The 111253-nt window shown below is 56.8% G+C and carries 109 protein-coding genes, 4 tRNA genes, 1 other RNA gene and 3 pseudogenes (1 of these 117 cut by a window edge); 58 read left to right on the top strand and 59 right to left on the bottom strand.

Going from position 1 to position 111253, the window contains the following annotated elements:
- Positions 1–39: 39 nt before the first annotated feature.
- Positions 40–297, bottom strand: coding sequence for a TIGR02450 family Trp-rich protein (locus RRF56_RS13315; RefSeq protein WP_317038126.1), 258 nt, complete (start codon positions 295–297; stop codon positions 40–42).
- A 94-nt stretch (positions 298–391) separates the two neighbouring features.
- Positions 392–847 (bottom strand): hypothetical protein, encoded by a 456-nt coding sequence (locus RRF56_RS13310; RefSeq protein WP_317038125.1) that lies wholly within the window; start codon positions 845–847, stop codon positions 392–394.
- A 120-nt stretch (positions 848–967) separates the two neighbouring features.
- On the opposite strand from RRF56_RS13310, the gene RRF56_RS13305 reads away from it, so the two are divergent.
- Positions 968–2413 carry a phenylalanine--tRNA ligase subunit alpha gene (locus tag RRF56_RS13305; protein WP_317038124.1) on the top strand — a complete coding sequence of 482 codons (1446 nt, stop codon included), beginning with the start codon at positions 968–970 and terminating at the stop codon, positions 2411–2413.
- Between the two features lie 92 nt (positions 2414–2505).
- Here RRF56_RS13305 and RRF56_RS13300 read toward each other — a convergent pair whose 3' ends face one another.
- The 8 genes from RRF56_RS13300 to RRF56_RS13265 form a co-directional block, all read right to left on the bottom strand.
- Positions 2506–2799 (bottom strand): hypothetical protein, encoded by a 294-nt coding sequence (locus tag RRF56_RS13300; RefSeq protein WP_317038123.1) that lies wholly within the window; start codon positions 2797–2799, stop codon positions 2506–2508.
- Positions 2800–2865: 66 nt separating this feature from the next.
- On the bottom strand, positions 2866–3468 hold the full coding sequence (locus RRF56_RS13295) for a hypothetical protein (RefSeq protein WP_317038122.1): 603 nt from the start codon (positions 3466–3468) through the stop codon (positions 2866–2868).
- Positions 3469–3752: 284 nt separating this feature from the next.
- Positions 3753–4940: an MSMEG_0565 family glycosyltransferase gene (locus RRF56_RS13290; RefSeq protein WP_317038121.1), complete on the bottom strand. Its 1188-nt coding sequence runs from the start codon at positions 4938–4940 to the stop codon at positions 3753–3755.
- 118 nt (positions 4941–5058) lie between these two features.
- Positions 5059–6042, bottom strand: a complete 984-nt coding sequence (locus RRF56_RS13285; RefSeq protein WP_317038120.1) for a sll0787 family AIR synthase-like protein — start codon at positions 6040–6042, stop codon at positions 5059–5061.
- A 289-nt stretch (positions 6043–6331) separates the two neighbouring features.
- Entirely contained in the window at positions 6332–6850 is a 519-nt protein-coding gene (locus tag RRF56_RS13280) for an MSMEG_0567/Sll0786 family nitrogen starvation N-acetyltransferase (RefSeq protein ID WP_317038119.1), read from the bottom strand.
- A gap of 61 nt (positions 6851–6911) precedes the next feature.
- The gene (locus RRF56_RS13275; protein WP_317038118.1) at positions 6912–8000 is read right to left on the bottom strand and encodes an MSMEG_0568 family radical SAM protein; all 1089 of its coding nucleotides are present in this window, start codon (positions 7998–8000) and stop codon (positions 6912–6914) included.
- Between the two features lie 151 nt (positions 8001–8151).
- Positions 8152–9189 (bottom strand): Nit6803 family nitrilase, encoded by a 1038-nt coding sequence (locus tag RRF56_RS13270; protein WP_317038117.1) that lies wholly within the window; start codon positions 9187–9189, stop codon positions 8152–8154.
- A 148-nt stretch (positions 9190–9337) separates the two neighbouring features.
- Positions 9338–9820, bottom strand: a complete 483-nt coding sequence (locus RRF56_RS13265) for an MSMEG_0572/Sll0783 family nitrogen starvation response protein (RefSeq protein ID WP_317038116.1) — start codon at positions 9818–9820, stop codon at positions 9338–9340.
- Between the two features lie 443 nt (positions 9821–10263).
- Here RRF56_RS13265 and RRF56_RS13260 point away from each other — a divergent pair, with 443 nt between their 5' ends.
- On the top strand, positions 10264–11544 hold the full coding sequence (locus RRF56_RS13260; RefSeq protein ID WP_317038115.1) for an MSMEG_0569 family flavin-dependent oxidoreductase: 1281 nt from the start codon (positions 10264–10266) through the stop codon (positions 11542–11544).
- 92 nt (positions 11545–11636) lie between these two features.
- Here RRF56_RS13260 and RRF56_RS13255 read toward each other — a convergent pair whose 3' ends face one another.
- The 11 genes from RRF56_RS13255 to RRF56_RS13205 all read right to left on the bottom strand — a co-directional run bounded on the left by RRF56_RS13255 (position 11637) and on the right by RRF56_RS13205 (position 20820).
- Positions 11637–11954: a DUF2442 domain-containing protein gene (locus RRF56_RS13255; RefSeq protein WP_317038114.1), complete on the bottom strand. Its 318-nt coding sequence runs from the start codon at positions 11952–11954 to the stop codon at positions 11637–11639.
- The gene (locus RRF56_RS13250) at positions 11935–12171 is read right to left on the bottom strand and encodes a DUF4160 domain-containing protein (protein WP_317038113.1); all 237 of its coding nucleotides are present in this window, start codon (positions 12169–12171) and stop codon (positions 11935–11937) included. The genes RRF56_RS13255 and RRF56_RS13250 overlap by 20 nt, the downstream gene beginning before the upstream one ends.
- Positions 12172–12230: 59 nt before the next feature.
- Entirely contained in the window at positions 12231–13043 is an 813-nt protein-coding gene (gene proC, locus RRF56_RS13245) for a pyrroline-5-carboxylate reductase (protein WP_317038112.1), read from the bottom strand.
- A gap of 119 nt (positions 13044–13162) precedes the next feature.
- Positions 13163–13762 carry a cell division protein SepF gene (locus RRF56_RS13240; protein ID WP_410510564.1) on the bottom strand — a complete coding sequence of 200 codons (600 nt, stop codon included), beginning with the start codon at positions 13760–13762 and terminating at the stop codon, positions 13163–13165.
- A 597-nt stretch (positions 13763–14359) separates the two neighbouring features.
- On the bottom strand, positions 14360–15046 hold the full coding sequence (locus tag RRF56_RS13235; protein ID WP_317038111.1) for a YggS family pyridoxal phosphate-dependent enzyme: 687 nt from the start codon (positions 15044–15046) through the stop codon (positions 14360–14362).
- Positions 15043–15315, bottom strand: a complete 273-nt coding sequence (gene pipX, locus RRF56_RS13230) for a transcriptional coactivator PipX (protein ID WP_317038110.1) — start codon at positions 15313–15315, stop codon at positions 15043–15045. The genes RRF56_RS13235 and pipX overlap by 4 nt, the downstream gene beginning before the upstream one ends.
- A 138-nt stretch (positions 15316–15453) precedes the next feature.
- Positions 15454–16956 (bottom strand): anthranilate synthase component I, encoded by a 1503-nt coding sequence (locus RRF56_RS13225; protein ID WP_410510606.1) that lies wholly within the window; start codon positions 16954–16956, stop codon positions 15454–15456.
- Positions 16923–17837 carry an energy-coupling factor transporter transmembrane component T family protein gene (locus tag RRF56_RS13220; protein ID WP_317038108.1) on the bottom strand — a complete coding sequence of 305 codons (915 nt, stop codon included), beginning with the start codon at positions 17835–17837 and terminating at the stop codon, positions 16923–16925. Before RRF56_RS13220 ends, RRF56_RS13225 begins: the two co-directional genes overlap by 34 nt.
- Positions 17838–17873: 36 nt before the next feature.
- A complete protein-coding gene (gene der, locus RRF56_RS13215; protein WP_317038107.1) occupies positions 17874–19235 on the bottom strand; it encodes a ribosome biogenesis GTPase Der in 1362 nt (453 codons plus the stop codon).
- Between the two features lie 200 nt (positions 19236–19435).
- Positions 19436–20044: a cupin gene (locus tag RRF56_RS13210; protein ID WP_317038106.1), complete on the bottom strand. Its 609-nt coding sequence runs from the start codon at positions 20042–20044 to the stop codon at positions 19436–19438.
- Between the two features lie 2 nt (positions 20045–20046).
- The gene (locus tag RRF56_RS13205) at positions 20047–20820 is read right to left on the bottom strand and encodes a hypothetical protein (protein WP_317038105.1); all 774 of its coding nucleotides are present in this window, start codon (positions 20818–20820) and stop codon (positions 20047–20049) included.
- Between the two features lie 132 nt (positions 20821–20952).
- Between RRF56_RS13205 and murG the strand changes: the two genes are divergently transcribed.
- Positions 20953–22059, top strand: coding sequence for an undecaprenyldiphospho-muramoylpentapeptide beta-N-acetylglucosaminyltransferase (murG, locus tag RRF56_RS13200; RefSeq protein ID WP_317038104.1), 1107 nt, complete (start codon positions 20953–20955; stop codon positions 22057–22059).
- 78 nt (positions 22060–22137) lie between these two features.
- Here murG and RRF56_RS13195 read toward each other — a convergent pair whose 3' ends face one another.
- Positions 22138–22395, bottom strand: coding sequence for a hypothetical protein (locus RRF56_RS13195; protein WP_317038103.1), 258 nt, complete (start codon positions 22393–22395; stop codon positions 22138–22140).
- Between the two features lie 267 nt (positions 22396–22662).
- Between RRF56_RS13195 and RRF56_RS13190 the strand changes: the two genes are divergently transcribed.
- Positions 22663–23256, top strand: coding sequence for a DUF1997 domain-containing protein (locus tag RRF56_RS13190; protein ID WP_317038102.1), 594 nt, complete (start codon positions 22663–22665; stop codon positions 23254–23256).
- 27 nt (positions 23257–23283) lie between these two features.
- Here RRF56_RS13190 and RRF56_RS13185 read toward each other — a convergent pair whose 3' ends face one another.
- Positions 23284–24084, bottom strand: coding sequence for an SAM-dependent chlorinase/fluorinase (locus RRF56_RS13185; protein ID WP_317038101.1), 801 nt, complete (start codon positions 24082–24084; stop codon positions 23284–23286).
- Between the two features lie 54 nt (positions 24085–24138).
- Positions 24139–24639 (bottom strand): cyclic pyranopterin monophosphate synthase MoaC, encoded by a 501-nt coding sequence (moaC, locus tag RRF56_RS13180; RefSeq protein WP_317038100.1) that lies wholly within the window; start codon positions 24637–24639, stop codon positions 24139–24141.
- Positions 24640–24704: 65 nt separating this feature from the next.
- On the opposite strand from moaC, the gene RRF56_RS13175 reads away from it, so the two are divergent.
- Positions 24705–24778 (top strand) — tRNA-Arg (locus RRF56_RS13175).
- A gap of 225 nt (positions 24779–25003) precedes the next feature.
- Here RRF56_RS13175 and RRF56_RS13170 read toward each other — a convergent pair.
- Positions 25004–26323 (bottom strand): MFS transporter, encoded by a 1320-nt coding sequence (locus tag RRF56_RS13170; RefSeq protein WP_317038099.1) that lies wholly within the window; start codon positions 26321–26323, stop codon positions 25004–25006.
- A gap of 105 nt (positions 26324–26428) precedes the next feature.
- On the opposite strand from RRF56_RS13170, the gene RRF56_RS13165 reads away from it, so the two are divergent.
- A complete protein-coding gene (locus RRF56_RS13165; RefSeq protein ID WP_317038098.1) occupies positions 26429–26902 on the top strand; it encodes a DUF1643 domain-containing protein in 474 nt (157 codons plus the stop codon).
- A 24-nt stretch (positions 26903–26926) separates the two neighbouring features.
- Here the strand turns inward: RRF56_RS13165 and RRF56_RS13160 are convergent, their stop codons facing one another.
- Together RRF56_RS13160 and RRF56_RS13155 are read right to left on the bottom strand one after the other, a co-directional pair.
- Entirely contained in the window at positions 26927–27616 is a 690-nt protein-coding gene (locus RRF56_RS13160) for a rhomboid family intramembrane serine protease (protein WP_317038097.1), read from the bottom strand.
- Positions 27617–27779: 163 nt separating this feature from the next.
- Positions 27780–27852, bottom strand: a tRNA-Arg gene (locus RRF56_RS13155).
- Positions 27853–28115: 263 nt separating this feature from the next.
- Between RRF56_RS13155 and RRF56_RS13150 the strand changes: the two genes are divergently transcribed.
- The gene (locus RRF56_RS13150; RefSeq protein ID WP_317038096.1) at positions 28116–28787 is read left to right on the top strand and encodes an Npun_F0813 family protein; all 672 of its coding nucleotides are present in this window, start codon (positions 28116–28118) and stop codon (positions 28785–28787) included.
- 65 nt (positions 28788–28852) lie between these two features.
- On the opposite strand, the gene RRF56_RS13145 is transcribed toward RRF56_RS13150, so the two are convergent.
- Complete coding sequence (locus tag RRF56_RS13145) at positions 28853–29137, bottom strand: hypothetical protein (protein WP_317038095.1); 285 nt, start codon at positions 29135–29137, stop codon at positions 28853–28855.
- Between RRF56_RS13145 and RRF56_RS13140 the strand changes: the two genes are divergently transcribed.
- The 5 genes from RRF56_RS13140 (at position 29124) to RRF56_RS13120 (ending at position 32922) form a co-directional block, all read left to right on the top strand.
- Positions 29124–30053: a hypothetical protein gene (locus RRF56_RS13140; protein ID WP_317038094.1), complete on the top strand. Its 930-nt coding sequence runs from the start codon at positions 29124–29126 to the stop codon at positions 30051–30053. The genes RRF56_RS13145 and RRF56_RS13140 overlap by 14 nt on opposite strands.
- A gap of 57 nt (positions 30054–30110) precedes the next feature.
- Positions 30111–31286, top strand: a complete 1176-nt coding sequence (locus tag RRF56_RS13135) for a hypothetical protein (protein WP_317038093.1) — start codon at positions 30111–30113, stop codon at positions 31284–31286.
- Positions 31287–31388: 102 nt separating this feature from the next.
- Complete coding sequence (locus tag RRF56_RS13130; RefSeq protein ID WP_317038092.1) at positions 31389–31949, top strand: DUF4126 domain-containing protein; 561 nt, start codon at positions 31389–31391, stop codon at positions 31947–31949.
- 51 nt (positions 31950–32000) lie between these two features.
- Positions 32001–32540 (top strand): hypothetical protein, encoded by a 540-nt coding sequence (locus tag RRF56_RS13125; protein WP_317038091.1) that lies wholly within the window; start codon positions 32001–32003, stop codon positions 32538–32540.
- The gene (locus tag RRF56_RS13120; RefSeq protein ID WP_317038090.1) at positions 32533–32922 is read left to right on the top strand and encodes a phage holin family protein; all 390 of its coding nucleotides are present in this window, start codon (positions 32533–32535) and stop codon (positions 32920–32922) included. The genes RRF56_RS13125 and RRF56_RS13120 overlap by 8 nt, the downstream gene beginning before the upstream one ends.
- Before the next feature lie 37 nt (positions 32923–32959).
- Here the strand turns inward: RRF56_RS13120 and RRF56_RS13115 are convergent, their stop codons facing one another.
- Positions 32960–33715 (bottom strand): ABC transporter permease, encoded by a 756-nt coding sequence (locus RRF56_RS13115; protein WP_410510605.1) that lies wholly within the window; start codon positions 33713–33715, stop codon positions 32960–32962.
- A 291-nt stretch (positions 33716–34006) separates the two neighbouring features.
- Positions 34007–34219 (bottom strand): hypothetical protein, encoded by a 213-nt coding sequence (locus RRF56_RS13110; RefSeq protein ID WP_317038088.1) that lies wholly within the window; start codon positions 34217–34219, stop codon positions 34007–34009.
- A 289-nt stretch (positions 34220–34508) separates the two neighbouring features.
- Here RRF56_RS13110 and ppsA point away from each other — a divergent pair, with 289 nt between their 5' ends.
- A complete protein-coding gene (gene ppsA / locus RRF56_RS13105; protein ID WP_317038087.1) occupies positions 34509–37001 on the top strand; it encodes a phosphoenolpyruvate synthase in 2493 nt (830 codons plus the stop codon).
- Positions 37002–37274: 273 nt separating this feature from the next.
- Here ppsA and RRF56_RS13100 read toward each other — a convergent pair whose 3' ends face one another.
- Positions 37275–37937 (bottom strand): SDR family oxidoreductase, encoded by a 663-nt coding sequence (locus RRF56_RS13100; RefSeq protein WP_317038086.1) that lies wholly within the window; start codon positions 37935–37937, stop codon positions 37275–37277.
- A gap of 210 nt (positions 37938–38147) precedes the next feature.
- Here RRF56_RS13100 and RRF56_RS13095 point away from each other — a divergent pair, with 210 nt between their 5' ends.
- Positions 38148–38891 (top strand): DUF1997 domain-containing protein, encoded by a 744-nt coding sequence (locus tag RRF56_RS13095; protein WP_317038085.1) that lies wholly within the window; start codon positions 38148–38150, stop codon positions 38889–38891.
- 163 nt (positions 38892–39054) lie between these two features.
- Here the strand turns inward: RRF56_RS13095 and RRF56_RS13090 are convergent, their stop codons facing one another.
- Positions 39055–39534: a DUF4079 domain-containing protein gene (locus tag RRF56_RS13090; protein WP_317038084.1), complete on the bottom strand. Its 480-nt coding sequence runs from the start codon at positions 39532–39534 to the stop codon at positions 39055–39057.
- Positions 39535–39787: 253 nt separating this feature from the next.
- On the opposite strand from RRF56_RS13090, the gene RRF56_RS13085 reads away from it, so the two are divergent.
- Positions 39788–41497: a M48 family metalloprotease gene (locus tag RRF56_RS13085; protein WP_317038083.1), complete on the top strand. Its 1710-nt coding sequence runs from the start codon at positions 39788–39790 to the stop codon at positions 41495–41497.
- A 15-nt stretch (positions 41498–41512) separates the two neighbouring features.
- Here the strand turns inward: RRF56_RS13085 and RRF56_RS13080 are convergent, their stop codons facing one another.
- Positions 41513–42313: an E3 ubiquitin ligase family protein gene (locus RRF56_RS13080; RefSeq protein ID WP_317038082.1), complete on the bottom strand. Its 801-nt coding sequence runs from the start codon at positions 42311–42313 to the stop codon at positions 41513–41515.
- Between the two features lie 386 nt (positions 42314–42699).
- Between RRF56_RS13080 and acsF the strand changes: the two genes are divergently transcribed.
- Together acsF and RRF56_RS13070 are read left to right on the top strand one after the other, a co-directional pair.
- Positions 42700–43779: a magnesium-protoporphyrin IX monomethyl ester (oxidative) cyclase gene (acsF, locus tag RRF56_RS13075; protein WP_317038081.1), complete on the top strand. Its 1080-nt coding sequence runs from the start codon at positions 42700–42702 to the stop codon at positions 43777–43779.
- Between the two features lie 159 nt (positions 43780–43938).
- Positions 43939–44805: a hypothetical protein gene (locus RRF56_RS13070; RefSeq protein WP_317038080.1), complete on the top strand. Its 867-nt coding sequence runs from the start codon at positions 43939–43941 to the stop codon at positions 44803–44805.
- Positions 44806–44927: 122 nt separating this feature from the next.
- Here the strand turns inward: RRF56_RS13070 and dnaK are convergent, their stop codons facing one another.
- From dnaK to RRF56_RS13055, 4 genes are all read right to left on the bottom strand, one after another.
- On the bottom strand, positions 44928–46835 hold the full coding sequence (dnaK, locus tag RRF56_RS13065) for a molecular chaperone DnaK (RefSeq protein ID WP_317038079.1): 1908 nt from the start codon (positions 46833–46835) through the stop codon (positions 44928–44930).
- 214 nt (positions 46836–47049) lie between these two features.
- Entirely contained in the window at positions 47050–47178 is a 129-nt protein-coding gene (locus RRF56_RS26425) for a HepT-like ribonuclease domain-containing protein (protein WP_410510563.1), read from the bottom strand.
- Between the two features lie 54 nt (positions 47179–47232).
- Positions 47233–47568 carry a nucleotidyltransferase family protein gene (locus tag RRF56_RS13060; protein ID WP_317038078.1) on the bottom strand — a complete coding sequence of 112 codons (336 nt, stop codon included), beginning with the start codon at positions 47566–47568 and terminating at the stop codon, positions 47233–47235.
- A gap of 111 nt (positions 47569–47679) precedes the next feature.
- A complete protein-coding gene (locus tag RRF56_RS13055) occupies positions 47680–48141 on the bottom strand; it encodes a hypothetical protein (protein WP_317038077.1) in 462 nt (153 codons plus the stop codon).
- 160 nt (positions 48142–48301) lie between these two features.
- Between RRF56_RS13055 and RRF56_RS13050 the strand changes: the two genes are divergently transcribed.
- The 5 genes from RRF56_RS13050 to RRF56_RS13030 all read left to right on the top strand — a co-directional run bounded on the left by RRF56_RS13050 (position 48302) and on the right by RRF56_RS13030 (position 54519).
- Positions 48302–50596: a tetratricopeptide repeat protein gene (locus tag RRF56_RS13050; RefSeq protein ID WP_317038076.1), complete on the top strand. Its 2295-nt coding sequence runs from the start codon at positions 48302–48304 to the stop codon at positions 50594–50596.
- 194 nt (positions 50597–50790) lie between these two features.
- Complete coding sequence (gene hemJ / locus RRF56_RS13045) at positions 50791–51381, top strand: protoporphyrinogen oxidase HemJ (protein ID WP_317038075.1); 591 nt, start codon at positions 50791–50793, stop codon at positions 51379–51381.
- 74 nt (positions 51382–51455) lie between these two features.
- Positions 51456–52121 carry a hypothetical protein gene (locus RRF56_RS13040; protein WP_317038074.1) on the top strand — a complete coding sequence of 222 codons (666 nt, stop codon included), beginning with the start codon at positions 51456–51458 and terminating at the stop codon, positions 52119–52121.
- A 145-nt stretch (positions 52122–52266) separates the two neighbouring features.
- On the top strand, positions 52267–53565 hold the full coding sequence (locus RRF56_RS13035) for a leucine-rich repeat-containing protein kinase family protein (protein WP_317038073.1): 1299 nt from the start codon (positions 52267–52269) through the stop codon (positions 53563–53565).
- Positions 53566–53757: 192 nt separating this feature from the next.
- Positions 53758–54519: a TIR domain-containing protein gene (locus tag RRF56_RS13030; protein ID WP_317038072.1), complete on the top strand. Its 762-nt coding sequence runs from the start codon at positions 53758–53760 to the stop codon at positions 54517–54519.
- 4 nt (positions 54520–54523) lie between these two features.
- Here the strand turns inward: RRF56_RS13030 and RRF56_RS13025 are convergent, their stop codons facing one another.
- On the bottom strand, positions 54524–55306 hold the full coding sequence (locus RRF56_RS13025) for an ABC transporter permease (protein ID WP_317038071.1): 783 nt from the start codon (positions 55304–55306) through the stop codon (positions 54524–54526).
- Positions 55306–56094, bottom strand: a complete 789-nt coding sequence (locus RRF56_RS13020) for an ABC transporter permease (RefSeq protein ID WP_410510604.1) — start codon at positions 56092–56094, stop codon at positions 55306–55308. The genes RRF56_RS13025 and RRF56_RS13020 overlap by 1 nt, the downstream gene beginning before the upstream one ends.
- Positions 56095–56310: 216 nt before the next feature.
- On the opposite strand from RRF56_RS13020, the gene RRF56_RS13015 reads away from it, so the two are divergent.
- The 6 genes from RRF56_RS13015 (at position 56311) to RRF56_RS12985 (ending at position 62803) form a co-directional block, all read left to right on the top strand.
- A complete protein-coding gene (locus tag RRF56_RS13015) occupies positions 56311–56439 on the top strand; it encodes a hypothetical protein (RefSeq protein WP_317038069.1) in 129 nt (42 codons plus the stop codon).
- Between the two features lie 369 nt (positions 56440–56808).
- Positions 56809–57120, top strand: coding sequence for a co-chaperone GroES (groES, locus tag RRF56_RS13010; protein WP_317038068.1), 312 nt, complete (start codon positions 56809–56811; stop codon positions 57118–57120).
- Between the two features lie 178 nt (positions 57121–57298).
- Positions 57299–58933, top strand: a complete 1635-nt coding sequence (gene groL, locus RRF56_RS13005) for a chaperonin GroEL (RefSeq protein WP_317038067.1) — start codon at positions 57299–57301, stop codon at positions 58931–58933.
- Between the two features lie 664 nt (positions 58934–59597).
- A complete protein-coding gene (locus tag RRF56_RS12995; protein ID WP_410510562.1) occupies positions 59598–60728 on the top strand; it encodes a ParM/StbA family protein in 1131 nt (376 codons plus the stop codon).
- Between the two features lie 341 nt (positions 60729–61069).
- On the top strand, positions 61070–61342 hold the full coding sequence (locus tag RRF56_RS12990) for a hypothetical protein (RefSeq protein WP_317038066.1): 273 nt from the start codon (positions 61070–61072) through the stop codon (positions 61340–61342).
- 561 nt (positions 61343–61903) lie between these two features.
- Positions 61904–62803 carry a YihY/virulence factor BrkB family protein gene (locus RRF56_RS12985; RefSeq protein ID WP_317038065.1) on the top strand — a complete coding sequence of 300 codons (900 nt, stop codon included), beginning with the start codon at positions 61904–61906 and terminating at the stop codon, positions 62801–62803.
- 36 nt (positions 62804–62839) lie between these two features.
- On the opposite strand, the gene RRF56_RS12980 is transcribed toward RRF56_RS12985, so the two are convergent.
- A complete protein-coding gene (locus tag RRF56_RS12980) occupies positions 62840–63319 on the bottom strand; it encodes a superoxide dismutase family protein (RefSeq protein ID WP_317038064.1) in 480 nt (159 codons plus the stop codon).
- 289 nt (positions 63320–63608) lie between these two features.
- Here RRF56_RS12980 and RRF56_RS12975 point away from each other — a divergent pair, with 289 nt between their 5' ends.
- From RRF56_RS12975 to RRF56_RS12965, 3 genes are all read left to right on the top strand, one after another.
- Positions 63609–66794, top strand: a complete 3186-nt coding sequence (locus RRF56_RS12975; RefSeq protein WP_317038063.1) for a DEAD/DEAH box helicase — start codon at positions 63609–63611, stop codon at positions 66792–66794.
- A gap of 140 nt (positions 66795–66934) precedes the next feature.
- Positions 66935–67492 carry a hypothetical protein gene (locus RRF56_RS12970; RefSeq protein ID WP_317038062.1) on the top strand — a complete coding sequence of 186 codons (558 nt, stop codon included), beginning with the start codon at positions 66935–66937 and terminating at the stop codon, positions 67490–67492.
- A 132-nt stretch (positions 67493–67624) separates the two neighbouring features.
- On the top strand, positions 67625–68341 hold the full coding sequence (locus tag RRF56_RS12965) for a hypothetical protein (RefSeq protein WP_317038061.1): 717 nt from the start codon (positions 67625–67627) through the stop codon (positions 68339–68341).
- Between the two features lie 81 nt (positions 68342–68422).
- On the opposite strand, the gene RRF56_RS12960 is transcribed toward RRF56_RS12965, so the two are convergent.
- The gene (locus RRF56_RS12960) at positions 68423–68845 is read right to left on the bottom strand and encodes an HNH endonuclease signature motif containing protein (RefSeq protein ID WP_317038060.1); all 423 of its coding nucleotides are present in this window, start codon (positions 68843–68845) and stop codon (positions 68423–68425) included.
- Positions 68842–69264, bottom strand: coding sequence for a hypothetical protein (locus RRF56_RS12955; RefSeq protein ID WP_317038059.1), 423 nt, complete (start codon positions 69262–69264; stop codon positions 68842–68844). Before RRF56_RS12955 ends, RRF56_RS12960 begins: the two co-directional genes overlap by 4 nt.
- A 78-nt stretch (positions 69265–69342) precedes the next feature.
- Here RRF56_RS12955 and RRF56_RS12950 point away from each other — a divergent pair, with 78 nt between their 5' ends.
- On the top strand, positions 69343–70179 hold the full coding sequence (locus RRF56_RS12950) for an SWIM zinc finger family protein (protein ID WP_317038058.1): 837 nt from the start codon (positions 69343–69345) through the stop codon (positions 70177–70179).
- 90 nt (positions 70180–70269) lie between these two features.
- Here the strand turns inward: RRF56_RS12950 and RRF56_RS12945 are convergent, their stop codons facing one another.
- The gene (locus tag RRF56_RS12945; protein ID WP_317038057.1) at positions 70270–71241 is read right to left on the bottom strand and encodes a carbohydrate kinase; all 972 of its coding nucleotides are present in this window, start codon (positions 71239–71241) and stop codon (positions 70270–70272) included.
- 178 nt (positions 71242–71419) lie between these two features.
- On the opposite strand from RRF56_RS12945, the gene RRF56_RS12940 reads away from it, so the two are divergent.
- The 4 genes and pseudogenes from RRF56_RS12940 to RRF56_RS26420 all read left to right on the top strand — a co-directional run.
- Positions 71420–72040, top strand: coding sequence for an SDR family oxidoreductase (locus RRF56_RS12940; RefSeq protein ID WP_317038056.1), 621 nt, complete (start codon positions 71420–71422; stop codon positions 72038–72040).
- Between the two features lie 99 nt (positions 72041–72139).
- On the top strand, positions 72140–72505 hold the full coding sequence (locus RRF56_RS12935; RefSeq protein WP_317038055.1) for a DnaJ domain-containing protein: 366 nt from the start codon (positions 72140–72142) through the stop codon (positions 72503–72505).
- A gap of 277 nt (positions 72506–72782) precedes the next feature.
- On the top strand, positions 72783–74096 hold the full coding sequence (locus tag RRF56_RS12930; RefSeq protein ID WP_317038054.1) for a mechanosensitive ion channel family protein: 1314 nt from the start codon (positions 72783–72785) through the stop codon (positions 74094–74096).
- Between the two features lie 102 nt (positions 74097–74198).
- Positions 74199–75083 (top strand): annotated as a pseudogene (locus tag RRF56_RS26420) (pentapeptide repeat-containing protein); the annotation flags it as partial.
- On the opposite strand, the pseudogene RRF56_RS26415 reads toward RRF56_RS26420, so the two are convergent.
- Positions 75068–75133, bottom strand: a pseudogene (locus RRF56_RS26415) (pentapeptide repeat-containing protein); the annotation flags it as partial. The pseudogenes RRF56_RS26420 and RRF56_RS26415 overlap by 16 nt on opposite strands.
- Between RRF56_RS26415 and RRF56_RS26410 the strand changes: the two are divergent.
- Positions 75111–76067 (top strand): annotated as a pseudogene (locus RRF56_RS26410) (hypothetical protein); the annotation flags it as partial. The pseudogenes RRF56_RS26415 and RRF56_RS26410 overlap by 23 nt on opposite strands.
- Before the next feature lie 134 nt (positions 76068–76201).
- Here RRF56_RS26410 and RRF56_RS12920 read toward each other — a convergent pair.
- Together RRF56_RS12920 and RRF56_RS12915 are read right to left on the bottom strand one after the other, a co-directional pair.
- Positions 76202–76846: a Uma2 family endonuclease gene (locus RRF56_RS12920; RefSeq protein WP_317038052.1), complete on the bottom strand. Its 645-nt coding sequence runs from the start codon at positions 76844–76846 to the stop codon at positions 76202–76204.
- Between the two features lie 199 nt (positions 76847–77045).
- Positions 77046–77783, bottom strand: coding sequence for a TspO/MBR family protein (locus tag RRF56_RS12915; RefSeq protein ID WP_317038051.1), 738 nt, complete (start codon positions 77781–77783; stop codon positions 77046–77048).
- A 168-nt stretch (positions 77784–77951) separates the two neighbouring features.
- Between RRF56_RS12915 and RRF56_RS12910 the strand changes: the two genes are divergently transcribed.
- Positions 77952–79454 carry an FAD-dependent oxidoreductase gene (locus RRF56_RS12910; protein WP_317038050.1) on the top strand — a complete coding sequence of 501 codons (1503 nt, stop codon included), beginning with the start codon at positions 77952–77954 and terminating at the stop codon, positions 79452–79454.
- Positions 79455–79494: 40 nt separating this feature from the next.
- Here the strand turns inward: RRF56_RS12910 and RRF56_RS12905 are convergent, their stop codons facing one another.
- Positions 79495–79926 carry a hypothetical protein gene (locus tag RRF56_RS12905; protein ID WP_317038049.1) on the bottom strand — a complete coding sequence of 144 codons (432 nt, stop codon included), beginning with the start codon at positions 79924–79926 and terminating at the stop codon, positions 79495–79497.
- 348 nt (positions 79927–80274) lie between these two features.
- Between RRF56_RS12905 and rsgA the strand changes: the two genes are divergently transcribed.
- The 3 genes from rsgA (at position 80275) to gntK (ending at position 85205) form a co-directional block, all read left to right on the top strand.
- Positions 80275–81336 carry a ribosome small subunit-dependent GTPase A gene (gene rsgA / locus RRF56_RS12900; RefSeq protein ID WP_317038048.1) on the top strand — a complete coding sequence of 354 codons (1062 nt, stop codon included), beginning with the start codon at positions 80275–80277 and terminating at the stop codon, positions 81334–81336.
- A 571-nt stretch (positions 81337–81907) separates the two neighbouring features.
- Positions 81908–83260: a gluconate:H+ symporter gene (locus tag RRF56_RS12895; RefSeq protein ID WP_317038047.1), complete on the top strand. Its 1353-nt coding sequence runs from the start codon at positions 81908–81910 to the stop codon at positions 83258–83260.
- A 391-nt stretch (positions 83261–83651) separates the two neighbouring features.
- Positions 83652–85205, top strand: coding sequence for a gluconokinase (gene gntK / locus RRF56_RS12890; protein ID WP_317038046.1), 1554 nt, complete (start codon positions 83652–83654; stop codon positions 85203–85205).
- A gap of 634 nt (positions 85206–85839) precedes the next feature.
- Here the strand turns inward: gntK and RRF56_RS12885 are convergent.
- A complete protein-coding gene (locus RRF56_RS12885) occupies positions 85840–87066 on the bottom strand; it encodes a glycosyltransferase (RefSeq protein ID WP_317038045.1) in 1227 nt (408 codons plus the stop codon).
- An 859-nt stretch (positions 87067–87925) separates the two neighbouring features.
- The gene (locus RRF56_RS12880) at positions 87926–88645 is read right to left on the bottom strand and encodes a GntR family transcriptional regulator (protein WP_317038044.1); all 720 of its coding nucleotides are present in this window, start codon (positions 88643–88645) and stop codon (positions 87926–87928) included.
- Positions 88646–88886: 241 nt separating this feature from the next.
- Here RRF56_RS12880 and RRF56_RS12875 point away from each other — a divergent pair, with 241 nt between their 5' ends.
- The 5 genes from RRF56_RS12875 (at position 88887) to RRF56_RS12855 (ending at position 94323) form a co-directional block, all read left to right on the top strand.
- Positions 88887–89972 (top strand): ABC transporter substrate-binding protein, encoded by a 1086-nt coding sequence (locus RRF56_RS12875; protein WP_317038043.1) that lies wholly within the window; start codon positions 88887–88889, stop codon positions 89970–89972.
- Positions 89973–90070: 98 nt separating this feature from the next.
- Entirely contained in the window at positions 90071–90838 is a 768-nt protein-coding gene (locus tag RRF56_RS12870) for an ABC transporter ATP-binding protein (protein ID WP_410510603.1), read from the top strand.
- 160 nt (positions 90839–90998) lie between these two features.
- Positions 90999–91835 (top strand): ABC transporter permease, encoded by an 837-nt coding sequence (locus RRF56_RS12865; protein ID WP_317038041.1) that lies wholly within the window; start codon positions 90999–91001, stop codon positions 91833–91835.
- A 183-nt stretch (positions 91836–92018) separates the two neighbouring features.
- Positions 92019–93089, top strand: a complete 1071-nt coding sequence (locus RRF56_RS12860; RefSeq protein WP_317038040.1) for an aromatic ring-hydroxylating dioxygenase subunit alpha — start codon at positions 92019–92021, stop codon at positions 93087–93089.
- A gap of 202 nt (positions 93090–93291) precedes the next feature.
- Positions 93292–94323, top strand: a complete 1032-nt coding sequence (locus RRF56_RS12855) for an aromatic ring-hydroxylating dioxygenase subunit alpha (RefSeq protein WP_317038039.1) — start codon at positions 93292–93294, stop codon at positions 94321–94323.
- Positions 94324–94378: 55 nt separating this feature from the next.
- Here the strand turns inward: RRF56_RS12855 and RRF56_RS12850 are convergent, their stop codons facing one another.
- Together RRF56_RS12850 and RRF56_RS12845 are read right to left on the bottom strand one after the other, a co-directional pair.
- On the bottom strand, positions 94379–94573 hold the full coding sequence (locus tag RRF56_RS12850) for a hypothetical protein (RefSeq protein ID WP_317038038.1): 195 nt from the start codon (positions 94571–94573) through the stop codon (positions 94379–94381).
- 458 nt (positions 94574–95031) lie between these two features.
- Positions 95032–95334 (bottom strand): nucleotidyltransferase family protein, encoded by a 303-nt coding sequence (locus tag RRF56_RS12845; RefSeq protein WP_317038037.1) that lies wholly within the window; start codon positions 95332–95334, stop codon positions 95032–95034.
- 79 nt (positions 95335–95413) lie between these two features.
- Between RRF56_RS12845 and RRF56_RS12840 the strand changes: the two genes are divergently transcribed.
- Together RRF56_RS12840 and RRF56_RS12835 are read left to right on the top strand one after the other, a co-directional pair.
- Complete coding sequence (locus tag RRF56_RS12840) at positions 95414–96820, top strand: amidohydrolase (protein WP_317038036.1); 1407 nt, start codon at positions 95414–95416, stop codon at positions 96818–96820.
- Between the two features lie 295 nt (positions 96821–97115).
- Positions 97116–97286: a hypothetical protein gene (locus RRF56_RS12835; protein WP_317038035.1), complete on the top strand. Its 171-nt coding sequence runs from the start codon at positions 97116–97118 to the stop codon at positions 97284–97286.
- Positions 97287–97438: 152 nt separating this feature from the next.
- On the opposite strand, the gene RRF56_RS12830 is transcribed toward RRF56_RS12835, so the two are convergent.
- Positions 97439–98869 carry a phospholipase D-like domain-containing protein gene (locus RRF56_RS12830; RefSeq protein WP_317038034.1) on the bottom strand — a complete coding sequence of 477 codons (1431 nt, stop codon included), beginning with the start codon at positions 98867–98869 and terminating at the stop codon, positions 97439–97441.
- Positions 98870–99020: 151 nt separating this feature from the next.
- Between RRF56_RS12830 and RRF56_RS12825 the strand changes: the two genes are divergently transcribed.
- The 4 genes from RRF56_RS12825 (at position 99021) to RRF56_RS12810 (ending at position 102333) form a co-directional block, all read left to right on the top strand.
- On the top strand, positions 99021–100055 hold the full coding sequence (locus RRF56_RS12825; RefSeq protein WP_317038033.1) for a M42 family peptidase: 1035 nt from the start codon (positions 99021–99023) through the stop codon (positions 100053–100055).
- 73 nt (positions 100056–100128) lie between these two features.
- The gene (locus RRF56_RS12820; RefSeq protein ID WP_317038032.1) at positions 100129–100593 is read left to right on the top strand and encodes a CBS domain-containing protein; all 465 of its coding nucleotides are present in this window, start codon (positions 100129–100131) and stop codon (positions 100591–100593) included.
- Between the two features lie 144 nt (positions 100594–100737).
- Entirely contained in the window at positions 100738–101400 is a 663-nt protein-coding gene (nblB, locus tag RRF56_RS12815; protein ID WP_317038031.1) for a phycobilisome degradation protein NblB, read from the top strand.
- Positions 101401–101961: 561 nt separating this feature from the next.
- Positions 101962–102333, top strand: a complete 372-nt coding sequence (locus tag RRF56_RS12810) for an ATP-binding protein (RefSeq protein ID WP_317038030.1) — start codon at positions 101962–101964, stop codon at positions 102331–102333.
- 22 nt (positions 102334–102355) lie between these two features.
- On the opposite strand, the gene RRF56_RS12805 is transcribed toward RRF56_RS12810, so the two are convergent.
- Positions 102356–102643, bottom strand: a complete 288-nt coding sequence (locus RRF56_RS12805) for a DUF6439 family protein (RefSeq protein WP_410510602.1) — start codon at positions 102641–102643, stop codon at positions 102356–102358.
- Between the two features lie 117 nt (positions 102644–102760).
- Between RRF56_RS12805 and RRF56_RS12800 the strand changes: the two genes are divergently transcribed.
- The 3 genes from RRF56_RS12800 (at position 102761) to RRF56_RS12790 (ending at position 103381) form a co-directional block, all read left to right on the top strand.
- Entirely contained in the window at positions 102761–103138 is a 378-nt protein-coding gene (locus RRF56_RS12800; protein ID WP_317038028.1) for a hypothetical protein, read from the top strand.
- 76 nt (positions 103139–103214) lie between these two features.
- A tRNA-Tyr gene (locus tag RRF56_RS12795) sits at positions 103215–103296 on the top strand.
- Between the two features lie 13 nt (positions 103297–103309).
- Positions 103310–103381, top strand: a tRNA-Thr gene (locus RRF56_RS12790).
- Between the two features lie 91 nt (positions 103382–103472).
- Here RRF56_RS12790 and RRF56_RS12785 read toward each other — a convergent pair.
- From RRF56_RS12785 to RRF56_RS12770, 4 genes are all read right to left on the bottom strand, one after another.
- Positions 103473–104444, bottom strand: a complete 972-nt coding sequence (locus RRF56_RS12785; protein WP_317038027.1) for a lysophospholipid acyltransferase family protein — start codon at positions 104442–104444, stop codon at positions 103473–103475.
- An 83-nt stretch (positions 104445–104527) separates the two neighbouring features.
- The gene (locus tag RRF56_RS12780; protein ID WP_317038026.1) at positions 104528–105007 is read right to left on the bottom strand and encodes a YchJ family protein; all 480 of its coding nucleotides are present in this window, start codon (positions 105005–105007) and stop codon (positions 104528–104530) included.
- Positions 105008–105023: 16 nt separating this feature from the next.
- Positions 105024–106091, bottom strand: a complete 1068-nt coding sequence (locus tag RRF56_RS12775; protein ID WP_317038025.1) for a DUF4268 domain-containing protein — start codon at positions 106089–106091, stop codon at positions 105024–105026.
- A gap of 126 nt (positions 106092–106217) precedes the next feature.
- Positions 106218–107237 carry a GDSL-type esterase/lipase family protein gene (locus RRF56_RS12770; protein ID WP_317038024.1) on the bottom strand — a complete coding sequence of 340 codons (1020 nt, stop codon included), beginning with the start codon at positions 107235–107237 and terminating at the stop codon, positions 106218–106220.
- Positions 107238–107538: 301 nt separating this feature from the next.
- Between RRF56_RS12770 and rplU the strand changes: the two genes are divergently transcribed.
- Together rplU and rpmA are read left to right on the top strand one after the other, a co-directional pair.
- Positions 107539–107925: a 50S ribosomal protein L21 gene (gene rplU, locus RRF56_RS12765; protein WP_317038023.1), complete on the top strand. Its 387-nt coding sequence runs from the start codon at positions 107539–107541 to the stop codon at positions 107923–107925.
- A gap of 118 nt (positions 107926–108043) precedes the next feature.
- On the top strand, positions 108044–108322 hold the full coding sequence (gene rpmA / locus RRF56_RS12760) for a 50S ribosomal protein L27 (RefSeq protein ID WP_317038022.1): 279 nt from the start codon (positions 108044–108046) through the stop codon (positions 108320–108322).
- Between the two features lie 158 nt (positions 108323–108480).
- Here the strand turns inward: rpmA and RRF56_RS12755 are convergent, their stop codons facing one another.
- The gene (locus RRF56_RS12755; protein WP_317038021.1) at positions 108481–108915 is read right to left on the bottom strand and encodes a hypothetical protein; all 435 of its coding nucleotides are present in this window, start codon (positions 108913–108915) and stop codon (positions 108481–108483) included.
- Positions 108916–109232: 317 nt separating this feature from the next.
- On the opposite strand from RRF56_RS12755, the gene ssrA reads away from it, so the two are divergent.
- Positions 109233–109636, top strand: a transfer-messenger RNA (tmRNA) gene (gene ssrA, locus RRF56_RS12750).
- 418 nt (positions 109637–110054) lie between these two features.
- Here ssrA and RRF56_RS12745 read toward each other — a convergent pair.
- Positions 110055–111253, bottom strand: partial view of a YegS/Rv2252/BmrU family lipid kinase gene (locus RRF56_RS12745; protein ID WP_317038020.1) — the 3' portion only. Its footprint extends 106 nt past the window's final position; 1199 of the gene's 1305 nt are visible here — the last part of the coding sequence; its start codon lies beyond the right edge, outside the window — the gene reads right to left on this strand; its stop codon occupies positions 110055–110057.

The following is a 111253-nucleotide window of genomic DNA, read 5'->3' as shown; positions in this document are numbered from 1 at the left end:
GAAAAACTAAAGACTTAACTTGCCCATCTTTTAGTTTAACTAGAATTCTGCGGGCTCCGTATCGAGGGTAAGGTCGCTGAGCGGTTGCCAACCCGGCTGCCAGAGCGATCGGTTTTTGAGCTGTTGAGCATTGACCCACAGCCGTACCGTTGGGTCGCAGGACGCCACTAGCTCTGCAAACACCCAAGGGCCTTCTTGTTTGCGGTTGGCTACCTGAAAGTGCCGCCAGCCCTCGGTTTTTTGGTGAGCTGTCCACTTGGAGCCGAGCAGGTGGGGGTACTTTTGTTTGCGGGGCATGAGGGGGAGTGGGGAGTGGATGGGTAGATGAGTGGATGAGTGGATGGGTAGATGAGTGGGGTTGTTGGCTTTGAAATTTCGTTTCTTGTTTTTCTTAGAGTCTAATGCCGTTGGCTTCAAGCCGTTTCTTGACGCCGCCCATATGAATTTTGCGGCTGCTGATTTGGGCTTGTTTGTCGGTGATCAGCACGTAGATGCGGCCTGACAGGAGCTGGCGGATGAAGGGCCGACGGTAGACTAAAATGCCCTCGGCGCTGGCGTCTGGATCTTCGGTATAGCCCATTTCGGCCAGGGCGGCATCGAGTTCGCGCCGAAAGGTTTTGCGACTGCTAATGGGCAGCGTTAGGGTGGTGCTGCGATTGACTAAGGCCCCCATGAGCCCGCCTAAGACCCCAAAGACGAGGCCGTACTGGTTGGGCAGGCCGGTGTCTAGACCGATGCCCAGGGTTTTAACCGCTAGCAGGGTGGTGAGTAGGGCCGTGCCACAAAAGTAATAGAGAAAGGTGAGGCCAAAGCTAGGGCCAGCGGGCAGCGTTGGTTCGTCGGTCATGGGGTGGTTCTCGGGAAAGCTGGGCAGTGGTGACTGTCGTGGTGTCTATCTTTTCATCAATCCTGGTCGTTGGGAATGGTTGAAGATTGGTAGGCTAAGAGAGATTTTCAGGGCTTGGCCATGCTTGATTTGCTCCGGCTCACCGGCAAACAGCGACAGTTTGTAGAACTGTTGCAACGTCAGCAGCGGGTGGACAGTCTGCGATCGCTCTGTGCCGAGGCCGGTTTTGATGTCAACTTTATCCATGGCTTTTTGCTGAGTGGGGCCTTAGATGGCTATGTGCAGCGGCAGGAGCACACCCAGCAAGCCTGGGTGCTAACGGCCAAGGGCGAAGCCTTGGGTAAGGTTTTGCCGGGGTTTCCCTTGGCCGATCGGTTATTGCAGGGCGTGGGCGATCGCGCCACTCTCCAAACCGAGTTAGGCAGCGCCTTTAGCCTCAACTATGGAGCCCTGCGCCGTGAGCAGGCGGTTGACTTGGCTGATGGCGACAGAGAGGGCGTCGTGACTGTGCTCAAGTCGTCAGTGTTGGCGGCCTACCAGCAGCGGCAGGCGGTGTTTGGGGCGATCGCCGCCGGTCAGGCCTTAGATGGAGGGGCTGCCTCCTCCCTAGAGTGGCTGCAACAGCAGGGCTATGTCACCAGCCGAGTCGAGACCGACTACAGCCTCACTGTGCTGCCTGCCCTGCAAGCCCTAGACCTAGGGGATGTGGTGACTACCCTGACCAGTGAGCTAATTTTGTCGGGGCAGTGGCGGCAGGTTGACCTCAAACCCTACGACATCCAGGCTGAGGTGCCCGATGTAGCCTACGGGCGGCCCACCATCCTCACCCAGTGCATTCAGCGCATTCGCGATATTTTTCTGAATATGGGCTTCGACGAAATGTCGGGCTATCTGGTGGAATCGGCCTTTTGGAACTTTGATGCCCTGTTTACCCCCCAAGACCATCCGGCCCGCGAGGTGCAAGATACCTTCTACTTAGCCAACCCCCAGACCTTACCCCTGCCAGACGATGCCGCCTTAGTACAGCAGGTCAAGCGGGTGCATGAAGCCAACTACGGCGGCGATTGGACTGAAGCCGAAGCTAGTCGCGCCATTCTGCGCGCCCACACCACTACTTCTACCGCCCGCCGCCTGCACCAGATCCAGGGTCAAGCTGGTAAATACTTCTCCATCGATCGCGTGTTTCGCAACGAGACAGTCGATCGCACCCACCTGGCCGAGTTTCACCAAATTGAAGGAGTGGTTGTGGGTGAACTGCTCAGTGTGCGTACGCTAATGGGCTACCTCACCTATTTCTACGAGCGATTGGGCTTCAAGGATTTGAAATTTAAGCCCACCTACAACCCCTACACCGAGCCGTCGCTCGAGGTGTTTGCCTACCATCCCCCCAGCGATCGCTACATTGAGGTGGGCAACTCGGGCCTGTTTCGTCAGGAAATGCTCGAACCCCTGGGCTGCGGCGACAAGTCTACCGTGGCCTGGGGGCTGGGCCTAGAGCGCATCGCCATGTTGCTCTACGACGTAGAGAAACTATCGGATTTAATTGGGCCAGAGATTCGGCTGTAGTTAGGCAATATCTTCGCAAACGCCCCTGTCCTAGGGGTCGGGCGTGGTAGTGCTGATGGGATCAAGATTGTAGTCACAATTGATGACACGCCCTAGGCGGCAGACTCTTCCGGTAAGTTGTCCGCAGCGCCAACCATCACCTCTAGCACCTCTAGTTCTAGGGTGAGCTGCTCAACTGGCTCCGCCTCAACCGCTGGGTCTGAAGGGGGTTCGCCCGAGTCAGCAGGCTCATCGGGGTCACGCTCTAGCCAGGGCGAGTCGAAGTGGTGCCAGGGCAAGACCGGCTCGTTGGGTAAACTTTCGGTCAGCACCGTGATGTTGCTGGCGTCGGGCTCGGGCAAAACCACGCGCCGATCTAGGGTTGTTTCTTGCTGTCCATCACTCATACTGGTGCCCGCCGCAGGCGGTCAAAAACGTTAGAGCCAGAGCTTTGAGTCAGCTCTAGACTGGGGCTAGAGTAACCCAGAAGATGACCCACTAGCCACGTAAATTACCAGGATATGTACCAGCATGATAGCAGTTGTGCTCCAGATGGTGTAGGCCGCATACTTGAGGCTCTGAGAGGTGTCTTCGAGGCGCTGCTTGTTGGCATTGTAGGTTTCAGACAGGTTGACCAGCATTTGCAACTGGTAGTCTTGCTCGGGTAGCGCTAGATAAGTTTCTAAAAATTTACGATCTTCGAGGTTGGGGGTGACAGCTACCTGGCGGGGCAAAAACGCCCCCATCAATAGTGAAAAGCTGACTAAAAAGCCCACAATTTCAGCCAGGCTAAAGACGCTACTGCTGACCAACAGCCGCGAAATGCTGAGGCTGGTCAGCAGCGCCCCGTTGGCCACAAACAAAATGTTGAGTTTGGTGGTCAAAATCTGGCTCTGCTCGTTTTGCTCGCGCAGCACCATACGCACGTCCTGAGCCGCCAGGGCCAGGGTCGCGGCAGATATAGCGGGCGGGTCTGGAGTCGGTTCTTCTACGGGCAGGCTGAGCTGTACCTCGTCGGGGGGCAGGGCATCCACCGGAGGCAGGGTATCGACGGGGGGAGAAACGGCGTTGACCATGGCGGCGGCCACTGAGGGGAGCGTTGGTTAGCCTGAACAAATTTTTGCAGGCTGAAGGGGATCGCAGGCGCTAACGTTAGCCGGGAAGCGGCTGGTGATTGCGGTAAGCCGAGGCAATTGCCCTGGCCTGCTGACCCAACAAGAACTCGCAAGCACCTAAAACGGGGCGTGCTGGCATTAACTTGGAATGGAAGATAGCTGACGGGCGACCGGTCTAAAATAGGCGGCGATCGCACTATTCCTATAGTAGTCAGAATTCCCTGGCTTGGGTGGGTTTTAGAGGGCTAAGTTGGCCGTTCTGTCAGGGTTTGGTATTGGTCGGTGTGAAGGCTGGCCGACTTTTGCCAAGTGTAGTTGGCCAGCACTGACTGACTGCGGCAACTGAGCTTTTGGGAGACTGTAGGATCCAGTGCTGTTACCATGGCGGCGGCAATAGCAGCCGCAGAGTCTGGATCGACTAAGAGTGCCTGGTCCGTGTTCAAAAATTCGGTAAAGGGTGGCTGGTTGGCGGTGATGACAGGTAGGGCTGATGCGATCGCTTCCAGTACTACCAGCCCCCAGCCCTCTTTGGTGGAAGGAAAGCAAAACACGTCGGCGGCGCGATACAGGGCGGGCAAGTTGTCATCGGGGATCACCCCCGGCAATAGGACAGATTTGCCAATCATTGACCCGTGGTGCTGCGCTAGGGTTTCTGCCAGGGCAAAGAATGCCTGACGGTAGGGTTCGTAGTCAAACAGGGTGGCCCCGCCCGCAATCACCAGCTGCGCCTGGGGATGGGTGGTGAGCACCTGGGCAAAGGCTTCGAGTAAGCGAAGCGAATTCTTGCGGGGCTCGATGCCGCCCACGGTGAGGAAAATGGGCGATCCGGTCAGGCCGTAGCGAGCTTTGATGGCCTCCTCCTGGCCTGAAGGAACTGGGGAAAAGCGTCTTACATCGACGCCGTTTAGGACGCGGGGTGCCACGATGCCGTACTCGTGGCGGAGGGCGGTCTGCCAGCGATCGCTGACGCACAGACAGAGATCGGGGTGGCGAATCGACTTATCCTGGCACTGCCTGAGGTAGATGCTGGCGTAGTCTTCGATGTGGTGGACGGTTCTAACCACATTGGGCACGCGTCCCTGCTGCCTGAGCTGCACCAGGGCGTTGGCCCCGATGCAGTCTTGGGCGTGGTAGATATCGTAATTTTCTTCAGGATGGGCCAAAAAATAATCGACCAATTCTTGAATGCGCTGGCGAATCAGCGCGTCGGTGGCCTGGTCGGGGGTAAGCCCAGTAGGCGGCGGCTGGGTGGGCACTAGCTGCACGGTGGCTGGAATAGAACGATCAAAGCCCTGACCGTCTTTATCGAGGGCATAGACGCAGACCTGATGCCCCAATTCTGTCAGCGCCGTTGCCAACTCTAGCGTGTGCACCACACTGCCCCGCAGCTTGGTGGCGTAGGTCAGCAGAGCAATCCTGAGAGGTTGGGACATCGAGCAACGTAATGTAGGGCTTTAAAGAGACCGGGTTTCTTCTGTGGGTAGCCATAGGTTATGTCTAAACCTCCAGAAACCCGGTCTCTGGCGGCAGCGAGAAACCCGCTAATCAAAATTAAACTCCAGCTCCAAACCCGGTGAGGGATTCGATGGCAAAATCCCAAAAGTAGAGGGAGGCATCACCCAGTTTCAAGGTGAGGGTTTGCCCTTGAGTAATTTTGCCCACAGGGTTGCACACCAGCCCTCGGTTGTGGAACTGGGGCTGAATTTGGCCCACGGCGTCGGGCCGCACGCTAAGCAGGTAGCCGTAGCTGGGGAAGCTGAGCAGCCAGGGCAGGAGTTCGACCTGGGCCGGGGGGGCGATCGCACCCACATCTAACACCGCTCCGCACCCCGATGTTTCTAGCAGCATCAGCGTTGTGCCCACAATGCCGCCCATGCTGATGTCTTTGCCGGTATCGCAGAGGCCCGCTTCGGCGAGTTGGGGCAGCAGTTCCAGGTTGACGCGCAGGCGATCGCGCTCACACTCCGTCGCCGCGTTCCAAAAGGGATATTTGGGGTGCATCTGGCCCTGCATATCCACCACATGGAGCAGCACATCCCCCGGCTGGGCACTGAAGCTGGTGATCAAGCGGCTGGCGCGGCCCAGGATGGCCACTGATAGGGCGGCGTAGGGGCTGTGGCAACTGGTGTGGCCTCCTACAATTGGCACGTTGAAGGCTTGGGAGGCGGCGACCATGCCCTGCCAGAGGAGATCAACTGATTCTGGCGACTGGCTCCAGATGGTGTCGACGACGGCGATCGGGCGGCCCCCCATGGCGTAGATGTCGCTGACGTTGACCATGACGGCGCACCAACCGGCGAACCAGGGGTCGGTTTCGACCAGGGTGGGCCACATGCCCTCGGCGGCCAGCAGCAGGTAGCCGTCGCCGTCGGGGATGGCGGCGCAGTCGTCGCCTAGCAGAATTGGCTTTTGGTGGGTTGATCGGACGTGGGCCCCCAGACGATTCGCTGCTGTTTGGATGTCTTGCTTGTGGAGAATGCCAAGCGATCGCCGCAGTTCAGCAGCCAGCTCCCATAGCTTTAACTCGTCTGACATGAATGCTTTGGGGATGTCTGAAATAGGGGCTATCTGATGGGACATGGACTGTATTGCTGACGGAGGTGCGTGGTGAGAAGCCAGAAATGCCGCTGGGGCCATTTCGCTGGCCCCAGACCCCCGTCGACCAGGGACGTTCCACCGCCCTGGACCCGACGGAAAGGATTGGCTGATCATCGGTTTAAATCTATGTCCTGCAAATTGGCCGGTGGGCAGCTTTCGACCCTAGGGTTTCAACTGTTCTTAGTCTGTGCGCATCTACCCGTACGCCCATCTACCCATCCACTTATCACGACACTTCTTGCAACGACCAAGGCAGTAAAGGCCGCACCTCGTCGCTGGGGGGATAGTGGGCCAGGTCGGCTTCCATGAGGTGGTGGGTGCGATCGCACAGCACCATTTCCTCCAGAGAATCCCAGTGGAGGCGCTGAAAGAAGCGGACATTTTGCTCTTGCACGGTGGCGAGAAAGCGATCGCAGCCCCAGGTATTGGCCGTAGTCACGGCTTTATGAATCAGCCCTTTGCCGATGCGGCCCACCCGGCGGTAGTCGGGGTGTACCCCGAGCCGCCCACCGTACCAGAGTCGGGACGATTTTTCGTAGATGCGCACCACGCCCACCACGCGGTTTCCTGGGGATGCCTCATGATCCAGAGCAACAATGGGATAGGCGACGCCATCTAGGTTGTCGGCATCGTCGTGGTCAAATAGCCCCTGCTCTTCGCAAAAAATCGCCTGACGCAGCGCAAAGTAGCCTTCCAGATCTTGGGGAGTTTTAGCCAGTTCAAAGCTATAGCGATGGAGTGCCATGGTTGTGATGTCGAATGAATGCCGGTCAGCGAAATCCTCTCCTGGGAGGGGTAGGGGTGGGTCAACCCTCAAACGTAGACAGGGCCGAGCAGGCACCGCACTTGGCGCAGCCTGCCTTCATATCCGCCGAGGCCATACCCGACTGCTTGAGCAGTGCCCCCACTCGCTGGTAGAGGGCAAACATAAACTCGCTGCTGGGAGCAGGATGGTGAGCCAACGGCGTTTCGCCGATGGGCACAAAGGGCACCACGAAGGGGTAGACACCGATCTGGATCAGGCGATCGCTCGCTTCCACCAGGGTTTCTAGACTGTCGCCCAGGCCTGCCAGCAGGTAGGTGCTCACCTGGCCCCAGCCAAACACCTGCACCGCCGCCTCAAAAGCTTGGTAATAGACCGTCAGCGGCACCTCTGCCTTGCCGGGCATAATTTTGGCTCGTACCTCAGGGTCTACCGCCTCCAGGTGCATGCCCAGGCTGTCGATGCCCGCTGCCTTCATCCGCCCAAACCAGGCAAAGTCGTCCGGCGGTTCACACTGGGCTTGAATAGGCAGGTTGGGTACCCGCTGGCGAATGGCGGCAGCGCATTCGGTCAGGTAGGCCGCACCGCGATCGCTCGTATTTGGCGTGCCCGTGGTCATAATCATGTTCGTCACCCCGTCGAGCCGCACGGCGGCTTCCGCGACTTCCGCCAGTTGCTGAGGCGTCTTGCGGGCAATGGTGCGCCCGGCGTCGAGGGATTTCTCAATGGCGCAAAACTGGCAGGCGGTGGCCGGGTCGCGGTAGCGCATGCAGGTCTGCTGCACCGTGGTGGCCAGCACGTCGCGCCCGTGCAGCAGAGCAATCTTTGAGTAGGGAATGCCGTCGGTGGTGGTCAGGCTATAAAACTGGGGCGCATTGGGCAGGTCGATAGGGGCGATCGCCTCCCCTGAGGCTTCTAGATGCAGCGGGCTAGCCGCCGTAGCCCTGATGGTATAAGGAGAGCGGGCGGCGCTGTCAGTGTAGACCGGCACCATGACGGTGGTGCCGTCGATGGTGATGGCGCGGTGGTCAGAGGGGCCTGCGCCGCCCCGCCTGCCCGCCGCACCGGGGGGCGAATCTACCACTTGTAGCCCGTGGGATTGTAGCTCTGTAATCAGCCGTTGCTTGTTCATGGCCTACTGTGCGATACCCAATAAAAACCTGCATCGATCTGTGCCACCCCTGCGAGTGACCAATGTGTCTAAAGACCCCTGGGTTCTTATGCGTTGATCAAAGGCCAGACCTGCCGTTTGACCTCAGAACCCAGGGGTCTGGCCCGCTGCCTTACCCGGCGGGAAGCTCTGCTTCGTTGGGGGATGGGGTAATGGACTCTGCATCAGCAAAAGCAGCCTGGGCCGCCCCATTAGCCAAAGGAGAAACCGCTTTGGCGGCGGACGTTTCTACCACCGACCAGGGTTCGGCATTTACCTTTAGGCGCAGCAGGTCGGGGCGGGCGTAGTGGCCCACCGAGTCCATCATCCGCTTGCGCTTGGTAATGAGTGAGAAGTCCAGGTCTGCGATCGCCAACCCCTCCCCCTCGGTAATTGGCTCGCTCAGCGGCACCCCTTCCGGGCTGATGATGGCGGTGTAGCACCCCCCCGACAGCACCCGATGGAGGTTTTCGTCAGGCGTAATTTGCTGCTTTTGCTCTGGGGTTAGCCAGCCCGTGGCGTTGACCACAAAGCAGCCCGACTCTAGGGCGTGGTGACGCATGGTAACCTCCATCTGGTCGCCAAAAATCTGCCCCACCATCGAACCTGGGAACTGGCCGCAGTGGATCTGCTCGTGCTGAGTCATCAGAGCATAGCGGGCCAGAGGGTTGTAATGTTCCCAACAGGCCAGAGCACCCACGCGCCCCGCTGCCGTTTCCACCACCTTCAGCCCTGCTCCATCTCCCTGGCCCCACACCATGCGCTCGTGGTAGGTGGGGGTGATTTTGCGCCGCTTCAGCACTAGGCTGCCGTCGGCGTCAAACACCAGCTGGGTGTTGTAGAGCGAACCACCATCGCGCTCGTTCACCCCCAGCACTACTACCATGCCGTAGGAACGCGCTGCCCGACTTACCGCATCAGTCACCGGCCCTGGCACCGCCACCGCTTCCTCGTAGAGCCGCATGTGCTCTTTGCCCATAAGTACGGGCGGCTGCACAAAGGAGAAATAAGGGTAGTAGGGAATGAATGTCTCGGGAAAGACAATCAGCTGCACACCAGATTGAGCGGCTTCGGCGATGGTTTCTAGCACCTTCTCGGTGGTGCCGTCGCCGCTAAACAGCACAGGGCTGATCTGGGCAGCGGCGGCGCGAATGGTTTTGGTGTAGTCCATGGGCGTTGGTGGTGGGAGAAGAGTTGTGCGATGGGCACGGACGGTGCTATCCCACAGGTTGGTGACTGGTGGCTGGGGTGAATGGTGGGCACTGCCCACCCTACGGGTCTCCCCTCTCCCAGGGGGAGAGGGGCTGAGGGTGAGGGGTCTACATCGTCCAGGTGTCGAGGATGAAGGCCCCTTCTTTGCGGTGCATGAGCACAATATCGAGCACGTCGAGGGGGTTGATGGGCCGAATGCCGGGGATGAGAGAAGGCTCACCGTGGCCATAGAGCGCCTGAAGGGCAAAGCGGCAGGCGTAAATCTTGCAGCCCATTTCCAGCAGCTTGACAACCTGGTTATTCATCGCCAGGTGCCCAGGAAAGGCTTCGTCGTTGAGCTTGGGAAAACCGCGCTGCACGCCTAGGGTGACGCCGGGGCCATAGAGCAGCACCGAGGTTTCAAAGCCCTTGCGGATCAGGCGGGTAGCTTGCAGCAGGTTCACCAAACCGATAGACCCTTCAAAGGCCACAGTGTGGAAGGTGACGAGGGCTTTCTCGCCTGGCTCGGCCTGCACATCAGGAAACACTTTTTCTTCGTAATCAACCAGAAAATCCCCAGCCTGATGGGCTGGTGTAGTTACTTCAGGCATAAAATTTAGCTCCTCGCAAAATTGCTGGCAGCGCTGCATATCCGGCTGCATGTTTCAGCACCTTAGGGGCGATTTCAGCTGGTTCTCGTATCAGTGACTACAAACCTTGGAGTACTGCTCTAATCAACAGGGGCAGGGGCAAGAGGAATGCGATTAACCTCGCTTGATTGTGACCACCCCTATCACTTTCGATAGGGGTAGAGCTTAGATTTACCTGGATCGAGGCTATAGAAATGCAGTAAAGGTGCGTTGGTGCAGCCTCTCCGAAGGAGAATTGCATTCCCCTTCCCTGCCACTAACGCTAGATCAAGACTTTCGGTAGCCGAGGTTACAAGCATCCTCTGGGCAAGGGCCTAGGGTACAAAAACAAGGCAATGGAAAGCGTTTCTTCCAGACTTGCCATCAAGAATCCGCATTCCAAAACGTAAAACTGGGTATCAGCTATGGCTATGCACTATGGCGTAATTGTGATCGGCGGTGGCCAGGCGGGGCTGTCGATCAGCTACTGTCTGAGTCGCCTAGGCATCGACCACATCGTGTTTGAGCAACATCAGATCGCCCACTCCTGGCGCACCAAACGGTGGGATTCGTTCTGTTTGGTCACCCCCAACTGGCAGTGCCAGCTCCCCGGTTTTCCCTACCCTGACGATGACCCTGAGGGGTTCATGGGCCGCGATGCCATTGTGGAATACATTGAGCGCTACGCCAGTCACTTTAATCCGCCAATCAAAACCGGGGTTCAGGTGCAGCGGGTGAGAGGGCAAGCAGGGAGCGGGTTTGAGGTGCTGACCATCGAGGGCACTTTTACTGCCGACCAGGTGGTAGTGGCTACGGGCGGCTACCATACGCCAAAAATTCCCCGATTGGCCGAGCGGCTGGCCCCCGACGTGGTGCAGATTCATTCTGCTGAATACCGCAATCCAGAATTGTTACCGCCTGGTGCTGTGCTCGTGGTGGGCACGGGGCAGTCGGGCTGCCAAATTGCCGAAGATCTTCACCTGGCGGGGCGAAAGGTGCATTTGTGCGTGGGGGGTGCGCCGCGATCGCCCCGCCGCTACCGGGGCAAAGATGTGGTCGAATGGCTTGACCAGATGGGCTACTACGACCTGGCGATCGACGACCACCCGCAAAAAGACACCGTTCGCCACAAAACCAACCACTACGTCACCGGGCGTGGCGGCGGGCGCGAAATTGACCTGCGCCACTTTGCCCTTCAGGGCATGGGGCTACACGGGCGGCTGATGGATATCCAGGGCACTCAGCTAGCGTTTAGCAATGACCTAAAAGAAAATCTCGACAAAGCCGACGCTGTGGCCGAAAGCATTAAGCGCACCATCGACACCTACATCGAGAAAAACAACATCGATGCGCCTATCGACCCGCCCTACCGTCCCGTGTGGGAGCCGGAGATCGCTGAGACCGGTATTGATTACCGAGCAGCCAACATTACTGCGGTGATTTGGTGTATCGGCTATGGCCTCGACTTTAGCTGGATTCATCTGCCTGTATTCGATGGTCAGGGCTACCCTGGCCACCGCCGGGGCGTCACTACCGTACCGGGGCTGTATTTCCTCGGTCTGCCCTGGCTCTACACCTGGGGGTCGGCCCGGTTCTCAGGCATTGCCCGCGACGCCGAGTATTTAGCTGAGCAGGTGGCTACCCGAGCTAGGGGCAGTTATCCCAGGGCACCACAGACCGTCAATGAAGTGGCGATCGGGTCTTAGAAAATCTTTGGAGTGGTGCGTTTTCATTATCAGTACGCTAAAGCAGACTTTTGCTATGAGCCAGGGAGTTGACTGCTTGGCGGCTGTGGCCGCTACGAGCTTTTCGCTTGGGGGTTTCGGTTGTCGAGCCACCGCTGCAGCGAGGTTTGACTTTCTCCCGAAGGTTGCCCCAGTAAAATATTCTTCAAGCTGATGTCTTCATCCAATTCTGGCCAGTGAATGCCTGCTTGACCACCGGTTAATCGCCAGTTGTCTCGTTCTGCCGAGGTGCCATGGAGTAGTCGAGGATACCAAGCCAGCGGTACGGCGATAACGCGCCCATCAGACAGCTCGACTGTAAGCAGGTCGGCAGAAATAGAAACCTGCTGAATTTCGGGGATATTGAGGATTTCAACCATTGAAGAAGTCATGCCAAGCCTCCAATAACTGCTGCTGATTGTCCTCGGTCAACCTCTGAAGACGGTTGATCTCGTTAGACGAAAACCCCTTGTTGAACTGGAGTCTGACTGGAGTCAGCCAAAACTTGGCTTCACTGCTGTCACGCTCAATATGAACATGGGCTGGCTCATCGCGATCGCCTGCGTAGCAGAAAAAACGGTAAGGGCCAACGCGAAGTAACGTGGGCATTATGGTCGAAATCCGCTCTCAGACCCTTCAATTGTAGGCTGGCATCGCCTGAAGCTGGATCAGGACTGACCCAGTTCCTTAGACCGCAGGTAGGCCGCCCGCACCGCCTGCATCAGGGCCGATCGCAGTCCCCCTGCCTCTAGCGCCCCAATGCCTGCAATCGTGGTGCCGCCGGGGCTGGTAACGCGGTCTTTGAGCACAGCCGGGTGCAGGTCGCCCTGGTGCAGCAGTTCGCCGGTGCCGCGCACGGTGGCGATCGCCAGTTCCAGGGCGATCGCCCTGGGTAGCCCCACCGCTACCCCGCCATCGGCCAGGGCCTCTACCACCAGGGCCAGATAGCCTGGTCCCGAGCCAGAGAGCGCTGTCACCGCGTCCATTTGATACTCGGGCACCTCCACTACGGTGCCCACGCTGCCAAAGATGGTGCGGGCCTGCGATCGCTGATCTTCACTTACCCCATCTGCCGCCGCCAGCGCCGTCACCCCGGCCCCCACCGTGGCAGGCGTGTTGGGCATCGCCCGCACCACAGCCCAGCCAGGAAATTCTTGCGCAAGTCGAGCTAGATCGACCCCCGCCAAAATCGACAGCAGCAGGGACGGTGGCTGACCGCTAGGGTGCTGCAACGGCCCGGCTACGGTGGCCAGCATTTGGGGCTTGATCGCCAATAAAACGGTCTCAGCACCGTCGATCACGGCCTGGTTCTCAGCGGTGGTCTGCACGCCGTAGGTGTGGTGCAAAACCTCGCGCCGGGCCGCTTGGGGATCGCTCACCAGAACATTGTCAGGGGCAAAAACGCCCTGATCAAGAAGGCGGGCGATGAGAGCTTCTCCCATCATCCCGCCACCGATAACCCCAAATTTTTCGTTAGACATAACCATCCTCACCGACGTCTCAACCGTTTGCGATCGCTAGTGAAGACAATAACCTAAGGTAGCCCCCGGTACTAGACCAGGGGCAGTGATAGTCGCGGATTAGCAAGCGTGAACAGCGCCTAGGCCATGCGAACCATAGGCTCTGCGCCCCAGGTGGGTGCAGGGGGCATTTGGCCAGCCATGGGCATACCCTGGGACTGACCCATAAAGACTTCTTCTTCGTACTCGGTGGGGGTGCTCACCTGTACGCAGTTGGGGGTAAACAGGAAGATGCTCTCGCCAATGCGCTCTTGGTGCCCGTCGATAGCATAGGTGCCGCCCGCCACGAAGTCGACGGCGCGTTGAGCCTGGTCGGGGTCCATGATGGTGAGATTGAGAACGACCGACTTGCGCTCGCGCAGGGCCTGAATGGCTTGGGGCATCTCTTCGAAGGAGCGAGGCTCCATCACCACCACTTCGGAGGTGCCGTTCATGGCACCAGGCATACCAATTACGTTGCTGGCCATCGGGGTCATTCCTGCATCAGTGGGCATCATACGTTCGCGACGGGGACGAGCTCGCCGCACTTCTTCGGGCTGGGGCTGCACAATGGGCTGGGTATTCTCTTCCTGGTAGAGGTTTTGGTACTCCTCTCCATCCATTTCTTCGTATTCGTAGTCATAGTCTGCTGGGTCGTTTAGGCCGACGAAGTCCCGCAGTTTAGAAAACATGTTGCTCACAACTTACACTCCACGATGACTATCACTCAGGTGGGCCAACCCCTAGCTGTTAACTAGTTGGGGGGCTATATGATTCCGGTTATCCGAGGGCCATGATAGCGCCAAATTTCCATTTGCAACGGCTGTTGTGAAAATTAATCGGGCTAGCTTGGGGAATGGGGTAACAAAGACCCTGCGGAAGGCTGCTGCTGGCCTAAACCTGAATTGCAAACCCAGTGGTCAAACGTCATCGAAATGAAGCGTTGCTCGCTGAGCTAAAGCAGGCCTAGGTGGCTGTGCCCTGTCAAGTTAGGGTTGAAGTCTGAAGATTACCACCAAAAAACTCCAGAGCCTTGCTTGGGCAGGACTTAAATATCCTGTAGACAGAATATTGAGTCAACAGTATACACGAAATCTAAAAATGGAAGGGTTGATTCACAATTAGTTAAAGAACCCTGAGAACGGTTTGATTCTATGGCTAAATATAAATTCTAGTTAAGGGATCGATCGGGGTTAACGGTGGGATTATTGTCTTACCCCCTTGACCAAGGCCACTGAGATTCTAGGTTTGAATTAGTAACCCCGGCGAGAAATGGCTCGATTCTGCCCTGGCTGGGGTTAAGGCGATAGGGGGCGCGGGCCAAACAGAGCGGTACCCAGCCGCACCATCGTCGATCCGCAGGCGATCGCCTCTCCATAGTCTCCAGACATCCCCAGGGAAAGCTGATCAATGTGCAAGCGATGAAAGCCGCTCTGGTTGATGGTGGTAGCCAAAGCCTTGGCCCCTGTAAACGCCTCGCGCACTACGGCTGGCTCGGCTCCCTGGGGAGGAATGGTCATCAGGCCGCGAATGTTGAGGTGGGCCAACTGGTCAAATTGGGGTAAGAGAGGCGTGAGGGCGGTGGCATCGAGGCCGTATTTTGGCGGGTCGGGCACCAGTTTTACTTGGAGACAGCACTGGGGGACTTTCTCCACCTCCATAGCGGCTTGATCGAGACGTTCGGCTAGCTTCAGGCTGTCAACGGAGTGAATCCAGTCAAAATGCTCAACGGCCTTGCGGGCTTTGTTGGTTTGCAAGTGGCCAATCAGGTGCCAGGTAATGTCGGGTAGGTCGCTGAGTTCGGTCTGTTTGGCGATCGCCTCCTGCACCCGACTTTCGCCAAAGTGTCTCACCCCCCGTTCGTAGGCCGCTCGAATGGTCTCTACTGGCAGAAACTTGGTTACTGCAATCAACGTTACCGTGGGGGGAATGCCCTGACGAATAGCGTCAAATTGCTCTGGCAGGGCGCTGGGGGCAGCGGTCATTGAAAGGTTTGCTTATAGGTGTGCTGGAGGCGATCATAGTCGGCCTGCTGGCCAGCCCGCCGCAAAATCCGCAGGCGGCTTTCGAGCAGCAGGCGGGCGTTGCTGCGACCGAGGGGCTGAAACTCCAACCCCTCCGTGGGGGAGTTGGTTACCAGAAAAAACAGCCGCTGGGCATATAGCGTTGCAAACAGCTCTTGCCCGTCGTCCACCATGCATACTCTGAAGAGCAGGCCAAAATTGGGATGATTGAGATAGGTTTCTGTGCTCATTCAGGTAGGGAAAAGGGTGCGTCGTACGACAGGATAATAGTTACGTCCGTTCAATTCGCCACATGCATTCTAGATCCTGCTGGGTAATCTTCATGCATTCAGCCGGTTAGATGCATTGAATTGCGCCTAATTGCCTGGCTAGCCCAAGCCCAGGGCTAGCAGCTGCGCCTGGGCTTTTTGTAAGGACTCTTGCCATTCTCGCTGAGGGTCGCTGTCGGCGACGATGCCTGCTCCCACCTGCCCCCACACCGTAGATCTGGCCGATGCTGGTTCAGTATGCCCAACCAACAGGGTGCGGATCAAAATGTTCAAATCTAGCTGGCCGCGCCGGTCAAGGTAGCCACAGGAGCCGTAGAACAGGCTGCGGCGCACTGGCTCTAGGGCTTCGATGATTTCCATGCAGCGCACCTTGGGGCAGCCGGTAATCGTGCCGCCGGGAAACGTGGCACGGATCAGGTCGATGGCGGAGCGATCGCCCCTCAGCTCTCCCACCACATTGCTCACTAGGTGCATGACGTGGCTGTAGTACTCCACAGTCAGCAGTTCATCGACTTGCACCGTACCCCACTGACACACCCGGCCCAGGTCGTTGCGCTCTAGGTCTACCAGCATGATGTGCTCTGCCCGCTCCTTAGGGTTGCTCAGCAGGGTTTGGGCCAACTCGGCGTCTTGCTGGGGAGTTGCTCCCCGAGGGCGTGTACCGGCGATGGGGCGGGTCTGGGCGATGCGCTTCTCATCGGGTTCGCCTGGCCCGTTCTGGAGCTGAACGAGCCGTTCTGGCGAGCAGCTAATCACGTCGCCCCAGGGGGTGCGCCAATAGCAAGCAAAGGGAGAGGGGTTAATGCCCTGCAAGTTGCGGTACAGGGTCCAACTATGGGCCGTAGTTTCCGTCGAGAACCGGAGGGAAAGATTGACCTGAAAGACATCCCCCGCTTCAATGTGCTGCTTGGCCCGTAGCACCGCCTGCTGGTACTCTGCCGCTGCCATCCCCAGGGTCACAGAGCGGGGATCGCCCGCCAGTTCTACCATTGGCGGTTTTTTATCCGGAGGCAGACTGAGCTGGTGCGCCATGGCATCTAGCTCTTCTGGAGACGGTGCCGCCAGCCACAGCCGCTGGGCTTGGTGGTCGAGCACGGCAAAGGTCGCGGGCTGATACCACAGCGCCACCGGAAAGGGTAGGGGATCGTCCTTGAGGGTGGGTAGGCGCTCAATTTCCCAGGCGAGGTCGTAGCCCAGCCAGCCCAGCCAGCCGCCGGTAAAGGGCAGTGTTTGCTCGGCGGCAGCGGCTTCTTCGCCTAAGAGCGCGATCTGTTGGCCCCCGGCTAACCGTTCGGCCAGCATGGGCAAAATATGGCCCACCCCCGGTGTCCACACCTGGGGAAGCCCCCCTACCGACTGGGGCGGCCCGGCGCAGATCGAGTAGCGTCCGTGAGGGCTCCAGGGGGGGGCAGGGCGAGAGGGAGCCATGGCAGAACTAGGGCAAGGGCTCTCTAGCAGGGCCACTAGATTAGCTAGGCTAGGGGGCTGCTGCAAGCGATCGCCGTAGAGGGCTTGAAAGATATCGCTACCGGTGCGGTGCTTGAGCGGTTGCGATCGCACCCACCAGTTCAAATCTCGCCTCCCCAGACCCACCGCGCCCACCAAAACACGGCTAATAGCCCCAAGGCAAACCAATCCCACGATCGCAGCACCATTTGGTACCAGCGCACCCGGTGCTCGTTGGGGCTGGTAAAGCCCCGCACCTCCATGGCGGCGGCGATCTGCTCTGCCCGCAATAGCAAATTTTGCAGCAGCCGCTCAACCACGGCCAGCCACACCTGGGCCGAGCCCCGCAGCCCCAACTTCTTCCAGTTGATGGCGCGGGTCTGCACCGATCGCACCAGGTTCTGTACCTCCTCCAGCACCAGCGGAATAAACCGCAGCGATAGGGTGACCGTCAGGGCAATCTCGGTCACGGGCAGGCGAAACCACCGCAGTGGGGCCATCAGCGCTTCTAGGGACACCGTAATTTCTTCAGGGGCGGTGGTGAGCAGGTAGAGGTTAGTGCCGTAGATCAGGGTAAACAGCAGCGTGCCAATGCGAATGCCCAGCTCCATCGATCGCCGGGTCACGGTGATTGGCCCCCAGTCGAGCACCACGTAGCGGTATGACGTGGGTTGAGGCAGTTCTGGTAGCACCTCTGGCGGATCCTCTAAGGTCGCCATGTCGGCGGGAGTGGGCAGCCGAGGCGTATGGGCGATCTGAAGCCCGTCGGGCATGACGAAGGTAAGCAGCATAACGATGCCGCTCAGCACCACCAGCCAGCCCATCTGCTGCCGCCACACCCGAAAGGGAATGCCTCCCACCAGCGTCAGCAGCACCAGCAGCGCCACCAGGCCAAATCGCCAATAGGCATTGGCCAGAATGGGCGTGACCAAAATGCTCATCAGCCAGGCCATCTTGACCCTGGGATCAATCCGGTGCAGCCAGGTGATGGGCTGTTCTAAGTAGAGGCCAATCGGGAGCGATCGCAGAAGATCCATTTATATCGGCTAAGGACGACTAAATGTGGAGTGGGCTCAGACTTTCGTGGCCCGGTTGGGGTTGTTGCGCTCTAGGTCACGCATGGCCTTGCCCCGCCAGAAAATACGAATGGGAGTGCCCTCAAAGCCCAGGTTTTCGCGGAACTGCCGCTCTACGTAGCGGCGGTAGTTGTCCTTTAGCAGGTGGGGATCATTCACAAATAGCGTAAACGATGGGGGCCGTACCGTTACCTGAGTGCCGTAGTAAATGCGGCCTTGACGACCCTGGCGGGTAGTGGGTGGCGTGTGCCACTTGACCGCATCTTCGAGCACTTCGTTGACCACTGAGGTGCTCACCCGGCGACGGTGCTGCTCCACAGCATGATCGACTAATTCTAAAATTTTGGGTACTCGCTGCCCCGTCTTGGCGCTAACGAAGATACGTTTGGCCCAGTCGAGAAAATTGAGTCGGGCTGAGATCTGATGATCAAAGTCGTAGATGGTGTGGCTATCTTTTTCTACGGCATCCCACTTGTTGACGACAATCACGCAGGCGCGACCGTCTTCTTCGATGCGACCCGCCAGCTTTTGGTCTTGCTCAGTGACGCCGTCGAGGGCGTCGATCACCAGCAGCACCACGTCGGCCCGGCGGATCGCCTTAAAGGCGCGGTTGATGCCAAAGAACTCTGGCCCATACTCGACGCTTTTCTTCTTGCGAATGCCGGCGGTGTCAATCAGGCGGTAGGTTTTGTCGCCGTGCTGCACCTGCATGTCGATCGCATCGCGGGTGGTGCCCGAGATCGGGCTGACTATGGCGCGAGTTTCACCCACAAAGGCGTTGAGCAGGCTCGATTTGCCCACGTTAGGTCGCCCCACAATGGCGACTTTGATTTCTTCTTCGGCCACTTCTTCGACGGTTTCGGGCAGAAATTCGACCAGGGCATCGAGCATTTCCCCAGTGCCGTTGCCGTGAATGCCGGAGACAGCGTAGGGTTCGCCCAGGCCTAGCTCCCAGAACTGGGCTGCCTGCACCAGGCCGTGGTCTAACGATTCGCACTTGTTGACGGCCAGCAGCACCGGCACCGACTGCTGCCGTAGCCAGGAGGCAATTTCGCGATCGGATTCGGTGGGGCCAGTTTTGCCATCGACCACGAATACGGCGGCGCTAGCTTCGCTCAGCGCCAGCTGGGCCTGTTCGCGAATGTAGGGCAAAAACTCGGTGTCGTCGTCAAATACTAGGCCGCCGGTATCGACCACCAGATAGTCGCGATCGCGCCAAAAGGCGGGCTGGTAGGTGCGATCGCGGGTCACCCCTGGCTGGTCGTAGACAATTGCGTCTTGAGCCCCGGCCAGGCGGTTCACTAGGGTAGATTTGCCCACATTTGGGCGTCCGATAACCGCAACAATAGGCAGGGGCATGACTTGGGCCTTTAGGCAGATGAATGGTCTACGAAATCAAGCGACTACACAGCGCTAGCCGCTTAGATTGTCCCATGAGATATCTTCTCAATCTTTCCATTGTAGTCAACGGCCAGCCAGCTGTGCTGAGTTCTTGTCTGAAGCTGCGCTATTAATCACGCTTAGCCCTGACATTTCAGCGGCGGCCAACGCTGCTGAGGCTAAAACCGGCGAGCGGTGTGGCTCTCGGGGTCGAATTCGTAGCGATCGCTAAAATTGGTTACCCCATAGAGATTAAACGACACCGTAGGTTCGTCGCCCAGGGGTTCGACACTGTGAATAGCATTGGCGGTCAGGGCCACGACATCGCCGGGGTTGAGAATTACCTCTTCGACGAGCTCAAGGCGATCGGGCTGATTTGGTGCGGGTGCCCGCCGCCAGAGGCGGTTGCGCTCTTGGCCACCTACCAGAGCCACTATGGCCCAGGTGCCATGGTTGTGAATGCTAGATTTGCGCTCGGGCAACCAACTCACCATCTGGATGGTGATGGGAAACTCGTGTTCGCGGTAGAGAAAGTTAACGCTCCAGCCCATGGCCGGGTCGGGGTTGTGGTACTCCATTTGCAGCCAATAGGAGCTCACCAGCAGTTTGCGCACCAGAGGGGTGATCGCTTCTAAACGGCTGATGTCGTCATGAAAAATATCGAGAATATCTTCCAGCTCAGTCAAAAACCGGTATAGACGGTAGTAACGCCCTGGCTCTGGGGTGTCCGAATCGCCGAAGGAGCGACGGGTGCCATCGTCGGTGATGAGCCAGTTGTGGTTTGCCATCGTTACTCAACGCGGAGGCGGCGAGTTTCTACCACCATGCCGTCTTCGCGAATGACCACTGTAGAGACCCAGCGATTGTCGGCTTCTGCTGGGGCAGTGCCTCGCTTATAAAGACCGCCAGAGCTCAGAATGTCGAACACTACCGGGCGGGGCTCAAAAAAATCTACGGCGGTGACCCCTTCTTCTACGGCTACCCCCATGAGCGATCGCCCTGCCAGCGGCTCTAAGACAATGGTGTCGAAGCTGTAGGATTGCCCTGGCGATACGGTTTGGGGCAGACGCACTTGCAACGTTGGCGGATTGTTGCCTGCCACCATGCGGCTAGTTTCGCTCAAGGTGGCTTGGTGGACGATCTGACCTGCCTCCAGGCGCTGGCGGGAGGTGATGTCGGCGCTAAGGGTGAGCACCCGTTCGGCTTGGGTTTGCTGGCCGGTGACGGTGGTGCGGGTTTCAACGGTGTAGGTGCCGGGGCCAGTGGCCTCCCAGCTCAAAAGTTCAATGTCGTAGGCTATGTCGGGATACTGCTGCCAAAGGGTTTCGAGGGTTTGGCGCAGCTGCCCATAGTCAAAGCCGGTATCGCTGGTGAAGGACTCGCTATAAAAGGCCATCACCCCGTCGAGGTTGCGATCGCTAGCGGCGGCCTCTAATTCACTGAGCAGGCTCTGCACCTCAGCCGGGGCCGCTTGGGCTAGGTCTAAAGCCACATTTAGGGAATAGGATTGAGCCGGCTCCGGGTAGGCTGTGGCCATCAATCCTAGGGTTGCTAGAGCGGCCATGCCTCGTCCCCAATGCTTTGCTGAAGCTCTTACCACGCCGCACTACCCCCGCCAGAAATACTCCGTCTACCTTATATCAATTGCCAGGGAGTTGGTATAGTTAGAGGCGTTTTCAGCGTCGAGGGTGTTCCGTTGCCCCAAGCATCTACCCCAGCAGCATCTGCTTCATCGCCCCGGCTGCTGGTGGCCGCCAGCGGCACGGGTGGTCACCTGTTCCCGGCGATCGCCACCGCCGAAGCCCTGCGTCACGAGGGCTTCACCATCGAATGGCTAGGAGTGCCCGATCGCCTCGAAACTACTCTAGTACCCGATCACTGGCCCCTGCATACCGTACGCATGGCTGGGTTTCAAGGTCGACCTGGGCTGGCTACGCTCAAGACGCTGGGCCAGTTTGGCCAGGCTACAGTGCAGGTGCGCCGTCTGCTCAAGCAGGGTAAGTTTGACGGCGTGTTTACCACGGGAGGCTACATTGCCGCCCCGGCTATTATTGCGGCGCGATCGCTCGGGTTGCCCGCAGTGCTGCACGAATCCAACGCTCTGCCGGGTAAAGTTACCCGCTGGCTGAGCCCTTGGTGTACCGTCGTAGCCCTGGGGTTTGAGGCCGCCCGCTCATACCTGCCCAAAGCTGAAACTGTGGTGGTGGGTACCCCGGTTCGAGATGACTTTCTCACCCCTGAGCCGCTAGCCTTAGATGATCCTGCGGTACCCGATGGGGTGCCCCTAATTGTGGTGGTGGGTGGCAGCCAAGGGGCTGTGGCGGTAAATCAACTGGTGCGGGCTGCGGCCCCTGCCTGGATTAATGCCGGTGCTTGGATAGTGCACCAAACCGGCAGCAGCGATCCTGATGCCGACAGTTACCAGCACCCTCACTATATTCACCGCCCGTTCTTTAGCTCTATGGCTGCCCTGATGAACCGGGCCACTCTGGCCATTGGCCGCGCTGGGGCCGGTACCCTCACCGAGTTGGCAATCTCTCGCACCCCGGCGGTGCTGATTCCCTATCCCTACGCGGCAGAAGACCATCAGACCGTGAATGCTGCGGTGTTTACCGATGCCGCTGCGGCCTTAACGCTGCCCCAAGGCAAAACATCGGCCGCTCAGCTCCAGGCTTTGGTGTTAGACCTTCTGGCCCAGCCTCAGCGGTTGACGGCTATGGCCACCGCTGCCGGTAGTCTTGCCGCCGCCGATAGCGCAACGAAACTGGCCAATTTGATTCAGCAAGTGGTGCTAAATCGGTAAAACGAGTCTGGAAGGTGGCCTTGATGGTCAATTGGTTGCCACGCCGTCTCGGTTGGTTACGGCCTGGTGGTCAGTCAGTTATTGCGACATCGCCGCCGACTGGGGCTGCGATTTAGTCTGAGTTGCCAGCGGTTGCAGGTGAAACCCAACTACCTGTTGCCCACGGCAGTAGAAACCGAGTTTAGGTCGTACTTCAAAGGCGGGGGACTTGCCCTGCTGTGCTTCGGCTTCGGTGTAGAGCCAGTAGCCCCGAGGCCCGGCCACTAGCTGCACGGGAGTCTCTTTGGTGCGCGAAATCAAAACATGGGTTGGCGTAAATGTCATTGCAGATGTCATTGCAGTCTCCTTGGGTGCAACTGCCCCTGAGTGAGTAGTAACTCTATGTAACGCCCTCTCAGAAAAAGTCGCGAGTCGGAGGGCCGAATATGGCCGGGGAGGATCTCCCCCTCCCTCCCAAGAGACCCCTGAAAACTTAGCCTCTCAAGGTGCCCAACGGTGCCCTGCGAACACCACCAAACCTGAAGAACGTACTAAATTGTTAAACATAGGTTACAAAACGTTATCTGTCCTGGGTCGTACCCCGTTTTCAGGTAGCTTTCTTTTATGAAAGAGTTCCACGCCAGCCAAACCCTATGCCTGCGGGTGCCTAACGAGGCCATTCCGATTGAGCACTACCTGCGGCAGCCTCAGCGTCTCGTGCAAGCGATTACCGATCCTCGCCGCATTGAGGTGTTGGGCGAAGGGGTCTATCGGCTGAGCCTGCGACCGCTGCAATTTTTTGGCATTAGCATTGAGCCCACCGCCGACTTGCAGGTGCGATCGCACTCTGACGGCACTTTGACTCTGGAGTCGGTAGGCTGCCAGGTCAAGGGGCCTGACTATCTGAGTTTTGTCAACGACTCTTTTGGGATGGCGCTGAAGGGCACCCTCACGCCCCACCGCGAAACCACCTACACAGAATTGCGGGGTTGGGCCGATCTGCGTATTCAGCTAGAACTGCCGCCCCCAATTAGCTTTATGCCGACTTCGGTGCTCGATCGCACGGGCAAAACCTTTCTCAGCGGCATCTTGACCACCATCAAATATCGCATTGAGCGCCAGCTCATCGAAGACTATCGCGCCTGGGTAGCCGCCAACCAAGCTCAACTCCAGGTCAGCGCTCCCAGCGCCCTGCATGGTCGTACGGTGCAGGGGTAGATGGGGCTAGGTGGCGGGGGAGGTTTGTCAGCAGGCGGTAGACGGGGGCTGAGGCAACCGGGTGACCTGAATGCGATCGCCCACCATGAGGCCAAAGGTCGCCTGGGCGCTGCCCTGGTTGATGGCTATCTCAACAAAACCGTGGCTGCCCACCAGTGCTAGGGCTGTCCCTGGGGCCACCGCGCCATAGGTTGTGGTTCCCGACAGTGTTGTGGTTCCCACCGTGAGTGACCAGGGGCCAGAGTCTACGGCGCTGGCCGGAATGGTCGTCGCCGCATTGCCAAAGCGATCGATATACTGCACCGCACCCTCCCAGCCCCCAGCTAGGGCCACAGGCGCTGGCCTAGGCAACTGCACCAGAGACTGAGCATCGATTGTTGGCCCTAGCTGAGTGAGGGCAACGCCGTTGGCTAGGTGCGCCGCCACCGGGGCAAAAATGTCTCGACCGTGGAAGGTGGCACTGGGGTGGGCACCGCGCCAGTAGTCAGCATGGGTTAGCTCTACGGCCTCCACCCGGTCATCATTGGGCCAAACGCCGCTGAGCACGCCATTGTCTGGCCCCACCAAAAAGCCTCGGGAGGTCTGCACGGCGATCGCGCGACGGCGGGTACCTACCCCCGGATCGACCACCACTAGATACACCGTGCCCGTGGGTAGGTACGGGTAGGCGCTGAGCAGCGTGAACCGCGCAGCGACCAGATCTTGGGGAGGAATAGCGTGGGTAAGGTCGATCAGCGGGGCGGTGGGGCATAGGGTCACAATGACACCCTTCATAATGCCGACGTAGGCGTCTTGGGTGCCGAAGTCAGTGATCAGGGCAATGGGCATGGGCGAAAGGCAATGGGCTGGAGAACAGAGAGATAGGGCCGGCCTAGTCAACGCCTAGAGGTCAGCGCGGTAGTCGCCCGATTTGCCGCCGGTTTTCTTCAGTAGGCGAATACCGCGAATTTCGATCGATTTTTCGAGCCCCTTGGCCATGTCGTAGAGGGTGAGTGCAGCTACGCTAGCAGCGGTTAGGGCCTCCATTTCCACCCCGGTTTCGGCCTTGATCTTAACGGTGGCCTGAATGGTGTAGCCGGGCAACGCTGCATCGGGAGTAATTTGCACCTCCACTTTCTGAATGGGCAGGGGGTGACAAAGGGGAATGAGGTGAGCCGTCTGTTTGGCTGCCATAATCCCTGCAATGCGGGCGGTGCCTAGCACGTCACCTTTAGGGGCGTCTCCGGCTTCAATGGTGGCTAGGGTTTGGGCCTGCATGACCACGGTGGCCACGGCAACAGCCTCGCGCACAGTCTGGGGTTTGGCGGCAACATCGACCATGTGAGCTTGGCCCTGGGCATCAAGGTGGGTGAGGGCTGTCGCTGGCGAAGATTTTTCAGTCATTATTTTTTGGTGATTGGGGGTTTAAAGTGTGCAGAAGAGTATGCTAATATCAAAAGCCTGCACAGGGGCGTGTAGCTCAGTGGACTAGAGCACGTGGCTACGGACCACGGTGTCGGGGGTTCGAATCCCTCCTCGCCCGTTTTAAGTGAATACATCCCCGAACTACGGGGCATTAGGAACAAGGCTTTGGGCTTAAGACTCAATCTTGTTCCTAATTTTTTGGCTTTACCCTAGGTAGGCTGTTGTAGCTGTAGCCAGTTTGGTTGAGACATTTCCCCTAAGAACGTTCAAACGTTCTTGAGGTTTCTGGACGTCCTAACCCAGGTGACTATGGCTATAGCTCGACTGGTTGGGGCGAGGTGACCTAGGGGGTTATGCTGCCGGAGCGTTGAGCCGCTAGGTCTGTGGCGTATACATCTTGGCCGTGGCCTAGGGCAAACCGCAGGGAGTGGGCTAAGTCTTTGCTGTTGGCTGTGGCAAAAACTACAAGCCCTACTAGGGTCATGACTCCCGAGAGACCAAAGATGCCTCGGTAGCCCAGCTGATCGGCAATGGTGCCAAAGACTGGGCCAGCCAGGGCAATGCCCACATCAAAGCCCACCATCGCTAGGCCAAAGGTACGGCCCCGATCGCTCGCCGTAGAGCGATCGCCCATCAGGGCCGCAATCATCGGAATTAACGTGCCGCCGGCAAACCCTTGAATGAACCCCGCCAGCAAAAACATCGGCGCGCTGCGGGCCAGCCAAAACATGCCCATCGCCAGGCTATAGACCAGCAGGCTAGCAGTGATGAATCGCCCCCGCCCATAGCGATCGCTGGCCCGCCCCGCCACTAACCGCGACATAAAGCTGGCCAGCGCTGAGGCGGTGTAGATCAGGCCTACATTTAAGGCTAATCCCGCCTCACGCACATACAGCGGTACAAAAGTGCTGAGGGTGCCAAAGGCCAACCCCACCAGCAGCAAAATAATTGCCGGAGTGCGGACTCGCCCGCTCCACAGCTGTCCCCAAAATGCCGGTACCCCAGCCCCGTCGGTAGCGTTGCGGGGCTGATAGGGTTCGTGCAGTCGCGCCACCAGGCCCAAGCCCACCAGGCCCAGCAGGCCCATCGCCAAAAACGCTGTCGTGAACCCGGTCGCCTCGTAGAGAAAGCCGCCCAGAGCCGGGCCGAGGGCCAAACTAATGGGGTTGACCAGAGTCATATAGCCAATCAGTTCGCCCCGATTGGCGGGTGGGGCCAAGTCGAGCACCAAGGCACTATAGGCCACCACAAAGGCCGCAATGCTCAGCCCGTGAAAGGCACGAATGCCCATCATCGCCAAAATGGAGGTGTCTAAACTGAAGGTGTACCCGGCTATCGAGAGGGGCACAATCGCGCGGGGCAAGAACTGCACCAGCAGGTAGCCAAAGGGGGCGATCGCGATCGCAGTCAAGCCCACCATCAGCACCACTTTGCGGCCTCGCTCATCGGCCAACCGCGACAGGTAGGGCCGCGCCACCAGCAGACCAATGGCAAACGACGCCATCACAATACCGATCTGTTGGCCACTACCCCCCAGGGTTTCGATAAATAGCGGTAGGGTGGGCAACAGCCCCGCCAGCCCGGCCCAAAAGCAGAGCCCCGCCGCAAACAACACCGTCAGATTGTTGCGCACCGCCGGGCTAAAGGTTGAGAAAATAGTCAAAACGGTCGTTCTCCCCGTAGAGTGCTGGCTGCATCAGGGCACTAGCGCCGTCGTAAGTAACGCTATCCCACTCCTTAATGTAAACAAATGTTGCAGGTGTCGGCCATGGAGCGTACCGCTACCGTTGACCCCACGGGTCGCTACCGCTACTGCCTGGAGCGACGCTGGAGTCATGCCTCCACCCTGGCTATCATCATGCTCAATCCTAGCTGGGCCGACAGTGCTCTAGACGACCCTACCCTGCGCCGCTGCCTGGGGTTTGCCCAGGGCTGGGGGTCTGGGGCGATCGCCGTGGTCAATCTGTTTGCCTACCGCAGTTGTCATCCTGCCGTGCTGAGCCAGGTTGACGACCCCATTGGCCCTGAGAACGACAGAGTTCTCGCTGAGGTAGCCGACCGAGCTGACTCCATTTTGTTGGCCTGGGGCAATGGCGGCAGATGGCTAGGGCGCGATCGCACCGTCCTGTCTCTCCTCACTCCCCACCAGGCCAAATGCTACTGCCTAGGGCGCAACCTCACGGGCCAACCCCGGCATCCTCTCTACGCCCCTAGTGCTACTCCCCTGCAGCACTGGAGTTGACCCCTCACCCTAGGCTTCGGTCCTCTACTCTGGCCGCCCCGGCTCCTGGTAGACCCCGTAGGCGGCCATAATGCCTAACCCAAACCCAAACAAATGTCCCCACCAGGCCACCATGGGCTGGGTGGGAAACATGCCGAAAATAAAGTAGCTGTAGTTGATCAGCACAAACATCGAAATCAGCAGCGGCACTACCCGCCGCTCTAGCCAACCAATGCACAGCAAATAGCCAAACAGGGTATACACCACCCCACTCAGCCCGTGGACGCTAGTGGGGCCAAGCAGCCAGGCCACTACCCCTCCGCCCAGCCAACCAATCAGCAGGGTAATCCAATAGTCGCGGCGGCTTTTGGCCAAAATCAGCCAGCTAAAGATCAAAAAACCGATGGTGTTGCCAATCAGGTGGGCAAACCCAGAGTGGGAAATCGCCGATAGAAAAATACCGGGGATGCCCTCTAGGCTGCGGGGATGTAACGGCAGGTTCCAGCGACCACCAAAAAACACCTGATCGACAATTTCTTGCCCCCAGGGAATCGCCACTAGGTAGATCGGCAGCAGCGCATTGGCCTTTAGCCGTTCTAGCCACCCCTGGGTGGGCGCTGCCTTAGATGCCTGATAGTGAGAAGCCTGAGGGCGAGAAGCCTGAGAAGGAGCCGCAGGTTCGTTCAGTTCTGCTTCTAGCCGATTCAGCCGGGCTTGCAGTTCGGAGTCGTCCAAAGCGTTTGCCTGTGTGGAGTTGAGACTATAGCTAGGTTAGCTTTTTCGCCCCGCTTCTGCCCAGCACAACTCAACGGCCTAGCGGCAACGCTCGACTGACTAGGGGGAAAGCAGAGTCTTTGGGGGCTAGTCTGAGTAGCCATTGACTCTCATCGATCACTAACGGGCCATGCTGGGATCGAACCAGCGACCGACCGCTTAGAAGGCGGTTGCTCTATCCGCTGAGCTAATGGCCCTAACCATCACCACTTTATTTTAGAGGGTGCCGGTTGTTCTCAGGGCAGACTAGGACGAATAGAATGTTGAAAAAACAGCGGCAGAGTGATGCTAGCGCAGTCGAGGTCGCTAAAATAAGTCTCTTGACATAAGATTGCACAGTCTGTGAGGGTTTGCCAGGCTTTATCACATCGCTACTACGCAGTACTAAGGGTGCGGTTTACCGTTGCAGCCGCCGCCTACTGCAGGTATTCACCTCAGCTAGGAGTCAGCAGGCCATAACATGTTTATCCTTAAGCGGCAGGATGTTGACATCAAAACGATGCACCATCCACAAAAAGATCAACAGATTCCGATCTTGTCTTACCAAGGGCAAACCTTTCGGCTGCTGAGCGTATTTAGTGCCGCGCAAGAAGACGATGCCAGAGCCCTGTGGCGCGATCTGACGGACAACCGAGGTAAGGCCTGCGTATTACTTGAAGAACCTGAGCGCTTTAGTATTTGGGGCAAGATTCGCCTGGATCAGTTTGATCACGACGCTGGGCCTGACACGGGCACGCCGCCAGCGGGGGCGACGTTCATTAAGGCCTGCCTGCTGATGTTGCAGGTGCTGTATATGGATGTAGAAGATTTGCTAGGCAATAAGCAGGCCCGGCAGTTTGAAGACGATGTGAGTAAGGTGTTTGCGGCCTGGAAGTTTCCCCAGTCTGCGACTCCTGATGCGGTGAGAGCCCTGCTGACCGTCGATCCGCTGGCGATGCCCCAACTGCCGCCCTGGCAAGACCACCATTTGCATCGCCTGCTCGAAGAATTGCACCGCATTGCCAAAGATTACTTCGGCAATGCTAATTTTGCCGATCGCGCTCTGGAAGCGGTAGAAGACCTCACGGTGGCCGAGCAAAGCCAGTTTAAGCGCTGGTTGCAGCAGTCGCCCTCGGGTAAGATTTGGGTTTAATTCAGGTGTGGAGCCATTGAAGGCAGGCCTGACTGCTTGGGAAACAGACGGTGCGGTTAAGGAGTTTAAGAAATATTGCTCCCCATGCCTAATTCCCATGATTCTTTAGGGTGGTCGGCCCAAGCGACTGGGGAATCGGTACAATTCAGGCGTTGCGCTGGGTGCACCGCTAGGGCGGGCGATCGCTGCGATGGTTCTTTCCCCGGAGTTAGACCAGCTCCCGAGGGCCACCGCGTCACCACATTGACAGTTGCGCCGTTGAGTTCCTTTAGGAGTGAACTATTGAGCAAGTCATCGACATCGGCCTCTACCCGTGACCCATCTACCCCGCTGTTGGTGGGAGCCTGCATCGCCTGGGGTGTGGTTACGCTGCTGTTTTTCCTGCTGTTTACGGCACCTGGAGAAGATGGTGCCCAACCCGGCTGGTTTTTAGTTGGCATTAACCTGCTAGAAATTGGGGCATTTTTCTTGGCCTCGGTGTTGTGCTTTCGAAACTGGCGCAGTACCCAAATCGTCAGCGGCCGCAACGTCTGGTTCTGGATTGGCCTGGGCTTGCTGTTCTATGCCATGGGCACGGTGCTGTTCTTTATTTGGGGTACAGTTTGGGGGCTTGACCCGGCGGTGTCGCTGGGCGATTTTTTCTACATTTTTAGCTATGTCTTTTTGGCCGCTGGCATGTTTAAGGCCGTGCTGCCCAGGCGATTAAACCTGGAGGTGCCTCAGTGGCTGATGGTGGTTGGCATTGGTTTGGGGGGAGTACTGCTGGCTATTTTCGTCAACTTAGCCGCCGCTGAAGCTACCGTTGGGCCTTTGGAGTCAGGTCCACCGATCTATCAGGTTGCTCAGGCTGCTACCGAGGAGGAGGTTGCGGTGCCCGAGATTGAAGCCGCAGCACCGATCGAGGCCACGAGTTCAGCGCCAGGCTGGGTCTTGCAGCTAGACGGCATGCTGGAACCAATGGTGGACGTCGTCGGTCTACTCTACTTGATTGGTGACATTGTGCTGCTGGTAATTGCGGGTACGCTGCTGGTGGCTTTTTGGGGCGGGCGTTACTCACAGTCGTGGAAGCTGATTGCGATCGCCGCCTTTTGTCTCTACATTGCCGATATGTTTTTTGCCTATGCTGTCAATACCGACACCTACATCGAAGGCAGCCTCTGGGAAGTCTTTTGGACGTTTTCGGCAGTCTTTTTTGGCCTTGGGGCGGTGGTCGAACATGCCGTTTCGGTGAATTCTCGCCGCAGCACCCGACGACGACGAGGTTAAGGCCCTTTGAGAGATTAGCCTTAAGATATTAGATGGCATTGTTACGGAACCCACGGCATGGCACCCAAAAAGCTGACTGAGGCTGACAAGACTTCTATCTTGAGCCTGTACCGCCAGCCCCAGGAAACGACCTCAACTCTGGCGGATCGCTATGGGGTCAGCAACAGCACCATCAGCCGGTTGTTGAAAGCCAGCTTGCCCGAAGCTGAATACAGCCTTTTGATTCAGCAGAAACGCGGAGCGAGTGAGCGATCTGTGCCCGGTAAGGCTGCTTTGGAAGTCGTCATGCCCGACGATAGGACCGAGATCTTGCCCCCGGTTTTAGTCGAACCCGAGGCTAGCTCAAAACCTCAGGTTAAGCGTCGTCAGAAAACAGTCGAACCTGTCGCCGAGCCTGTCGCCGAACCCGTGGTTGAGCCCGTCGCCGAACCTGCGATCGCTGTTACCCTGGCCGCAGACCCAGAGGCAGCTGCGGTTGCGGCTGAAGCCCCAGCTCCCTCACCGAAACCTACAAGAAAACGGCGATCGCGCCTCTCTGAAACCGCAGCAGACAGTCCCCCAGACGACAGCGCAGAACCCGAGGTCGAAGCCCCCCCTGAGGTGACTCAGCTCTCCCTCACCGAACCTGTCCCCGACCCCGCCGCCCCTCCCGAAAAGCCGGCTCGGCCAGTGCTGAAGTCGGCTCAGAGTGTTCCTGCTGCCGCCAAGTCATCGAACGACGAAACGGCTGATGACCTTGACGATGACTGGGATGACAATCCCGTGCTTGGGGATGACTACGACGAAGACGATAGCGACGACGACGATGATGGTGACGACGATGATGCCAATACCTATGCTTGGGAAGGTGGCGATCGCGGTTCTACCCCCCATTTAGAGACCCTAGAGATTGCGCCGCTCACGGCTGACGTGCTGCCGCCTCTCTGCTACGTGGTGGTCGAGCGCACCTCCTCAGAACTGGTAGTGCTGCCCCTGCGCACCTTTGCCGAACTCGGCCAAATCCCAGAGACCGAGGGCGACTCGCGCACCCTACCGGTGTTTGAAAACCACAATGTGGCCCGGCGGTTTTCGCGTCGTAACCAGCGAGTGGTCAAGGTACCCGACGGCACCCTACTGCAAACCACCAGCCCCTACCTGCAAGCCAAGGGCATTACTCGCCTGTTTATTGATGGCCAGGTCTTTTCCCTCGGCCAAGATGACCTAGAGTCGGTTGCCCCCCTGGGCGAAGATTAGGTGCGTGAGTAGCTCTCGCCTGTGCCAAAACGTTACCTTGGCCCTGGCCCATGTTCTGCCTTTGCCCCATACACTAGGCCTAGGCTTACACCGTGGAGAGTGATGGACCTACTGCTGCACGTTGCCATTGGCATTGGCCTGAGCGCCGCCGCTGGGTTTAGGATCTTGGTGCCTTTCTTAATTGCAGGCATAGCGGCTCAGCAGGGCTACTTGGCCCTGTCGCCCGGTATGGCGTGGATGGCCAGCACCCCGGCCATTATTGCCTTTGTGGTCGCCACTGTTCTAGAGGTGTTGATTTACTTTGTGCCCATCGTCGATAACGTTATGGATGCGGTAGAACTGCCCGCGGCGGCGATCGCAGGCACTGTTCTCACCGCCGCCGTTACCGGGGGCGACATCAATCCCTTTTTGCAGTGGAGCCTGGCGCTGATCGCCGGAGGCAGCGTGGCCAGCGGCACCCAGGCATTTACCGGGTTGGCTCGGTTGGCCTCTACCGCAGCGGCAGGGCCAGTGGGCAATATTGCTGTCTCTACAACAGAATTGGTCAGCTCAACCATCCTTTCGGTACTCGCGATCGCGGTGCCAATTTTGGTAGTACTCGTAGTAGGGGTGCTGATGTACCTACTCTTCCGGCGGCGCAGGCGTAAATGGCGCAGTTCTTAGAGCACGGTAGCCTGCACCGCTTCGTCCACCGTCCACCACCGGGAGCCAGCCATGGCCAGCCACACTGCCACCAATGCCCAAGCTACCTTTGAGCAACACTTTGACGCTATTGTGCCGATGATGTTGGCTGAGTGGCCCCAGCTCATCGAAGAAAATCTGATCGCTACCAAAGGCGATTTCGATCTGGCGGTGGCCTACATCAGTGGTGAAACCGATCGCACCCAAACCCTAGTGCGTCGCCAAATCAAAGAGCTAGCCAGCCTAATTGAAGTCGAGCCACCAAACTTGGGGAAGGCGGCTCGTAAGGCTGCCCGCAAGGCGGCTCGTAAGGTTTCAAACAATGGGGTCTTGGCCTCTGCCCTAGAGGTTACTGGCCTAGAGTCTGCTGGGTCGCTAGGGGTAGACAAATCTAGCATTGACAATCTGCTTGACGACCTCGAAGCGCGCACTGAGAACCTGATTCAAGAGCTGAAGGTTGAGATGCTGCCCGAACTTGAGAAACGTGCTCGCGGCAACCTGGGGCAAAGCCTGCTAATTGCCCTGGGCATTGGCTTTGTGCTAGGTCTGATCTTGGGGGGCAAGCGTGGATAGCTCTGACTCTGCCTTTGACCAAGTAGAAAGCTACTTGCGGCGACTGCTGCGTTTGGCAACAGTGCTAGTCGATACTCATCTCGATGTTGCCGTACAAGAGGCCAACTACGAAAGCCGCCGCCTAATCAGCGGCTTTATCATGGTGGGCGTCGGTATTGGTCTACTCACCACAGGAGTTGTGCTCGGCATCGTCGCCAGTGTGGTGTTTGCCCAGTCCCTGGGGCTGAGCTGGCTTCAGGCGATCGCCGCTGTGGCCGGGGTTGACCTACTGTTGGGCTTAGTTTTTGTCACTCTGGGGCGGCTGCGGTTGCGCGGGCCGCTGATGATACAGACTCAGGCTCGACTCTCGCGATCGGTGGCGCTGCTCAAAGCCAAAGAGTAACCAGAAAAGTAGGGACATTGCCTGCAATGTCCGACAGCTAATCTTGCTGGGTTGAAAATTGTCTTGCCCCGATCGCCGCCAGCACCCCCGCCACCGCTAGCAGAATGGGGATTGAGTACCAAGGGAACTCAGCCAGGGGTTTGTAGGCCGCTGCCCGCAGGCCGACGGTGGTATAGGTCAGCGGCAGCAGGTAGACGATCGCCTTTAGCGCCACCGGCAGCGTCGCCGGGTCGAAGAACGTGCCGCCTAAAAACGACATCGGCACAATCAAAAAGTTGTTGAATAGGCCCACGCTCTCAAGCGATTTGACGTTGAGCCCGACGATTACCCCTAGGCCTGCAAACACGGCGCAGTTGAGCACCACCAACAGCAAAAACAGCGGGTTAATGAAGCTCCAAAACCGCCCCGTAAACAGAATCGCCACCAAAATGACCGAGCCTGCGGTCATCAGCCCGCGCACAATGCCCGCCAGCATTTTGCCCAGGTGCAGCGCCAGGGGATGCACCGGGTAGAGCAGCATTTCCTCGAAGGTTTTGGTGAAGAGGCGATCGCCGCAAATCGAAAACGTGGTGCCGCCAAAGCTAATCACCATCGACGACAGCGCTACCATCCCCGGCAGAATAAACTCTAGGTAATTGTCGCCCGCTGGCGGGGTGGTCACCTGGTCGATCGCACTGCCCAATCCTAGACCAAAGGCCAAAATATAAATTAAGGGCGACACCAGCCCCGAGGCCGCCACCTGGGGAATGCGCACCCGCAGGTCGAGCCAGTCGCCCCAAAACACCGTGAGCATATCACTCCAAAGGGTGCTGAGGGGCAGCACCTGGCCCTGACGCTGGCGCGGACGAGAAAGGATATTAGTCACGGGATCAGTTGCAACACTTCTTAACTGCTTAATAGTTTAAAGGCTAGGGGGCTAAAGGGCAGGGTTCACTGGGCAGAGAGTTCCCTAGTACAGGGAGTATACGGTTCAAGGTTTTAGGTCCAAGGCTAGCCGCGAACCGCATGCCATAAACCGCGACCCCTGGGTGCTTACCCCTGGGAAATCTGCGCCAAGGACTCGGTTTTGCCCACCAATCCAGTTCTAGGGGTTAAGCAGTTCATTTTCATTACCGACCCACCACTCTCCCAGGCCCATCAGCTCTTGGTGCAGTGCACTGAGTTCTGCCATGTAGATCTCGTGGGGGGTGGTGTCTTTTCGCTCTTTTAACTTCGTCAAGCGCAACAGCACCAGCAGCCAGGGTTTAGAGATGCCATCTCTGGCCTCAATAAATTGGGCAAGTTCACGACTATCCATGGTTAGCCTGCTAAGGAGGATCTATGGATCACTGTAACAGCGGTTTAGATGGTCTGCTCGGGGTGAGTGGGTGGCTAGGGTTGTATACATCTATTGCATTCGAGACACGAAAAGTTAGACAAGCTTGTGGGCTGATCCCCAGATTTTTAGCATGGAGGTAGGTGGCCCAGCGACAAAGCTTTATCCCAGCAAAATCGCAAGTTCCCGGTCTCGATCGGCTGGGGGTTTTGCTGGGTAAAGCGTTTGAACCGGTGCCCGACTTAACTCAATAGATGTTTAAGGTGGCGACATGGTAGCTACGTCTGTGGTTCAGCAATCTGCCCCTCAGCGGGATCAACAGCTTGTTCTCTGGCTCGATGAACTACGCCTCGACGATGTCCCCATCGTCGGTGGCAAAAATGCCTCCCTCGGCGAAATGATTCAGCAGTTGACCCCTCAGGGCATTCGGGTGCCAACGGGGTTTGCCACCACGTCTTACGCCTACCGCTACTTCATTGAGAAAACCGGCCTTGATGCTCAGCTGCGGCAGGTGTTGGGTGGCTTTGATATCAACGATGTCACTGAACTCAGGCGGCGGGGTAGAAAAGCGCGATCGCTAATTCTTAACGCCACCTTTCCTGACGATCTCAAGGCGACTATTCTGCGCGCTTACCACCAGATGTGTGAAGAAGCTGGCCAAAACCTCTGCTTAGACGACGAGTCTTGTCTGGCCGACCACGCCTACACCGAGGTCGATGTGGCGGTGCGCTCTAGTGCCACTGCCGAAGACCTACCCGACGCCAGCTTTGCCGGTCAGCAAGAGACCTACCTCAATGTCTACGGTGACCAGGCGGTGCTGATTGCCTGCAAGAAGTGCTACGCCTCGCTGTTTACCGATCGCGCCATTTCTTACCGCACCACTAAGCAATTTGACCACTTCGATGTGGCGCTGTCGGTGTGCATTCAGCGCATGGTGCGCTCAGACCTGGCCACCTCCGGCGTCATGTTCTCGATTGATACTGAGACTGGCTTTGAGAATGCCGTGCTGATTACCGCCGCCTACGGCCTGGGCGAAAATGTGGTGCAGGGCAGCGTCAACCCCGATGAGTATGTGGTGTTTAAGCCTACCCTCAAGAGCGGCCACAAGCCAATTCTCAGCAAGCGTTTGGGCACCAAGGCGCTGCGTATGGTCTACGACACCAGTGGCACCGAGCTGACCAAAAACGAGACTGTGCCCCTGGCCGATCAGGCCCGCTTTGCGATCGACGAGGACGACATTCTCCAGCTTGCCCACTGGGCCTGCACCATCGAGGAGCACTATACCCAATTGCGGGGCACCAAAAGCCCCATGGATATCGAGTGGGCCAAGGATGGCATTACGGGCGAGCTATTTATCGTCCAAGCCCGGCCTGAAACGGTACAGTCGCAACGGGCTCAGAACGAGCTGCGATCGTACATTTTAGAGGTGCCAGACGGTACAGAACCCGTCGCCAAGGGCCGGGCCGTCGGCGATCTGATCGGCCAGGGCAGCGCCTGCGTCATTCTCGACGTCAACCAGATTGCTCAGTTTCGCCCCGGTGAGGTGCTGATCACCGCCCGCACCGACCCCGACTGGGAGCCGATCATGAAGCGAGCCAGTGCGATCGTCACCGACCAGGGGGGGCGTACCTGCCATGCGGCCATTATTGCGCGGGAATTGGGCATTCCGGCGATCGTTGGCTGTGACAATGCCACCCAGCTGATTACCACGGGCGAACCTGTCACCGTCACCTGCGCCGGCGGCGAAGAAGGACTGATCTACCGGGGCGAAATCCCCTTCCGCATTGAGACTACCCAGATCGACAGCCTGCCCGAAACCCGCACCAAGATCATGATGAATGTGGGCAATCCCGAGCTGGCCTTTACTCTAGCGGCTCTGCCCAACGACGGTGTGGGCTTGGCCCGGCTGGAGTTCATCATCGCCAACCACATTCAGGTGCACCCCTTGGCGTTGCTCAACTTTGACCAGCTGCCCGACGGATCTGAAAAGCGCCAGATTCAGCAGCTCACCGCCCTCTACGATCACAAGCCCGATTATTTCATCGACAAGCTGGCCCACGGGGTGGGCACCCTGGCTGCCGCCTTTTACCCCAAGCCCGTGGTGGTGCGTCTGTCAGACTTTAAGAGCAACGAGTATGCCCACCTGCTGGGGGGCAGCACCTTTGAGCCCGATGAAGAGAACCCGATGATTGGCTGGCGGGGGGCTTCGCGCTACTACGACGATCGCTACCGCGACGGCTTTGCCCTAGAGTGCCAGGCGCTCAAGCGGGTGCGCGACGACATGGGCCTGACCAACGTGATTTTGATGGTGCCCTTCTGCCGCACCCCCGATGAGGGCCGCCGGGTACTCGAAGAAATGGCGAAACATGGCCTGGTGCGCGGTGAGAACGGCCTGCAAGTCTACGTCATGTGCGAACTGCCCAACAACGTGGTGCTGGCCGACGAGTTTAGCCAGGTGTTTGACGGGTTCTCTATTGGCTCGAATGACCTCACTCAGCTCACCCTGGGTCTCGATCGCGATTCGGCCCTGGTGGCTCACCTGTTTGACGAACGCAGCACCGGGGTGAAGCGGATGGTGAAAATGGCGATTCAAACGGCCAAAGAATACCACCGCAAGATCGGCATCTGCGGCCAGGGGCCGAGCGACTACCCCGAGTTTGCCCGCTTCTTGGTGGAACAGGGCATCGACTCGATCAGCCTCAACCCCGATACGGTGATCAAAACCCGCCTAGAGATTGCCGATATGGAGCAGCAGATGGGCTGAGCAGGGCTACAGACTCCAGAGGTTTTGATCGCCTTTGGGGTCTGATACAAAAGCCGACTTGGCTGCCCCCGCAATCAGTAGGGGCGCACAGCATGCGCCCCTACTGATTGGCCGTTTGGGAATCAGGGGGATGGGACTTGGATTCGGTTTGGGCTGAGTGACCTGGGGTTGCGCTGTGCCATCAGAGGGGGTAGCCAGCATCCCCCTTACCCTGGGAGTTTGCGCATTCTCTTGGGGTTGAGGGATCGGGGCCCTGGGCGATCGCTCTTTTCTTTAAGCCACGCCGGCAAATAGGGCCTCGTAGGGCTGAGGGTTCGCGTTCTCTTGGGCCACGATCTCGACGATTTTGTTGCGGGCCTGGGGCAGGTACAGCGCCTCTACACACACCTCCGCCACCTTTGAGCGAGCAATGCTGCCCTCAAACAGAGTGTCAGCCGGGGCCATGAGGAGGGTGCGGGTGTCGGTGTCATCGTCTTTGAGGCCGCCGGGGCGGACGATGGTGTAGGTGAGGCCGCTAGCTTGCAGGTAGGCCTCGGCCTGCTGCTTCCAGTAGAGAATTAAAAAGAACAAATTGAGCGGGTGAAGAAAGCGGGACACGCAGAGCGACGACACCATGACGAAGTGATCGATGCCAGCGGCTTTGGCTTCATCGATCAGGTTTTTGTTGCCTTCGTAATCGACTTGGTAGGGGCCAGTGGGGTCAAAGCCAGGACGGGCTCCGGTGGCCGAGAGCAAAACGGTGCAGCCTGCGATCGCCCTACGAATGCTGTCTCTATCGGTGACACTGCCTTCTACTAGCGTCACCTCAATGGGTAGCTTGGCTCTAGCGGCGGCGGCATCACGCACAAAGGCCACTACCGGCACGCCGCGATTGACCAACTGGGTCACAATTTTAGAGCCAGTTGCCCCTGTGGCCCCTGCAACAAATGCTTTCACCGCTAATTCCCCCTGGGCAAAACGAGATCTAGAACTGGCCTGATTCTAAGGAATGCCTTGTGAAAAGGAAACCAGTCTTAGGGCTAGTTAAATGAAATCGTGATGGGCATCACAGTTCTACAGGGCACACTTGAGATACTAAAGCCTTACGATGGGTGAAGACTTTGGCGTGATATCGCTCTCTGTGTCGTTTAAGCAAGTGGTTGTACCGTGACTCTGGAATCCATGCAGTCTGCTCAGAATGCCGGTGCCCTGCCTCTGGTTGCAGCTACTGAAGGGGCTGAATCTAAGGCTAAACCTGCCGCTGAGCCAACTCCCCCACCCGATCTGGAGGGGGCGCTGGTGTTGGAGGGGCACTACGCTGGCAAAATGGATCTGGCGGCCGACATCGATACGGTAGGCCACTATTTAAATAGCCATCGAGGCTGGTTTACCCGCTGTGCCCACCCTATGCAGGTAGAACCCATTTCTGACCACGGCTATGCCTTGGTCGTGGGGCACTTCTCGATGATGGGCTATGAGGTCGAACCCAAGGTTGGGCTTTACCTGTCTCCCCTCGATCACCAGGTCTATCGCATTGATACGATGCCAGTGCCAGGCTATGTGCCGCCGGGCTACGATGTTGATTTTCATGCGGTGCTGCGGCTGAAAGACGGCTTGGCGGCCCCGCCTCCGGCGACAGCGCTGACCCAGATTGATTGGGATCTCAGCCTAGCGGTGAAAATTCATATGCCGCGCATGCTGAACTCAGTGCCGCGATCGCTACTTAAGACCTCGGGCGATCGCCTGCTCAACCAGGTGGTGCGTCAGGTGTCTAAGCGCCTTACCCGCAAGGTGCAAGAAGACTTTCACCAGAGCCACAGCCTGCCCCTGCCCGAGAGCTGCCGGGGCCACCACTTTTGGTCGAACTGGGGACGGCGATCGGGCGGCGATGCCCACGATCGCCAGGCTTAGACTAGCTCGGGGAAAGTTGTGTGACCCTACAACAAAAGCGATCGCGGCTCAGAGGGAAACTCTAGGCCGCGATCGCTATAGATTGGGTGTCTAAGGCGATTTCTGGAAAGCTTTCTCCCCAGTGGTGGGCAGTGCCCACTCTACAAGGCTTTCGCCCTATGCACTAGGAGCCAGCCGTGGTCTGGAGATCAGCCAGCAGCCGCTGCACAATTTTCATGCCGGTAAAGGCCTGCCAGCTAAACAGCCCGACCAGCACCATATTGAGGGTAATGTGGGTGAGCCGAGCCGTCTCATTGCCTTTTTGCATAAAGGGCACCAGGGACGCAGAAACAGCAATCAGGCTGGCCATGCCCAGACCTACCAGCAGGTGAGGCCCCACAAACAGCTTGCCAGCCTCCAGGTAGGTGACTCCCATAGCGCTTACGGTGCTGATCACCATGACGGACAGCAGTACCGAGCCCACCTTGTGGTGCTTGAGGGCAAACTTGCCTTTGATCAATTCTTTGCGGGTCTCGGCATCGGCCAGGCGAGTGCGGCGGGCCTGAATGCCCAGGTAGAGGGCGTAGAGGGTGGTTGCCAGCAGCAGCCACATCACCACAGGGTGAACAAAATTGAGCCAGGGTTGAACGGTGTCTAAAGTCATAGGGCTCCGTCGCTACGTTTTCGGCGTTACATTTATTTAACAAAATTATAGGAGCACAGATTCTGGCTTGGCAAAGCTTTGGTCAGAATGGAGAGAGGCTGGGCGGGAACCCGACGGCGGCGATCGCGTCATGCCTGCATAGCCTGTGTATTGCCCCCACCTGTGTACGGCCCCAAACTGTCTAATCACAGGAACACGAATCACAGGAGCATGGCCCCGTTGATGTTAGAGCAACAGTTGCAGGGAGATTGTCATGCGGCGACTACAGCGGTTTTTAGTGACTTTATTGGCCGGTTTGTTGGGGGCAGTGCTGATCAGTCAGGGGTTGGGGTGGGGCATTTCCTCCGGCTTTGCCGTTGAACCCCGTGTCGAAGATGCCCTTCAGGTTGATCCGGCGGCCCTGCCAGAAAACACTCTGCCCACCCCCTACCCTGAACAGCCCGATGGCACCCTGAAGCTACCGGATAAAGAACCCGCTATTCCTGCGCTTGAGCCCCAGGCCGAGGCGGATGCCGTAGATCTGGATGCTGACACGGTTCTCGGGCGATCGCTGTTGCTTTCTGGCCTGTCGCCTGAGGTGGCCAAGCGCAGCGAACTCTTGATCGAAGCCGATCGCCTCTACCGGGCGGGCGATCGCGCCGATGCCGAGCTGCTCTACCGGGCAGCCAAAGACCCGGCCTGGCTGGCCGAAACCGGGCCAGAATTGGCGATCGCCCCCCTCACCGACCCCGACGACCTGCCCCCCGCTGGGCGGGTCTACTGGCGCGAGGCGCTGGCCGGGGCCGAGTCAGCGTTTCCCAACCGGGTGCTAGTGCCGCTGGAGCTACTGGTGAAGAACTACCCCGAGTTTTTGCCGGGGCAGGCCCTCTACGCTCGCTACCTGGTGCAGAACGATCGCGCCGATGAGGCGTTGCAGGTGCTAGAGGGGGCGATCGCCCGCTACCCCTACAACCCCGATCTGCTCAAGGCCCAGGCCGAGGTGCAAATGGCCCGCCAGCAGTGGATTGAAGCCGCCATTACCGCCAATCAGTTCGCTATTCTCAACCCTGAGCACCCCGACGCCGAGGCCATGAGCACCCTGGCTCGCCAGAATCTCGATCGCTTTCGCGGCGCGATGAACCAAACCCTGACCCGTAACCTGGTGTCAAACATTGTCACCGGAGCGGCTGGGTACATTCTCACCGGGGGGCTGCTGGGGCCGTTTACCGCGATCAACTCGGGCATTTTGATGATGCAGGGCGAAAGCGGTCTGGGCCACCAGGTGGCCGAGCAGGTCAAGCGTCAGTTGCCCATCGTCGATGACCCGGAAATTCGCGCCTACGTCAATGACATGGGCCAGCGGCTGGCGGGGTTAGCGGGGCGCGACGAGTTTGACTACAGCTTTGAGGTGATCATGGATGACAGCCTCAACGCCTTTGCTCTACCCGGCGGTAAGATTTTCATCAACGCTGGCGCGATTACCCGCAGCCATTCTGAAGCCGAGTTGGCGGGGCTGGTGGGCCACGAGATCGCCCATGCGGTGCTTTCCCACGGGTTTCAAATGGTGACCCAGGGCAACCTCACCACCAGTCTGGCGTCGTTTATTCCCATTCCCGAGGTGGCCAACATCGCCGCTGGCCTAATTGTGTCAAGCTACTCCCGCGATATGGAGCGCCAGTCAGACATCTTGGGCACCAAGCTGTTAGCTACCAACCGCTACGCCGCCGATGGTCTGCACAACCTGATGGTCACCCTGGAAGCAGAGTACGGCAACCGAGGGGTGAGCTGGTTTGCCTCGCACCCCAACCCAGGCGATCGCGCCAACTACCTGCGGCAGCTGGTAGACCAGGCCGGTTTTAACCGCTATGCCTACGAAGGGGTCGAAACCCACCTGAAAATGCGCCACAAAATGAATCGCCTGCTCACCGAATACAAGCTAGAACAGGACAATGAAGCAGAGGCCCCGGTGCGCCGACGGCGCTGAACCAGCCGGTAGCCTTCACCCCCCGACGAGCGCCGCTAAGACCAGCACCACTCCCAATCCAACGCACCCCACCATTGACCAAAAGGCAATCTGGGCACTCTGGCCTACGCTTTTGGTAATTGCCTCGTGGGATTTCAGCGTGATGATGTAGGGCTGGTCATCCTGGGCGGGTTTTTCGATCGCCACAGTGCCGGTGCGATCGCTCGCCATTCCCACCACCAGTAGAGGGCGATCTAGGGGCAAAATAGTTTCTTTGTAGCGATAGCCCAGGGTGCGACGCGAGCCGCCCATGCCGTCGCCGCCCAGCGCCAGAGAAAACCCGCCAAAAGAAAGCATGCCGCCCACGGGGGCACCAGGGCGAAACTCATTGAGCACCTCTACCGGCTCAACCTTAGCTTCTTCAGGATCTACCCGTACTTGCCCAGAGCGATCGACCAGGTCAAAGGGAATCCGCTGTCTGTGTTCGCTGATGGTTTCTGATCCCCGCTGGGTGCGCGTGGTCACTTTGCCGTCACTGTCTTTTTCACTCACAGTTTCTTCGTACTCACGAATGACGGTGCTGGTGTAGCAGACACAGGGTAGCTGTTTAAATTCTGAGGTGAGAGGAGTGGGAGCTTGGGGTTTGCCCCACAGCCACACATAGTCACGCCAGTCGCCGCCGCCAATTTCTTTTGAGATTTCCGTAGCCGTAGCTTCTAAGTCGGCGGCCTGGCAGGCGCGAGCTAGTTTGAGCTGATTGCAGCGGCACTGCTGACGATGTTGCACCCACCAGAGTACGGCCCCAGCCACGATAAAGATGATTCCTGCGATCGCCATAGGGTTCTTCCTGTCAAGGGTGGCTAGCTTTAATTACCAGCGTGCCCAGCCCAGATTCCGGAAACGTGGCTGCTTAACGAATTGCTAAACTCTCCCCAGCCCTAGCCTCAGACCGAGTCCAGCTCGGGTTTTGTAGTCTTCCCACCGGGAGAACTCCACCTCTAGACTTGGGTGAGGTTTATTTACCGAAAGGTTTTGTTGCAAAAGTTAAAGCGCCGCCGCCTACCCCAAAAGCCCTGATACACTGACATTTAGCGATCTACACGAGCGATCAGGCTTGCTTTGCTCTCAGAATGCAAACCAGTTCTGGGTAAACAGGTCTCTTCTCTGCCTATCGCCTGCCGGGGGATAGCCCGGCCCACGTTCACCGCGCCATCTAAGGACTCATGGTAGATTCCCTTAAAAAGCCTGAATTGCAAGAGATTCGCCCAGGGGTAAAGGCTCCCGCCAAAAAAGATACCATTCTCACCCCTCGGTTTTACACCACCGACTTTGACGAGATGGCCGCCATGGACATCTCCATCAACGAAGACGAGATGCTCGCCATCCTCGACGAGTTGCGGGCCGACTACAACCGCCATCACTTCGTCCGCAGCGAGGTCTTTGACCAGTCTTGGGACTGCGTCACTGGCGAAACCCGGCAGGTGTTTGTAGAATTTCTGGAGCGCTCCTGTACCTCCGAGTTCTCTGGCTTTTTGCTCTATAAAGAATTGAGCCGTCGCCTTAAGGGCAAAAACCCCCTGCTATCCGAGTGCTTTGACCTCATAGCGCGCGACGAAGCGCGCCACGCGGGCTTCCTCAACAAGGCCATGGCTGACTTCAACATGCAGCTAGACCTGGGCTTTTTGACTAAGACCAAAGACTACACCTTCTTTAAGCCTAAGTTCATCCTCTACGCCACCTACCTCTCTGAGAAGATCGGCTACTGGCGCTATATCACTATCTTCCGTCACCTCGAATCTCACCCCGAGAACGAGATCTACCCGATCTTCCGCTTCTTTGAGAACTGGTGCCAAGACGAAAATCGCCACGGTGACTTCTTCTCGGCCCTGATGAAGTCTCAGCCCGAGATTCTCAATGATTGGAAGGCCAGACTGTGGTGCCGCTTCTTTTTGCTGTCGGTGTTTGCCACCATGTACCTCAACGATCTCCGGGCCAGAGGCTTTTACGAATCCCTCGGGTTAAATGTCCGTGAGTACGACATTGAGGTGATTGAGAAAACCAACACGACGGCTGGGCGAGTGTTCCCCATCACGCTGAATGTCGAGCACCCTAGCTTCTTCAAGCGATTGGATGTGGCTGCCGCCGCTAACGGCAAGCTAAGCCAGATCGCTGAGTCGAATCAGCCTAAGCTGCTGAAGAAGCTACAACAGCTGCCTCACATTGCCACTATCGGCTGGCAGCTGGTGCAGCTCTACTTCCTCAAGCCCATAGACAGCATGGCAACTCGCGGCCAGGTGCGCTAGAGGTCAGTAGCCATTTACCGGAACGCTATCCTCGTTTCCCCCAGCGGCTTTACTCTTTGAGTAAGGCCGCTTTTTTGGCCTGTCTAGCTTGGGGCGATGGGACGGGGCTGAAGCGATAAGATGCATAGGACGACTGTGTGAGCCGGGAGCCGCCGAGTGGTGCCATTAACAATTCGACTGTTGCGACTGAGTGGGTGCCTGGCGGCACTGGGGATAGGGCAGCATGCGATCGCTCTAGACGACTGGCCCCACCGCGACGAAGCGATCGCCCTCGAAACTTCCTCCAGTCCTCCAGCGGCCAGTTCAACTCTTTGCTCCCAGACCTCAGAATTTGCTGTCTCCTGCGTGATTGCAGCCCAGGAAACACCGCTCTCTGCCCCCGCTGCCCCGCCAGAGACCCTGGCGATCGATGCTGACGCCCTAGCGCCCAGCCTCGATCTCGACCCCGCCGTCATTGAGGGCAGCCCCACTCTCCAGCGCTGGCTCGAAGATATTCCCGATGTCGCCGATGACATTCGCCACCGGCCCAGTTTTCGATCGCGGCTGCGAGTTGGCTATGCCCAATTTCCTTCGACGGGGCAGATTGGCGGGGTTTCGGCAGCGGTAGACGATGTATTTGTGGTGCCGGGCACAGGGCTCACTGCCAGCGCCGACTATAGCCGCAGCTGGAATGGCGATCGCGAATCGTACGGGGGTGAGGCCCGCTACTACCTGCTGCCCCTGGGTGGCTATGTGAATCTTGCGCCTACGGTGGGCTACCGCTCCCTCAGCACCCCGGCTTACCAAACCAACGGGCTCGATGTCGGCCTGCGCCTGATGCTGGTGCCCTCGCGGGGCGGCGGGGCAGACCTAGCCCTGAGCCAGCGATGGGTAGCACCGGGCAGCGAGGGGGAAGTGGGGATTACCAGCCTAGCGATCGGCTACGCCGTTACCCGGCAACTGCGGTTGGGCACCGATTTTCAACGGCAAAACTCCCGATTTGGTCAAGATAGCCGCGTTGGGGTTTCGTTAGAGCTGCTGTTGTAGCCTGACCTAAAAACTAGAAACGGGATCGGCACTGGGCAGCAGAAACCAAAAAAAGGCGGAGAGCGATCGCTCTCCGCCTTTTAGCTAGCCGAAGCAAGGCTATGGGCTAGGGCAGGTGCCCATTAGTTCGAGCCGGGTTCAGAGAACTCAGCGTCGATCACATCGTCGCCACCAGCGTTATTGCCGGGAGTAGCGTCGGGGCCGGGGGCTGCTCCAGCGGCGTCGCCACCGGCCTGCTGGTACAGGTTGGTGCTAATACCGTAGAGGGTCTGTTGCAGTTCGCCGGTGAGGGTTTTGATGGTGTCAAAGTCCTCAGCTTCGATGGCGGTCCGCAGAGACTTGATCTGCTCTTCGGCTTTTTCTTTGTCGGCGGCGGGCACTTTGTCACCCATGTCGGCCAGTTGCTTCTCAGCCTGGTAGGTGAGCGAGTCGGCCTGGTTCTTGAGGTCGATGCGCTCGCGGCGCTCTTTGTCGGCGTTGGCGTTGGCCTCGGCATCTTTCACCATGCGCTCGACTTCGTTTTCGTCGAGCGTAGAGGCACCCGAGATGGTGATGGTCTGCTCTTTGCCGGTACCCTTATCTTTGGCGGTGACATTGAGAATGCCGTTGGCATCGATGTCAAAGATCACCTCGATCTGGGGTACACCCCGAGGGGCGGCAGGGATGCCCGAGAGCTGGAAGGTACCCAGGCTCTTGTTGTCGGTGGCCATTTCGCGCTCACCCTGGAGCACCTTGATCTCCACGTTGGTTTGGCCATCTTGGGCGGTGGAGAACACCTCCGACTTTTTGGTCGGAATGGTGGTGTTGCGGGGGATGAGTTTGGTCATCACGCCACCCAGAGTTTCCACACCCAAAGACAGGGGGGTGACATCGAGCAGCAGGATGTCTTTGACTTCACCCGCCAGCACGCCACCCTGAACCGCCGCACCAATGGCGACGACCTCGTCGGGGTTAACGGTTTCGTTGGGCTCTTTGTCGAGGGTGCGCTTCACCACATCCTTAATGGCGGGAATGCGGGTCGAGCCGCCGACCAGCACCACTTCGTCAATGGCGGTTTTGGCCACTTTGGCATCTTTGAGCGCTTGCTCCACGGGGATGCGGCAGCGATCGATTAGATCGGCGCACAGCTCTTCAAACTTACCTCGGGTGAGGGTCATTTCCAGGTGCTTGGGGCCGTCCTGGGTAGCGGTGATGAAGGGCAGGTTGATCTCGGCCTGGGTCACGCTAGACAGTTCGATTTTGGCTTTTTCAGCGGCTTCGGTGAGGCGCTGAAGAGCCTGCTTGTCTTTGCGCAGGTCGATGCCTTCCATTTTTTGGAACTCACCGGCCAGGTAGTCAACGATCTTCTTGTCGAAGTCGTCGCCGCCCAGGTGAGTGTCACCGGAGGTAGCTAGCACTTCAAACACACCGTCGCCCACTTCGAGAATGGAGACGTCAAAGGTACCACCACCGAGGTCGAACACCAGAATGGTTTCGTTGCTCTTGCGGTCTAGCCCATAGGCTAGCGAAGCAGCAGTAGGCTCGTTGATGATCCGCAGCACTTCTAGGCCCGCGATTTTACCGGCGTCTTTGGTGGCCTGACGCTGGGAGTCGTTGAAGTAGGCTGGTACGGTGATGACGGCCTGGGTGACTTTTTCACCTAGGTATTTACCGGCATCGTCGGCCAACTTGCGCAAAATCTGGGCTGAAATTTCTTCAGGTGAAAACTGCTGACCCGCCTGGGGACAGTCAATTTTGACGTTGTTGCCTACGTTCATGACTTTGTAAGCCACTTCGGTAGACTCAGTGCCGACTTCGTCGTAGCGACGGCCAATGAATCGCTTGACCGAGTAAAAGGTGTTCTCGGTGTTCATTACCGCCTGGCGCTTGGCGATTTGGCCCACAAGGCGATCGCCGTTTTTGGCGTAGGCGACAACCGAGGGGGTGGTGCGAAATCCCTCAGCGTTAGCGATAACGGTGGGCTTGCCCCCTTCCATTACGGCAACCACAGAGTTGGTGGTGCCTAGGTCGATTCCAACTACTTTTCCCATATTTTCTTTGCTCCGGCTTGACAGCTATATCTATAGTGCTTGCTCGGGCCATTTCTCTGAAGGAGGGGATACCGAACCGCGAAAGGCGGGGTGTGGGGTGGGAGTGGATAGGAGATGAGGGAGCTGGGAAGATAAAGGGGATGGGGAAGATGAGGGAGGTATTCTTTCCCCTGGGCGGATTTGGTGAGTGCTGGAGCGCGGCTCTCGTGGTTGGTCACGATGGTTGCTCGTACTCAAGGATTGACCGTAACGGCTCGACTAAGGGCGGTAGGCTGCGGTGAATCGTTCTCCAAATGGTGGGTATATCGAGCTGAAAGTATTCGTGGGCAGCTACGTTGCGCATGTCTGAATAGCACTGATTGCGGTCAAGATGTCGTGAATGCGAAGAAGCCAGTCTCTAGAAGACACGAACAGCATCCTTAGTGACGGGTTCGCGGAGATGGGCTTTGAGTGCTGCATGGGTGCCTATGTCTACGGCACAGTCTAAAAGGTCTTCGAGATAGTGCTGCACCCGAAAGACATCAAACAGGGTTGGCTCGATGGTAAATTCAACCAAAAAATCGACATCGCTATTGGGATGGGCTTGATCGCGGGCCACTGAGCCAAACAGTTCCAATGTTTTTATCCCAAGCGATTCAAGCTCGCGCTGGTGAGCCTGAGCTAGTGTTACAACATGCTTGCGATTTATGGGCTTGCGATTTATGGGCTTGCGATTCATGGGCTTGCGATTCATGGGCTCGCGATTCTAAGACCTACAAAGCTAATTTGTTCTATCTATTGGATTACGCTCGTCACTTATTATTTTGACTCTACCCTGACTGACAAGGATGAATTTGCCTGTATCTTATTCGCTTTTAAGGTAGTGGTTGCCCTCAGGAGTGAGATGCAGGTGGACGATCGCCCGCCCATACACCACGATCAATCCCTGTTGAGCCAGTTGTTCAAGTAATTGCTGGCGATCGCCCATGGGTACCCGCCGATGGATTTGACTGGGGCCAATGCGCCCCCCCTGGCACGATCGCAACATCAGCAGTTCGTCGGGGGTGACAGGCCACACCGAAAGATCGAGCTTGAGCAGGGTTTTGCCGGTGAGGGTAAGGCCAAACTGGGCGATGTCGTGGTCGTAGGTGAGCCAGCCGCGATCGCGCAAGCTCTGACAGGCACGCTCTCGCTGACGCATGGAATATTTGCCCTTAATGGGTAGTGCGGCAAGGGCATCGCAGGTGCCGCCCACTGCCAGGAGCTGGCCTAGAATAGCCAGTTCGAGGGAAGGAAGAGCTAACGATGTCGTTTGAGTAGCGCTCATCGGGGCAGGAAATGATTGGGCTGTCCTGAAACGATTGGCGTGAGGTGAAGTGTAATGGAAGGGGGCGGGGCGATGGGGGCTAGTCTCTGGTCATCGCATACTAGTTCGTATCAACTAGTTTTACCATGCCGCTTGCATCTTACCCACGGTGATCGCTGCTGTGTCTTTGAATTCTCAAACCTACCTGGGGCACAACCAAGAAGCCTATCAAGAACTGCGGTTGGCCCTGCAACTCAATCTGCGGCGGCAGCTGCTAATCGCGGTGTGCGACGACGTGGCCCTGCAAGAGCAGTTGGCCCAGCGTTTGGCCGCCAACTTCAGCCCCCTGCCCGACACAGTGCCCTTAGCTCCAGAGGTGCGATCGCGGCAGCTTACCCTGGTCACGCTGCGGCTGGGCGGCGATCGCCCTGACCTCGTGCGTGAGGTCTTGCTCTGGCTCAAGCAGCAACGAGGGCTTCAGGGCAGCTTACCCACCGCGCCAGTGTTCCAAATCGTGGGAGTTGATCAGCTCACCCGCCAGTCGCCCACGGTGCAAAATCGGTTTCTGGCCTCGCTGATTCGGGTCGATGAACTGTTGACCCAACTCGACTGTCGGCTGGTGGTGTGGGTGCCGCGCCCCTGGCTGGGCAAAATTCGCCAGTCGGTGCCGGGGTTCTGGCGATCGCGCAGCGGTCTGTTTGAATTTGTGGGCGATCCTATCCCCCAAACGGCTACCTTGGCCGCAACTCAGCCCAAAGCTGCCCAGCCCGAGGCCACCTCGCCCAGTCCTCCGTCTACCGCCGCCAATTTGTGGCAGGTTTTGCAAGATGACCTCTCGACCCGTGAGCTGCCTGCATCACTTGAGTCACTTTCCCCGGCGGAGGTCCCTACCGCTGAGCCATTGCCTGAGCAAACAGGGGTGGCTCGGCCCCCCCTAACGCTGCCTCCTCTATCGGGCCGCAGTCCCACAGTTGCCCCCGACCAGGCCACTCAGTCAGGTTCGCTAAGTTACACGGTGCTCGACCACGGGGCGTTCTCAAGCGTCGTGATGCCGCCTGTAGCGGCGACGGCGGCAGAGACCTTGGCGGCTTTGCAACAGGCACAGCCAGCCCTAGCACAGCCAGAACCAGCCTGCTCGGCAATGCCCGATGGCCCGCGAGCGCGACCTGGCGGCGGGGGGTTACAACTTCCTCCTGATCTGGCTCAAGATGCAGAACTGGCAAACCTGTGGCGCTACATTCAAGGCCTGATCGATCAGCAGGCCGGGCCGCTGACGCTGTCGAGGGCCTACCTGACTCTGGGGCAACTGGGACGCGATCGCCTGGCGGTCGATGCCCCCGCTGCCACCGTTTTAGACTTTGCCACCGCTTTATACGACCAGGCGATCGGCGGTCTGCCCGAGGGTAGCCCCGACTGGTGCGATGCTCTCAACGACTTGGCCAGCCTCTACTGGCTTCAGGGCCAGCAAGACAACGCTGCCGATCCGGCGGCTTGGCTACGGCGCAGCGTCAGCACCTACGAAAAAGCGCTCAGGGGCGGCCAAGGCACTATCCCCGCCGATACCCTGGGGCGCATCTATGGCAATCTGGGCACTGTCTACGGGCTGTTGGCCAACCTCGAAGAGCCGGCCCTCTGCTTGGAGCAGGCTGCAGAGGCCTATGGCCATGCTCTAGAGCACAACCCAGCGGCGCGATCGCCCACTGACTATGCCAACTTGCAAAACAGCCTGGGTGCCATTCACTGGCGGCTGGCTCAGCACCAGCAGCCCCAGCACCACTTAGCGGCGGCGATCACTGCCTACGGCGAAGCCCTGGCCCACCGATCTGCCCAGGAGGCACCGCTAGAATACGCGATGATTCAAAACAACTTGGGCATTGCCTACTGGAGTTTGGCCCAGCACCAGCAGCCTGTGTTTTTGCTCGAACGGGCGATCGCTGCGTACCAATCGGCGCTGCAATACCGCACCATGGCCGCTGCCCCGGCAGGCTGTGCCGCCACCGCCAACAACCTGGGTACCGCCTACTGGGATCTAGCTCAGCAGGCCACCGGCACCGGGCCGGGGCAAAAGCCTGCCATCGGGAGCGATCGCCGCATAGCTGCTCTACAGCAGGCTGTCACCGCCTACAATATGGCACTGACGGCGGCCGAAACCGCCCTGCAAGACTCGCCGCCCCCGGCCCTCGGCTTTGACCTGTGGGCTACCTGCCACAGCGTCGGCGTCGTCCACGATCAACTGGCCCAAGCTCTGCCTGCTGACCAGGCCGATGCTCGCCAGCACCATCTCAAAACTGCGCTGCACCACTATTTACTGGCCTACCAGGGCTGGCAAGATCACCCGTCGCAACTGGAGGTCTTGATCACCGCACTGGTCTACAACGCCCACCTGAATTTTGAAATCTTTGGTATCGCTGGGCAGCAAGCGGTACTGTCTCAGCTGCCGGGAGAACTCTTGGCCTCAGTTTTATCTCGTCTGTAGACCGCTTTTGCCAAGGGGGCGGGGAGCCAGGCGATCGCTGGGGGGAGAGTAACCCCAAACCCCATAGTTGTTGTGAGTAACGTTAAGAACCGTCGCGGTTGGCTTCTCAAGGGCAAACCCTTGCATAACAATGAAAAGCGTACTTAACGGTTTGCAACATCCCGCCCGAGCAAGGTCGGGCTGAAGGAAAGACTATGGCGTATTACTGGTTCAAAGCGTTTCACATTATTGGTGTGGTGGTGTGGTTTGCCGGATTGTTTTACCTGGTGCGCCTGTTTATTTACCACGTTGAGGCTGAGGCTGAGCCAGAACCGGCCCAGAGCATTCTCAAAAAGCAGTACACCATTATGGAGAAGCGCCTTTACAGCATCATTACTACTCCCGGCATGGTGGTGACGGTGGCGATGGCCGTAGGGCTGCTGGTGCAAATGCCCGAGTACCTCAAAGACGGCTGGATGCACATCAAGCTAGGCCTGGTAGCCGTGCTGCTGGCCTACCATCACTACTGCGGTCGGTTGATGCGCCAGCTGCATCGGGGTGAATGTCGGTGGTCGGGTCAGCAGCTGCGGGCGCTCAACGAAGCGCCTACCCTGCTGCTGGTCGCCATCGTCATGCTGGTGATCTTTAAGAACAACTTTCCAACTGGGGCGACGACCTGGCTGATGGTAGGACTGGTTGTGTTTATGGCGGCAACCATTCAGCTCTACGCCCGTAAGCGGCGGCTAGACAAAGAAAAAGAGGCCCTGGGTGCTACCCCTGAACCTCAGGCTTTGCCAAATTCCTGAATGGGTTAGTCATGCCTAGGCTAAGCTGACAACGCTTGGACACCAACCTGATCGGGGCCAATGTAGGGAGAACCATGAGCAAATGGGAGCACTGGCTGTTGCCAGGGATATTGGCCGCTGTCGGGGTTCCTTTTTTAATCGCTGGGGGGGTGATTCGAATTATCTTGCCCCAGACGATCGCTCGCCATGCCCAGGAAGTGGCCCAACTACCGGTGGCTACCGCTGTTACGCTCAAGGAGCGGGGGACGCGGGTGCTGCTGGAGGGCTGGGTCAGCGATCGCACCCCCCCCAGCGATCGCCCGCCCTTGGTGGCTTACAACGAATACCAGCGGCTGCGTCGCGACGGTGAATGGGAATGGGAGCAGGTGCGCAGCTATACACCTACCCTCTGGGTGGAGATTTCTGGAGGCACTGCGGAGATTGCGGCGGGGTACACCCTGCGGTCTACGCTGTCCCAGGTGGAGGACGGTCGCGATCGCCGCTACGAAGGCTTTCAGATTGAGGATCCAGTTTTGGTGGTGGGCACCTTGACTGTTGCGGGCGCTCGGCCTGTAGTAGGGGAGGCCCAGGTTGGGTTTGAAACCAAGGTTGACTATTTGGCTACGTTAGATCGCAACCAGTCCACTGCTCGCTGGTTGGGGCTGCTGTTTCTGGTATTGGGCAGCCTGCTCACCCTCAGTGCAGTGGCGACGGCCTATTTAATCTGGCGCGGGCACCTCAACCTCTTTGCCGATTCCTAGGGAGATGACCCAGATTGGGGGCCAGATTGTGAGCTAGAGGGGGGCATGGCGTAGGCGATCGCGACTAAACTACACCAAATTTTTACCGGGGTAGCGCCAGATCAGTGCCACATTGGGCCATAACACCCGATTACCCCGAAACCCCATGCACAGTTTAGAAATGCTGCGATCGCCCCAGTCGATCGAGGCTGGGCGACTGACCCTGGCCGCAGGCCTGACTACTTTTCCTGAAGAGATTCTCGATCTGGCCGATAGCCTCGAAATTCTCGATCTTTCCCACAACGCCCTCACCACCCTGCCCGACAGCTTTGCCAAGCTCCGCAACCTGCGGATTGTATTCTTTAACAACAATCGCTTTGAAAGGGTGCCAGAGGTGTTGGGTCAGTGCCCCAACCTCTCGATGATTAGCTTTAAGTCTAACCAGCTTGCCACCCTACCCGCCGAGGCTCTACCGCCCCAAACCCGCTGGCTGACTTTGACCGACAACCGCTTGCAATCGCTGCCTGAGACGATTGGCCAGCTGCCCCACCTGCAAAAGCTAATGCTGGCGGGCAACCAACTACGTGCGTTGCCCGAGGCCCTAGCCGCCTGCCAAAACCTGGAGCTGATTCGGATTGCGGCCAACCAGCTGGATCACCTGCCGCCGTGGCTGCTCACCCTGCCCCGCCTTAGCTGGCTAGCCTACGCTGGCAACCCCTTTAGCCAGGGCGGTGTCCCGGTGGGTGCAGATACCCTGCCGCAGATACCCTGGGCCGATCTCAGCCTGGGGGAGGTGCTGGGGCAGGGGGCCTCTGGTGTCATTTACCGGGGGCTGTGGCGGCAGCCCCAAGGCCAGTTCCCGGTGGCAATTAAGCTGTTTAAGGGGGCCATGACCAGCGACGGCCTGCCGGAAGATGAACTGCGGGCCTGTCTGGCGGCGGGGGCTCACCCGCACCTGATTGGCCCTCTGGGGCAGGTGGCCCAGCATCCTGACCAAAAGCACGGCCTGGTGCTGCCTCTGGTGCCTGACACCTACCAGGTGATGGGCGGTCCACCCAGCCTGGAGAGCTGTACCCGCGATACCTACCCAGCCGATACGACCTTTTCGCTGGCGGCTACCCAGGCGATCGCCCGAGGGGTGGCCGCCGCCGCCGCCCACCTGCACCAGCGGGGCATTCTCCACGGCGATCTGTACCCCCACAACACCCTGATCAACCCGGTGGGAGACGCCCGCCTGAGCGACTTTGGCGCAGCCAGCTTCTATGACCCGACCGATCGCGCTGTGGCTCCAGCCCTAGAACGGCTAGAGGTGAGAGCTTTTGGCTGCCTGCTGGAAGATCTAGTCGATCGCTGCCCGCCCGCCCGATTCCTTCGCCCGCTCCAGCAGGCCTGCACTCAGCCCGACGTGCTGGAGCGCCCTGGCTTTCAAGAGGTTTTGGCGGCGCTGACGACGTTCGCGGCTTAGGGGTTTAGGGTTTAGGGTGTACGGTTCAAGGTTTGCCCTGAGCGCAAAATCCTGAATCCAACACTTTTGGCTTGACTCTACCCCCGTCAAAAATGGGTATTCTCAGGCCCAGGGCTAAGCAGCGCAGTCTCAGGTAGAGAGGCCGATGGGCCGGGTCAAAGTTTGGTTGCACGGCAAGCATGGGTGCACGTTTTGAAGAATTTGAATGCTGCTGGCGATCGCCAGTCCTCCAATAACCTGACCGCTCAGGTGTTTTTGGCCTATGCTGCCGAAGACTGGCTCTGTGCTGGAACCCCAGAGCAACCCGGCGCTCAGGTCGTGGGTTCCCCGGTGGCTGCTACCATCCAGGCGCTGCGCCAGCTGCTGAGCGAGGCCCAGATCGCCTACTGGGAGTGCCCCCATTCCTGCTCCGCTGCCATCGACCCCGAGTCGATGATGTCTCGCGTGACCGAAGCGAGCGATAATTATTTGCTGGTGCTCACCCCGGGCTCCCTGGCCGATGCGCTGTGCCTTCAGGGCCTGCTGTTTGCTCTCAGCATGAACAAGCGCATTCTGCCAGTGCTGGCTGAAACGGTACCGACCGACCGCCTCCCCGAGCCGCTGCAAACCCTGGAGGCCATCGATCTGCGCACCAGTGCGCCCTCCCTGGGAGACACCGATGGCGGTCGGCAACTGCTGCAAACCCTGCACCACGAGGCCGACTACCACCACACCCACACTCAGCTTTTGGTCAAAGCTCTGCGGTGGGAGCGACAGCTACGCGACTCATCGCTGCTCTTACGGGGAAAGGAATTGGCCGTTTACCAGCATTGGCTAGTCGGGGCTAACCAGCGATCGCGCTATCAGCCCCTGAAGCTACAAACCTTGTACATTCTCGAAAGCACTCGTCAGTGGCGCGATCGCAGCGATGCCGTCAGTCAGGGCGTAGACTGGCTCAAACGCTGGCTGGTCTAACCCCTTAGCTCGACGCGCTGGTGTAAAACCGCAGGGCAAAGCGCCAAAAGCGGTTGGCGACCAGCAGCAGCAGCAGGGCCAGCAGCGCCGAGGCCACCAACCACCCGCGCCCGCCCTGGCCCAGCATGGTTTGGGCAGGTACTGTCGTTAAAAAGGCCACTGGTACTACAAAGGTAAAAAACACCCGATAGGCCACTGGGTAGGCCGCGATCGGAAACCGTCCGGCCTCCAGCAACCCCCGCAGCACCTCGGTGACGTTGTAGATTTTGACAAACCAAATACTGGTGGCCCCCAGCATAAACCAAAGACTGTAGAGGGTAAGCGCCCCAAACAGCAGCGGCAGCAGCGCCAGCCCATAGTCGGCCCAGCCCAGCCCTAGTCGGCGGCCCCCATAGCCAATCATCACCAGGCCAAATACCACATCGGGCAAACCCCAGGGCGAAATGATCCGGGTTGAGAGCCAGAATTGCGAGCTAATCGGCTTCAACAGCACAAAGTCGAGGGTGCCCTGCTGCACCTGGTTAACGATTTTGTTTAGATTGGGGATCAGCACCATGGCTGAGAACCCTTGCAAAACAGTGAACAGGCCCAGCACCAGCAGGGCCGCCTCCCAGCTCCAGCCCTCGAACTCGTAGCCGGTGCGGTAGAACAAAAACAACCCGAACAGGCTGCCCGCTAGGCCCCCCATGCTAATTAACGCGGTGACCAAAAAGTTGAGCCGGTATTCTAGCTCGGCGGCGATCGCCGTGCTCCAAAACAGCCGTAGCACCTGCCAATAGCGCTGCATTATGCCCCCATCCCCGAATACTGCTTAAGTCCCTGTCGCCAGAGCCAGCGGTTTAGTCCCCAAAACAGCCCCGACCAGAGAATCATGGCCACAAACCCCTGCACCACATGCTCGGGCCGGTTAATCAACAAACTGGCCGGAAAATAAATCATGTAGGGGAAAGGCGTCCACAGCACCACCGTCCGTACCGCATCCGGAAACAGGGCCAGCGGTGCAATCATGCCCGAAAGAAAGGTATAGAGCAAAAACCAAAACTGCTCTAGGGCGCTGGCCCGCTCAGTCCAAAAGGCGGCCAGGGCAAAGGTGTACTGCATGAGAAACCGTAGGCAAAAGGCCATGACAATCGCCAGCAGCCCCAGCAGCAGGTTGTCGAGCCGGGGCCACCAGGCGGCGTAGGGGTAGAGCAGCAGAAATAGCCCCACCAGCAAAAAGGCAAAGGGCAACCGGGCAAAGCGTTCAGAAACATGGCTAAAAAAGTGCCGCCAGGCCGGATCTATGGGCTGTAACAGGTACGGTGACAAGCGGCCCTCGACCACCTCGCGCTCAAACTCCCAGATCACCCACACGACAGTGAACTGGCGCACCAAAAACACCGCTAAGAAATACTGCACCAAGGCTGTGGGGCTGAGGTCAAACTGATCGCCCTGGGCGGCCTCTACCCACAGCCCCATCAGAATCAGCGGAAAGGTGCCTGAGAGCACCCAAAACACCAGCTCTGCCCGGTACTCCACCATGTAGGCGTAGTACACCGACAGCATGACTCGGGAGATTTTTAGCGCTCGTTTCAGCATGGGGCCACATGGGGAGAGTCCGGGTTGGCACGATCCTACCAGGTGTCTCGTGCGGGCTGGCGATCGCCCAGGCCTAGCCCCCGGTCTATCCTTGGGCTGAAATTTCCAAAGTTTAGTCACATCCCAGAGAAACGTTAACCCAAAGCCCCAAAAGAAAAGATATTCTTAAATCATATTCAGTAACTTTGAATACAGAATTTTTGGAGATTTACCATGCTATCGACTCAAGAACAAGCCAGGCAGCTTCTAGCGCGCAATCGCCAGCACCAGCAGCAGCGTCGGGCCAATATGCTAGGGCGTTCCAGCCACGAAGTCTTGCCCTCTGAGACTCCTCAAGCCTAGCTACCCAGGCTTTTCCCCTAGTGCGTTGGAGTGTTGTCGTGGCGGTTAGACGCTATCCATTCAGGCCTCTAAGCCATGCCAGGCACTCCTGCTGAATTCGGTTCACCCCTAACTGACAAACCCCAGGCCTAGCTAACGCTGGGCCTTTTTTGCGATCGCCTGCCCCCACCTTGCCCTGCCTAGGCTCACCTAGGCTTAAGCCCACCCCTTACCCAGTAGGGCAACCCTCCTGCCCAAAGTTCGGCAAACCACACCTGCTACAGAATTGTCTGAGAGACTTTTGGGCGGCTAAATTAGCACTCAGGACGAGAGAGTGCTAACGCGTCTTGTCCATCCATTCTTTCAACGCGCAACCTTTGGAGGTACGTTATGGCCGCAGTCACCCTGAGTGTGTCTACTGTGAAGCCTTTGGGCGATCGCATCTTGGTCAAAGTCAGTGAAGCCGAAGAAAAAACCGCTGGCGGTATTTTGCTACCCGACACCGCTAAAGAAAAGCCCCAGGTGGGTGAAGTGGTGCAGGTTGGCCCCGGCAAGCGCGACGACAACGGCTCGTTCCAGGCCGTAGAAGTCAACGTCGGCGACAAGGTGCTCTACTCCAAGTACGCCGGTACCGACCTCAAACTCGGCACCGATGACTACGTGCTGCTACGCGAGTCCGACATTCTGGCTGCCCTCGGCTAGGTTCATTTTGGATTTTGGCGAGACCCCGTAGGGTGGGGACTGCCCACCATTGACCAGGGCGATCGCAGATTAACCCGTAGGGGCATCCGCGCCAGCGATGCACCGCTCGGCAAACCACTAGAACGTCCTAAACACAACGCAGTTAGTCAACAATTCTTGCGAGGAGGATTATTTATTTATGGCTAAAACCATCACCTACAACGAAGATGCCCGTCGCGCCCTAGAGCGTGGTTTCGACCTGCTGGCTGAAGCTGTCGCCGTCACCCTCGGCCCCAAAGGTCGCAACGTGGTGCTCGAAAAGAAATATGGTGCGCCCCAAATCATCAACGACGGCATCACCATTGCCAAAGAAATTGAGCTAGAAGACCATATTGAAAATACCGCCGTCTCCCTGCTGCGCCAGGCCGCCAGTAAGACCAACGACGCTGCGGGCGATGGTACCACCACCGCTACCGTGCTGGGCCATGCGATCGTCAAAGAAGGGTTGCGTAACGTCGCTGCCGGAGCCAACGCCATTTCGCTGAAGCGCGGTATCGACAAAGCCACCGCCTTTCTAGTCGAAAAAATTGCCGAGCACGCCCGCCCCGTGGGTGACTCCAAGTCGATCGCCCAGGTGGGTGCCATCTCCGCTGGCAACGACGACGAAGTCGGCCAAATGATCGCCGACGCCATGGATAAAGTCGGTCGCGAAGGCGTAATTTCCCTGGAAGAAGGCAAGTCGATGACCACCGAACTGGAGGTCACCGAAGGGATGCGCTTCGACAAGGGCTACCTATCGCCCTACTTCGTCACCGACACCGAGCGCATGGAAGCGGTGCTCGACGAGCCCTACATCTTGATCACCGATAAGAAAATTGCCCTGGTGCAGGATCTGGTGCCCGTGCTAGAGCAGGTGGCCCGCTCCGGTAAGCCCCTGATGATCATCGCCGAAGACATTGAGAAAGAGGCCCTGGCTACCCTGGTGGTCAACCGCATGCGCGGTGTGCTGAACGTGGCCGCCGTGAAAGCGCCCGGATTTGGCGATCGCCGCAAGGCCATGCTCGAAGACATCGCAGTATTAACTGGCGGTCAGGTGATCTCTGAAGACACCGGCCTCAAGCTCGACAACACCAAGCTCGACATGCTGGGTCAGGCTCGCCGCCTCACCATCACCAAAGACACCACCACCATCGTCGCCGAAGGCAACGAGCAGGATGTCAAGGCCCGCTGTGAGCAGATCCGTCGCCAGATCGACGAAACCGAGTCGACCTACGACAAAGAGAAGCTACAAGAGCGCCTGGCTAAGCTCTCCGGCGGTGTGGCCGTGATTAAAGTTGGGGCCGCCACCGAAACCGAGATGAAAGACCGCAAGCTGCGCCTCGAAGACGCCATCAACGCCACCAAGGCGGCGGTTGAAGAAGGCATCGTCCCCGGCGGCGGCACCACCCTGGCCCACCTGGCCCCCCAGCTCGAAGCCTGGGCCAGCGACCACCTCAGTGGCGAAGAGCTGCTGGGTGCCCAGATCGTTACCCGCGCCCTGACTGCCCCCCTCAGCCGCATTGCTGAGAACGCCGGTTTCAACGGCGCGGTGATCGTTGAGCAGGTGAAGGAGAAGGACTTCAACATCGGCTACGACGCAGCCAACAACCAGTTCGTCGATATGTTCGATGCCGGTATTGTGGACCCTGCCAAAGTGACCCGCTCCGGCCTGCAAAACGCCGCTTCCATTGCCTCAATGGTGCTGACCACCGAGTGCATCGTGGTCGACAAGCCCGAGCCCAAGGCTCCGGCGGCTGGCGCTGGCGCTGGCATGGGCGGCGACTTCGATTACTAAACCGGCTACGGCAGACTAGATTCGGCCTGCCCTGAGGTCAGTAAAAAGGACTCGACGGATTCCACCCGTCGAGTCCTTTTGTAGTGAGAAACTACGCTTGCTCCACCCGGCTCATGCCTCAGATGGATGGAAGCTATGACCGATTGAGGTAGACAGGCTATAGCTCAGAATCATCAGCTTTGCTCACTCTGTTGCCCAGTAAGTAGGCAAGCTCAATGAACTATAAAACCTGCGTAGGATGGGCGAAGTATCGCGTGCCCATCATCAGAGCGATGGGCATGGGCATGGCCCTTTGCCCCATCCTACGTTTAATTGCAACTACCGACTTAGAAGGCGGTAGGAATTGAATAAATCGGCTTAGAATGTACAACTTATAGGCTTTTATAGAAAATCTCTGTAATTTTTTTGACTTGTAAATAATTGAAAATACTGATGGACAGACTATCTGTGATGCTATTTAAGCGCTTGGTATAGTAATGCCAAAGTGCAGTCTCTAAAAGAATTTTTTTTCTGGAACACTTTGTCGATTTCAGAGTCATGGACAGTTAACCATCCAGTCTGAAACCCAATTTCTGTCAAAGTTCTTAAAGATTTTTGACCTGGCTTTGCTGCGGGGATGTAGGATTGGTGGCCGTTGTGAAACTCGATAAAGGGTCCAGAATCAATGACCATGTCACAAGCTGCCTCCATACCGATGAACCAGACACCGCTGGTGACCCCCCCCAGCGATGCCGCAGCTTCTCCGGAAAGGAGTGGGTCGTCCAAATCAATTCTCAGTGTTGATCTGGGGCGAACCTCTACAAAAACCTCCATCAGCCGCGATCCCAACAGCGTCGTTTTCATTCCGGCTAACGTTAAGCATTTGTCGATGGAACAGGTGCAGGGCGGCGCGTTCGAAGCCCGCGCCACGGATCCTCTGTCGGATATTTGGATGGTTTACCAGGGCAGTGGCTATGCCATGGGGCAGCTGGCCGAAGATTTTGGTGCTAATTTGGGGGTCGGCCAATCTAAGGTTAACGATGCTTTAGTCAAGGTCTTAGCCTGCGTCGGTTACTTTCAGCTAAAAGACGAGATTTCAGTGGTTTTGGGCCTGCCCTATCACTCCCAGGATCAGTTTGAGCGCGAGAAAGAGCAGCTGATGAGCCTGCTGCTGGGGCCGCACGTGATGAGCTATCGCGGTGAACCGATCACCATTCAGATCGGCAAGGTTTGGGTAATGCCCGAAGGGTATGGCAGCATTCTCTGGAATGAGGTGCAAGACAATAAAGCGGTTGACGTTGACTTTACCAAGCTGCCGGTTGCGATCGTGGATATTGGGCATCAGACCACCGATTGCATCATGGTCGACAACTTCAGATTTGCCCGTGGGGTGTCTAGAAGCGAAGCCTTTGCTATGAGCCAGTTTTATGAGCAGGTGGCGGCTCAGATTGAGGGAGCCGACAGCCAGTCTCTAGCGTTAATCGCCGCTGTAAACCAGCCTCAGGGTCAACGGTTCTACCGTCCTCGGGGAGCCAATCGACCCACTAACTTAGACGACATTTTGCCCAACCTCAAGGAGACCTTCTCGCGGGAGATGTGTAACCGCCTGCTGGCTTGGCTGCCAGAGCGCGTTACCGATGTCATTCTTACAGGGGGTGGCGGTGAATTCTTTTGGGAAGATATTCAGCGCCTGCTAAGAGAGGCCAAGATCAATGCCCACCTCGCTACGCCCTGCCGCCAGGCTAATGCCCTGGGGCAGTATATTTATGGAGAAGCCCAGATGGCGTCGGCCCGCGCGGCCCGTACGACCGCTTAGGAGCTTCTGTTTGGGCGGTAGCCATGCCTAATCTCTTCCTGACCGAAGGTTGATGCTGGTCACTAAAACGATTGTTTTAGGGCGGCGAATGGGGTATCGGTTGGGAAGAGTTTTTGACAAGTGGGCGGCATCATGGTTTCGGGACGAGAATAATGGTATTGAAGTGGTTACGCCAGACAAGAAAGCCGGTTCTTTTTCGCCGCAATGAGCTAGATCAAAATTTGTTGGCCGCTGTTAAAGCTGAGCTGGCTAGGCAGCCGGGCTTAAGTTTTAGCAGTCTTTGCAAAGAAGCGCTGCACCAGCTTTTACTGAGTAATCAGTCTTGTCCTGATCAACCGCTATTGTCTACAGACAAACGGATCGAAAGCCTTGAGGCTCAGTTGCTCAGTGTAGAGCAGCGTTTTTTTGCTCAAGAGAAAAATCGGTTGGAGCGATTAGAAGCCCAGTTGGCGCAATTGTCTCTCCAGGTAGTGCACCTGACTGGCTCGGGTGCTGCCGTCCTGACGTCTCCCCAGCCCGTCTCAGATGAGGTGCCCTATGTAGAGGCGTTTGAAGAGGATGTGCCTGAAGATCCGGTGCTGTCTCGGCTGAGCGGTTTAATTGATGACTTTTAGCGTGCTGCACTACTGCGATCGCATCGCTTGGATCGACCCCGTGCCCACCGGGCGCAACGGCGAATACATCAGCGTTATGACCCGCCGCATTTCGTCAGCAGAGGGCTAAAGCAATGGGGTAGCCCGCAAGGCTGCCCCTGTTGAGGCAATTATTTGAGCCTGGTGGGCTTAAGCCGAGGGCATTTGCCCCCACAAATTTGCTTAGGTACATCAGGGCGACTGACTCAGGTTTGACGCGGCTGCTCGCTTTCAAGAGGTAAAGTCAGCTTTAGCTACTGCAAACGTCGATTGGGTTAAGACAGATTCTCTGGTAGGGGCATTGCATGCAATGCCCCTACCAGAGAATTTCGCCTGTCAAAGTGTCTTAACTAAATCAACTGCTGCAATGTCGCCTGAAATTACTCATTCCCTCGCTGTTACGAGGAAATTTTTATTGACCCAGGGGTAGATGATTTCGCACCGCCATCTATGGTCAGAATCAAGACATTGTTTTGTAAGTCAAGTTCTGGTGCCGCCAGTCTTTAGCTTACTTAGCTGCTATATCGTTCAGGATGAAACTCAATGACCAGTCTGAGAAAAGCGCGTCGACTGATCAAAGAAACTATCGCTGAATGGCAAGAACAGGAAGTTTCACTGCTGGCCTCGGCCCTCGCCTATTCAACCGTTTTTTCGTTAGCGCCTCTGATGATCTTGGTGATCATGATCATGGGCGTATTTTTTGGAGAAACAACAGCCAGAGAGCAAATTGTGTCTCAACTGGATGATTTATTAGGCGATGATGCTGCTAATCTGATGGCGGCCGCGATTACTAATCTCCGCGATCAAGCTAGCGAAGGCCCGCTTCAGCTCATTCTTAACCTGGGCTTCTTTCTATTTGGCGCATCCAGTGTGTTTGCAGGCATTCAAAATTCTCTAGACCGTATTTGGGATGTCAAACCAGAACCCGGTCGTCACATGTTTCACTTTTTGCGGAAGCGCTTGCTATCGGCGGCGATGATTCTTGCGATCGCATTTTTGCTGCTGGTATCGTCGGTGGCTAACACCCTGCTGGCTGTTGCGGTTACCAATCTCAACGAATGGCTACCGGCTATGGGCTATCTGTGGCAAATTTTGAGCTGGGTGGTCTCGTTTGGAGCGATTACGGCGGTTTTTGCGGCTATCTACACTGTTTTGCCCGATGCCGATATTCACTGGCAAGACACCTTGATTGGGGCCATACTCACCGCCGGATTGTTTATGGTGGGCCAGTGGCTCTTTGGCATCTTCTTAGATTGGGTCGATATCGGCTCGGGCTATGGCGTGGCTGGCTCGTTTCTAGTGATCATCACCTGGATTTTCTACGCAGCAATTATTCTATTTTCGGGGGCTGTCTTTACGAAGGTTTACGCGCGGCGTTACGGCCTACCGATCGTCCCCTCCGATTTTGCCGTGTCAACCACTGAGGACAGGCCCGAGCGTTAATGCTGTTGCCGCTAGTCAGGCCATCTGCGCTCAGGCCTACCGGATCACCGCACAGGCAATTCGCCCGCCAGAACCGCCAATTGGTTGCGAATAGTGATCGTCTTTGTCGGTATGGACAATCAGCGCCGTGCCATCGTCATCTAGCAGCTTGGCTGGTCCAAAGTCTAGCTCCACCAGATCGCTGTACAGCTCAACGTCCACGGTGCCGTCGGCGGCAACGACCAAGTTGGGCAAATTGCCTTCGTGGGGGCCATCGGGGTTGCGAAACCCGTGGGGCTGGTCAAAGGGGTTTACGTGGCCGCCCGCCGATTTGAAAGCAGCCAAATCTGAACAATCGCCTACGGCGTGGAAGTGCATGCCGTGGTAGCCGGGGGGCAAGTCTCTGGCCTGAAGGTTGATCAATACGCCTTTGTGCCCTTGCTCGACCTGCACAGTGCCAATGGCATTGCCGCTGTTGTCGATTAGCTCGGCCTGGGTGGTGAGGGCGGTGGCGGTGGCAGGGCTAGCTAGAAGCACGAGGCCACTTAGGCAAAGCGCCCAACAAAAAAGCTTGAAGCGATTGAAGAGAGCAAACATAAACCTATCCCTAGCATCGGTGCTTAGATCATAGTTGAGTGTCAGCGCTGGTCTTCTCCCCACTGTGGTTGAGTTCTGCCGATTGTCAGGCGAAGTCGGGCGATCGCGGCACTCCACAAGTCTCAAGCTCTCATGGTACAAAGTAAGCACTTGCTATGCTGACTGATGTAGAGGGCTTGAGCTAAAACAGCGCTGCCTGGGCGGTTTGCACTACTGTCGGGATGGAATAATGCAAATTCTTCACGGCACTTGGATACCTCAGCCTGCCGCCTTTGTGCAGACGGGGGCTTTTTGCCTGTGGGTCGAAACCGAGCAAAAGAGCCGTCGCAAGTTGGCGTCTCAGGCCCATCCCTTTCACCTGCCCGAACCCGACCTAGTGCCCTTACTCACCGATGAGCTAGGGCTAAAGTCGCCCGATCGCCGCCCCCTAGACACTTTCATCACTCCCCGCACTTTTCTGCTGCCCACGATGGAAGGTCAACCGCTGCCTTCTTTGGATCTATTGCGCTACTTAGAAGTAGACACCCCAGACCGCTTTGACTGGCAGTACTGGCAGGTCGATTGCTACCAGCTCCCCGTTCTACCTGACGTAATCAGCCTGCTGAATAATCTGCACTTTCTCGCTGTCTACAACCTGGCGGAGGTGCAACTGGGGGCCGATCTGCTGTTTTGGTACCACTATACCCAGGCGTTTAAGCAGGTGATTCTGCGCGATCAGTACATTCCGGCGCTGAAGTATCGGCAGGTTGCGGCGGCGAAGGCATCCAAGGGCCGCAAGGCCGCAGGGACGAAGACAACGGCCCAGAAGCAATCATCCAAACCGGAGTCAGGGTTTGAGATTTATCCGGGGTGGGAGATTATTGGCGATCGCTACCACGAGCACATCCAAACCTACATCGACTACATGCCCCTGCTCTGCGTCGCCGGGTTTGAGGAGGTTCCCAAAACATCCACCTTTTACGATCGCACCACCCTACTCCGCCACTTTTCAGAATGCTTTGTCGATGATTTGGTGCGGGGTACGGCGATGCCCCAGAGCTATCTCAAAACCGTTGAGAATACGCTAATTCAGGATTGCTTACAGGGCAATGCTCCTGGCAAATCGGCGGCAGATCTGGAGCGCTATCAGCAGTGGCAGGGATGGCGCGATCGCATTGCCCGCACCCAAACCGATCAAACCTTTTTTCTCTACTTTCACCTGCAAGACCCATCCAAGCCAGAAGATCCTTGGCAGCTTCTCTTTCAAATCGCTCCCAAGCACGACCCTTCCCTCAGAGTCTCGTTGGATGACTACTGGCGCATGCGTCCCAAGCAGCAGGCCCAGGTAAAAGCCCAGATGGGGGATGACTTTGAGCAGCACTTATTAATGAACCTGGGCTACGCTGCCCGCATTTACCCCGACCTGTGGCGCGGGTTAGAAACAGACGAGCCTGTGGGGATCTACCTCAGTCTCGACACCGCCTTCACCTTTCTCAAAGAATCGGCCTGGGTGCTAGAAGATGCGGGCTACAAAGTGATCGTCCCCGCCTGGTGGACGCCCAAGGGTCGCCAGCGGGCCAAGGTGCGGCTGCGGGCTAAGGGCAAATCCCTCGGCGGCAGCGACAAATCGAAGGGCTACTTTTCCTACGACACCCTGGTGCAGTACCAGTACGACCTGGCGATCGGCGACCAGCCCGTCACCGAGGCCGAGTGGCAGCAGTTGGTGAATGCCAAGTCGCCTCTAATCAAGTTTCGCGGCCAGTGGATGGAGCTAGATCAGGACAAAATGCAGCAAATGCTGGAGTTTTGGCAGCAGCAGCAGGCCGAAAACCCCGAAATGAGCCTGCTCGACTTCATGCGCCTGACCAGCGGCGAGGCTGACGACAGCCTAGAGGTGGAGTTCGATCGCGACGACACCCTGGCCACCATGCTCACCCAGCTCAGCGACAAAACCCGCCTCGAACTCACCCCCGACCCCGACCAGCTCCAGGGCAATCTGCGCGACTACCAGAAGCGCGGCCTCTCCTGGCTGCACTATTTAGAAAATCTGGGTCTGAACGGGTGTTTGGCCGACGACATGGGCCTGGGCAAAACCATCCAGGTGATCGCCCGCCTGATTCAAGAACGAGAAGAAACGGCCCAGCCGATTCCTCCCACGCTGCTGATTGCGCCCACCTCGGTGGTCGGCAACTGGTTTCACGAGATCGAAAAGTTTGCGCCGCATCTGCGGGCGGTAGTGCACCATGGGGGCGATCGCAACCAAGACACCAAAGCCTTCAAAGCAATCTGCCGCGACCACGACGTGGTGATCACCTCCTTTACCCTGGCTCGTAAAGACGCCAAGCTGCTAGAGGGCGTCACCTGGCACCGCATTGTGCTCGACGAGGCCCAAAACATCAAAAACCCCAAAACCGCCCAGACCAAGGCCATTCTCAAGCTCAACGCCAACCATCGCCTCGCCCTCACCGGCACCCCAGTCGAAAACCGCCTGATGGATCTGTGGTCGATTTTTAACTTTCTCAACCCCGGCTACCTGGGCACCCAGACCCAGTTTCGCAAGCAGTTCGAGCTACCCATTCAAAAAGAAAACAGCCCCGCCCGCTCCGCCACCCTGAAGAAGCTGGTAGAACCCTTCATTCTGCGGCGGCTCAAAACCGACCAGTCGATCATCAAAGACCTGCCCGACAAGGTTGAGCAAAAGCTGTTCTGCAACCTCACCCCCGAGCAGGCTTCCCTCTACGAAGCGGTGCTCAAGGATGTCACTGAGCAGCTCGAAACCAGCGAGGGCATCCAGCGCAAGGGTCTGATTCTCGCCACCCTGACCAAGCTCAAGCAAATCTGCAACCACCCCCGCCAGTTTTTGCAGGATGAGAGTGACTTTACGCCGGAGCGATCGCACAAACTCAGCCGCCTGCTCGACATGCTCGATGAAGTGGTGGCCGAAGGCGAAAGCGCCCTGGTCTTCAGCCAGTTTCGCGAAATCGGCGACGCCCTAGAGCACCACCTGCGCCACACCTGCCACTACAACACCTACTACATCCACGGTGGCACCAACCGCAAAAAGCGCGAGCAGATGATCGCCGACTTTCAAAACCCCGATACCGAGCCCGCCATCTTTGTGCTGTCGCTGAAAGCCGCCGGGGTCGGCATCACTCTCACCCAGGCCAACCACGTCTTCCACTTCGATCGCTGGTGGAACCCCGCCGTCGAAGACCAGGCCACCGATCGCGCCTTTCGCATTGGCCAAAAGAAAAATGTCTTCGTCCACAAGTTCGTCGCCATGGGCACGCTCGAAGAACGCATCGACCAGATGATTGAGGATAAGAAAAAGCTGGCCGGTGCGATCGTCGGTGCCGATGAATCGTGGCTGACAGAGCTAGACAACGACGCATTTAAACAACTCATCGCCCTCAACAAAAGCGCGATCATGGATTGATGCCCTAAATATCTTCCATAATTGGAGCAACACCTTTTCTCTAAGTCCCTGTTGGAGTGGCATGAAAAAGATAATGGGGATAACATTAATACTAATCACCGGATCGTTTTTTTGAATACAGGTCGAGGAATTGGATTGCAATGAGAAAATTTTTATATTTGCTGATGACTAGTTGCATCAGTACGCTTATTTTGTCCGCTTGCGCCAACGAAATCTCGACTGAAAAACAGCAGACTCTTCAGGATGATAGTTCTGCTAACAAAATTCCTGCTGAACAAAATCAGTCTCTCCAAGAAAGCAACTCTGTTACTGAATTGGGCCAAAATTCAAACAATAATCTACTTTTCTCTTGCCAGACAGAGAATGATAAATTGATTAAGCTTTATGATTTTGGCGACACGATTCAATATTCATTTGGCCCTGAAAACAACCCAGAAATTGTTTTAGATATACCTCGTGATGAGGCTTCTACGTATCAGTGGGCAGGAGTAGGAAGATCCATTTATTATTCTATTGACATTCCTAATGCCAATACTGTGTACACAGTGTTTATATCAGAAGATCGCCTGTTAGAGGGAAGACCAGTTGCAGGAGGTGTAGACGTTTTAATTAACAATGAATATGTCACAACTGTTAATTGTGCCAATGAAGATATTATCAGTAATCTCATGGGTGTCGATTTAAAGCCAACTAATTGATACAAATCCATGATCAGATTTCGAGAGGAATTTTTCTATGTGTAGTGACTGGAACGGAGTAAAACCCATCATAAGACTAAAATATTGGATTCTGCTAGCATTTTAACCAACCTACTTTGCTGATGGCCAAAGATGAAAAAAACAACAACAACAAAAGTACTGTCTTGGTCTATAGGTTTATTTATTTCACTAATCTATGCAATTCCAGTTTTAATTTATGTCTCTCATTTCAAGGATGCTCCTATCTCTAATAGGCCTGAAGACTGGGCATCGCTTGGAGATTATTTGAATGGACTTATAAGTTCTTTGATGTCTCTCGTCAATCTAATTGCCATTATTTGGCTTGGGTTTAAGGTTCATGGCCTTGAGACTGAAAGAGAAGAGAAGATGTATAAACTTGAGACCGAAAGAGAAGAAAGATTGCAAGCAATTACACTAAGGCCGCTCTGCACAATATATTCGAGCGACTATGTAAACAAGATTAAAGTGACGGTCAAGAACCTTGGTGTCGGGCCTGCAAAAACAAGAAAAATAATCATAGAAAATTTGCATGAACCTCTTCATGCTAGAAAGCGTGTAAAGGACTTAGTACAACTATTGCCACCCCTTCCTGAAGGTATGCTGTGGCGAGACTATACAATTAATGGCTTTCTATATTTGCCTGCAGGAGAGCAAATTGATTTAATTTGGTTGGAAGGAGACGAGAAAAATTATGCTTTTTCGGCTTTTAGAGATCAAATAAGGAAAATCTTATCAAATGTTGCCGTCCGCATAGAGTATGCAGATATCTTCGATAATGAAATGGAGCCCATACAAGAGGTTTTAGATATATTTTCAAGGGAATATTAGTAGTAGGATGAGTACTACCCACCGTTCCATTCACTACGCTCGATCGCCCCCCTCCCCCAAACCATCACCCTCCATACCGTTTTATAAATCCTGAGGTGGATGCCATGAAAACTCAATCCAAAGGAGTCGAGCGGCGACGATATTGTCATTGTTGAGCCGCAAGGCAATAACAGTCGCACGACCAGTGGGCGTGAGTCCAATAACGTGAGTCCCTCCATTGCCCCAAAAGAAGTGAACTGCCCAATCTTCTATTCGAGGATTGAACAGCGGCACCAGTTGCTGGGTTGCAGGATCAACCGCTTCCGTTTTTGCGCCCTTGAACTCATTGCAGCGGTAGCAAGCCGCTGCCAGGTTAATCCTGTCATCCGTGCCACCCAACGAACGTGGGAGAATGTGTTCCATCACTAAGGGAATTCCCGTTAAACGTGATGATGTCTGGCAATATTCGCAGCGATGATTAGCTTCTTCAATGACCTGCCGCCGCAGGCTCTCAGAAATAGTCATGCTGGCGTTGGTAAATCTTCTAACTTAGGCAGCTTTTGGCCTCGCCAGCGCAGCAGTGCCCAGGCATACGCTTTACGCAACATGAGCTGATCAGCAATCTGTCTTAAGTCGGTCAGCTCCTGTCGTTCATCCAGCGAAAGCTGGCCCTCTTGATTTTGTTCCAAAAATTCAGAATGTCGATGCCATTGAGCAGGTTCGGCTTGAGCTTGGGCAATAGCTAATAGCTCATCAGTGCTGAGGGTTTGCATTGCCAGCAATTCAGCCTGTAGTTCTAGCGGAGCATTTTCTGCGGAAGGCGGAAGGTTGCTGAGCACACTTTGAGCAACCAACGCTTCGATCGATTGTTGGGTCGCTGCCGCAATTTGCCTCAGTTGACGAATCACAGGTTCAGGCAGTTCGATGGTAACTTGCATCGACATGGTGGCAGATAGGGCGGCGACATCATCCCATTCTACTCCCCTGGCCACTTACAATAAAGCCAGCACTAGAGGCTAGCGATGGCAAACTTTAGCCGCACCTGGTGGGGAAAAAACTTTATCACTGCGATCGAGCGCTTGACCGACTCGGGCCGGTTGCAGCGGGGGCGCTCTTACGCCAGCGGCGGCAAGGTCAAAAGCTTTGAGATTGACGGCGGGCTAGTGACTGCTAAGGTGCGCGGGTCGGTGAACCCCTACTTTGGGGTGACGAAAGAGCCGCTGTATACGACCACTATTGACTTTCAGCCAATCAGCAAAGCCAAGTGGGCCGCTGCGATCGCCCTGGTCGCCTCCAAAGCCAGCCTAATCTCCCGGCTGCTGCTCAACGAAATTCCTGACAACATCGAAGACAGCTTTAAAACCCTGGGGCTGAACCTGCTGCCCGCCAGCGCCAAAGACTTTAAAGCAAACTGCTCGTGCCCCGACTACAGCAACCCCTGCAAACACATCGCCGGAGTCTATTACCTGATTGCCGCCGAACTCGATCGCGATCCCTTTTTATTGTTTGAGCTGCGGGGATTGCCCAGGGAAGAACTCAAAGCCGAGCTAGCCAAATCGCCCCTAGGGCAAGCGCTCTCGGCAGAACTTTCGGCCCAGCAGCGATCGCCCGACCCGGTAGAGCACTATTACACTAAACCCCAAACCGTTGCAGCCTCGGCCCCTTCTCTCAAAGAATTTTGGCAGGGAGAAAAGCGCCTGCCCCAGACCATTGAGGTCGCTACCCCAGCGGCAGTGCCCGCTATTTTGGTAAAAAAGCAGGGCGACTTCCCGGCCTTTTGGGGGCGCGATACCTCCTTTGTTGAGGCGATGGAGAGCCTTTATCAGCGGGTTAAAACCAAGCACAAAGACCGACTATAGTGCTGCCGTGGGTGGCTTGGCCCGTTAGATGGGGATGGTGCAGTACTAATCGCATCAACACCCTAACCTAACCGCCCCGAACCGACGCTTCTAACGGGGCTGGGTGGCTAAAAACTGCTCAACGGCTTGAGGACTGGGCTGAGCAGCGATCGCCCCCGGCTTTAGCGTGGTCAACGCCCCTACTGCGCTGGCGTAGCGCAGCATCTCCTGAACGGCATCCCGTTGCTCCAGGCTATCCCAACCCCGCTGACACAGCTGGTGGATGATCCCTGCCAAAAAGGCATCCCCGGCCCCAGTCGTATCTTGGCTATCTACCCCAAACGCGGGGAGTGCAAGGCTGTAGTGCTGGGTGGCGCAGGTGCTGCCCTGGCCTCCATCGGTGAGCAGCACCGCCTGGGCATGGGGAAACTGCTGGCCGATGTCGGCAGCAGAGTCGGTGTTTAGCAGCCATAGGGCTTCTTCGCGGGAGAGCTTGATTAGATCGGCAGTTGCTAGCCAGTCGCGAATTTTGGTGGGGGCAAGGTCTACGTCAGGCCAAAACACAGGCCGCCAGTTTAGATCAATGACCAGCTTTGCCCCAGCCTGTTGGGCTTTGTCTCTGGCCCGCTCCATGGCGCGGGCGGTGGTGGGGTAGGCCAGCCCCAGGGTGCCCATCACCAGGTAGGCCACCCCGGTCATATCAACGGTGTCGATCCACTCGGGGGTAAGGTGGGCATCGGCAAAGGCGGTGGGGTTGGGAGCGCTGAAGCCGATAAACTGGCGATCGCCGGTATGATCGCGCTGCACTAGCACGGTGCGGGTCGGCAGGTTGGCCACACGCTGCACCTGACACTGCACCCCCTGCTGCTCCACGGTGTGGATCAGCCAGTCGCCTAGATCATCCTGGCCCAGGGCGCTGATCAGCCGGGTGGGGGTACCCAGTTTGGCGATCGCGGTGGCCACGTTGGCGGGCGCGCCACCGGGGTAGTCGGTCCAGGTTGGGGATGGGTCTTGGGGGGAATCGCCGACCTCAAACAGGCGATCGACCAGGCACTCGCCTAGACAAAGAACCGGTTCGCGCATGGGTTGTCTCCTAGTTCGCTATGCCAATCTTCTCAGGTGGTTCAGCCCCTGTCCTCAGCCCGTTGGCCATGGTTGTAAATTCAGCCCTGCCCCACTCCTCAATCCATTTCAAAGGATAGAAGCCAACCATCGCCCTATCTGCCACCCTAAAGAACACTATGGCGATGGAGAACCCAGGATGAACCTGCTAATTTTTGGCGCAACGGGAGATACCGGGCGCGAACTGGTCAAACAAGCCCTGGCTTTGGGGCACACCGTGACTGCGTTCTCTCGCCATGCCAGTGACCTGGTCAGCCAATACCCAACGGTCAAGGTAGCTGAGGGGGATGTCACCGACCTGGCCACGGTAGAGCAGGCGGTGCAGGGTCAAGATGCCGTGCTGTCGGCCCTGGGGTCGGCGAGTCTAAAACGGAACCCGGCGCTGGTCGAAGGGGTGCAAAACATCGTTAAGGCGATGGAAAAACACCAGGTTCGCCGGTTGATTTATCAGTCGTCTCTCGGGGTTGGCGACAGCCGCAAACAGGTCAGCTTTCTGGTGCGCTACATCATCATTCCGCTGGTGCTACGCAATGCGATCGCCGATCACGCCGACAAAGAGCGCATTATTCAGCAGAGCAGTCTAGATTGGGTGATTGTGCGCCCCGCTGGGCTGACCAACGACGACCGTACGGGCGAGTATCGGGCTGGCGAAACGATTGAGTTTGGGGCTAGAATTGCCCGCGCTGATGTGGCCGACTTTATGCTTAAACAGGTCACTGAGGATGCTTACCTGAAGCAAACCCCTGGCGTGTCTTATTAGTGCCGCCTTGTTTGTAGGGCGATCGCGCCTCGGTGCCGTTCGGTATAGTAAAACAGCCAGGGCTGGGTTTCTGGCAGTTGGTAATGCGATCGCAAAACGATGCCTACTCCCCAAGATGCTCCAGACTACTACGCAATTCTAAAGGTCGATCGGCAGGCCACCTTGGCGACGATCAAACAGGCTTACCGCAAGCTAGCCCCCCAGTTTCACCCTGACCTCAATCCCAACAATGATGCAGCGGCAGAGCAATTCAAAACCTTAACCCAGGCCTACGAAGTGCTCTCCGACACGACTAAACGTTATCACTACGATCGCTACGGTGACCGCTGGCAACAGGCTCAGCCAGGCTATAGGGCCACCAGCTACCCCAGCGGTCGGCAAAATGACGACTTTGAAACGATGGAATTTGGCCGCTCTGGCCGCTTCGAAGACATCCTCGGCGATCTGCTCGACCGTTATGGCTAGGGTTTAGTGGGGTGTGGGCTACTGGCCTTTGGGACCGAGCAAAATGAGTTGAGCCCAGGGCTGGCTTGGGAAAATCTATGCCGAGCTGGCCTTGATCCTAGGCCGTTCAACCCTTACCCTGGCAAGCAGTTGGCTGGGGTACTCAGGTTTAGCCGATTTTAGAACTATCGCGGGGCAGCCTCAGGGTGGTTCGGCGCAGGGTACCAGCAGGTAGGAGGAACCAATTTTGCAGCGGATTTGGCGATCGCAAGTCAGGGGAATATTGCTCGTATTCGTCTTGCTACTTCCTGCGGCTGGGCTTCAGGCCCAAGAAGAAGAGGCTGGCCCAGAATCTTCCCCAGCACCGGCTTTGTCTGCACCTGCAGAAGCCTTACCTCCGCCTTCAGAAGCTGGAGTGTTCTTTGCCGATGTGATGGTGCGGGGCCAACCGGTGTTTCAGGTGGGTAGTTTGACGGGGCTAACCGCCAGCGATCGCGCCGCCATCATCAACCGTCGCATTGCTGGGCTGCTCAGCCAGGCTCAGCAGCTGGGTACCGTTGCTGTGCAGGTCGATGACAATCGCCAGATTGCCCTGCTGGCGGTAAATAACCGGGTGCTGATGACCGTCACCCAGCAGGATGCCGACGATTTTGGCCTTACCGTTGAAGAACTGGCGCAGCAGTGGGCCGATCGCCTCAATCAGGTGCTGGCCCAGCCCAACTTAGCCATTGATGTTTTACAGCGGCTCGACAGCACAACCCGGCAGCTGGTCAACGACACCATTGTGCTGCTGCCGTCGCTGTTGGGGGCGATCGTGCTGGTGGGCCTGACCTGGATCGTGGCCAAGGGGGTGCGGCGGCTGGGGCTGCTGTGGGCCGAGCAAACCGAGGGCGATCGCGGTACCGAAATTTTGATTGGCCGCCTCTGCTACGGCGGCGTCTGGGTGCTGGGCAGCATTGTCGCTCTGGGGGTGCTGGGCCTCGACTTTACTGCCCTGCTGGGCACCCTGGGGCTGACCAGTGTGGCGATCGGCTTTAGCCTGCGCGACGTGCTCAGCAACTACATTTCTGGGGTAATTTTGCTGGCAGCCCGCCCGTTTCGCATTAGCGACCAGGTGGTGATTGGCAACTACGAAGGCACCGTGGTGCAGATTCAGCTGCGGGCCACCACCATGCGTACCTACGATGGGCGGCTGGTGTACATCCCCAATCAGCAGGTGTTTCAAAAGAGTGTGGTCAACAATACCGACTCTCCGGTGCGCCGTAGCGATGTTGTGGTCGGTATTGACTACGATGCCGATATCAACGCCGCCCGCCAGGTGATTATTGAGGCGGTTACGCGGGTCGAAGGCGTTGAGAAAGAGCCGCCACCGCTGATCTTGGTGCAAGACTTGGCCCCCAGCACCGTCAGACTGGAGGTGCGGTTTTGGGTGAATTCTCGCCGTCAGTCGTTTTTGCAGGTGACTTCGGAGGCCTCTCAGGCGATGAAAGAGAGTCTGCAAGCAGCGGGTATCGACATGCCTACGGAGATCCATACGCTGATGTTTCGCGAGGGGACGAAGGTTGCGATTGATGCGATCGCTGCCAAAGGGGCAGACCAGCAAGAACCCTAAAAAGTTTTGCTCAGTTTCTAGCCACAGGTCGCCAAAAAGTTACGGAACGGATGAGCGATCGCGCGTAGTCTAGGGTGAGGTGACGATGCAGACCCAACGGCGATGGCAAATGAAGAACAGGTCGCTTTGCTCAAGCAAGGAAGTGAAGTCTGGAATGCGTGGAGAAAGAAAAATTCCGTAACTGAGATAGGTAAGGATTCACTCACTCCCCTAGCTAAGTGGCTAAGATCCCTGATTTTTCGTTCAAAGGGAGGGAGGGCTATGAACGGTTATGAGATAGAGATAGACCTCAGCAACGCCGACCTCAGCAACGCCGACCTCAGATCCGCCAACCTCCAATTTGCCAACCTCAGATCCGCCAACCTCAGATCCGCCAACCTCAGCAACGCCAACCTCAGATCCGCCGACCTCAGCTCCGCTAACCTCAGATCCGCCAACCTCAGATCCGCCAACCTCAGCTCCGCCGACCTCAGTAGGGCCAACCTCAACACCGCCAACCTGAGCTCCGCCAACCTCAGCAGGGCCAACCTCAGTAGGGCCAACCTCAACACCGCCAACCTCAGAGCCGCCGACCTCACATTCGCCAAGCTCAGTTCCGCTGACCTCAACGCCGCCAACCTCAGCAGGGCCAACCTCAGATCCGCCGACCTCAGATCCGCCGACCTCAGATCCGCCAACCTCAGATCCGCCGACCTCAACGCCGCCACGCTCGGCATCGTCAACGACATCCGCTACGTCCCCACCTCCGCCGACCTCAGCAGGGCCAACCTCAACGCCGCCAACCTCTGCTTCGCCAACCTCCGATTTGCCAACCTCAGGTCCGCTGACCTCAGAGCCGCCAACCTCAGATACGCCGACCTCAGATCCGCCAACCTTAGATCCGCCAACCTCAGTTCCGCCGACCTCCGATTTGCCAACCTCAGTTCCGCCGACCTCAGAGCCGCCGACCTCAGTTCCGCTGACCTCAGTTCCGCTGACCTCAGATCCGCTGACCTCAGATCCGCCGACCTCAGATCCGCCGACCTCAGTTCCGCCAACCTCAATGGGTCTCAGGTGCTCCGTGCAAATTTCATGCAGGCAACACTCACGGGAGCCTGCATTGCAGACTGGCAAGTCAGCAGCTCAACCATCCTTGAAGATGTCCAATGCGATTATATTTTTTGCACCTATGAAATTGAAACAGAGCAATTCTCAGGTCGTCTCCCCGTAGACCCTGAAAGCACCTTTGCCCCAGGTGAATTCACCCAGCGCTTTCAAATTATTGCTAGTGCCCTAGAAACCATCGACATTACCTTCACCGAGGGCATTGACTGGCAAGCTTTTTTCCAATCCTTCCAAGAATTGCGGCAGCGGTATCCCCAGCAGAATATCGGCATCCAAGGCATTGAGGAAAAGGAAGGATCCTTGATAGTCCGCTTGAAAGTAGAGGCGGAAGAGACCGGAGTAGAGCTGGAACAGCTTAAAGGCCATATTGAAACTACTGAGAAACAGTTATATTCGGTTCAATTCTCGTTAAGAGAAGCAGAAGGGCAACTCAAGATATATCGAGAGATGATGGGAGTAGTTCAAACTTTAGCGTTAAGACCTATGGGCGATCAAAATTTCTATGCTCCGGTGGGCAATATTGCAGGCACCAACCAGGGGCAAATGACCGCCTACATCAACCAAAACAACGAGGCCATCGGCCAGCTCATCGCCGCACTCCGGGCTTCTGCCCAGTCCTTCCCTCCAGAGCAAAAAGACGATGTGCTCATGGAGCTAGATGACCTGGAAGGCGATCTCAGCCAGCCCGAAAAGCAGGAGCCCAAGCGCATTGGCAAATGCCTCCAACGGCTGATCGCGGCAGGGACGGCAGCCGCCACTCTAGCGGGGGGAACCGCTACCTTTGTAGGCAACGTCAACGATTTCACCGCAAACGTGCTGGAACTGGGGGAAAAGATAGGTTTGTCTAGAGACGCAATTCAACCCTAATTTGGCGTCGTAGGGTGCATTCGTGGCCCGTCAATCTCGGTGAACCGTCATAAAATCCGCGTTGGGGACGCAATGCACCAATTGCGGCATCGGTGGTTACGCTTATAAATGGTGCATTGCTTCGCGAATGCACCCTACGATTGGCTTTTTACCCACTCTCTAACGGCTCGCCGCAGAGCCAGCCGACCCGCCGATCGCCGCGATTCAATCAGCTGCGGCAGGGCACGAATATTCAGTGTGGGGAACACGCGGCTTTGCTCTGATGTCGCGTAGCGATCGCCTTCCAGCAAATAAATCATTAGCATACCGCTGTCGTAGCACCAGATTTCCGGTACGCCCAGCCGAGCATAGATCGGAAAGCGATCGAGGGATTTGCTGGTGAGATCAATTTCGAGAGCGAGATCGGGGGGCGGGTCGCGATCGAGATCAAATTCCAGCTTGCCTCGCACCAGCGCCTCGTTTTGGAAGTAAAAACAGTTGTCGGGTTCGATGCCAGCCTGCTGAGCCTTGCACCGCCAGGTGGTAGAGCCGTAGCACTCGTAATCTTGCTCTAGCACCTCGGCCATATCGCCAATAGCAGTGCTAATCGCTTCCCTGAAATATCCCTGCTCTAGCAGGGGGGCCATAATTTCTAAAAAACCATCGTCGTAGGCGATGCGGGTGCTGCGGTGGTTTCCCAGCTCGGCCAAAATGGCTTCGAACTCGGCCCAGCTCACGTCGCGCAGCACCAGGCTCTTGCCCAGAGGCACCTCAATTTGGCGTAGCTCGAGGGTGACCATGAATGCTTTCACCAAGAGGATGATTAGTGTCGTTAGCGTCCATTACGGCTAGCCTAACCTAGGCCAGGTGTAGGGTGCATTCGCGGCCCATCAACCTTAACTGGCTGACCCAAAAAGGCAATGCCGCAATGCACCGCCTATGGTTTTAGTAGTATCGAGAATCAAGACTCCAGATGGTGCATTGCTGCGCGAATGCACCCTACGACTCGGCTTTGGAGATGACTGGATAGAGGGGTTCCTGGCCATTCAAGCGCCAGAGGCTGATGCAGAGGGCGGTGGCGATCGCCAGCCACACCAGCGACGGCAAAATAATCCACCCCGCCAGCGGCACCACTTGAAAATAGCCGACTGTGAGCACCACCACCGACAGCAACGGCCCCACAATCACCATCGGCACTGCCGCCCCTAGGCGACCTTCCACCGTGAAAATCGTATTCCAGGTGTCGCCCAGGCTGAGGTGCACCACGTAGAGAATCAGCGGCCAGCTCAAAAACGTTTGCCCCATCGCCGACCACACCAAGTAAGCCGAGACCACCCGCAGCACGGCAATGCTCATCCACACAATGGGGAAGGCCAGCGGCGGCGGTGCCCAGCCCGGACGCTGGAGCGACTTGTAGCGGCCACTGTTGCGCGTATTGTCGAGCAGGGAGAAGAGGCGCGATCGCAGGGTCACGAAGGCAAAAAACGCGCAGGCGATCGCAGTCGTTGCCCAGGGGGCTAATGCACCCAGGTTGAAGTACCCAAAGGCCACATCCATGCCCCATAGCAGCGCAGTCATGGCCGCCACCTGGGCGATCGTCGCCCCCAGATAGGTCAGCGTCGCTTTCTGATCCCAGCGGGGATTGGTCAAATCGGTCTGGATGGTGGTGTCGCGGATGGTTTCGTTGACCCCCATCACTCTGTTGACGCCGCTTTTCACAATTTTTTTGCTGCTCATCTGCCTAAAAAGAGTGGTTTATCAAAGATGGCTCTGCTCCCCTCTACCCCTGGGAAAGGGGTTGGGGGTGAGGGACGCTGAGGACACAGGCCTACCCTTGATCCTAAACCCTACCGGGCCTTGTACCGATAGAGTAAAGAAGGTCTATGGGCAACGGGGGCGAGAACAATGGAAGACACAGCACAAAAGCGGGTGGTGGTGGTCGGCGCAGGCTGGGCCGGATTGGGATCCGCCTATCACCTGGCCCGCCAGGGCTACGCGGTCACGCTGTTAGAAGCCGGAGCTTACCCCGGCGGGCTGGTGGCGGGCTGGCAAACACCCCAGGGCCGAGCCGTGGAAGCGGGCATTCACGGGTTTTGGTACCCCTACCGCAATATCTTTGCTCTCACCGACCATCTGGGCATTCAGCCCTTTACCGAGTGGACGCGATCGTCCCAGTATTCGCCCCACGGGCTAGAGGTCGAGTCGCCGCTGTTTCAGGAACAGCCCTATCTGCCGACGCCGCTGGGCACGTTTCTCTACACCGATTTCAAGCGCCTGCCACTGAGCGATCGGCTCTCGGCTCTGCCCCTGCTGCAAGCGCTAATCGACTTCGACAACTCTGACGAAGCGTGGCAAAAGTACGATCGCATCACTGCCCGCGAACTCTTCCGCCAGTACGGCGTGTCGGCCCGGCTCTACCACGAATCGTTTGAGCCGATGCTGCTGGTGGGCTTGTTTGCTCCTGGGGAGCAGTGCTCGGCGGCAGCGGCGTTGGGGATGCTCTACTACTTCATCCTCGCCCACCAGCCCGATTTTGATGTGCGCTGGTGCCGGGGCACCGTGGGGGCACAGATCTTTCGGCCCTGGACGGAGGCGATCGAGCGGGCGGGGGGCAAAATTCTCGCCAACCACCGGGTGTCGGATGTGCGGGTGGAGAACAACCGGGTGACGGCGGTGGTCTGCGGTGACGAGGTGTTTGAGGCCGATGCGGTGGTGTTTGCCGTGGGCATTAGCGGGCTGAAGAAAATCGTGGAGCAGTCGGCCCAGCTCAGGCATCGCACCGAGTTCAGCAATATTTGCAACCTGGGGGCGGTGGACGTTTTGGCTACGCGGCTATGGCTCGATCGCAAGGTCGATATTCCCCTGCCCTCCAACGCCTGCTTTGGCTTTCACCCCACCACTGGGTGGACGTTCTTTGATCTCAACGCGCTCCATGACGAGTATCGCGACGAACCGGGCACCGTGGTCGAGGCCGACTACTACCACGCCAACCAGCTCCTCGCGCTGGATGACGACCAGGTGGTAGCCCAGGTGCAGCAAGACTTAGCGGGGTGCATTCCGGCCTTTGGCGAGGCCAAGATTGTTGACCATGCCGTGGTGCGCATTCCCCAGGGGGTGACCCACTTTGCCCCCGGCAGCTACCGCTACCTGCTGCCCGCCACCACCAGCTTCGACAACCTGTTTATGGCAGGCGACTGGATTGTCACCCGCCATGGCTCTTGGTCACAGGAGAAGGCCTACGTAACCGGGCTAGAGGCGGCGAACCGGGTGATTGCAACATTGGGTCAGGGGCAACCCGCCGCGATTTTGCCGGTGATTCCCGATGAGCCGCATATTCAGGTGCTGCGATCGGTCAATCGGTTGGTCAAAGCGGGATTACAAGGGTTACCGAGCTTTTGGCTGCCCTAGGCGATCGGCACAGATCAAGAGCTGGTGAGCATTGCCCACCCTACGCTGGAATGGGGGCAAGCTGGGCGGCCCAACGTCGTTGTCTATAGCGCTGGAGGATCTTTTTACGGCGACGCGGCTTGGGCGGGCCGGTCAAGATCGCCAGACTGTAGATCACCAGGTAGACGCCAGCCCAAATGCTGTAGGCATGGATAGAGACACTCAGCTCGGGGCCGCCGTAGTAGCGCATGAGCGTGGTAGACAGATCGACGAAGTAAATACCAAAGATGGCCCAACGGACAAACGGAAAGCACTTTCTGGCCAAGGGATATCGCGCCGAGCCGATAAACAAGACTGGATACTGGAGATACATCAACAAGAAGAACGCCATGGCGAACAAAATGCCGATCGCCGCCAAAAGCGTATAGTTTTCCCCTAGAGAGTCTAGGGTTATGCCAATAGCGAGTAGCGCAGCCGCAGTAACGTTGATCATCGGTATCCCTTAAACAATCACTGGTTTATGACAGAAAGTGTTCTGGGGGTTAGTGTTCCCTAACCTGGAAACAGTTTAGCCAACCGAATAAAGTTTGTAGATTTGCTGCAAAGTTGACCGAGTTGCCGCGATCGCTGCGATCGCCGCTGTAGTCTTGAAGGTGGGTAGCCCTAGTGAGCGGCTAAAAGCCCCTAAATGATGGCCCAGGAGGTAACCTATGGCGGAGTCGATAGCGGAGTCGGTATTGGATAGCAATCCATTGTTTTGCTGGCAAGGCTAAGGCGTCACCTCCCAGGGGCCGACTGTATGAAGCCTTGCCCTACGTAGGCTTCATTTGAGGAAAAACCCTTGAACTTAACTGAATTAGGCGGGTGGAACACCACCTGCGATCGCGCGTTTGCCCCTTGGGCAGAGGCGGGTTTTGAGGCAGGTCGAGTAGCCCTAGAGCATCGCGGTGCCTATCAACTGTTAACCCTAGCCGGAGAGCTGGCGGCAGAAATAGCTGGGCAGTTTCGCCACCAGGCCGAGGGGGAGCACGACTACCCAGCGGTGGGCGACTGGGTGGTCGTGCAGCGGCAGAAGGGTGCCCCCGCCATGATCCAGGCGGTGCTGCCCCGCCAGAGCGAGTTTGTGCGCAAGATGGCAGGCGGCAAAACCGAGGGCCAGGTGGTGGCCGCCAATATCGACACTGTGTTTTTGGTGTGCGGTCTCGACGGCGACTTTAACCTGCGCCGCATTGAGCGTTACCTGGTGGCTGCTTGGGAAAGTCGGGCCAGGCCGGTGATCGTGCTAAATAAGGCCGACACCTGCGCGGATTTAGGCGATCGCCTCGATCAGGTGGCCGCGATCGCCCTCAATGTTCCCATCCATGCCGTCAGCGCAGCCACGGGGGACGGGCTAGAACAGCTCGAACCCTACCTGGGGCCAGGACAAACCGTGGCGCTGATCGGCTCATCGGGGGTGGGTAAGTCTACGCTGACGAACTCCTTTCTCGGCGTTCCGTACCAGGCTACCCAGACGGTACGCGACGACGACAGTCGCGGGCGGCACACCACCACCGGGCGACACCTGCTGCCCCTGCCATCGGGGGCGCTGCTGATCGACACCCCAGGTATGCGGGAACTACAGCTGTGGACGACCAGCGAGGGGCTAGGAGCCACCTTTGCCGATATTGAGGAACTGGCGGAAGACTGTCGATTTCGCGATTGTCGGCACCAGGGCGAGCCGGGCTGTGCGGTAGAGGCCGCTGTTGAAGCAGGTACGCTGGGGCGCGATCGCCTGCACAGCTACCACAAGCTTCAGCGTGAGCAGCAGTGGATCGACCAGCGCCAAGATGCCCGCGCTGCGATCAACAGCAAGCGCCGCTGGAAAACGATCCACAAAGCGATGCGCAATTATCCCAATCGATAGCGCAGTCTGCAGGCGAGATCAGGCGCTCTGATCCGATTGAGTGCAGGCTTGGGGTGGGCAGGCGTTTAACGGCATTGAGAATAATTCACAAAGAGTTAGCCTCAGCCGTCATCCTGCTTAAGAGAGAAAAGTGGGGTTTAGTATTTGAAAAAATGCAAATACTGCCCCTATTTTTTATGACACAGTTTATTTTTGTGAATTAAATTCTTAGTTTCTAGCTCTTTATTTTTAAGATAAGAGTTGTTGGAAAAAATTGGTATTACCTTCAGTTGAAAATCTAGGCTTTTTGAATTTCTAGATTTCTCCATGAGATTAATTTCTGCTTAATCGGCTGGGGGTGCTGCGAACTTTTCGGTATGGCTTGATCTTTGTCAAGCTTGGCTCTGAGCTAGATGGGCCGCTGCAAGTCCTTTGGGCCAAAGCTATTAGCTTTCGTATCTATCTTTGGGTTGATTGATTTTTGTTCAGATTCTCGGGTTTCTATACATTTGATCAAGATTGCTAAGGCTCAAAGGATCCGTAGATTTTAAGCATGGATGATGTTTGGTTATAACTTACAGGGTCTTTAAAAATGTCTACGTTTTCGCTGTTATTTATTGCAGTGCTGGGCATTGCCCTACTGCTTTTTTTAGTTATTGTGGTGCGGTTGCAGGCGTTTTTGGCGCTGCTGCTGGTGAGTCTGTTTGTTGCCGTCATTGGCGGCATTCCCCCAGCCGAAATTGCCGGGGTGATTCAGACAGGCATGGGCAATACCCTGGGCTACATCGCCATTGTGATTGCCCTGGGGGCGATGTTTGGCGAGATGTTGCAGGTGTCGGGCGGGGCCGAGCAGATCGCCAACTCCCTGGTCAAGAAGTTTGGCGAAGACAAGGCCCAATGGGCCTTGGGGTTGGCTGGTCTGGTGATTGCCATTCCGGTCTTTTTTGATGTGGCGCTAATTCTGTCGATTCCGCTGGTGTACAGCCTGGGGCGGCGGACGGGGCGATCGCTGCTCTACTATGCCATTCCCCTGGTGGCAGGCATTGCGGTGGGCCACTCGTTCATTCCGCCGACGCCGGGGCCGGTGGCGGTGGCCTCGCTGATTGGGGCCGACCTGGGCTGGGTTATTCTCATGGGTCTGCTGGCGGGCATTCCGGCCATGGCCATTGGCGGCGTCTACTTTGGTAAGAAAATTGCGGGCAAAATTCACCTCGACGTGCCCGCCGAAATGGAAGAAGCCGCCCCGCCGCCCCAGGGCACACCGCTCAAAGACCTGCCCAGCTTTACGATGGTGATGACGCTGGTGGCGGTGCCCCTGGTGCTGATTTTGCTCAACACGGTGCTGGGGGTGGCGCTGCCCGAGGGCAACCCGGTGCGCGACTGGATGGCGTTTATTGGCCACCCGTTCACGGCCTTGACCCTGGTGACCCTGCTGTCGTTCTATTTCTTAGGCACCATGCGGGGCTACACCCGCAACGACATTCAGCGCATTGCCACCAAGTCGTTTGAGCCCATCGGCATGATCATTTTGGTCACTGGGGCCGGCGGCGTATTTGGCCGCACTCTGATCGAGACGGGAGTGGGAGAAGCCCTGGCGGGGGCAATGGCGGCCTCTAACTTGCCGATCATTTTGCTGGCCTTTTTGATTGCCACGGTGGTGCGAGTCAGCCAGGGGTCGGCTACGGTGTCGATGGTGACGGCGGCGGGCCTGGTGGCCCCAGCGGTGGAGATGGCCAACTATTCAGCCCCGCTGGTGGCGGCGATTGTGATTGCGATCGCATCGGGTGCCACCGTCCTCTCCCACGTCAACGACTCGGGCTTTTGGCTGGTAGGCAAATTCTTGGGCATGAGCGAGAAGCAAACCCTCCAGTCGTGGACGGTGATGGAAACCATCATCGGCGGCGTGGGGCTGATCGTTATGTTGATTGTTGGGTTCTTTCTGTAAACGCTTACTGGGGAAGGGTTTACGGTTTACGGTTTGATGCTTCAGGAACAGTTAGCTGACTTGACCTCAGTTCGATGAAATCCCATGCAGCGGAAAAGCTGGCCAAAACCCCTCCCTGGAGGGGTGCCCGGAGGGCGAGGTGGGTTAAACCTACGGCAAGATACAAGTCGCTAGCTCGGGTGAGTTGCCATACTGGCACAGACTAACCCACCCCTGCCCCTCATTCGGAGGGGATCACCCCTACCCCTCCGAATGAGGGGACAGCGAGCCTGCTTTTACAGAGGATTTTCTCGTGCCGAACTCAGGTTGACTTACCCCGCAGAGTCCCAACCCCTTGCACCTAGCACCCGACATCTCTTCCACGACTGATCATTTATTTCTACATACCACCATGGCCGATCAAAATTACATCATTGGGGTCGATATCGGCACCACCAGCACCAAGTCGGTGCTGTTTACCGAGGCGGGCAAGGTGGTGGGCAAGGCCCTGGTCACCTACCCGCTCTACACACCCGACGTGTCCACCGCCGAGCAAGACCCGGAAGAAATCTTTACCGCCGTGGTCAAAACCGTACAGCGGCTAATGGAAGCCTACGTGCTCAACCCCGCCCAGGTGCTGGGCCTCTGCTTTAGTTCGGCCATGCACAGCCTAATTTTGGTCGATGCCGCCGGTAAGCCCTTAACACCCAGCATCACCTGGGCCGACAACCGCAGCGCCGGGTGGGAAAAGCGGATCAAAGCCGACATGGATGGCCACGCGGTTTACCGACGCACGGGCACCCCGATTCACCCGATGTCGCCCCTGGTCAAGCTGGCCTGGCTGCGCCACGAGCAGCCCGAGCTGTTTCAGGCGGCGGTGCGGTTTATTTCAATCAAAGAATATGTGTTTTACCGGCTGCTGGGCCGCTATGTGGTTGACCATTCCATCGCCACGGCCATGGGCCTGCTAAATCTGGAAACCCTAGATTGGGATTCGGGAGCGTTGGCGATCGCCGGAGTCAGCCCCGATGCTCTATCAGAACTGGTGCCCACCACTGCCGTGCTCACCGGACTGAAGCCCGCCATGGCCGAGGCCATGGGCCTGCGGGTCGAGACGCCGATCATTGCCGGGGCTAGTGATGGAGTGCTGTCGAACCTGGGGGTGGGGGCGATTTCGCCGGGGCTGGTAGCCGTGACCGTGGGCACCAGCGGCGCAGTGCGGGCCGTGGTCGATCGCCCCATCACCGACCCTTTGGAGCGGCTATTTTGCTACCCTCTCACCGAACACCACTGGGTAATCGGCGGCGCGGTCAACAATGGCGGCATTGCTCTGCGCTGGGTGCGCGACCAGCTGGCCGACGCCGAGGTGGCCACCGCCAAACGCCTGGGCCAAGACGTATACGGCCTGCTGACCAAGATGGCAGCGGCGGTGCCTGCTGGTTCAGAGGGGCTGCTGTTTCACCCCTACCTGATGGGCGAGCGATCGCCCCTGTGGAATGCCAACGCCCGCGCCTCGGTGTTTGGCCTCAGCGTCAAACATACCAAGTCGCACCTGGTGCGATCGGTGCTGGAGGGTATTGTCTACAACCTCTACCTGGTGCTGAAGGCGCTGGAAGATTTTGCTGGCCCTGCAACGCTAGTTCAAGCGACGGGCGGCTTTGCCGAGTCGCCCCTGTGGCGGCAAATGATGGCCGATATCTTTAACCGCGAGGTGACGATTCCTGAGCACTACGAAAGCTCCTGCCTGGGGGCAGCCGTGCTGGGCCTCTATGCCCTGGGCCGAGTGCCGTCTTTGGAGGCGGTGACCACGATGATTGGCGAAACCTATCGTCACCAACCGATCGCAGAAAATGTGCGGGCTTACCAGAAAATTTTGCCAGTGTTCGAGCACCTAACGGTGATATTTGAGCGGGAATATGATGCGATCGCGGCCCTCCAGTTTCAGCTTGCCAACGAACAAATATAAACGCACTCCAAGGATGAGAGGGTCAAGAATACCTCGGCTATTGGTAAATCACTGAACTATTTACCGATTGCTGATAACCTCGTGCCAGTGATTAGCGTTTGCCAGCAGTGGTTCCCTCGTGGGTAAAACCAACGATAAATTCAAACTTTTTCGCTAAAGAATACACCTGATATAAGCTGTATAGCTGTAGCTACTCAGCTTGTACCAGGTCTGTTTAAATGCTCCTCATCTGTCATTCCCACGAAAGTGGGAATCCATTGTGGATAGGTTACTCTAGGGTGGATTCCCGCAAAGGCGGGAATGACAGGTAAACCGTTTTCTGTTGGTTAATTAATCGGACCTCATATTAGAGCAGAGGCGTCATTCCCGCGTAGGCAGGAATGACGCCTCTCGAATGGATTCCTACGGAAACGGGAATGACAGCCAAGGATCGTTGCGAGGCAAACGTCCTAATAATGTTGGCTATGGCTATATCTCATGCATTGATCACTCATGCATCGACAAAATAGTATGGCTGAGACAAGTTATAGCTATAGCCACTTGGGTTGGGACATCCAGATACCTTAAAAACGTTCAAACGTTCAAACATTTTAGAGAAAATGTATTAACCAGACTGGCTACAGCTATAATTGCCTTAAAAATCTTGAATAGATGCAGCTTGCTTGATGTGATTGATTCTTCTTTCAAAGGTTTTTTCAAAAGTGTGAGATTTTACAAAGTTTAGAGATTTATATGACTCATCTGCTATCGCTTTGCGATTGGTGCTTAGTTCTAAAATCTTTTTTGCCATCGAATTGATATGATTCATCTTAACAGCCCAACCTGCTTTAGAGTGTTGCATAAACCCTTCAAAGGCTTCATTGGCATAGCCAACAATTGGCACACCGCAACTCACTGTCTCCATATAAGTACAAGAGGGATCCCCTTGACGATGGCAGCACACAAATAGATCGATATTCTTCTTTATGAAAGGAATGAGTTCATCTTTGAATTTTAACACTCCCAGCATTTTGACTGAGTCAGATAGCCCAGTTCGTGCGATCTCCATCTGTATGGATTTTCGCAGATCGCCATCACCACAGATAAACATCTCAAATTCAACGCCTAGTCTTCTCAGTTCCTCCGCTATTGGGATGAGATGATCTGCACCTTTAATTTTGGTGAGGCGTCCAGAAAAAAGCAGTCGTAGAGGAGAGCCATCAAGGCAGTGAGAAATTCTTTTGGCCATTTCAGCCTCATTAACTAACATATTCTTCGCTACTCGGCTATCGAAATAAAGCATTGAATTCGGGTTTATTTCACGATAGGCCTCATAGGTCGGGACACCATTACACTGGATGGCATCTGCTTGTTCGATCGCCTTTCTCTGCTTTGCTTCCTGAGACATCTGCCAAAAGTATCTTCTTAGCCTAATTGCAGGATTTTTGGTGGTTGCATTAATGATTTGAATTCTGGTTTTTAGGCTATATTCGGTAACATAAACACAAGGAATATTTAACTGTTCACAAATCGCGCTGATGTGATTTTGCCTAAAATCATCGCTACTAGCGAGCACTACAGATGCAGTCTGAAATGCTTGGCTCTCCTGTACCCTCTTGAAATCAATGATGTCTACTTGGAAAGGCAGCTTATTGACGTCAACCAGTATATTGTCAAGGTTATTACTCAGGCTAGCATCTTCCTCTGCCAGCAATACTACCTGGCCAGGCCAATGCTTTTGATATTCAAGCGTTCCATCTATTAACTTTTGCGTAAGAATAAATTTTGACGATTCAGAAGATCCAACCTTCTTAGCGTTTAGAACCGATAAAATAATGAGCTTTGGGAAATCCATCTTCTCTTCTTTCTCTAAAATTGTCATTAAACTTCAAGTGAAAATTACTGTGAAAAAGCAACGCATTAAGCGTTCAAGGTATAAGGCTGACGATGTGAAGATTCTCTATTTCAGAACGTAGGTTAAATGGCAATTGCATGGTTTTTCGGCACCTGAAAACACATGCATATATAAATTTTGCATGAATCATGAAAATGTTTGGGTTAGACGACTTATCTGCGCAGGCAAAATGCTGCCCTATGGCATGAATCAATTCGAACTTCTATGGGCATTTCAAAAATAAAACAGATTCAAATAGTATTGACATGACTAATTATGTTGACAAATTTCAATGCAACTCATTTTAGAGTCTAGAGCTCCGCAGCATATGAATAAACGTTAAACTAGTACCAGAATGCTAAAAGATACGAGAGCCGCCATCTGCATTTAGATAGATAACCCAGAAAAGTCAACCTGGCTGAGCAGTTGCGATCGCCCTGGGGGTGAAGAAAATACCTGAAGCCCCGATGAAGAGATTCTTGTTGAGACGGCAGCTTTAGAGGTGCTTAAGCAATTCAATTGCGTTGCTGAATTGAGGCGGGAGCGTAGCGCAGCCAAACTAAGGCTTTATGGCCGTTTACTCCTACAAGAGATGGTGTATTTTTGATTCATCCCTATATCTATAGCGAATTTCACTCGGGTGAAGTACATCGCGAAGATCCCCCCTGCCCCCTTACTAAGGGGGGTACAGAGTGAAACTTAGATAGCCAGGAACTGGGGGGATCTAGGACTCATCAATTGGGTACCTTACTCAATCGAGAACCGCTATAGCAACGCCAGCTATCGAAGGTATTAGGTTTCAGGCGCTACTTTGACCGTCTGGGTCATTTATCAATTGACTGAAGTATCAACTCATATAAATCCGTGCTACACCTTCTTTGATCACTTCCACCAGCTGCTCCTGGCGCAGGCTGACGTGGGCGGCCATGCAGTTCACCGCCCCCTCCACATTGCGGTCTTGGATGGCTTGGAGAATCAGCTGGTGCTCGGCGCAGGTATTGCGGCGGTAGGGCTCTTGCTCCATGGAGATCAGTCGCAGGTAGTGGGCGCGGGCGTTGACGTTTTGCAGCATGTGCAGCAGCTCGCTGTTTTGCGATAGCTCCGCCAGCCGTTCATGGAAGGTTTCGTCGCAGCGGGCACAGTCTACAGGGGTAAGCGTACAGAATTTTTCGGTGGCGGCTTTCCAAAACTCAATTAGGGCGTCGATTTCGTCGTCGCTGGCGCGTTGGGTGGCCAGCTTGGCGCTCATCATCTCTAAGCCGCAGCGCACTTCGTAGAGGTCAAACACGCGTTTGGTATCGAGTGGTTTGCAGGAGAAACCCTTGCGGGGCACAAAGTCGAGCAGCCCCTCAGCCACCAGACGATTCAGCACTTCGCGCAGGGGGGTGCGGCTGACGCCAAAGGAGGCGGCCAGTTCTACCTCGTTGAGCGGTTCGCCGGGGCGAAACTTGTAGGTCATCGCCATCTGCTTGAGCTGGTCGTAGATGCGATCGACGTGGCTACCGGACTGTTTAGGGCTCGGGTTGGCCGCCTGAGCCTGGGGAACCTGAGAACCTGCTTTGACCATCGGGACACTCCCATGTCAAGAAGAGCAAGCAACGGTATCTAGTGATACGGAAGTTGCTGTATACAACCTTTAGTTTCTCTTGTATACAACGCTGCATTCAAGAAAGTATTCAGCGTTGTGAGTTTAGTATATGCAACCCTCCCAGTTCTGAAAACCAGGCATTGAGGATTTTTGGGAAATAGGGATTGGTTTTGGTTGAGTTCGAGTGCTTTGCTGTTCTTATCTGCGTGACTTTTTAGCTATGACATTTCTTCGCACTCCTAGTTTCTCTGAGTTAGCTCTTGGTCGGCGGCGATTCTTGCGCTACAGCTCCCTGGCTGCCGGGGCGGGAATGCTGGCGGCCTGTGCGGGCGGTTCCCAGAACACGGCTTCGTCGGATGCCGCTCCGGCTGCGGCCTCGGGGGAGCTAGATGCGGTTACCTTTGGCACTAGCTGGTTTGCCCAGGCTGAGCATGGCGGGTTTTATCAGGCGGTTGCCACCGGCATCTACGAAGAGCACGGGCTAGATGTGACTATTCGCATGGGTGGCCCCCAAGTGAATGGCAACCAGTTGCTGATGGCAGGGGCGATCGATTTCAACATGGGCTATGCCATTGATGCGATCAACGGTATTCGTGAGGGGCTGCCCAAGGTGACGGTAGCAGCGATCTTCCAAAAAGATCCCCAGGCGCTGATGGCGCACCCCGGTGTTGGGATCGAGTCTTTTGAAGATCTTGAGGGCAAGACGATTTTGATGTCGACTGCGGCCCACACGACTTTTTGGCCGTTTCTCAAGGCTAAGTACGACCTTATCGATGAGCAGATGGGGGTTTACACCTTTAATGTAGGGCCGTTTGTGGCTGACAAAAACTTAGTGCAGCAGGGCTACATCACGTCTGAACCCTTTGCGATCGAGCGGGAAGGTGGCTTTGAACCAGTGCTGCTGCTGATGGCCGACCACGGCTACTCGAACTACACCACCACGATTGAAACTCGTCGCGAGCTGATGGAGAGCAACCCCGACCTGGTACAGCGGTTTGTGGATGCCTCGATCAAGGGCTGGTACAGCTATTTAGACGACCCGGCACCGGGCAATGCGCTGATTCAGCAGGACAACCCCGAGATGACCGATGAGCAGATCGCCTTTGGGCTCGAAAAGCTGAGCGAATACGGCATTATCGTCAGCGGGGATGCCGAAACCCTGGGCATTGGGGCGATGACCGCAGAGCGTTGGGAAGAACTGTTTAACACCATGGTTGAGTTGGGCGCGTTTGAGGCTTCGGTGCCCTACGAAGAGGCCTTTTCTTTAGACTTTGTAAACAAGGGGCCGGAGGCGTATCAACGCTAGGGGTGACCGCCACCGGCCTCAGACAAATTGTTCACCAACGACTCCCTAGGGAAACGGTTTAACCGATGATTGGTTTACCTGCAACAAATGCGATCGCCATGAAGACCCAACCCATTCTCACCCTTGAGCAGGTGGGTAAAACCTACGCCAATGGCACGGTGGCCCTGCAAGACTTCAACCTGGCGGTGGAGCCGGGGACGATTACCAGTCTGGTGGGGCCATCGGGCTGCGGCAAAAGTACGGTGCTACGGATTATTTCAGAACTGGGTGAGTTGACCACCGGGCGCATGGCATGGCAGCGCGGTGATCACAGGTTGGCCTACGTGTTTCAAGAGGCGGCGCTGATGCCCTGGGCCACGGTAATCGATAATATTCGCCTGCCGCTGAAGCTGGCGAAGGTGCCAAAGCGGCAGGCCCTGGAGCTGGTATCAGATGCGATCGCCCAGGTTGGTCTTCAGGGGTTTGAGCGAGTCTACCCCCGCGAACTCTCTGGCGGCATGAAAATGCGGGTCTCGATCGCCCGTGCCCTAGTCACCCGCCCCAACGTGCTGTTGATGGATGAACCCTTTGGTGCCCTCGATGAAATGACTCGCGGCAAGCTCAACCAAGACCTGCTCCAGCTTCAGCATCAGCGCAACCTAACGATTTTGTTTGTCACCCACAGCATTTACGAAGCGGTGTACCTGGCCCACCGGGTAGTGGTGATGGCCTCAAAGCCAGGGCGCGTGGTGACCGATATTGCGATCGACAGCCCCCACCCCCGCGAACCCGACTACCGCACCTCGGCCCAGTTCAACCGCTACTGCCGCGAGGTGTCTCACAGCCTGGCGGATGCCATGGGCGAACCGCTGGCGCTGGCGCTGTAAACGGCCCTCACCCCTAAGGGGAGCCAAAAAAACATCCCTCGTAGGATGGGCACTGCCCACCATTCCCCCTGCTCCCCTCACCCCCAACCCATCACCCTTAGGGAGAAGGGAGCAGAAAACCGCACATTCCGTGAGCCAACCATCCACAATCACGACTTCTATGCTTTCTTCCACCCTCGAACAACCCAAAGCCCGGCCTCGGTGGGTGCGATCGCTGCTCTCCCCTGACGTGCTGGCCCCGGTGATGGTTGGCCTGGTCTTGCTCACCGCCTGGGAACTGGCCGTCCGCATCACCAACACGCCCTCCTACCTACTGCCCGGCCCCATTCTGATTCTGCAAACCCTAGCGAGAGACTGGCCGACGCTGTTGCCCTCCTGGTTCATTACCCTGAAGATCGCCTTCACCGCGCTGGCTGCCGCCACTGCCTCCGGGCTGCTGGTCGCCATTCTGTTTGCCCAGAGCAAGTGGATCGAGCGCAGTTTCTTTCCCTACGCGGTGCTGCTGCAAACCACGCCGATTGTGGCCGTTGCGCCGCTGATCATCATCTGGCTGAAGAGCAACACCTTTGCTGCCCTAGTGGTTTGCGCCTGGATTGTCGCTTTCTTTCCCATTGTGTCGAACACAGTGCTGGGCCTCAACAGCACCGACCCCGCGCTGGTGAACCTGTTTAAGCTGAACAAAGCCAGCCGCTGGCAAACCCTGTGGCACCTGCGCCTGCCCACCAGTCTGCCCTACTTTCTGGCGGGGCTGCGCATTAGCGGCGGTCTGGCGCTGATCGGCGCGGTGGTGGCCGAGTTTGTCGCCGGTACCGGCGGTGCCCAGTCGGGCCTGGCCTACCAGATCTTAATGGCGGGCTACAACCTGCAAATTCCTCGAATGTTCGCTGCTCTGCTGCTGATCACCATCTCGGGCATCGCCATCTTTGCTGCCCTCTCGGGGCTGTCGAACTTGTTGCTTAAAAACTGGCACTCCAGCGCCATGACCCACGAAAACTAGCCCGTCGCCGATCCCCCGTAGGGTGCATTCGCGAAGCAATGCACCAGAGCCTTTCCAAGCCAGATTTCATAACCGCGATGATGATGGCTCCTTTGGCCTACAGATACCTTGGGCGGTGCATTGCTCGCTTTGCTGCGCGAATGCACCCTACGCCCATAACCGAACCCTTCTATGGAGAACCCCATGCTGACGACTCAACAACCTGTCCTACGCCGCTTTTGGTATCCGGTCATTCCCCTCGATGACCTGCTCAATGGCCCCCAAGCATTCACTCTGCTAGAGCAGCCCCTGGTGCTGTGGATTGACGGCGACGGCAAGCCCGCTGCCCTGCGCGATCGCTGCTGTCACCGCTCGGCCCAGCTCTCGCAGGGCATCGTCAAAGATGGTTGCGTGCGCTGTCCCTACCACGGCTGGGAGTACAACGCCCAGGGTGCCTGCGTCAACGTGCCTCAGCTCGATGCGGGTGCGGCGATTCCTAAAACCTATCGGGTCGATGCGTTTCCCTGCGTCGAGCGCTACGGCTACGTTTGGGTCTGTCTGGATGAAAACCCGCTACAGCCGATTCCCGAAATTCCTGAATTTGCCGATGCCAACTTTCGGTTCATCCATGAGTTCTACGAACCGTGGAAAGTGGGGGGATTGCGGGCGATCGAGAACTCCTTTGACAGCGCCCACGGGCATTTCGTTCACGCCAGTTCCTGGGGCGACATGTCGAACCCTCAGCCGCCGCCCATTGACGATGTCACCGAAACCGATTTTGGCTTTGTGATGAAGCATTGGCTGGAGGTACTCAACCCGGACCTGCAAAAGAAAAACCTGGGTATTGCAGAAGAAAAAACCATTCGCACCAACACCCGTACCTGGTACATGCCCTTCGCCCGCACGCTGAAAATCCAGTACCCCAACGGGCTAGAACACCTAATTTTTACCGCCTACACCCCCATCGACGACCAGCACTCCCAGGTGGTGCAGTTTTGCTTGCGCAATGACACTGAGGCCGAGGCTAAGGCCGCCGATATCATCGCCTTCGATCGCCAGGTGACCAGCGAAGACCGGATCATTCTCGAAGGCACCGACTACGATGCGCCGCTGAGTTTAGCTGAAGAGCAACACATGGCCAGCGATCGCCCCGGCATTCTCATGCGCCATCGGCTGGCCAAGCTGCTGAAGGAACACGGCGAAGTCGAGCAGCGGCGGCCAGAAAATCTGCCTGCCCCGGTTCCTAAGGTGCTGGAAAAAGCTGGTATCGGCTAAACGACTGCTGCCACAGATCCCAGGGTTTTTCTGCGCAATTAGTAGCTCTTTTTACCAAACCCAAGAAAACCCTGGGATCTCACTGCCATACCACCCATTTTCAACAGATCCCAGGGTTCTTTCTGCGGAGTTACCAGAATATTTTGCCAATCCCAGAAGAACCCTGGGATCTCGCCACCATCCATCCCTCTACTAATCCACCATGCTCGTTACCCAACACCCCGTGCTGCGTCGCTTTTGGTACCCCGTCATGCCGATCGCCGATCTCACCGATGGCCCTCAATCATTTACCTTGCTGGGCGAACCGCTGGTGCTGTGGCTAACGGCGGCGGGGAAACCCGCTGCATTGCGCGATCGCTGCTGTCACCGCTCTGCCAAGCTCTCCATGGGCCTGGTGCAAAACGGCTGCGTGCGTTGTCCGTATCATGGCTGGGAATATAACGAAACGGGGGCCTGTGCGAAGGTGCCGCAGCTCGACCCCGGCGCAGCGATCCCCAAAACCTATCGGGTGGAATCCTTCCAGTGCGTCGAGCGCTACGGCTACGCCTGGGTCTGCCTGTCGAGCGATCCCCTGCTGCCCCTGCCCGAGATTCCTGAAGCCGATGGGCCCGGCAATCGACTGATCCCCCAGTTCTACGAGCCCTGGCAGTGCAGCGGTCTGCGGGTGATGGAAAATTCTTTTGACAATGCCCACTTCAGCATTGTCCACGCCGCATCCTTTGGGGTGACCGACCAGCCCCAGCCCGTCAGGTCAGAACTGGTGCCGCTGGACCTGGGCCTTAAAGCCTACGCCACGGTGCCAGTGGTGAATCCGCCCAGCCAGCAAAAAATTCTCAATATTCCAGACAGTCTCACCGTACGCGAGGTGGAATCGACCTGGTATGTGCCCTTTAGCCGTACCCTCAAGATCACCTACCCCAATGGGTTGATGCACCTGATCTTTACGGCGGCGACTCCGGTGAGCGATCGCACCTCCCAGATCGTGCAGTTCTGCCTTCGCAACGACAGCGAGGCCGACGCCAGCGCCGAGTCAATCATCGCCTTTGATCGCCAGGTGGTAAACGAAGACAAGCTGGTGCTCGAATCCACCGACTACGACACCCCGGTAGACCTGTCCGTGGAGCAGCACATGCCGTCGGATCAGCCGGGCATCATCATGCGGCGGCAACTGGCAGCGCTACTCAAGGCCCACGAGTCGGTTCAAATCCTGAGTGCTTTAGTGGGAGTGAAATAAAAAACCCCTCCAGGGTATGGAGGGGAAAATTAAATCAGAAAGATTTTGGGTATTTCTATAGGCCAGCAGCTCTGGCAACCCCGTAGAGTGCTAGCCCTGCTAATGCTCCAATACCCGCTCCGACTGGACCTGCGGCAGCACCAAAGCCAGCACCACCACCAACCATACCTGCCGCTGTCATGCCCGACGCGCTCACGAACCCAATACCTGCTGCTGCACCACCGATACCCGATAGCAATGCCTGAAACATACTTTATGCCTCACTCAGAGAAATTTACAGTCATCCACTAGTGCCCATAACTAGCACCTATCATATCTAGCCCATCTACTGTATAAATTGCAACGCTAATTCCTGTTTGTCACTGAATGAGCTTAATCTTCTTGACAAAGATAAAGTGTTGTAGGGTCCTTCGGTGTCTGGCATTTCATCCAATTGACATTCTGCAAACTTTGCCCATGCTTCCTCTTGATCTAGATCAGCCTGGCTGCGCGATTGGTAGAACTGCCGCAGTTGCCCATCATTTTTTTGAATGCGCCAAAGTCGCAAGGCTTCCTGAATTACCGCTGAATGGTTGTCCGAAAGGCAATCAATTGCATCTAAAAGTTAAGCATCCAGAGTGACTGACACGCGGTGCTTCTTCGGCGTAGCGGCCCTGGGTGATGTTCAAAATAGCGACCAAAATATTTTGCACTCGCGATCGCCAGTCCCTAGAAGACACGAACTAAATCCTCTAAAACAGGGGTTCGCAAGTGTTCCTTCAAAGAGTCTACCGTACCCAGATCAATGGAGCGCTGAAGCAGATCTTCTAAAAAATATTGGATGTCAAAGACCTGGAAAAACCCTACTGGCTTGGAAAATTCCACCAAAATGTCTACATCACTTTCGGCATCCGCTTCATTACGAGCAACAGAGCCAAACAACCCAAGCGACTTTACTCCCATCGCTTCGAGAGTCAGTCTATGAGCCCGAATTTGGCTAAGCACCTCGTTTTGACTAACGCCTGTGGACATGATTTATCGGCAATAGGCGGCTAGCTCTACTGTACCAATGCTCTTGCCTTCTCTCCACCATCCAAAATCTAAAATTCCTATGCAAACTCTTATCCAGTCTGTCCTCACCCTGCAAAACGATGCTCTTGCCTCGGTTGATGTGCTGCTGACAGGCGATCGCATCCACACCGTGGCCCCTGCCAACACCCTGCCCGTCGCCCCCCACCAGCGGGTAATCGACGGCACCGACCGGCTGCTGCTGCCCGGTTTCGTCAACGGCCACACCCACTCCTCCCAGGTGTGGCAGCGAGGGCTAATTCCTCAATTGCCGCTGGAGTTGTGGCTGGCCAACGTGTTCGACTCGACGCCTGGGCAGCTCGACCAGTTTTACTGGGGCGCAGTGAGCACGGCGGTAGACACCTTGATGTCAGGGGGCACCTGCGTGATGGATCACGCCTACGTGATCCCCGGTCAAGAAATAGAGACGATGGCGGCTTTGGTGCGGGGCTACAAAGCCGTGGGCATTCGCGCTGTGATTGCGCCGCTGATTCAAGATTTGCCCTTTGCGTCGGGGTTTCCGAAGGGGTGCTTGCTACCTCAGTCAGCCTCGCCGCGATCGGCGGCGGAGTTGCTGGCGATGATGGCGGCGATCGTTGCCGAATTCCACGATCCTGACAACGGCATCTATATCGGCGTGGGGCCGACCGGGTTTCATCGGTGTTCAGACGAATTGCTGGCGGGCTGTAGGGAATTGAGCGATCGCTACCAGCTCTGCTACCACACCCACCTGCTCGAAACCCGCGCCCAGAAACGGTTAGCTCAAGAGCGCTACGGCATCAGCGCTGTGCAGCATCTGCAAAACCTCGGCTGCCTCACCCCCCGCACCTCCGTCGCCCACGGCGTCTGGATCGACGAGAAGGATATCGAAATTCTCGCCAGTGCTGGCTCCACTCTAGTCCACAACCCGGTCAGCAACCTGCGCCTGGGCAGCGGGCTGGCCCCCATTCTCAAGTGCCTACAGGGTGGGCTGAATGTGGCGATTGGCTGCGACGGGGCCGCCAGCAACGATGCTCAAAATATGCTGGAAGCGATCAAGCTGGGCACCATTCTGCACACCGTGACCGATAGTGACTACGAAAACTGGCTGACGCCGGAGCAGGCATTGCACATGGCAACGGCGGGCGGAGCTAAGGGAGTGAATTTGGGCGATCGCACCGGCACCCTGGCCCCCGGCATGGATGCCGACCTGGTACTCTACAACCTCGACCACCCCTCTCTGCTGCCCCGCACCAACTCACTTCAGCTGCTGGTACTGGGGCGACCCACCGATGTGGTGGAAGCGGCCTGGGTACAGGGGCGGCAGCTCGTCGATCAGGGCCGCTTGCTCACGGTCGACACCACCGCGCTACATCACAACCTACGCCATCAACCCGTTGCTACCAAAGAGTCCCAGGCTCAGCATCACCCGGTCGAATCTCACTATCGAGACGTAATGCTCAATCGGTAAGGGAAGCGTACCTGAAGCGCTACTGTTAAGTTTTATCTAGGAAATATTCTTTCGATACGAAATTTTTGTGGGGCTTTGGGGAAGATGCCGCCATTGAGAGAATGCTATGGCTTTAATGTAGCGAGTCGATGTGAGTATATTTAACTAAGTCATGGAAACAAGTCACTATCCTTGGAATGTGCAGTCTTTGGCCGCATGGCTACAGTTTGAACTAACCAATCACTCTAGCCACAGATCCTTGGCCACTGAAATTCAGGTTTCTTCCCTGAGCATCCGAGCTTGGTTAGGCAACTCTATGCCCTCCATTACTCTGGCTGACATTCGGGCGATCGCTCAATACCGAGGTTGGAGCCTTCAGCAAACGATCGATTGGCTAGAGATCAAGCCCGCCCACCAGGAAGCCTTGCTGGCTGAGGATCCCCACAGCAATCAGATCGCCGGTAGTCAATTCAAAGTTATGTCCTGATCTTTCTCGGTACCTGGCGCTTATACCAAATCCTATCTGTATACCCCCGATTTGTAGGGGCATTGCAGTGCAATGCTCCCTACGAGGTATCGGTTTCAAATCGGAGTCGTGTGACTCGGATTTGGTATTACTAGTCTCTGGCTGCAATGGGTCTAGCCGCCGCACTGGGCTGTTTGCTTGGCCACGGTCTGCTGAAGTTGTGGGGTCATGCCCAACTCAGCTCCGTCGTACAACCGCTGAAACTCGCGTTCAAAGTGAGCAGCTACCGTGGCATTACGAATCACCAGTAGATTTTCGTCATTGGTGGTATTGGCGGCCTGGCTCCAGTTTTGAGAGCCGACAAGCACAACATTTTGATCGAGCACGGCAAACTTATGGTGCAGCTTGTCGCCCGGCGGCAAGGCAGGCACCCCCACCGTAGTCAGCGGCTTGGCCCACGGGATGCTGTCGTCTCGCTTACAGTTGTGGTCGGGCAAGGTCAGCCCCAGCATATCTAGCCCTTCGCTATAGCTGCGATAGGCAAAGCCAGGGTCAATCAGAGCCTTAATCGCTACTCCTCGGTTGGCGACGGGCAGCAGTTGGTGGCTAATCGCCTGCTCAGAAAATACAAACAGTGCCAGGTGTACATTGTGGGTCGTCTGCCCTAGGGTCTTGGCAATTAACCCGTTGACGCTTTGTGCCCAGGGTCGGGTTTTAGAGGTGGGTGAAAACTGCACTTCAATCGCTGAGCTGGGGGTAGACACTAAGGCCGCAGGGCGATGGGGTTTTTGCAGGCCAAATCGGCTGTCGGGCTGGCCGCTGGGGCCGTCGCCCCACATCAGGCTAAATTCTTGCTGAAACCGCTGGGCTAGGGGTTGGCTGTCAATCACCAAAATGCTGTTGGCGTTGCCTCGGCTGTCGGGGTCGTTAAAGTCACCATGGGTGCAGCTCAGGGTCCAGTTAGCGGAGCCGGTCACTACGCTGCGGCCATCGATCACCATAAATTTGTGGTGCATCAGGCCGCTGCCTTTGCTGCCATCGGCGGTGTCATCAATCAAGGGAATATTGGCTGCTGCCAGAATGGTCAGGGCATCGCGATCGCGCAATTCTGCCTCACTCAGTACCCCATCCTGGTTGACATCGATAAAGTCAAACTGGTCGCTGGCCTTGGCCTGGTAGTGATCGTCGAGTTGGGCGATCGCCGCCGGGTTGCCCCGCTTTGCCATCGGCGTACTGTAGCTGTTTTCGACCATCACCCGTACTGGTATCCCCGCCGCCTGTTGGGCCGCCAGGGCGTGGGCGATCCCCGGCAGTGCAAACTCGTGAACAGCGACATCAATGGAGGTTTGGGCAGTGGCGATCGCATCGATCACCACCTGCTCTAGATCATCGCCGTGGCGGGTAATGTGGCGGTAAGGATCGGTGTAGGTCGCCGCCTGGTTTTGGTTAAAGTAGGCCTGAATGTAGGGATCTTGCGGCAGCGGATCGAGGGTGGGCAGCGTAGCCTTGCTACGAAACTGGCTACTGGCTCCCACAAACAGCAGGAGTCCGATCCCAAACCCGATCCCCCAGCGCACCCAAGGGGATTTAGGAAGTCGATGCACAAGAGTGAAGAAAATTCGTTGTGTTTAGGAAGCCCAGGGGCAGGAGACTGCTAACAGCCGAGAAAGATGTGGGTGGGTGGATGGGTAGATGAGTGGATGGGAAAATAGAAGCAGCAAATCTCGCCTACTCACCTCACCTACTCGCCTACCCATGCCCCACGACGCCCTGTTCAATCAAATTTCCGACATGGTCATGTGCCATTCCCCCAGTGGTGCGGAGGAGGAAATTAACCAATACCTAATCGATGCCCTGGCCGGCTTGAACGTAGACCACTGGCGCGACGAAGCCGACAACGTTATCGCCAAGATCCCTGGGCAGGACGACAGCCGCGCGATCGCCATTACCGCCCACAAAGACGAGATTGGCACCCTAGTCAAGAGCATCTACACCGATGGCCGCCTGTCGGTACGCAAGCTGGGCGGCTCATTTCCCTGGGTCTATGGCGAAGGGGTGATGGATTTGCTCGGGGATCATCAGACCATTAGCGGTATTTTGAGTTTTGGTTCGCGTCATGTTTCCCACGAGTCGCCCCAGAAGGCCCAGCAAGAGACCCAGCCCGTCACCTGGGAGACCGCCTGGATTGAAACCAAGCGATCGCCCCAGGAGCTAGCTGCCGCAGGCATTCGCCCCGGTACACGGGTCGTGGTGGGCAAGCACCGTAAGCTCCCTTTTCGCCTAGGCGACTACATCGCCAGCTACACCCTCGACAACAAGGCCTCCCTGGCGATTTTGCTCAGCCTGGCTGAGCGATTAAAGAAACCACCCGTAACCATCTATTTAGTCGCCTCGGCCAAAGAAGAAGTGGGAGCCGTTGGGGCGCTCTATTTTTCTCAACGCCACCGGTTAGAAGCCCTGATCGCCCTAGAAATTTGCCCCCTGGCACCGGAGTATCCCATTCAACCCGGCGATTGGCCCGTGTTGCTCAGCCAGGATGCCTATGGCCTCTACGACGAAGGGCTCAACGCTGACCTGCGGCGGGCGGCAACCCAGCACGACCTGCCCATTCAAATGGCAGTAATTAGCGGTTTTGGCAGCGACGGATCGATCGCGATGAAGTTTGGTCATGTGTCTCGGGCGGCTTGCCTGAGCTTTCCCACCCACAACACCCACGGCTATGAGATGGCCCATTTAGGTGCGATCGCCCATTGCGCCGACATTCTAGAGCACTACTGTAACGACCTGTGACAGCCGCTAGGCTAACCAAGAACCTTTCCTAGAATGAAATTAAGCTCACTCAACCAGCACTGAAACAATACCTATGGCCAAAACCGTTGCGGATGTCATGACCCCAAACCCGATCTCGGTGACCCCAGACACCATCCTCAAAGACGCCATTCAGCTGATGGCCCATAACAAAGTCGGGGGGTTGCCGGTGCTCAACGCAGACAACGACTTGGTGGGCATTTTGTCAGAATCTGACCTGATGTGGCAGACCACCGGCATTGAGATGCCCGCCTATATCATGCTGCTCGACAGCGTGATCTACCTTAAAAACCCCATCCAGTACGACCAAGAACTGCACAAAGCCTTGGGCCAACTCGTCAAAGACGTGATGACCGACCACGTGATCACCATCACCCCCGATCAGTCTCTCCGCGAAGCCGCCCATCTTATGCACGACAAGAAAGTGCGCCGCCTACCCGTAGTCGATGCCAACCAGCAAGTCGTCGGCATCCTCACCCGCAGCGACATCGTCCGCGAGATGGCCAACAGCTATACGTAGGTGAGTGGGTGAGTGGGTGAGCGAGCAAATACCTACCCATCCACCCAACTACTCATCCACCCATCCACTCCCCAACTCCCCCCTATCGCCGATCCCCAAAATGGCCGATAGTAGAGAGAGCAGATTTGTGTTCAGTTCTACAAAATGCCTATTACCCCTGATTCGGTTCGAGACCTGCTCCACTCCGACGACTACGGGGATCGGCTGCGGGCCGTCAATCAGCTGCGCGAACTGGCCCCAGCAGAGGCCTTTGAGCTGGTGCAGCTAGCCGCCAACGATGGCAACGCCCGAGTGCGTTATGCGGCCATCAGCCAGATCGCCAGCTTAGGCCGACAAGATGTAGCGACCGTAGAACCGCTGTTGCGGCGATCGCTCACCGAAGATCCCGAACCCGATGTTCAAGCTGCTGCCGCAGACACCATTGGGGGTCTAAAACTCACCAGCATTTATCCTGAACTGGCCAATCTTTACTACAACACCGAAGAATGGCTGGTGAAATTTAGCATTGTGGCCGCCTTAGGCGAACTGGGCGAACCGCAGGCCTTTGACCTGTTACAAGAAGCCCTAGGGTCAGACAACGAACTAATTGCCACCGCCGCCATTGGTGCCCTGGGCGAGCTGGGCGACAGTCGTGCCCTACCGCTCCTGCTTGACCACACTACCCACCATGACTGGCAGGTGCGCCACCGGTTGGTGCAGGCCCTAGCCCAATTTTCTGAACCCGAGGCTAAGGCCGCTCTGCAAAGGCTCACCGAAGACGACTCTGACATTGTGGCCGGTGCTGCCCGTCAACACTTGAGTAACTAGCAAAATTGTCTTTGCGGGCAAAAAAATCCATTCTTAAATTACTTAACATTGCTTAACTTTTTTATAATCTAGGGCCTCGTAACCCCTTGCTTAGCTAGGCCTTGGCCAGGTTTCCCTCACCTGAGTCGTGGCTAGAGCGGGGGTAAACAAAGGCTTTATGCAGGTAAAACGATGTCGAACCTACTGGTTTGGCCAAACGTATCTCTCTGTTGACTAGGGCTGGGCAAAGTTTGCTATAGTGAAATAGTGACTGTATTACTGCATCTATAGGGGTTTAGCCCAGTTTAGTTCTAGTTCGACTGAGTCGTTGTTTTTGCGACTGGCGATCTCTAGCTAGTGGTTACCCATAAAAGCTTGTCTTCGGCAAGGCATAAGAAATAAACATAATTTATTGGTTGTTACAGACTGGTCGTTATCAATAATCCCTGACTTTCGGGTCAGACATTCCTAAACATTCAACTCAAGACATTGGAGATGGCCTGAGTGATTGCAACTTCTCCATCTACACAACGGCAAGCGTGGGACACTCTCAGTTTCGTGTCAACGCTGTATTTGCAGCCTGTGTTAGATCTCCTGCTAAAAAATGTCCCGGCTGTTTGGCAGGCCGAGGTTCGCCTGGGGTTGCAAGAGGCCCTAGTCAATGCAGCCAAGCACGGTAACGGCCTTGACCCCACCAAATGTATTTCAGTTAAGTATACGGCTTCGACCTCAGCCCTATTCTGGGTGATTGCTGACCAGGGCCGTGGGTTCCGGTATCCCTGTGGCTGCGACGAGGCTAAAGACAGCAATTGCGTCGCGCACCCCGGTGAGTGTGGGCGCGGGCTTTATATTCTGTATCAGGTCTTTGACGAGGTGGCCTGGTACAACGGCGGGCGAGAGCTGCATTTGGGCAAAGTGGTGCGGCAATCTCGTAGACTGCCGCTCATTCGGTAAGCCACTGAGTGCAAGGTTGTGTTCAGTGGGCTTGGCGATCGCCGTGGCTAGGGCAAGGGGGTGCTTGCAGACTGTGGTTAAGCCACCCTGCTGCCTGCTCAACCCGCGCTAGGGCTTCGTCAGAACTATTTTTGAGCAGAAAGACCAGAGCTGCCGCTAGCTGCTCTTTGGCCCGCACCCGGCGATCGCGGTTGAGGCGGTGCCAGTCGGCGGGTTTAATCGCTAGGCGTTCGGCCAGCAGTTGAGCCAGCTCTAGATCGCTGAGCTCAGCTGCGGGCTTGGCGGCCTGGGCTGTAGCCTGGGGTGTCATGGACGAATCAAAGGAAAAGGCCATAGTTCCTGAAACCAGTTGGGGTTAACTAGAAGATATACCCTGCCCCGGTAGCTCGGCTGTGGGCAGAATGCTTACATCTATCTATTTTGCACAATGAACCTAGGCCAGCGACGAAAACGGTACCACAGTCAGCGCGGGGCGATCGGTAGCGTTCCTGAAGACACGGCTATTTCTTTAGTTGATCTGATGCACCAGCTAGAGGGGCTAGAAGGGCGACTCAACCGGCTTAAGACTGGGATCGCCAACCTGCTTCAGCTTCAGCAGGTCGAGGCAAATACCCCCGTTGACGATGGCCAAGCGGTTGCCCAAGAAGTGATTCGCCTGCAAGAGGCTGCGGATGCCTTTGAACTAGAGCTGGCCAGCCAAGTGGTGAGCTGGCAGCACCTGCAAGAGTCTTTTTGGCAGGCGGTGCGTTTTGGTGGATTGGGGATCGTATTGGGTTGGTTATTGGCCTGGCTAGCCGGCATTTAAAAAAAGACAGACTTTTTTTTGGACTGCCCAAAAGTAATTCCCCTTCCATGCTAGGATTATAAATCGTGGACAGGGCGGGTCGGTGCCCGAGTGGTTAATGGGGGTGGACTGTAAATCCACTGGCTACGCCTACGCTGGTTCGAATCCAGCCCGGCCCATCCACGACAATTTGCCCTTATAGCTCAGTGGTAGAGCACTCCCTTGGTAAGGGAGAGGTCACGAGTTCAAATCTCGTTAAGGGCTTACAAGCGTTAAGGCGATCGCAGCGGTTTTCTGGGGCGTGTCGATCTTTAAATGATTTGCGTTTTAGTTGGCTGTAGTTAGCGGCCAGCACTTACCAAAATAGGTGGTTGAGCCAGTGGCTAAACAGCTTTGGTCCCGGCGGCTCTTCGTAGTCAGAGGGCATGAGGTCGTTAAAGGCCTGTTCTAAATCGGCTAGGGCGGCGTCAATGGCTGCTCGCTTGGGCCGAAGCTGGTGGGGAACCTCTACCGGGGGGCCAAACCGCAGGGTTAACCGTTTGCGAAAGTATAGGGTTTTGGTGCCCACGATGACGACTGGGTAAATCGGCACCCCCGATCGCATGGCGTAGAGCACCGTGCCCCGCTTGAGCGGCAGATGCATGTGCCCTTCCTGATCGCCTAGACGCCCCTCGGGAAAGAGCATGATGCCATCGCCTCGGGCCAGTAGAGCCTTCACCGCCTGGTCGATCTGCCGCATTTGTTGAATGGAGCTGCCGTTGGGCACGTGGTCCCGAATCTCGGTGGCCAGGGGTTTGAGATCGTCGCGATCGCGGTCGGCGGCGGCCATGACGGCCAGTTCTTCCTTCCACCAGCGCTCTAAGGGAATCACGCCCCCGGCCCAGCTAATTAGCCATCGCTTCCAGCGTTTGTTGTAGAGGGTACGGGCGTCGCCGAGGATGTAGTAGTAGGGATGGGGTGGGCAAAAGGCTAGCAGTAAAAATGGATCTAAATGGCTGAGGTGGTTGGCGGTGAGGACGTTAGGGCCGGTGGGAATATGCTCAGGATTCTCAATGCGTACCCGAAAAAAGCTCTTGATCAGGCGGCGCATGGCCCAGCGGCGCAGCCAGCCGCTAACTCGCTGGTCGGCGGTGCCCTGGGCGATCGCGCTCAGCTCTGCCAAGGCTTGGTCTATATGGTGACGCACCACTGGCGCTTGGGCGATCGCTACCCCCTCTTGCACCCGCGCCACTGTCTCAGGGGTCAGGGTCACTGTCTCGGGAGGCCGGGCAATGTCTAAGGGTTGGGGCCGTTGTAGGGCCGTGGTGGGTTCAATCTGATCGCTCATGCCAGCCGTTGAATCCTCCGTCCTGTGATGGTGTGTACTGTGACGTTAGGGGCATGCGTCAGCGGCTAGGGGTGGTTATGCCCTCAGCGGCCATGGCAGGCTTTGTATTTTTTGGCGCTGCCGCACCAGCAGGGATCGTTGCGCTTCGGTACCAGCGGTGGCAGAGCGTCGCCATCGACATAGTACCAGCGGCCTTTTTGCCGGGTAAAGCGCGATCGCTCATGCACCTGCCCTGGCTTGGGATCGGCGTAGTAGGCGACAAATTCGACCACACCACTGCTGTCGGTCGCTTGCCCGGCCTCAGTGGCCAGTACCCTCAGCCTTAACCAGCTCGTTGCAGCGATGCTGTGTAAAATTGCTGCCCGCTGGCCAGGGTAGCGCTGGGTGGGGTGGTGAGTAGCAATTAAATAATCGATATTGCCTTGGTGGTAGGCGGTATAGCGCGATCGCATCAAGGCCTCCGCCGTCGGAGCTACCCCGTCTTCCACCACGTAGGGCCGACAGCAGTGGCCATACCCTGCTCCGCTGCCACAGGGGCAGGAATCCCTAGGGGTCATTTCCATACCTTCACCAGCCCCTCTACCCCCGCGTCTGACTCGGCAAAATCAATGCCTCTGTCACGGTATCTGACCGTCGCCGGGGCAGCGGCTGGTAACCGTTGGCATCGAGCCGTTTGATGCGGTCAAAGAAAACTTCGTAGAAGCGCTCTAGGCAGTCGCAAAACCAGGCTTGGTAAGTGGGCCAGTATTCACGGTTGCTCAGATCCGCATCGGTTAGGGCACTAGCAACCATGCAGGCTTGGTCCGCCGCCCCATCCCAGATTAAGGGTAGACCAATGGCATCGGCGATCGCCTCGCGCTCCTGGGCTAGCAGGTGAAAGTGGGGTTGGGCATCGATTCCCGAAAGCAGCAGTTCGGTGTAGAGACTGCCGTGGTCGCGATCGAGAATGGTGTTGAGGCGAAAGCCTGCTCGGGCGATCGCAAATCCCATCGTCGCTTCGATCGAGGGCGACCCTGGTTTGACTAGACTGCCCTGGCGATCAAGGCGATCGCAGAGGCCGCTCCAGAAGTCCAAATTTTCTTGCTGTAGTTCGCTCAGGGGTTCAGGCTCAGGTGGGCTGGGCATCTCTGCCACAGCCTCGTCGGCTGCGTTGGCCTCGTCGCTCTCGGCTTCGTCACCACTGTCCACTGCGCCGCAGGTCGGAATAAAGTTGGCGGCCATGGCAGCTTTGCCAATACTCCACAGCTCTACTTCGAGGCCCAAAAAGGTGACCTCGCTAGTCTGATCTAGCCAGTCGAGGGTATGGCAGACCTCCGGCGCAAAGGCTGGCCCTACCCAAAGTACTGTCGTTGCTTCGGCGTCTGCCGCCCAGGCCAGCAGGGTGCCCAGATCTGCCACTGTAGGCGATCCCAGATGGGCAGCTATCAGCACTGACTCATCTCCCTCAATCGCCAGTAGGGCAAAGTCTGTCGATGCTGCTGTGTCTGCTTCCGGCAGAGTCAGTTCCAACCCTACGGTTTCTCCCACCAGCTCCAGGGTTTCTGGCTCCATCAACCACTGCTGAAAATCGGCCTGAGTCTGCCAGTAGTCAGTGGGGTCGAGTTTTTCCAGTCGTCCCAGCTTGGGTTTGGCAGATCGCTTAGGCACGGGTATTCGCTCTGGCAAAGGGCAATAGTTGATCCTATTATGGCGCGGCCTTGGCACACAAATGCATCTGACCGAGCGCTAGCCAACCTCGGGCTGTCCCCCACTATCGTCCCGCCATGACCATTCTCAATGGCTGACTAGGGCAGCCCGCCACAGGTTGTATCCCTGGGGGCTGAGGTGCAGCCCATCTGTGGTGAGTTCGGGGCGCAACTGGCCCTGGCTATCGCTAAAGGTGGGGTGCAAATCGATAAACGTGGCTCCCTGGGTGGCTGCCAGCGCGGCAAGCCGATGATTGACTCGCTGAATGCGATCGCTCGGCAATTCTGTCAGGCGGGTCGGCAAAATCGAGTAGACCACCAGCCGTGCCTGGGGATGCTGCCGCTTGAGACGAGTCAGCATTTGGTCCAAATTATCGACCACTTCGGCTTCAGTGGCCCCATTCTTAAGGTCATTGATGCCCGCCATAATATGGATCGCCCTAGGCCGAGTGGCCGCAAAATAATGCAGTCGCCGCAGCATATGATGGGTCGTTTCGCCCGAGATGCTTTGGTTGAGCCACAGTTGGCCAGGGGGCAACTGATCGACGGGTAGCCACAGCGCTATCGAATCGCCCACCACAACGGTGAGAGACCGCTCCTCCTGAATGCGGGCCACCGCTTCTGCTTCTGCGGTGAGCAGGGCCTGCCACTGATCGTAGGTCGGATGGTCTAGGGATCGTTGCCACTGGTCTTGGTAGCGTTGGGGAATTACCTGGGTGTAAAGCGTGCCTGCGGCCAGGGTAGCTGTCCGCAACTGGTAGAGCTGTGCTCCGGTGACTGGCCTGCGCCCCTGACTGGCTGGGGCAGGGGGATGCTCAGGCATGGTTAACGGGGCAGGACGCAGGGGCGTTCTCACCGCCGCTGGACTGGGCCAGCCAGTGACCACAGATGTCATGGATAGGGGTGGGGTGGCTATCGCCGCCACCTGCTGCGCCCTGGGGCAATCCGCCTCTGGTGTGCCGATCGCTGTGGCACAGGCGTCTAGTTCGGCCTCCTGAGGCTGAACCGCCACCGTCGCTGACTCTTTTGTTAAATCGTGGTCAGAGACTGCCGATGGGGTAGCCGCTCCGCCCAGTAACAATTGAGCTGCCAATAGCCAGATATCCATACGCGCGCTTTGCCCAAAACTCCCAGTTCTTTTTCCCAGCCTCAGAGGGCTCTATCAGGACAAAATGGCCCAGGTTGTCTGGGGAAAGGGCTCGGACAGCAACAGCCGAAGGAGCGCCAAGATTGGCGCTCCTTCGGCTAGAACAAGTAGTGCGCCCCCTTGACAGAGCTGGAATAGACTCGCAATAATAAAAGACTGTGTTTATGCGCTCGGATCAGGTTTCTAAGGCTAACGCCTCCAGCGATGGATCTCCGACCCTGGAGTCAAGTTGGCACCTGTACGGCGGTTATGAGGTAAAGAAATGACGTACGCAATTGTTGAAGCCGGTGGAAAGCAGCTGCGGGTAGAGCCGGGCCGTTTTTACGACATTGATCGGCTGGCGCTTGAGGTAGACGACCAAGTCACCCTAGAGCGGGTGTTGTTCGTTGACAATGATGGCGAAGCCCTAGTAGGTCAGCCGGTGGTTGAAGGGGCAACAGTGACCGGCAGCGTGGTTAGCCACCTGCGGGGCCGCAAAATTATCGTCTACAAAATGCAGCCCAAAAAGAAAACCCGCAAAAAGCAGGGCCACCGCCAAGAACTCACCCGAGTCATGATCAATGCCATTGAGGTAAATGGCAAGGCGATCGCTGGCAAAACCGCCGCCGCCACTCCCGCCGAAGCCGAGGCTGTAGCTGCCGAGAGCTAAAGCAATTTAGTGTAGGCTTTGCAAATCTAAGTGGGCTGGTGGTCGCTGCTCGATAGCAAGGCTTCCCTAAACTTAGATTTGGTTTAGATTAAACAGTAGGTAGGTAAGGAAAACACCCATGGCTCACAAGAAAGGTACAGGTAGTACTCGTAACGGTCGCGACTCAAACGCTAAACGCCTGGGCGTCAAGCGCTATGGCGGCGAAGCTGTGCGGGCTGGCAACATCTTGATTCGTCAGCGGGGCACCAAAATTCATCCCGGTGAAAACGTTGGCCGCGGTGGTGACGACACCCTGTTTGCTCTAGTAGACGGCGTGGTCACCTTCGAGCGTCGCGGCAAGAACCGCAAGAAAGTCAGTGTCTATCCCGCTGCTGTAGAAGCGGTGGCCGCAGTCTAAGACCTGCGCTTCAGGTAATAGCGTTAGGGGGTATTAGCGGCATTTAAATGCTGCTAATACCCTTATTTTTTGCTCCTATCTTTCCTTCAAAAAAAGCTCCTCAATGGTGAGGAGCTTTTTGAGCAGCAGGTTTAAGCAACCCGGTTGCTGAGAGGTCATTAGTCGAGGTAGCCCATCAAAATAGAGGTCGGCGGATCGACATCGTCATTGTCAGCAATCGGGCGATCGCCGGGCAACGTATGAATATCGGCAATGTGTAGGGTGCTGACCGCTACCGGGCGGTGCCCAGGCAGAGTATCAGTGGTAGAGATTTCGAAAGTATTGGCACCGATGGGGCGAACGCCAGCGCGATCGAGGGTCCCAACAATTTCAAAGGTGCCAAGGGCAATAGGCCGATGATTGGGCAGGGTATCGGTTTCAACAACCCGCGTGCTATCGTGCAGCACCATGACATCGCTGTTCTCAGAACTGGCCTTAACAATGCCGCCGCCTGCCGCAGCACGCTTAGCGCGGCCTCGGTTGGAACGGCTGGTGGTGGGCTCTTTTTCGGGGGCATCGGCATTGCCGTTGCTGGAGTCGTTGGTGGTGGTCATAGGGGTAAAAAGGTCCTTATTGCTGCAAACAGCCGCCCAATGGGCAAAACGCTGATCTGAGAATGAAATGAATGAATAATCTAGAGCCTGCCTTAGCGTATGCTGCCGGTGGGCAACCCCCGCCACAACAGGACAATTAAGTAAATATTATACTTTGATGACTACACCATCGAGTTTACGAAAGATTATTGCCGACATAAGGGATTTCTACCAAGCCTGGGGATGGATCGGCTGTTGAGCTACAGACGGTAAAGGAAATCGCCTCCGCCGCATTCTATGCTTGTGATCTATAATTAATGAAGATGATGAGTCGTCAAGGGGCTGTAACGGTTTCGACGTTTTGACGAAAGTCACGCTGTGATACAGGCCGAGAGTGAGTCTACTCTCGTAAATCAAGGCTCAAAACAAACGTAAATGCGAACAACATCGTTCCTTTTGCTCGTAAAGCTGCACCTGTTGCCGCCTAGTCTAAACCTAGTTTAGATCTAACTTAGTTAGCGAGCGTTTATAGTTCGACTCCGTTAAGAGCTATAGACAAACCCCAACGGATGCTTCAATGAATTTCCTCTAGTGGATCCATTGACTAAGACTTAGCTAGAGAATCCCGCCGTCCGGGATAAGTGGCGGTTCCGGCCCTGAGGGTTAGAGGGGCTAAGCCTGTGAATGAGTGGTGTGTTAATACTCAGAGCGGACACGGGTTCGACTCCCGTCAGCTCCATTTCTAAATTCTGTGTTCGATTATTAAATATCGTTCCATCTAAGAGACCCAATGTTGGGTCTCTTTTTTCATCTGTCTATACTGAGGAAGCGGCCCCGGTCGTCGGCTGTGTTGCCCTTAGAACAAGCTCTTGAGCGAATGCTAACCAGCTTCGCCCCTATTTATCACCATACTTTAGAACAATGCAGTTCCCCCTTTGGTCATATCTTTATCAACCGGTTTTTTGTCGGAGTTATAAAACCGTTCTCAACCCCTGGCGGTTTTGGTATTTGCACCAGGTGCGTTACCTAGAGCGCTGCTGGCTGAGAGAATATCGGCCTGAACGACACCCCAGCCCCTAAGCTGGCCCAATGATCGACGCAATAGTTTGTAGACCAGGCGGTTACTCAGCTAGGTTGGTGCTGCTGGGAATCAGCGAGAGCTAGACCGTTTTCAGCGGTGCAAACACCGTTAGCGCCTGGGGCAAACACTCAAATTCCATCGGGTTTGCCTCTAAGATTTCGCCATCAATCACTAGCTTCTGCGGTGGCTCAGTGGTCACCTTGATGCGTTTGACCCGTAGGCAGGTAATATCGTCGCGCTGGGTCGGGTTACCCCAGGCGGCAGCGGCCATGAGAGAGGCCAGGGCATTGATGCCCTGGAGTCGGGTGGTGCTAGTCGAGATAGTGACCTCTAGTAGGCCATCGTCGGGAATCACTTCGCCCATGCCCTGGGCCAGCACCGATGTGGGGGGAGCCACGTTGGCTACTGTGATGGCGTTGGTGGTGACGGTGGTGACTTCGCCGTCAAGTTCGAGGGTGGCGTCAAAGGGCTCTGCAGATGCTAGCTGCCGCACCCCAGAGAGCACGTAGGCTAGGTTGCCCAGCTCGTTTTTGAGTTGCCGGGTGGCTCCGTCGACCATGCCTGCCTCAAAGCCTACCCCGGCCAGCAAAACCATGGGTATATCATTGCAGCGGGCGGCGTCAATCACGTGGGTATTGCCCGCCAAAATAGTTTCACAGGCGGCCCGCAGGTTGGTGGGTATGCCCAATCCCACCGAAAAGGCGTTGGCGGTGCCCCGAGGAATAACACCTAGGGGAATGCCGGTGTTCATGGCGGCCCCAGCGACGGCTGACACGGTGCCATCGCCCCCGGAGGCGATGATCAGGCTGCGGCCCATGTCGTGTTCATTTTTGGAATGAATGTGCTCGATAATTTCGCGTGCCTGAGCAGCGGGATCTAGCTCGGGCTTAGTCATGATCACATTGACCATGATCTGGGGCTCTAGTACTTCTTTAATCAAAGCCAGATCGGTGTTGGGGTTGCCCTGCCCAGCCACTGGGTTGAAGATCAGGTAGGCGATTTGGCTTTCGGCAATGCCCCGCAGTAGCAGCGTGGCCGATACCTCGTTGAGGGCGATGGGGATGCCCTGGAGTTGGCAGGCCCGCAGCACCAACGCAAAACTGGGAAAGGCTGTGGCGATCGCCTCTGGCTCGGTAAAGAACAACACCCCCGCCACATCGCCCGCCAGAATGTGGGATGCCAGCTCAATATCGCCCCCCTGCCGAGAGTCTTTTAGCGATACCAAATCTATGGTGTCTAGATCCCAGCCGCGTTCCATGCCCTCAACCATTTCGGCCG

The organism is Nodosilinea sp. E11 (assembly GCF_032813545.1).
Classification (GTDB): Bacteria; Cyanobacteriota; Cyanobacteriia; order Phormidesmidales; family Phormidesmidaceae; genus Nodosilinea.
Note: the sequence above shows the minus strand (reverse complement) of the source record. Positions and strands in the feature narration are given on the sequence as shown.

What these genes read in the sequence shown, in the direction of transcription:
- RRF56_RS12870 (WP_410510603.1), top strand. Translation starts at nt 90,071, where the DNA reads ATGAAGACCCAACCCATTCTCACCCTTGAGCAGGTGGGTAAAACCTAC.
- RRF56_RS13115 (WP_410510605.1), bottom strand. Translation starts at nt 33,715, where the DNA reads ATGCTCACGGTGTTTTGGGGCGACTGGCTCGACCTGCGGGTGCGCATT.
- RRF56_RS12960 (WP_317038060.1), bottom strand. Translation starts at nt 68,845, where the DNA reads ATGACTATTTCTGAGAGCCTGCGGCGGCAGGTCATTGAAGAAGCTAAT.
- RRF56_RS13080 (WP_317038082.1), bottom strand. Translation starts at nt 42,313, where the DNA reads ATGGCGATCGCAGGAATCATCTTTATCGTGGCTGGGGCCGTACTCTGG.
- RRF56_RS13220 (WP_317038108.1), bottom strand. Translation starts at nt 17,837, where the DNA reads ATGGATCTTCTGCGATCGCTCCCGATTGGCCTCTACTTAGAACAGCCC.
- RRF56_RS13060 (WP_317038078.1), bottom strand. Translation starts at nt 47,568, where the DNA reads ATGAATCGCAAGCCCATGAATCGCAAGCCCATAAATCGCAAGCCCATA.
- RRF56_RS13130 (WP_317038092.1), top strand. Translation starts at nt 31,389, where the DNA reads ATGGACCTACTGCTGCACGTTGCCATTGGCATTGGCCTGAGCGCCGCC.
- RRF56_RS12970 (WP_317038062.1), top strand. Translation starts at nt 66,935, where the DNA reads ATGAGAAAATTTTTATATTTGCTGATGACTAGTTGCATCAGTACGCTT.
- RRF56_RS13300 (WP_317038123.1), bottom strand. Translation starts at nt 2,799, where the DNA reads ATGAGTGATGGACAGCAAGAAACAACCCTAGATCGGCGCGTGGTTTTG.
- RRF56_RS12880 (WP_317038044.1), bottom strand. Translation starts at nt 88,645, where the DNA reads ATGGTCAAAGCAGGTTCTCAGGTTCCCCAGGCTCAGGCGGCCAACCCG.
- RRF56_RS12840 (WP_317038036.1), top strand. Translation starts at nt 95,414, where the DNA reads ATGCAAACTCTTATCCAGTCTGTCCTCACCCTGCAAAACGATGCTCTT.
- RRF56_RS12895 (WP_317038047.1), top strand. Translation starts at nt 81,908, where the DNA reads ATGTCTACGTTTTCGCTGTTATTTATTGCAGTGCTGGGCATTGCCCTA.
- RRF56_RS12855 (WP_317038039.1), top strand. Translation starts at nt 93,292, where the DNA reads ATGCTCGTTACCCAACACCCCGTGCTGCGTCGCTTTTGGTACCCCGTC.
- RRF56_RS12985 (WP_317038065.1), top strand. Translation starts at nt 61,904, where the DNA reads ATGACCAGTCTGAGAAAAGCGCGTCGACTGATCAAAGAAACTATCGCT.
- RRF56_RS13310 (WP_317038125.1), bottom strand. Translation starts at nt 847, where the DNA reads ATGACCGACGAACCAACGCTGCCCGCTGGCCCTAGCTTTGGCCTCACC.
- RRF56_RS12755 (WP_317038021.1), bottom strand. Translation starts at nt 108,915, where the DNA reads ATGACCACCACCAACGACTCCAGCAACGGCAATGCCGATGCCCCCGAA.
- groES (WP_317038068.1), top strand. Translation starts at nt 56,809, where the DNA reads ATGGCCGCAGTCACCCTGAGTGTGTCTACTGTGAAGCCTTTGGGCGAT.
- RRF56_RS13015 (WP_317038069.1), top strand. Translation starts at nt 56,311, where the DNA reads ATGCTATCGACTCAAGAACAAGCCAGGCAGCTTCTAGCGCGCAATCGC.
- RRF56_RS13040 (WP_317038074.1), top strand. Translation starts at nt 51,456, where the DNA reads ATGAGCAAATGGGAGCACTGGCTGTTGCCAGGGATATTGGCCGCTGTC.
- RRF56_RS12825 (WP_317038033.1), top strand. Translation starts at nt 99,021, where the DNA reads ATGCCCCACGACGCCCTGTTCAATCAAATTTCCGACATGGTCATGTGC.
- dnaK (WP_317038079.1), bottom strand. Translation starts at nt 46,835, where the DNA reads ATGGGAAAAGTAGTTGGAATCGACCTAGGCACCACCAACTCTGTGGTT.
- RRF56_RS12860 (WP_317038040.1), top strand. Translation starts at nt 92,019, where the DNA reads ATGCTGACGACTCAACAACCTGTCCTACGCCGCTTTTGGTATCCGGTC.
- RRF56_RS12820 (WP_317038032.1), top strand. Translation starts at nt 100,129, where the DNA reads ATGGCCAAAACCGTTGCGGATGTCATGACCCCAAACCCGATCTCGGTG.
- RRF56_RS13185 (WP_317038101.1), bottom strand. Translation starts at nt 24,084, where the DNA reads ATGCCCATTGCCCTGATCACTGACTTCGGCACCCAAGACGCCTACGTC.
- groL (WP_317038067.1), top strand. Translation starts at nt 57,299, where the DNA reads ATGGCTAAAACCATCACCTACAACGAAGATGCCCGTCGCGCCCTAGAG.
- pipX (WP_317038110.1), bottom strand. Translation starts at nt 15,315, where the DNA reads ATGAGCACAGAAACCTATCTCAATCATCCCAATTTTGGCCTGCTCTTC.
- RRF56_RS12915 (WP_317038051.1), bottom strand. Translation starts at nt 77,783, where the DNA reads ATGAGCAGCAAAAAAATTGTGAAAAGCGGCGTCAACAGAGTGATGGGG.
- RRF56_RS13250 (WP_317038113.1), bottom strand. Translation starts at nt 12,171, where the DNA reads ATGCCCACGTTACTTCGCGTTGGCCCTTACCGTTTTTTCTGCTACGCA.
- RRF56_RS12950 (WP_317038058.1), top strand. Translation starts at nt 69,343, where the DNA reads ATGGCAAACTTTAGCCGCACCTGGTGGGGAAAAAACTTTATCACTGCG.
- proC (WP_317038112.1), bottom strand. Translation starts at nt 13,043, where the DNA reads ATGTCTAACGAAAAATTTGGGGTTATCGGTGGCGGGATGATGGGAGAA.
- RRF56_RS12875 (WP_317038043.1), top strand. Translation starts at nt 88,887, where the DNA reads ATGACATTTCTTCGCACTCCTAGTTTCTCTGAGTTAGCTCTTGGTCGG.
- RRF56_RS13090 (WP_317038084.1), bottom strand. Translation starts at nt 39,534, where the DNA reads ATGACTTTAGACACCGTTCAACCCTGGCTCAATTTTGTTCACCCTGTG.
- RRF56_RS12865 (WP_317038041.1), top strand. Translation starts at nt 90,999, where the DNA reads ATGCTTTCTTCCACCCTCGAACAACCCAAAGCCCGGCCTCGGTGGGTG.
- RRF56_RS12785 (WP_317038027.1), bottom strand. Translation starts at nt 104,444, where the DNA reads ATGAGCGATCAGATTGAACCCACCACGGCCCTACAACGGCCCCAACCC.
- nblB (WP_317038031.1), top strand. Translation starts at nt 100,738, where the DNA reads ATGCCTATTACCCCTGATTCGGTTCGAGACCTGCTCCACTCCGACGAC.
- RRF56_RS12975 (WP_317038063.1), top strand. Translation starts at nt 63,609, where the DNA reads ATGCAAATTCTTCACGGCACTTGGATACCTCAGCCTGCCGCCTTTGTG.
- RRF56_RS12780 (WP_317038026.1), bottom strand. Translation starts at nt 105,007, where the DNA reads ATGGAAATGACCCCTAGGGATTCCTGCCCCTGTGGCAGCGGAGCAGGG.
- RRF56_RS13275 (WP_317038118.1), bottom strand. Translation starts at nt 8,000, where the DNA reads ATGAACAAGCAACGGCTGATTACAGAGCTACAATCCCACGGGCTACAA.
- RRF56_RS13290 (WP_317038121.1), bottom strand. Translation starts at nt 4,940, where the DNA reads ATGTCCCAACCTCTCAGGATTGCTCTGCTGACCTACGCCACCAAGCTG.
- RRF56_RS12885 (WP_317038045.1), bottom strand. Translation starts at nt 87,066, where the DNA reads ATGACAATTTTAGAGAAAGAAGAGAAGATGGATTTCCCAAAGCTCATT.
- rplU (WP_317038023.1), top strand. Translation starts at nt 107,539, where the DNA reads ATGACGTACGCAATTGTTGAAGCCGGTGGAAAGCAGCTGCGGGTAGAG.
- der (WP_317038107.1), bottom strand. Translation starts at nt 19,235, where the DNA reads ATGCCCCTGCCTATTGTTGCGGTTATCGGACGCCCAAATGTGGGCAAA.
- RRF56_RS12955 (WP_317038059.1), bottom strand. Translation starts at nt 69,264, where the DNA reads ATGTCGATGCAAGTTACCATCGAACTGCCTGAACCTGTGATTCGTCAA.
- RRF56_RS13260 (WP_317038115.1), top strand. Translation starts at nt 10,264, where the DNA reads ATGGCTATGCACTATGGCGTAATTGTGATCGGCGGTGGCCAGGCGGGG.
- RRF56_RS12770 (WP_317038024.1), bottom strand. Translation starts at nt 107,237, where the DNA reads ATGGATATCTGGCTATTGGCAGCTCAATTGTTACTGGGCGGAGCGGCT.
- RRF56_RS13135 (WP_317038093.1), top strand. Translation starts at nt 30,111, where the DNA reads ATGGCACCCAAAAAGCTGACTGAGGCTGACAAGACTTCTATCTTGAGC.
- RRF56_RS13085 (WP_317038083.1), top strand. Translation starts at nt 39,788, where the DNA reads ATGCGGCGACTACAGCGGTTTTTAGTGACTTTATTGGCCGGTTTGTTG.
- RRF56_RS12945 (WP_317038057.1), bottom strand. Translation starts at nt 71,241, where the DNA reads ATGCGCGAACCGGTTCTTTGTCTAGGCGAGTGCCTGGTCGATCGCCTG.
- acsF (WP_317038081.1), top strand. Translation starts at nt 42,700, where the DNA reads ATGGTAGATTCCCTTAAAAAGCCTGAATTGCAAGAGATTCGCCCAGGG.
- RRF56_RS13265 (WP_317038116.1), bottom strand. Translation starts at nt 9,820, where the DNA reads ATGCCTGAAGTAACTACACCAGCCCATCAGGCTGGGGATTTTCTGGTT.
- RRF56_RS13285 (WP_317038120.1), bottom strand. Translation starts at nt 6,042, where the DNA reads ATGTCAGACGAGTTAAAGCTATGGGAGCTGGCTGCTGAACTGCGGCGA.
- RRF56_RS26425 (WP_410510563.1), bottom strand. Translation starts at nt 47,178, where the DNA reads ATGCGCAACGTAGCTGCCCACGAATACTTTCAGCTCGATATACCCACC.
- RRF56_RS12805 (WP_410510602.1), bottom strand. Translation starts at nt 102,643, where the DNA reads ATGACACCCCAGGCTACAGCCCAGGCCGCCAAGCCCGCAGCTGAGCTC.
- RRF56_RS13270 (WP_317038117.1), bottom strand. Translation starts at nt 9,189, where the DNA reads ATGGACTACACCAAAACCATTCGCGCCGCCGCTGCCCAGATCAGCCCT.
- RRF56_RS12910 (WP_317038050.1), top strand. Translation starts at nt 77,952, where the DNA reads ATGGAAGACACAGCACAAAAGCGGGTGGTGGTGGTCGGCGCAGGCTGG.
- RRF56_RS13210 (WP_317038106.1), bottom strand. Translation starts at nt 20,044, where the DNA reads ATGGCAAACCACAACTGGCTCATCACCGACGATGGCACCCGTCGCTCC.
- RRF56_RS12995 (WP_410510562.1), top strand. Translation starts at nt 59,598, where the DNA reads ATGACCATGTCACAAGCTGCCTCCATACCGATGAACCAGACACCGCTG.
- gntK (WP_317038046.1), top strand. Translation starts at nt 83,652, where the DNA reads ATGGCCGATCAAAATTACATCATTGGGGTCGATATCGGCACCACCAGC.
- RRF56_RS13025 (WP_317038071.1), bottom strand. Translation starts at nt 55,306, where the DNA reads ATGCAGCGCTATTGGCAGGTGCTACGGCTGTTTTGGAGCACGGCGATC.
- RRF56_RS13280 (WP_317038119.1), bottom strand. Translation starts at nt 6,850, where the DNA reads ATGGCACTCCATCGCTATAGCTTTGAACTGGCTAAAACTCCCCAAGAT.
- RRF56_RS12850 (WP_317038038.1), bottom strand. Translation starts at nt 94,573, where the DNA reads ATGTTTCAGGCATTGCTATCGGGTATCGGTGGTGCAGCAGCAGGTATT.
- RRF56_RS13150 (WP_317038096.1), top strand. Translation starts at nt 28,116, where the DNA reads ATGTTTATCCTTAAGCGGCAGGATGTTGACATCAAAACGATGCACCAT.
- RRF56_RS13190 (WP_317038102.1), top strand. Translation starts at nt 22,663, where the DNA reads ATGAAAGAGTTCCACGCCAGCCAAACCCTATGCCTGCGGGTGCCTAAC.
- RRF56_RS13235 (WP_317038111.1), bottom strand. Translation starts at nt 15,046, where the DNA reads ATGACCGCTGCCCCCAGCGCCCTGCCAGAGCAATTTGACGCTATTCGT.
- ppsA (WP_317038087.1), top strand. Translation starts at nt 34,509, where the DNA reads ATGGTAGCTACGTCTGTGGTTCAGCAATCTGCCCCTCAGCGGGATCAA.
- hemJ (WP_317038075.1), top strand. Translation starts at nt 50,791, where the DNA reads ATGGCGTATTACTGGTTCAAAGCGTTTCACATTATTGGTGTGGTGGTG.
- RRF56_RS12920 (WP_317038052.1), bottom strand. Translation starts at nt 76,846, where the DNA reads ATGGTCACCCTCGAGCTACGCCAAATTGAGGTGCCTCTGGGCAAGAGC.
- RRF56_RS12965 (WP_317038061.1), top strand. Translation starts at nt 67,625, where the DNA reads ATGAAAAAAACAACAACAACAAAAGTACTGTCTTGGTCTATAGGTTTA.
- RRF56_RS12905 (WP_317038049.1), bottom strand. Translation starts at nt 79,926, where the DNA reads ATGATCAACGTTACTGCGGCTGCGCTACTCGCTATTGGCATAACCCTA.
- RRF56_RS13205 (WP_317038105.1), bottom strand. Translation starts at nt 20,820, where the DNA reads ATGGCCGCTCTAGCAACCCTAGGATTGATGGCCACAGCCTACCCGGAG.
- moaC (WP_317038100.1), bottom strand. Translation starts at nt 24,639, where the DNA reads ATGACTGAAAAATCTTCGCCAGCGACAGCCCTCACCCACCTTGATGCC.
- RRF56_RS13145 (WP_317038095.1), bottom strand. Translation starts at nt 29,137, where the DNA reads ATGCAGGCTCCCACCAACAGCGGGGTAGATGGGTCACGGGTAGAGGCC.
- RRF56_RS13255 (WP_317038114.1), bottom strand. Translation starts at nt 11,954, where the DNA reads ATGACTTCTTCAATGGTTGAAATCCTCAATATCCCCGAAATTCAGCAG.
- RRF56_RS12935 (WP_317038055.1), top strand. Translation starts at nt 72,140, where the DNA reads ATGCCTACTCCCCAAGATGCTCCAGACTACTACGCAATTCTAAAGGTC.
- RRF56_RS13195 (WP_317038103.1), bottom strand. Translation starts at nt 22,395, where the DNA reads ATGACATCTGCAATGACATTTACGCCAACCCATGTTTTGATTTCGCGC.
- RRF56_RS13110 (WP_317038088.1), bottom strand. Translation starts at nt 34,219, where the DNA reads ATGGATAGTCGTGAACTTGCCCAATTTATTGAGGCCAGAGATGGCATC.
- RRF56_RS12835 (WP_317038035.1), top strand. Translation starts at nt 97,116, where the DNA reads ATGCCCTCCATTACTCTGGCTGACATTCGGGCGATCGCTCAATACCGA.
- RRF56_RS12940 (WP_317038056.1), top strand. Translation starts at nt 71,420, where the DNA reads ATGAACCTGCTAATTTTTGGCGCAACGGGAGATACCGGGCGCGAACTG.
- rpmA (WP_317038022.1), top strand. Translation starts at nt 108,044, where the DNA reads ATGGCTCACAAGAAAGGTACAGGTAGTACTCGTAACGGTCGCGACTCA.
- RRF56_RS12845 (WP_317038037.1), bottom strand. Translation starts at nt 95,334, where the DNA reads ATGTCCACAGGCGTTAGTCAAAACGAGGTGCTTAGCCAAATTCGGGCT.
- RRF56_RS13315 (WP_317038126.1), bottom strand. Translation starts at nt 297, where the DNA reads ATGCCCCGCAAACAAAAGTACCCCCACCTGCTCGGCTCCAAGTGGACA.
- RRF56_RS12800 (WP_317038028.1), top strand. Translation starts at nt 102,761, where the DNA reads ATGAACCTAGGCCAGCGACGAAAACGGTACCACAGTCAGCGCGGGGCG.
- RRF56_RS13165 (WP_317038098.1), top strand. Translation starts at nt 26,429, where the DNA reads ATGGAGCGTACCGCTACCGTTGACCCCACGGGTCGCTACCGCTACTGC.
- RRF56_RS13125 (WP_317038091.1), top strand. Translation starts at nt 32,001, where the DNA reads ATGGCCAGCCACACTGCCACCAATGCCCAAGCTACCTTTGAGCAACAC.
- RRF56_RS13295 (WP_317038122.1), bottom strand. Translation starts at nt 3,468, where the DNA reads ATGGTCAACGCCGTTTCTCCCCCCGTCGATACCCTGCCTCCGGTGGAT.
- RRF56_RS13055 (WP_317038077.1), bottom strand. Translation starts at nt 48,141, where the DNA reads ATGAGCGCTACTCAAACGACATCGTTAGCTCTTCCTTCCCTCGAACTG.
- RRF56_RS13035 (WP_317038073.1), top strand. Translation starts at nt 52,267, where the DNA reads ATGCACAGTTTAGAAATGCTGCGATCGCCCCAGTCGATCGAGGCTGGG.
- RRF56_RS13305 (WP_317038124.1), top strand. Translation starts at nt 968, where the DNA reads ATGCTTGATTTGCTCCGGCTCACCGGCAAACAGCGACAGTTTGTAGAA.